This is a genomic window from Helicovermis profundi, assembly GCF_033097505.1.
Taxonomy (GTDB): domain Bacteria; phylum Bacillota; class Clostridia; order Peptostreptococcales; family Acidaminobacteraceae; genus Helicovermis; species Helicovermis profundi.
Window position 1 is genome coordinate 576,715 of sequence record NZ_AP028654.1, and the last position, 115,343, is coordinate 692,057.

Annotated in this window: 91 protein-coding genes, 1 pseudogene and 1 riboswitch (2 of these 93 only partly in view); of the genes and pseudogenes, 72 read left to right on the top strand and 20 right to left on the bottom strand. The window is 27.7% G+C overall.

Annotated features, from left to right (window positions below; genetic code table 11):
• From AACH12_RS02515 to AACH12_RS02535, 5 genes are all read left to right on the top strand, one after another.
• A protein-coding gene (locus tag AACH12_RS02515; protein WP_338536503.1) for an ornithine carbamoyltransferase crosses the window boundary here: on the top strand, positions 1-323 show its 3' end. Its footprint begins 532 nt before the window's first position; the window shows 323 of its 855 coding nt (coding positions 533-855); its start codon lies off the left edge, out of view; the stop codon is at positions 321-323.
• Between the two features lie 178 nt (positions 324-501).
• The gene (locus tag AACH12_RS02520) at positions 502-1,632 is read left to right on the top strand and encodes a nucleotidyltransferase family protein (protein WP_338536504.1); all 1,131 of its coding nucleotides are present in this window, start codon (positions 502-504) and stop codon (positions 1,630-1,632) included.
• Positions 1,633-1,676: 44 nt separating this feature from the next.
• Complete coding sequence (locus tag AACH12_RS02525) at positions 1,677-1,940, top strand: methyltransferase domain-containing protein (RefSeq protein ID WP_338536505.1); 264 nt, start codon at positions 1,677-1,679, stop codon at positions 1,938-1,940.
• 11 nt (positions 1,941-1,951) lie between these two features.
• Positions 1,952-2,812, top strand: coding sequence for a damage-control phosphatase ARMT1 family protein (locus tag AACH12_RS02530; RefSeq protein ID WP_338536506.1), 861 nt, complete (start codon positions 1,952-1,954; stop codon positions 2,810-2,812).
• Positions 2,813-2,821: 9 nt separating this feature from the next.
• Positions 2,822-2,959 carry a hypothetical protein gene (locus AACH12_RS02535; RefSeq protein WP_338536507.1) on the top strand — a complete coding sequence of 46 codons (138 nt, stop codon included), beginning with the start codon at positions 2,822-2,824 and terminating at the stop codon, positions 2,957-2,959.
• 105 nt (positions 2,960-3,064) lie between these two features.
• Here the strand turns inward: AACH12_RS02535 and AACH12_RS02540 are convergent, their stop codons facing one another.
• Positions 3,065-3,580: a hypothetical protein gene (locus AACH12_RS02540; RefSeq protein WP_338536508.1), complete on the bottom strand. Its 516-nt coding sequence runs from the start codon at positions 3,578-3,580 to the stop codon at positions 3,065-3,067.
• 308 nt (positions 3,581-3,888) lie between these two features.
• On the opposite strand from AACH12_RS02540, the gene bioB reads away from it, so the two are divergent.
• From bioB to AACH12_RS02570, 6 genes are all read left to right on the top strand, one after another.
• Entirely contained in the window at positions 3,889-4,869 is a 981-nt protein-coding gene (bioB, locus tag AACH12_RS02545) for a biotin synthase BioB (RefSeq protein ID WP_338536509.1), read from the top strand.
• An 83-nt stretch (positions 4,870-4,952) separates the two neighbouring features.
• Positions 4,953-5,375, top strand: coding sequence for a flavodoxin family protein (locus AACH12_RS02550; RefSeq protein ID WP_338536510.1), 423 nt, complete (start codon positions 4,953-4,955; stop codon positions 5,373-5,375).
• Positions 5,376-5,725: 350 nt separating this feature from the next.
• Entirely contained in the window at positions 5,726-7,111 is a 1,386-nt protein-coding gene (locus AACH12_RS02555; RefSeq protein ID WP_338536511.1) for an MATE family efflux transporter, read from the top strand.
• A 175-nt stretch (positions 7,112-7,286) separates the two neighbouring features.
• Positions 7,287-8,186 (top strand): phosphogluconate dehydrogenase (NAD(+)-dependent, decarboxylating), encoded by a 900-nt coding sequence (gene gnd, locus AACH12_RS02560; RefSeq protein ID WP_338536512.1) that lies wholly within the window; start codon positions 7,287-7,289, stop codon positions 8,184-8,186.
• Positions 8,187-8,197: 11 nt separating this feature from the next.
• Positions 8,198-9,676, top strand: a complete 1,479-nt coding sequence (gene zwf / locus AACH12_RS02565; RefSeq protein WP_338536513.1) for a glucose-6-phosphate dehydrogenase — start codon at positions 8,198-8,200, stop codon at positions 9,674-9,676.
• 36 nt (positions 9,677-9,712) lie between these two features.
• Positions 9,713-10,312, top strand: a complete 600-nt coding sequence (locus tag AACH12_RS02570; RefSeq protein WP_338536514.1) for a cyclase family protein — start codon at positions 9,713-9,715, stop codon at positions 10,310-10,312.
• Positions 10,313-10,316: 4 nt separating this feature from the next.
• Here the strand turns inward: AACH12_RS02570 and AACH12_RS02575 are convergent, their stop codons facing one another.
• The gene (locus tag AACH12_RS02575) at positions 10,317-11,153 is read right to left on the bottom strand and encodes a DMT family transporter (RefSeq protein ID WP_338536515.1); all 837 of its coding nucleotides are present in this window, start codon (positions 11,151-11,153) and stop codon (positions 10,317-10,319) included.
• Positions 11,154-11,267: 114 nt separating this feature from the next.
• Here AACH12_RS02575 and AACH12_RS02580 point away from each other — a divergent pair, with 114 nt between their 5' ends.
• The 4 genes from AACH12_RS02580 (at position 11,268) to AACH12_RS02595 (ending at position 15,491) form a co-directional block, all read left to right on the top strand.
• Positions 11,268-12,047, top strand: coding sequence for an enoyl-CoA hydratase-related protein (locus AACH12_RS02580; RefSeq protein ID WP_338536516.1), 780 nt, complete (start codon positions 11,268-11,270; stop codon positions 12,045-12,047).
• A gap of 48 nt (positions 12,048-12,095) precedes the next feature.
• Positions 12,096-12,941: a 3-hydroxybutyryl-CoA dehydrogenase gene (locus tag AACH12_RS02585; RefSeq protein ID WP_338536517.1), complete on the top strand. Its 846-nt coding sequence runs from the start codon at positions 12,096-12,098 to the stop codon at positions 12,939-12,941.
• Between the two features lie 121 nt (positions 12,942-13,062).
• Positions 13,063-14,010 (top strand): LCP family protein, encoded by a 948-nt coding sequence (locus AACH12_RS02590; protein WP_338536518.1) that lies wholly within the window; start codon positions 13,063-13,065, stop codon positions 14,008-14,010.
• 221 nt (positions 14,011-14,231) lie between these two features.
• On the top strand, positions 14,232-15,491 hold the full coding sequence (locus AACH12_RS02595; RefSeq protein WP_338536519.1) for a chloride channel protein: 1,260 nt from the start codon (positions 14,232-14,234) through the stop codon (positions 15,489-15,491).
• Between the two features lie 632 nt (positions 15,492-16,123).
• Here the strand turns inward: AACH12_RS02595 and murC are convergent.
• Positions 16,124-17,494, bottom strand: coding sequence for a UDP-N-acetylmuramate--L-alanine ligase (gene murC, locus AACH12_RS02600; RefSeq protein WP_338536520.1), 1,371 nt, complete (start codon positions 17,492-17,494; stop codon positions 16,124-16,126).
• Between the two features lie 217 nt (positions 17,495-17,711).
• Between murC and purR the strand changes: the two genes are divergently transcribed.
• The 10 genes from purR (at position 17,712) to AACH12_RS02650 (ending at position 28,108) form a co-directional block, all read left to right on the top strand.
• Positions 17,712-18,527 (top strand): pur operon repressor, encoded by an 816-nt coding sequence (gene purR, locus AACH12_RS02605; protein ID WP_338536521.1) that lies wholly within the window; start codon positions 17,712-17,714, stop codon positions 18,525-18,527.
• Positions 18,528-18,902: 375 nt separating this feature from the next.
• Positions 18,903-19,985 (top strand): butyrate kinase, encoded by a 1,083-nt coding sequence (gene buk, locus AACH12_RS02610; protein ID WP_338536522.1) that lies wholly within the window; start codon positions 18,903-18,905, stop codon positions 19,983-19,985.
• A complete protein-coding gene (ptb, locus tag AACH12_RS02615; RefSeq protein WP_338536523.1) occupies positions 19,985-20,893 on the top strand; it encodes a phosphate butyryltransferase in 909 nt (302 codons plus the stop codon). The genes buk (AACH12_RS02610) and ptb overlap by 1 nt, the downstream gene beginning before the upstream one ends.
• Before the next feature lie 93 nt (positions 20,894-20,986).
• Positions 20,987-22,060: a butyrate kinase gene (buk, locus tag AACH12_RS02620; RefSeq protein ID WP_338536524.1), complete on the top strand. Its 1,074-nt coding sequence runs from the start codon at positions 20,987-20,989 to the stop codon at positions 22,058-22,060.
• Between the two features lie 21 nt (positions 22,061-22,081).
• Positions 22,082-22,750, top strand: coding sequence for a nucleotide-binding protein (locus AACH12_RS02625; protein ID WP_338536525.1), 669 nt, complete (start codon positions 22,082-22,084; stop codon positions 22,748-22,750).
• Between the two features lie 221 nt (positions 22,751-22,971).
• Positions 22,972-23,199: a 4Fe-4S dicluster domain-containing protein gene (locus AACH12_RS02630; RefSeq protein WP_338536526.1), complete on the top strand. Its 228-nt coding sequence runs from the start codon at positions 22,972-22,974 to the stop codon at positions 23,197-23,199.
• Between the two features lie 37 nt (positions 23,200-23,236).
• Positions 23,237-24,301 carry a 3-methyl-2-oxobutanoate dehydrogenase subunit VorB gene (locus AACH12_RS02635; RefSeq protein ID WP_338536527.1) on the top strand — a complete coding sequence of 355 codons (1,065 nt, stop codon included), beginning with the start codon at positions 23,237-23,239 and terminating at the stop codon, positions 24,299-24,301.
• Complete coding sequence (locus AACH12_RS02640; RefSeq protein ID WP_338536528.1) at positions 24,301-25,047, top strand: thiamine pyrophosphate-dependent enzyme; 747 nt, start codon at positions 24,301-24,303, stop codon at positions 25,045-25,047. The genes AACH12_RS02635 and AACH12_RS02640 overlap by 1 nt, the downstream gene beginning before the upstream one ends.
• The gene (locus AACH12_RS02645) at positions 25,048-25,590 is read left to right on the top strand and encodes a 2-oxoacid:acceptor oxidoreductase family protein (protein WP_338536529.1); all 543 of its coding nucleotides are present in this window, start codon (positions 25,048-25,050) and stop codon (positions 25,588-25,590) included.
• Between the two features lie 556 nt (positions 25,591-26,146).
• Positions 26,147-28,108 (top strand): bifunctional diguanylate cyclase/phosphodiesterase, encoded by a 1,962-nt coding sequence (locus tag AACH12_RS02650; protein ID WP_338536530.1) that lies wholly within the window; start codon positions 26,147-26,149, stop codon positions 28,106-28,108.
• Positions 28,109-28,249: 141 nt separating this feature from the next.
• Here the strand turns inward: AACH12_RS02650 and AACH12_RS02655 are convergent, their stop codons facing one another.
• On the bottom strand, positions 28,250-29,959 hold the full coding sequence (locus tag AACH12_RS02655) for an IS1634 family transposase (RefSeq protein WP_338537331.1): 1,710 nt from the start codon (positions 29,957-29,959) through the stop codon (positions 28,250-28,252).
• Between the two features lie 298 nt (positions 29,960-30,257).
• Here AACH12_RS02655 and glmM point away from each other — a divergent pair, with 298 nt between their 5' ends.
• From glmM to AACH12_RS02685, 6 genes are all read left to right on the top strand, one after another.
• Positions 30,258-31,604: a phosphoglucosamine mutase gene (gene glmM / locus AACH12_RS02660; RefSeq protein ID WP_338536531.1), complete on the top strand. Its 1,347-nt coding sequence runs from the start codon at positions 30,258-30,260 to the stop codon at positions 31,602-31,604.
• Between the two features lie 693 nt (positions 31,605-32,297).
• Positions 32,298-34,127, top strand: a complete 1,830-nt coding sequence (glmS, locus tag AACH12_RS02665; RefSeq protein WP_338536532.1) for a glutamine--fructose-6-phosphate transaminase (isomerizing) — start codon at positions 32,298-32,300, stop codon at positions 34,125-34,127.
• 231 nt (positions 34,128-34,358) lie between these two features.
• Positions 34,359-35,528, top strand: coding sequence for a class I SAM-dependent methyltransferase (locus tag AACH12_RS02670; protein ID WP_338536533.1), 1,170 nt, complete (start codon positions 34,359-34,361; stop codon positions 35,526-35,528).
• Positions 35,529-35,702: 174 nt separating this feature from the next.
• Complete coding sequence (locus AACH12_RS02675; RefSeq protein ID WP_338536534.1) at positions 35,703-36,152, top strand: pyridoxamine 5'-phosphate oxidase family protein; 450 nt, start codon at positions 35,703-35,705, stop codon at positions 36,150-36,152.
• A 21-nt stretch (positions 36,153-36,173) separates the two neighbouring features.
• Positions 36,174-36,716: a TetR/AcrR family transcriptional regulator gene (locus AACH12_RS02680; protein WP_338536535.1), complete on the top strand. Its 543-nt coding sequence runs from the start codon at positions 36,174-36,176 to the stop codon at positions 36,714-36,716.
• A gap of 333 nt (positions 36,717-37,049) precedes the next feature.
• Positions 37,050-37,820 carry a hypothetical protein gene (locus AACH12_RS02685; protein ID WP_338536536.1) on the top strand — a complete coding sequence of 257 codons (771 nt, stop codon included), beginning with the start codon at positions 37,050-37,052 and terminating at the stop codon, positions 37,818-37,820.
• A gap of 67 nt (positions 37,821-37,887) precedes the next feature.
• On the opposite strand, the gene AACH12_RS02690 is transcribed toward AACH12_RS02685, so the two are convergent.
• Positions 37,888-38,037, bottom strand: coding sequence for a rubredoxin-like domain-containing protein (locus AACH12_RS02690; protein WP_338536537.1), 150 nt, complete (start codon positions 38,035-38,037; stop codon positions 37,888-37,890).
• A gap of 678 nt (positions 38,038-38,715) precedes the next feature.
• Here AACH12_RS02690 and ltrA point away from each other — a divergent pair.
• Together ltrA and AACH12_RS02700 are read left to right on the top strand one after the other, a co-directional pair.
• Positions 38,716-39,999: a group II intron reverse transcriptase/maturase gene (gene ltrA, locus AACH12_RS02695; protein ID WP_338534949.1), complete on the top strand. Its 1,284-nt coding sequence runs from the start codon at positions 38,716-38,718 to the stop codon at positions 39,997-39,999.
• A 121-nt stretch (positions 40,000-40,120) separates the two neighbouring features.
• Positions 40,121-40,834, top strand: a complete 714-nt coding sequence (locus AACH12_RS02700) for a nuclease-related domain-containing protein (protein WP_338536538.1) — start codon at positions 40,121-40,123, stop codon at positions 40,832-40,834.
• A 130-nt stretch (positions 40,835-40,964) separates the two neighbouring features.
• On the opposite strand, the gene AACH12_RS02705 is transcribed toward AACH12_RS02700, so the two are convergent.
• The 3 genes from AACH12_RS02705 to AACH12_RS02715 all read right to left on the bottom strand — a co-directional run bounded on the left by AACH12_RS02705 (position 40,965) and on the right by AACH12_RS02715 (position 44,225).
• Positions 40,965-42,671, bottom strand: a complete 1,707-nt coding sequence (locus AACH12_RS02705; protein WP_338536539.1) for a methyl-accepting chemotaxis protein — start codon at positions 42,669-42,671, stop codon at positions 40,965-40,967.
• A 151-nt stretch (positions 42,672-42,822) separates the two neighbouring features.
• Positions 42,823-43,413 (bottom strand): LysE family transporter, encoded by a 591-nt coding sequence (locus AACH12_RS02710; RefSeq protein ID WP_338536540.1) that lies wholly within the window; start codon positions 43,411-43,413, stop codon positions 42,823-42,825.
• A 317-nt stretch (positions 43,414-43,730) separates the two neighbouring features.
• Positions 43,731-44,225, bottom strand: coding sequence for an SEC-C metal-binding domain-containing protein (locus AACH12_RS02715; protein WP_338536541.1), 495 nt, complete (start codon positions 44,223-44,225; stop codon positions 43,731-43,733).
• Positions 44,226-44,379: 154 nt separating this feature from the next.
• Between AACH12_RS02715 and AACH12_RS02720 the strand changes: the two genes are divergently transcribed.
• From AACH12_RS02720 to AACH12_RS02745, 6 genes are all read left to right on the top strand, one after another.
• A complete protein-coding gene (locus tag AACH12_RS02720) occupies positions 44,380-45,393 on the top strand; it encodes an alpha-hydroxy-acid oxidizing protein (RefSeq protein WP_338536542.1) in 1,014 nt (337 codons plus the stop codon).
• Positions 45,394-46,541: 1,148 nt separating this feature from the next.
• The gene (locus AACH12_RS02725; RefSeq protein WP_338536543.1) at positions 46,542-47,759 is read left to right on the top strand and encodes a 6-phosphofructokinase; all 1,218 of its coding nucleotides are present in this window, start codon (positions 46,542-46,544) and stop codon (positions 47,757-47,759) included.
• A 318-nt stretch (positions 47,760-48,077) separates the two neighbouring features.
• A complete protein-coding gene (locus tag AACH12_RS02730; protein WP_338536544.1) occupies positions 48,078-48,839 on the top strand; it encodes an ATP-binding protein in 762 nt (253 codons plus the stop codon).
• Between the two features lie 98 nt (positions 48,840-48,937).
• A complete protein-coding gene (locus AACH12_RS02735; RefSeq protein ID WP_338536545.1) occupies positions 48,938-49,081 on the top strand; it encodes a hypothetical protein in 144 nt (47 codons plus the stop codon).
• 119 nt (positions 49,082-49,200) lie between these two features.
• Positions 49,201-50,259, top strand: coding sequence for a GGDEF domain-containing protein (locus AACH12_RS02740; protein ID WP_338536546.1), 1,059 nt, complete (start codon positions 49,201-49,203; stop codon positions 50,257-50,259).
• A 17-nt stretch (positions 50,260-50,276) separates the two neighbouring features.
• Positions 50,277-51,161, top strand: a complete 885-nt coding sequence (locus tag AACH12_RS02745) for an alpha/beta fold hydrolase (RefSeq protein ID WP_338536547.1) — start codon at positions 50,277-50,279, stop codon at positions 51,159-51,161.
• A gap of 58 nt (positions 51,162-51,219) precedes the next feature.
• On the opposite strand, the gene AACH12_RS02750 is transcribed toward AACH12_RS02745, so the two are convergent.
• A complete protein-coding gene (locus AACH12_RS02750; RefSeq protein WP_338536548.1) occupies positions 51,220-52,200 on the bottom strand; it encodes a helix-turn-helix domain-containing protein in 981 nt (326 codons plus the stop codon).
• Positions 52,201-52,580: 380 nt separating this feature from the next.
• Between AACH12_RS02750 and AACH12_RS02755 the strand changes: the two genes are divergently transcribed.
• The 13 genes from AACH12_RS02755 to AACH12_RS02815 all read left to right on the top strand — a co-directional run bounded on the left by AACH12_RS02755 (position 52,581) and on the right by AACH12_RS02815 (position 75,514).
• Complete coding sequence (locus tag AACH12_RS02755; protein ID WP_338536549.1) at positions 52,581-53,594, top strand: hypothetical protein; 1,014 nt, start codon at positions 52,581-52,583, stop codon at positions 53,592-53,594.
• A 10-nt stretch (positions 53,595-53,604) separates the two neighbouring features.
• On the top strand, positions 53,605-54,558 hold the full coding sequence (locus AACH12_RS02760) for an OmpA family protein (protein ID WP_338536550.1): 954 nt from the start codon (positions 53,605-53,607) through the stop codon (positions 54,556-54,558).
• A gap of 162 nt (positions 54,559-54,720) precedes the next feature.
• Complete coding sequence (locus AACH12_RS02765; protein ID WP_338536551.1) at positions 54,721-56,436, top strand: diguanylate cyclase; 1,716 nt, start codon at positions 54,721-54,723, stop codon at positions 56,434-56,436.
• The gene (locus AACH12_RS02770; protein ID WP_338536552.1) at positions 56,429-57,115 is read left to right on the top strand and encodes a TIGR01906 family membrane protein; all 687 of its coding nucleotides are present in this window, start codon (positions 56,429-56,431) and stop codon (positions 57,113-57,115) included. Before AACH12_RS02765 ends, AACH12_RS02770 begins: the two co-directional genes overlap by 8 nt.
• Before the next feature lie 304 nt (positions 57,116-57,419).
• On the top strand, positions 57,420-60,788 hold the full coding sequence (gene addB / locus AACH12_RS02775) for a helicase-exonuclease AddAB subunit AddB (protein ID WP_338536553.1): 3,369 nt from the start codon (positions 57,420-57,422) through the stop codon (positions 60,786-60,788).
• Between the two features lie 2 nt (positions 60,789-60,790).
• Positions 60,791-64,357, top strand: coding sequence for a helicase-exonuclease AddAB subunit AddA (gene addA, locus AACH12_RS02780; protein WP_338536554.1), 3,567 nt, complete (start codon positions 60,791-60,793; stop codon positions 64,355-64,357).
• A complete protein-coding gene (locus tag AACH12_RS02785; protein ID WP_338536555.1) occupies positions 64,358-65,575 on the top strand; it encodes a metallophosphoesterase family protein in 1,218 nt (405 codons plus the stop codon).
• Positions 65,556-69,119, top strand: a complete 3,564-nt coding sequence (locus AACH12_RS02790; protein ID WP_338536556.1) for an AAA family ATPase — start codon at positions 65,556-65,558, stop codon at positions 69,117-69,119. The genes AACH12_RS02785 and AACH12_RS02790 overlap by 20 nt, the downstream gene beginning before the upstream one ends.
• A 37-nt stretch (positions 69,120-69,156) precedes the next feature.
• Positions 69,157-69,939, top strand: a complete 783-nt coding sequence (locus AACH12_RS02795) for a 3'(2'),5'-bisphosphate nucleotidase CysQ family protein (RefSeq protein ID WP_338536557.1) — start codon at positions 69,157-69,159, stop codon at positions 69,937-69,939.
• A gap of 101 nt (positions 69,940-70,040) precedes the next feature.
• Positions 70,041-71,108, top strand: a complete 1,068-nt coding sequence (locus AACH12_RS02800) for a lysylphosphatidylglycerol synthase transmembrane domain-containing protein (protein WP_338536558.1) — start codon at positions 70,041-70,043, stop codon at positions 71,106-71,108.
• 78 nt (positions 71,109-71,186) lie between these two features.
• Positions 71,187-73,448, top strand: coding sequence for a glycosyltransferase (locus tag AACH12_RS02805; protein WP_338536559.1), 2,262 nt, complete (start codon positions 71,187-71,189; stop codon positions 73,446-73,448).
• Between the two features lie 93 nt (positions 73,449-73,541).
• Positions 73,542-74,180, top strand: coding sequence for a hypothetical protein (locus tag AACH12_RS02810; RefSeq protein ID WP_338536560.1), 639 nt, complete (start codon positions 73,542-73,544; stop codon positions 74,178-74,180).
• A gap of 641 nt (positions 74,181-74,821) precedes the next feature.
• Entirely contained in the window at positions 74,822-75,514 is a 693-nt protein-coding gene (locus tag AACH12_RS02815) for a Crp/Fnr family transcriptional regulator (protein ID WP_338536561.1), read from the top strand.
• On the opposite strand, the gene AACH12_RS02820 is transcribed toward AACH12_RS02815, so the two are convergent.
• The 4 genes and pseudogenes from AACH12_RS02820 to AACH12_RS02835 all read right to left on the bottom strand — a co-directional run.
• Positions 75,497-75,907 (bottom strand): DUF4386 domain-containing protein, encoded by a 411-nt coding sequence (locus AACH12_RS02820; protein ID WP_338537334.1) that lies wholly within the window; start codon positions 75,905-75,907, stop codon positions 75,497-75,499. The two genes, AACH12_RS02815 and AACH12_RS02820, sit on opposite strands and share 18 nt — an antisense overlap.
• Before the next feature lie 253 nt (positions 75,908-76,160).
• The gene (locus AACH12_RS02825) at positions 76,161-77,204 is read right to left on the bottom strand and encodes a serine hydrolase domain-containing protein (protein WP_463670997.1); all 1,044 of its coding nucleotides are present in this window, start codon (positions 77,202-77,204) and stop codon (positions 76,161-76,163) included.
• Positions 77,205-77,452: 248 nt separating this feature from the next.
• Positions 77,453-77,611 (bottom strand): hypothetical protein, encoded by a 159-nt coding sequence (locus AACH12_RS02830; protein WP_338536562.1) that lies wholly within the window; start codon positions 77,609-77,611, stop codon positions 77,453-77,455.
• A 194-nt stretch (positions 77,612-77,805) separates the two neighbouring features.
• Positions 77,806-78,577 (bottom strand): annotated as a pseudogene (locus AACH12_RS02835) (transposase); the annotation flags it as partial.
• On the opposite strand from AACH12_RS02835, the gene AACH12_RS02840 reads away from it, so the two are divergent.
• Positions 78,528-78,689 carry a hypothetical protein gene (locus tag AACH12_RS02840; protein WP_338536563.1) on the top strand — a complete coding sequence of 54 codons (162 nt, stop codon included), beginning with the start codon at positions 78,528-78,530 and terminating at the stop codon, positions 78,687-78,689. The pseudogene AACH12_RS02835 and the gene AACH12_RS02840 sit on opposite strands and share 50 nt — an antisense overlap.
• A gap of 123 nt (positions 78,690-78,812) precedes the next feature.
• On the opposite strand, the gene AACH12_RS02845 is transcribed toward AACH12_RS02840, so the two are convergent.
• The gene (locus tag AACH12_RS02845; protein ID WP_338536564.1) at positions 78,813-79,505 is read right to left on the bottom strand and encodes a DUF4386 domain-containing protein; all 693 of its coding nucleotides are present in this window, start codon (positions 79,503-79,505) and stop codon (positions 78,813-78,815) included.
• Positions 79,506-80,939: 1,434 nt separating this feature from the next.
• On the opposite strand from AACH12_RS02845, the gene msrB reads away from it, so the two are divergent.
• Positions 80,940-82,103 carry a peptide-methionine (R)-S-oxide reductase MsrB gene (gene msrB / locus AACH12_RS02850; RefSeq protein ID WP_338536565.1) on the top strand — a complete coding sequence of 388 codons (1,164 nt, stop codon included), beginning with the start codon at positions 80,940-80,942 and terminating at the stop codon, positions 82,101-82,103.
• A 95-nt stretch (positions 82,104-82,198) separates the two neighbouring features.
• Here msrB and AACH12_RS02855 read toward each other — a convergent pair whose 3' ends face one another.
• Positions 82,199-82,510 (bottom strand): hypothetical protein, encoded by a 312-nt coding sequence (locus AACH12_RS02855; RefSeq protein WP_338536566.1) that lies wholly within the window; start codon positions 82,508-82,510, stop codon positions 82,199-82,201.
• 339 nt (positions 82,511-82,849) lie between these two features.
• On the opposite strand from AACH12_RS02855, the gene AACH12_RS02860 reads away from it, so the two are divergent.
• The 10 genes from AACH12_RS02860 (at position 82,850) to AACH12_RS02905 (ending at position 101,055) form a co-directional block, all read left to right on the top strand.
• The gene (locus AACH12_RS02860) at positions 82,850-84,250 is read left to right on the top strand and encodes an ATP-binding protein (protein WP_338536567.1); all 1,401 of its coding nucleotides are present in this window, start codon (positions 82,850-82,852) and stop codon (positions 84,248-84,250) included.
• Positions 84,251-84,423: 173 nt separating this feature from the next.
• Positions 84,424-85,503 (top strand): PfkB family carbohydrate kinase, encoded by a 1,080-nt coding sequence (locus tag AACH12_RS02865; RefSeq protein WP_338536568.1) that lies wholly within the window; start codon positions 84,424-84,426, stop codon positions 85,501-85,503.
• A 40-nt stretch (positions 85,504-85,543) separates the two neighbouring features.
• A complete protein-coding gene (locus tag AACH12_RS02870) occupies positions 85,544-86,473 on the top strand; it encodes a pseudouridine-5'-phosphate glycosidase (protein ID WP_338536569.1) in 930 nt (309 codons plus the stop codon).
• 315 nt (positions 86,474-86,788) lie between these two features.
• Positions 86,789-88,777, top strand: a complete 1,989-nt coding sequence (gene tkt / locus AACH12_RS02875; protein ID WP_338536570.1) for a transketolase — start codon at positions 86,789-86,791, stop codon at positions 88,775-88,777.
• 232 nt (positions 88,778-89,009) lie between these two features.
• Positions 89,010-89,957 carry an Rpn family recombination-promoting nuclease/putative transposase gene (locus tag AACH12_RS02880; protein WP_338536571.1) on the top strand — a complete coding sequence of 316 codons (948 nt, stop codon included), beginning with the start codon at positions 89,010-89,012 and terminating at the stop codon, positions 89,955-89,957.
• A 568-nt stretch (positions 89,958-90,525) separates the two neighbouring features.
• A riboswitch (Lysine riboswitch) is annotated at positions 90,526-90,707 on the bottom strand.
• 562 nt (positions 90,708-91,269) lie between these two features.
• On the top strand, positions 91,270-91,806 hold the full coding sequence (gene nuoE / locus AACH12_RS02885; RefSeq protein ID WP_338536572.1) for an NADH-quinone oxidoreductase subunit NuoE: 537 nt from the start codon (positions 91,270-91,272) through the stop codon (positions 91,804-91,806).
• Positions 91,796-93,550, top strand: coding sequence for an NADH-quinone oxidoreductase subunit NuoF (locus tag AACH12_RS02890; protein ID WP_338536573.1), 1,755 nt, complete (start codon positions 91,796-91,798; stop codon positions 93,548-93,550). The genes nuoE and AACH12_RS02890 overlap by 11 nt, the downstream gene beginning before the upstream one ends.
• A gap of 11 nt (positions 93,551-93,561) precedes the next feature.
• Positions 93,562-96,846 (top strand): FAD-dependent oxidoreductase, encoded by a 3,285-nt coding sequence (locus AACH12_RS02895; RefSeq protein WP_338536574.1) that lies wholly within the window; start codon positions 93,562-93,564, stop codon positions 96,844-96,846.
• 271 nt (positions 96,847-97,117) lie between these two features.
• Positions 97,118-98,884 carry an aminopeptidase P family protein gene (locus AACH12_RS02900; RefSeq protein WP_338536575.1) on the top strand — a complete coding sequence of 589 codons (1,767 nt, stop codon included), beginning with the start codon at positions 97,118-97,120 and terminating at the stop codon, positions 98,882-98,884.
• A 404-nt stretch (positions 98,885-99,288) separates the two neighbouring features.
• Positions 99,289-101,055 (top strand): aminopeptidase P family protein, encoded by a 1,767-nt coding sequence (locus AACH12_RS02905; RefSeq protein ID WP_338536576.1) that lies wholly within the window; start codon positions 99,289-99,291, stop codon positions 101,053-101,055.
• A gap of 248 nt (positions 101,056-101,303) precedes the next feature.
• Here AACH12_RS02905 and hflC read toward each other — a convergent pair whose 3' ends face one another.
• Positions 101,304-102,179: a protease modulator HflC gene (gene hflC, locus AACH12_RS02910; RefSeq protein WP_338536577.1), complete on the bottom strand. Its 876-nt coding sequence runs from the start codon at positions 102,177-102,179 to the stop codon at positions 101,304-101,306.
• Positions 102,180-103,262 carry an FtsH protease activity modulator HflK gene (gene hflK / locus AACH12_RS02915; protein ID WP_338536578.1) on the bottom strand — a complete coding sequence of 361 codons (1,083 nt, stop codon included), beginning with the start codon at positions 103,260-103,262 and terminating at the stop codon, positions 102,180-102,182.
• Positions 103,263-103,566: 304 nt separating this feature from the next.
• On the opposite strand from hflK, the gene AACH12_RS02920 reads away from it, so the two are divergent.
• Positions 103,567-105,594 (top strand): Cache 3/Cache 2 fusion domain-containing protein, encoded by a 2,028-nt coding sequence (locus AACH12_RS02920; RefSeq protein WP_338536579.1) that lies wholly within the window; start codon positions 103,567-103,569, stop codon positions 105,592-105,594.
• A 283-nt stretch (positions 105,595-105,877) separates the two neighbouring features.
• Here AACH12_RS02920 and AACH12_RS02925 read toward each other — a convergent pair whose 3' ends face one another.
• The 3 genes from AACH12_RS02925 to AACH12_RS02935 all read right to left on the bottom strand — a co-directional run bounded on the left by AACH12_RS02925 (position 105,878) and on the right by AACH12_RS02935 (position 109,601).
• Positions 105,878-107,233: a nicotinate phosphoribosyltransferase gene (locus AACH12_RS02925; RefSeq protein ID WP_338536580.1), complete on the bottom strand. Its 1,356-nt coding sequence runs from the start codon at positions 107,231-107,233 to the stop codon at positions 105,878-105,880.
• Positions 107,220-107,921 carry a cysteine hydrolase family protein gene (locus AACH12_RS02930; RefSeq protein WP_338536581.1) on the bottom strand — a complete coding sequence of 234 codons (702 nt, stop codon included), beginning with the start codon at positions 107,919-107,921 and terminating at the stop codon, positions 107,220-107,222. The genes AACH12_RS02925 and AACH12_RS02930 overlap by 14 nt, the downstream gene beginning before the upstream one ends.
• A 138-nt stretch (positions 107,922-108,059) precedes the next feature.
• On the bottom strand, positions 108,060-109,601 hold the full coding sequence (locus AACH12_RS02935) for a hypothetical protein (protein WP_338536582.1): 1,542 nt from the start codon (positions 109,599-109,601) through the stop codon (positions 108,060-108,062).
• 262 nt (positions 109,602-109,863) lie between these two features.
• Here AACH12_RS02935 and acpS point away from each other — a divergent pair, with 262 nt between their 5' ends.
• From acpS to AACH12_RS02970, 7 genes are all read left to right on the top strand, one after another.
• Positions 109,864-110,259: a holo-ACP synthase gene (gene acpS, locus AACH12_RS02940; protein WP_338536583.1), complete on the top strand. Its 396-nt coding sequence runs from the start codon at positions 109,864-109,866 to the stop codon at positions 110,257-110,259.
• Entirely contained in the window at positions 110,240-111,796 is a 1,557-nt protein-coding gene (locus tag AACH12_RS02945) for an NAD(P)H-hydrate dehydratase (RefSeq protein WP_338536584.1), read from the top strand. Before acpS ends, AACH12_RS02945 begins: the two co-directional genes overlap by 20 nt.
• A 104-nt stretch (positions 111,797-111,900) precedes the next feature.
• A complete protein-coding gene (gene alr / locus AACH12_RS02950; RefSeq protein WP_338536585.1) occupies positions 111,901-113,079 on the top strand; it encodes an alanine racemase in 1,179 nt (392 codons plus the stop codon).
• A 99-nt stretch (positions 113,080-113,178) separates the two neighbouring features.
• Complete coding sequence (locus tag AACH12_RS02955) at positions 113,179-113,430, top strand: hypothetical protein (protein WP_338536586.1); 252 nt, start codon at positions 113,179-113,181, stop codon at positions 113,428-113,430.
• The gene (locus tag AACH12_RS02960; protein WP_338536587.1) at positions 113,414-113,779 is read left to right on the top strand and encodes a type II toxin-antitoxin system PemK/MazF family toxin; all 366 of its coding nucleotides are present in this window, start codon (positions 113,414-113,416) and stop codon (positions 113,777-113,779) included. The genes AACH12_RS02955 and AACH12_RS02960 overlap by 17 nt, the downstream gene beginning before the upstream one ends.
• Before the next feature lie 82 nt (positions 113,780-113,861).
• Complete coding sequence (locus tag AACH12_RS02965; RefSeq protein ID WP_338536588.1) at positions 113,862-114,998, top strand: sensor histidine kinase; 1,137 nt, start codon at positions 113,862-113,864, stop codon at positions 114,996-114,998.
• A 13-nt stretch (positions 114,999-115,011) separates the two neighbouring features.
• Positions 115,012-115,343, top strand: partial view of a response regulator transcription factor gene (locus AACH12_RS02970; RefSeq protein WP_338536589.1) — the start only. 343 nt of this gene lie beyond the right edge of the window; only the first 332 of its 675 coding nucleotides appear in the window; its start codon is at positions 115,012-115,014; its stop codon lies beyond the right edge, outside the window.

A 115,343-nucleotide genomic window follows, 5' to 3' on the forward strand; every position in this document is an offset into this window, starting at 1 on the left:
AAATTAAAGAAAATGACAAAAATTATTCGTTTTATACAGATTTAAATCAAGTGTTAGCTCTAAGTGATATAATTTTAACAGATCCACTTTCAAATGAATTAAAAATAGATGAATATAAAGAAAAATACCAAATTACATTAGAAAGAATGAAGCAAACAAAGACTAATTCAATGTTAAATCCATGTCCTCCTTTTTTTAGAGGCGAGGAAGTTAGTGAAGAAGTAATAAATTCAGATTATTTTGTTGGACATAAATTCAAAGAAAATCTTTTATTTGTGCAACAAGCAATTATTTTGTATTGTTTGGAAATTACTATAAATTGAATTATAAAAACTTAAAAGAAAGGATGTAGTAAAAATGACAAATGATATGATTAAGAAACATGTAGGAAAAAAATGCAAAATAATTGCAAGTGGGTCTCTTGGTGCAACTTTGATTGGGGAAATAATTTAAATAAAAAACTACTATTAAGTGTAGAGAAAAAAGATTAGGAAGTGAAAAATGATAAATTTAGAAACAGAAAGAGTAATATTATATCCTCTTGATTCAATAAACTTATTGCTATCATTAGAAAGTTTTCAAGAACTCGAGAAAAGATTAGGAGTAACTATTACAGATAGAAAATTGGATGAAGAAATGCAATATGCTACGAAGGTAAGATTAAAAAAAGTTCTTGAAGATGAACGAAACTATTTGTGGCTAACAAATTGGGCAATTATTTCTAAAGACAAAAATTGTATAGTCGGTTTTGTTACGATAAAAGGTTGTCCAAACGACATGGGTGAAGTAACTATTGAATACGGTATTGAAAAAGAGTATCGAGGCAATGGGTATGCTACTGAGGCTGTTAAAAAGTTAATAAAATGGATTTTCATAAGTCCAAGAGCAAAATATGTAATTGTAGATATTGACAAAGTAAACACCTCTTCGCATAGGGTGTTAGAAAAAGTAGGAGCTATTAAATACAAAGAAACTGATGAGTTATTATGGTGGAAAGTTAAAAATACGAAATTAAATGAAGTTGAAAAATTAATTGAGATAATTGAGTTGAATAAAGACCTAATTCGTGTATTTGATGCTTTAGATAAAATTGGACTTGTTGAATATTATGTAGGAGCGGGAGCTTTAGCTCAAAATGTATGGAATATAGAGACTGGAAGATCACAGAATTATGGTATTTCAGATGTAGATATTATATATTTCAATCCTAATATGCTAGAAGAAGATGAAACTAAAATTAGGAAAAAACTTGAAAAAGAATTAGGAAATTTTCCAGTATGGCTTGATGTGAAAAATCAGGCAAGAGTGCATTTGTGGTATAAAGAGAAATTTGGATATGAAATTGAAACATATAAATCATTAGAAGATGCAATAAAAACTTGGCCAACTACTTCAACATCATTTGGAGTTCAAAGAGAAAGAAAAAACAAGTGGAATGTGTATGCTCCGTACGGTTTGCGCGATATATTTGAGATGAGAGTTAAAGCAAATCCAATACAAATAACAGAAGCAATATATATGAATAAGGTGCAAAAGTGGACTGATAGGTGGCCAGAATTAGAAGTCGTTGAATGGAGTGACAAAAATATAGAAATTGTTAATACAGAAGTAATATCAATTGTTAGAAAATGATTATCAAAATTATATATGAAAGGAAAAATTAAGAAAGGTGATACATGAAAATCAAGAATCAAAGAGTGTTTTTTAATGAACAATATGAAAATTGGGTGAATAGTGTTGATAAGAACAAGCTGAGAATAATGGAGCAGTCTATTGAGTTGCTTCGTATAGGAAAACAGGATAGTGTTCTTGATGTAGCTTGTGGAATAGGCGTATTATATCCACTATTAAGAAATATTCCAATAAGACGTTATATAGCAATTGATATATCAGAAAAGATGCTAGAAGAATTTGCTAGACAATATAAAATCGCTATTTGAGGAGAAATAAAATGAAAATATCATATGAATGTATCCATTGTTTAGCTAGACAAGCAGTTGAAATTGCTAAAGAAGCTACTACTTTCGGAAATCAGCAAGAAGAAATTATAAAGAGATCATTAAAATCACTTAGTGAGATAGACTTCAACATGACTGCTCCAGAAATGGCTTACGAGATGCATCAACATGCGAAGCAAATTACTGGCAATTTAGATCCCTATAAAAATTTGAAGCAGCAGTATAATCAGATTGCAAAGGAAGTATCATTTAGAATAAAAGACGAAAAATGGATAGAGAACTCAAATGACTCATTTGATATAGCATGTAGATTAGCGATAGCTGGAAATATTATAGATTTTTCTGTAGGTTTAGACTTAGAGTATTCAGATATTGTTAAATCAGTTGAGGATAGTATAAAAATGGATTTATATGGGAGTGGATCAAAGGCCCTTAAAATTGCCATTGGAAAATCAAAAAAAATTATGTTTATTTCAGATAATGCTGGCGAAATTATATTTGATAAATTTCTTCTTGAGCAACTACCACTGGAAAAAGTTACATATGTTGTAAAAGGTGGACCTATAGTTAATGATGCTACAATGGAAGATGCAATTAGTTCAGGTGTTGTAGATTTAGTAAGAGTAATTGACAATGGGTATTCTGCTCAAGGTACAATACTGAGTAAATGTTCGAAGACATTTATACATGAGTTTGAAGACTCCGATCTTGTTATTAGTAAGGGCCAAGCAAATTTTGAAACATTAAGTAACTTTGAAAATAAAGCAATTTTTTTCTTGCTACGGGCTAAATGTAAGTCGGTCGCTGAAGAAATTGGTTGTGAGCCTATGGATTACGTTTTAACGAGTATTTAAGAAGTGAATGTGCCTCATTATTACTGTGAACTAGATGATGTAAAAAATCTTTTAGCTGATTATGAAATTTTAAAAGTAAGACATATTGAAGATATATTTGATACAGCAAGTAGTTGGCATTATTTTGTACATGGAAAGAAAAAGTAAGAATATATTTTGTACATGGAAATAGTACACTTTTAATATGATTTGAAAATAGTAAAGGATTGTTTCAAAATAGAAACAATCCTTTTGCAGTGTATATTAATTTATTTATTTATCTAAAAAAATAACTTTTGTAACAAAAAAAGTATTATCAGTTTCGTCGTTTGCAAGGGTTAATTTTAAATCATATGAAGTACCTTTAGTATCATCTAAATTCTTATAACCAAAATTTACATTTACTTCGATATTGTTGTCATTATCTTTTGATATTGAATTAACTACATATGAAAAGAAATCATGTTTATTTTCTATAAGTAATAATAATTTTGTGTTAATGTCGTTAAGTTCAGATTCACTGTAATCAGAATCCGTTAATGTAAATTCCTTTGAAAAATCCACAACGTTATTTGTGTGTACAGAAGCATCTATTCTCTTTAACAGCGCATCTATTTGCTTATTTTCTTCTTCTGTTGGAGTGTAGATGTTTTGCTCAATTACTTTGTTATTTGAAATGGTTTCTTCGCTTATATCGGTCTGTTTACATCCGCTAAAAAGTGAAAGTATTAGTAATAAGAGTAATGTAATCAGTGCTACTTTAGTATGTAATTGTTTTTTCTTTGTCATTTTATACTCCTTTATTAGTACGTTATTAGTGTGTCCGATGATTTAATCGTTAACAATATAAATTGTAACATATTTATGGTTACTGAGATAGTAAAGTTTAAATAATTACATTTTATTAAGATAATGAATTATAAAACATCAATTACTTGAAAAATGTTACAAATAGTAATATTTTAGTGGTTAGTATAATACATTTAGTATATAGCAGTATCGTCACATTATTATTGTTAACCAATTCACTGTAAAGGTTGACAATATTGAATTGATTGTATAAAATGAGTTCAAAATAATTAATAAAAGAGGTTAATTTGAAAAATTATATTGAAAATCTTAAAGAAAATATTTTAAATGGTCAAAATATTACATTTGATCAAGCTATAAGATTGATAAATATTGATATATCCGATGACGAATCACTAAATACACTATTTTCATGTGCAAATCAGATAAGAGAAAATTTTGTTGGTAATAAAGTTGATTTATGTACTATTGAAAATGTAAAATCAGGAAAATGTTCTGAGGATTGTAAATACTGTGCACAGTCAGTTTATTATAGTACTGGAGTAAATGAGTATGATTTAATGGAATATGATGAAATATTAAAAAATGTACTAAAAATTCAAAATAAAGGTGTTAATAGATACTCACTTGTTACTAGTGGTAGAGGAATCATAGATAATATAGAGTTTGATAAATTATTGAATATATATAGTAATTTAAAAAAAGACACTAATATTAACATTTGTGCATCTCATGGGCTAGCAACAAAGAAGCAAATTTTAAATTTGAAAAAAGCAGGAGTTAGTAGATATCACCATAACATTGAAACTTGTAAAAGTAATTATGCAAATATTTGTTCTACTCATACATATGAAGATAGAATTATTACTATAAAAAATGCTTTATCAGTTAACATGGATGTATGTTGTGGTGGAATTTTAGGTATGGGGGAAACAAGGCAAAACAGAGTTGAAATGGCTTTTGAAATAAAGAATTTAGGGATTAAGTCCATCCCTTTAAATGTTCTAATGCCTATAGAAGGAACACCATTTGAAAATATTAGAATTTTGCCTCCGCTTGAAATACTTAAAACAATGTCGGTTTATAGATTTATAAATACAGATGCTTTTATTAGATACGCAGGTGGTAGAATTGCTTTAAGAGATAAACAAACTTTAGGATTGAAATCAGGAGTTAATGGCATACTAACTGGGAATTTTTTAACTACAAGTGGCAGTAATATTAAAGAAGATATTAATATGGTTTTAAGAGAAGGTTTTGTGATTTGAAAAGGATACATTTTCAGTTTAAAATGATTTTACGGTGGTATAATATTCTTATAAGCTGATGACTATATATTTAGGAGGTATCAATGAATTATAAAGTTGTGTATTTTACAAGAACAGGATCGTGTAAAAGAGTTGCTGACAAAATTTCTAAAGAACTTAACTGTGATAAAGTAGAGTTATGTGATGATAAAAACTGGAAAGGCTTTATAGGTTTTTTTAAAGCGGGTTACTATACAAGCAAAAATAAAAATGTAAAAATTGAATTAAAAGGAAATATTGAAGATAAAGATAATATTATTGTAGTATCACCTCTTTGGGCCGGATCTCTTCCACCAGCTACAAGACTTTTTTTAGAAGATAGGAAACTTGAAGAAATTGATTTAGTTTTAGTTTCGGGAGGAAGTTTTATTAAAAATAAACCGAACTGTAAATCGATAAGTGAAATTACAAATAAATTAAAGAATGAAGATAAAGTTGTTAGTGAACTTGTGAGTAAACTTATTTAATATTTTAATTTTTCTATCCGATGCCTTAGAGTTCTAATACCCCCACTTCTTAAAAAAGTGGGGGATAAAGAACTCTAAAAAGGCCCTGGATTATGTTTTCTAAGATTCAGTGGGAGTGAAAAACTCCCTCTGAATCCAAGAAATTCATTTATGTTAATAACTAAAGCTAAAAGAAATGCCAGAAGTGGCAATCTTTTGGCTTTTTTATATTATTAATAATAGTTTGAAGTATAACAATCATATTACAAAATGTGGCTTTTACTTACAATAAAGGTTAATATATTTATATGAATTAATTTATATGGTCATATTTGTAGAATACAATAAACTATTTGATTTAGGAAGGTATTATGAAAAAAAGAGATTTAACAAAAGGAAGTATTACTAAAAATTTACTATTTATGTCTGTTCCAACCATGATGGGTTTTTTTGCGCAAACTTTATATGATGTTGTTGATATGATGTGGATAGGAAGAATTTCATTTGAAGCAGTTGCAGGAGTAACAATCTTTGTAACTATATTTTGGGTAGTAGAAGTATTAAATGAAATTATCGGGAGTAGCTCTATATCTTTAATATCACAAAGTTATGGTGAAGGGGATAAAGAAAAAACAAAAAAGATTATTGAACAAACTATAACATTTAAAGCATTAGTGGCTATTATTGCATCAATATTTTTGTATTTATTTATTAAGCCACTTGCCTTATTTTTTGATAGTAATCCTCTTGTTGTTAAAAGTGTGATAAGTTACGGATATATAAGAATATATTTTGTACCAATTATGTTTTCGTCTTTTACGGTAAATACAGCTCTTAGGTGTATTGGAGACGCAAAAAAACCTCTTTATTTAATGCTTGTAAGTTCCATTATGAATGTAATATTAGATCCAATTTTTATTTTTAAAAGTCTACATATTAAATTTCTTTTTATAGATTTTACTTTAAAAGGTTTTGGCATGGGTGTGTTTGGAGCAGCTCTTGCAACAGTTATTAGCATTACATTTGCGTTTTTAATTGGTATGTATATTCTTCTTGGTGGTAAAACTCATATTAAAATAGAATTTAAAAAACTGTTTAGACTAGATAAAGAAATTGATTTCAAATTAATTACAATTGGACTTCCAAATGGTGCAGATTCATTGACTAGAAATTTAAGTAGCTTTGTAGTACTAAAATTAATTGCCATATATGGATCAGTTGCAATTGCAGCTGCTGGAATTGGTATGAGGATATTAGGTCTTCTATTTATGCCTCTTATTGGACTTATGATGGGTGGAGGAACAATTGTAGGACAAAATATAGGAAACAATCAAATTGATAGAGCTGAAAAAACAGCATTTGCCGCAGCAAAACTTGGTCTTTTATTTTCATTATTTGCTTCAAGTATTGCGTTTTTATTCAGTAAACAAATTATGATGATCTTTACTAATGATATGAGCATTATATTAATAGGAATTCCAATGTTAAAGATTCTTGTAATTAGCACGATATTTATTGCTGTTTTATTTGGAATTGCGACCTTATTTTCTGGTTCAGGTTACAATTTTCCATTTTTAGTGTCGAGTGTTGTTGGTAGATGGATTGTTGCAATTCCATTTGCGCTTATTACAGTTTACTTTCTGCATTTAAGTATTAATTGGTTATGGTTTTCTTTTGTTCTTGGAGATATTGCAGAATCTGTAACAATATATATTTTCTATAAAAAAGGAAAATGGAAAGAAAAAAGAGTTGTTTAAAAATTTTTAATATTAGCGAAATTTGTTATAAAAACTTTGAATGTAGAAATTTCACAAACACATTATTAAAAGATGGTTAGATATTAATATATCTAACCATCTTTATTTTTTTAGTTATTAAAATTATAAAAGGGTATATCTATAATATTATAAACTAAGTGAAGTGGAGGTTTTTATGAAAATTGGTTTAGTAGGACTAGGTAAGATGGGAAGAAATTTAGCACTTAATATGCATGATAATAAATTTGATGTTGTTGTTTATAATAGAAACAGTGAAAAAACAAAGGAGTTTATTGAAAAAGGTATTGAAGGTGCTTTTACTTATAAAGAATTAATTGATAAATTGGATGATAAAAGAAAAATAGTTTGGATAATGGTGCCTTCTGGCCATGCAGTTGACACGGTAATTAGCCAAATAAAACCATTTTTAAGAAAAGGTGATCTTGTGATAGACGGTGGTAATTCAAAATACACTGATACAATAAAAAGAGGAAAAATGCTTAAAACGGACGGTATTCATTATATGGATGTTGGAACTAGTGGTGGAACTAATGGTGCTAGAAATGGTGCTTGTATGATGATTGGCGGAGAAAAGTCAGACTACGAAGAACTAAAAACTATGTTTGAAGCCGTTTGCGTTACAGATGGTCAAATGTATCTTGGTAAAAATGGAAGCGGACACTTTGTTAAGATGATTCATAACGGAGTAGAATATGGAATGATGCAAGCTATTGCTGAAGGCTTCGAAATCTTAGAGGCGAGTGATTTTGAGCTTGATAATTATGATGTGTCAAAAGTGTGGTCGAATGGTTCTATAATAGAAAGTTATCTAATGAGCACTGCAAATAAAGCATTTTCAAAAAATAAAAAACTTGAAGGTATTGTTGATGAAATTGATTCATCTGGTGAAGGACTTTGGACTGTTGAAGAAGCGCTTAAATTAAAACTTCCGTCATATGTAATTACGGCTTCACTAATGAAAAGATTTGAATCAAAGCAAAATGAAAGATTTTCAAATAAAGTTGTAGCTGCACTACGAAATGAATTTGGTGGTCATAAAATATACAAAAAATAGGATGTGGATTTATGAAAGACTGTGTAATTGTTTTATTTGGAGGAACAGGAAATCTAGCATATAAGAAGCTTTATCCAGCTCTTTATAAATTATACGAAAGAAATCTTATGCCAAATAAATTTGTAATTCTAAGTTTAGGAAGAAGAAATATAGAACTCGTAGAATTTAAGAATATAGTTAAATTAAAAATAAAGCAATTTTCTAATGGATATAATGAAAAAGTTTTAAATGGATTTGTTGATTTTATTAAATATCAAATTCTTAATTTCGATAAAATTAATGATTATGTGATTTTAAAAGGTAGAATTGATGATTGCGTATGTAGTGAAAAAATGCCTCAAAATAGAATTTTTTATTTGGCAACTGCACCAGGATATTTTGAAATTATTACAAATAATTTAGAACTTTCAGGGATTCTTGATATAAAAAAAGATGCCTATAAAAGAATTGTAATTGAAAAACCATTTGGTAAAGATTTAGCTGAAGCAAAATCAATAAATAAAACTTTAAGAAAAGTATTTTCTGAAAATGAAATTTATAGAACTGATCATTATCTAGGAAAAGCTATGATTCAAAATATTATGGTACTAAGGTTTTCGAATGCTTTGTTTGAGCCTCTTTGGAATAGTGAATGTATTGATAATGTTCAAATCACTGTATCAGAAACAATAGGAGTTGAAGAAAGAGGTGGTTATTATGAAACTTCAGGTGCATTTAGAGATATGATTCAGAGCCATTTAATTCAAATATTAGCCCTTTTTGCTATGGATGTTCCAAATTCTCTTGAAACCGAAGATATAAGAAATGAAAAAGTGAAAGTTATAAAAGCTATGAAGTTTTTTACAAATAAGGATATTGTAGATAATTTAGTTCTTGGTCAATACGAAGGAAATTCTGATGTAAAAAGCTATGTAGATGAAAGTAAAGTTAATCCAAATTCGCTTACAGAAACTTTCGTAGCTATTGGAATCGATATTAATAATAAAAGGTGGAAAGGTACAAAATTTTATTTAAGAACTGGAAAAAGGCTTAAGAAAAAAATAGCTGAGATTGTTGTAGAATTTAAAAACACAACTGTAAATAAATTTTATTATGATTTACTTAAAAACAAAGATAATGCCGTAAACAGTGCAAATCTACTTAGAATTAAGATTCAACCTGAAGAAGGAATAAGTCTAAGTTTTAATGTAAAAAAACCATCTACAGATAATATTATAGTTCAAAAAGAAATGGATTACTGTCAAAGTTGCGATATTGATATGAAGTCACCTGAGGCATATGAAAAACTCATAATTGATGCTATTAGTGGAGATCAGTCACTTTATGCAAGATGGGATGAAGTAGAGGCTGCATGGTCTTTTGTTGATAAAATATCAAAAACTTGCTTAGATAGAAGTAGATTATTAAAAAAATACAAATCAAGTACATGGGGGCCAAAAGAAGCTGAACTTATGATGAAAAAAAATGATTTAAAATGGTGGAGTAAATAAAAAAAAGAGGGTGTTAATTTGATTTATGATATTTCTATGAGTATAGATAAAAACATGAAAGTTTATAAGAATAAAGCAGAAAAAATCCCTAAATTAGAATTTACAAAATCTCATGAAAAAGATAATATGTGTGAGAGTAGGATTATTCTTGAAATGCATACAGGAACACATTTAGATGCTCCGTATCATATGTTAAATGAGGGAAAAACTATTGATGAAATTAATTTAGATACATTAGTTACAGATTGTAGAGTGATTGATTTATCACATATAAAAGAAAAAATTACAAAAATAGATTTAGAGGATTTTCATATTAAAAAAAATGAATTTATTCTTTTTAAAACTAGTAATTCTAGTAATTTATTATTTAATCCTAATTTTGTTTACCTAGATAAATCAGGAGCAGAGTATCTTCTTAAATGCGGAGTTATTGGAATTGGAACGGATGGCCTCGGTATTGAAAGGAGTCAAAAAAATCATGAAACTCATAAAATACTTCTTGGAAATGATATTAATATTATAGAGGGACTTGATTTAAAAGATATTGAAGAAGGCATTTATAAATTGATTGCACTTCCCCTAAAAATAAAAGGCGCAGAAGCTTCACCAGTTCGCGCCATTTTGATAAAAGAATAGATTGTCATTTGTTTTTAGTATTAACATATACCGCAAAAACAATAATAAAAACTCCAATAATGGAGTATATATCTGGAATTTCGCTCCAAAAGATTAATCCTATTAATGTTGAAAATACTATATTAGCGTTTGAATAAATTGCAAGTTCAGACGCTGGAGCATATTTGTAGGCATTTGTCATAAAGAGCTGAGCAATGAGCGCGCTTACTCCGATTGATATTAGGGATATAAATTCAAATAATGTTGGAATTTTAAAATTGCCCATTAGCATTAAGGGAAACATAACTACAGAAGAAAAAAGACAAAAATAGAATACTATTAATTTTGCTTTATCATATTTTGTTAATTTCCTTATAGTAGTGTAAGCACTACCTGCAAAAAAAGCTCCAAATAAACCGCTAAGTGCAGGTAAAAATGTATAATCAAAGCTAGGTTTTAAAACAAGTATAGCGCCAGTAACTGCCAGAACAAGACTAATTAATTTATATTTAGTAATTTTTTCTTTAAGAAATATTACAGAAAGTATAAGGACAAAAAATGGTGATAATTTATTTATTATAACTGCATCAGAAAGCTTTAAATGAGCTAAAGAATTGTAATATAACGCGACGCCAAATAAACCAAAAATAGACCTAAGTGACATTAATTTTATATTGTTTGGTTTTAAAGGTGTTTTATTTTTATATAATGAAAAAGATATTACTATTAATCCTATAAAATTTCTAAAGAAGATTTTTTCAACTTGAGGAATATTAGGTGCTGATTTTACTGATGTTGCCATTAATGCAAAGAATAAAGATGATGCAAGTATAAAAAGTATACCTTTATTTTTTTTTATCATATTTTTCTCCTAAAATAAGTTGATAATTGCTGTCAATTAATATTATAATGAAAAGTGTGCAAAAGCAAATATATAGAGAGAGATTTACACATTATTGAGGTAAAAGGAGGAAAAATGAATTTTAAGTTTTTAGAATTAAAAAAGGAAGAAAGTATTGCAATTGTTTCTTTTAATAGGGAAAAAGCTCTAAATGCGTTAAATTCAGCTATGCTTGATGAAATTAGTGATATGACAAAATTACTTAAAAATGATGAAGAAGTAAACGTTGTTATTTTCACTGGAAAAGGTAAAGCTTTTATTGCTGGAGCTGATATCTCTGAGATGGAAAAATTGAATTCATTTGAGGGAATGGCTTTTGGAAAAAAAGGTAGCGAAGTTTTTACTATGATAGAAAATTTAGAAAAACCTACAATTGCAGCTATTAATGGTTATGCACTTGGAGGTGGGTGTGAATTTGCTATGGCTTGTGATATTCGCCTTGCATCATCAAAAGCAAAATTTGGTCAACCGGAAGTAGGACTTGGTATTATACCAGGCTTCTCGGGTACTCAAAGATTGCCTAAATTAGTTGGCTTAGCTAAAGCAAAGGAATTAATATTTACAGGAGATATCATTTCTAGTGAAGAGGCAAAATCTATTGGGCTTATTACTTATATTTATGAAGCTGACGAATTAATGGAAAATGCTAAAACTTTAGCTAAAAAAATAAGTAAAAATGCGCAGCTAGCTGTTAGAAATGCAAAACGATCAATTAATGAAGGTTTTAATAAAGATATGGTTTCAGCGTCTTCAATTGAAGCCACGTACTTTGGAATGTGTTTTTCTAGTGAAGATCAAAAAAATGGTATGAAAGCTTTTTTAAATAAAGAAAAAGTAAAATTTATTACTAAATAAAGATATGCAAAACAGTCTATGAAAAAGTAAAATCAGGGGGATTATTTTATGAAGAAAATTGGTGTAATCGGTGCTGGAACAATGGGCAACGGTATAGTACAAGCATTTGCTGAAGCAAATTATGAAGTCTATATGATGGATGTTAATCCTGAAGCAATTGATAAAGGATTAAAAAATATTACAAGATTATTAGATAGAAAAGTAAGTAAAGAAAAGATCGATAATGATAGAAAAGAAGAAATTTTAGCAAATATTTCTGGAGTTTCGGAAATGAATTTTTTATCAGATTGCGATTTATTAATAGAAGCAGCAACTGAAAATGTAGTAATTAAGAAAAAAATATTTGAAAATATGGACTCGGTTGCGAAAGAAGGAGCAATTCTTGCAAGTAACACTTCTTCTCTTTCAATTACAGAAATTGCAGCAGTAACAAATAGACCACAAAATGTTATTGGTATGCATTTTTTTAATCCGGTTCCAGTTATGAAATTAGTTGAAGTTATTGACGGAATTGCAACTAGTGAAGAAACTTTTGATAAAGTTTTTAATCTTGCAAAAGCAATAGGAAAAGAGCCAATTAAAGTTGAAGAGGCACCGGGCTTTGTGGTAAACAGAATTCTTATACCTATGATTAATGAGGCTATAGGAATTTACGCTGAAGGTGTTGCTTCTGCAAAAGATATAGATAATGCTATGATGCTTGGAGCAAACCATCCTATTGGACCTTTAGCACTTGCAGATTTAATAGGTAATGATGTAAATCTAGCTATTATGGAAGTTCTATATACTGAATTTGCTGATAGTAAATATAGACCGCATCCATTGCTTAAAAAGATGGTTAGAGGTGGTTTATTAGGAAGAAAGTCTGGCAAAGGATTCTATGAATATAAATAATTAACGATTAAAATTAAAATGTAATAATAATGTTATTAAAAAAACACTAAAATATGATAAAATGTATTTTGTTAATAATTATATAAATTTTGTTACATTGTAATTTTGAGAGGAGATACAAATGAAGTTTCATTTTAAAGTTTTTATTATTTCGTTTATATGTTTTTCACTTATTTTAGGTTCTGGACTATACTTATTTGATCAACATTACATTTCTGTAAGCAAGGCAAGTGAGAAAAAGATAGCAGAAAAACCAGTTGTTATTTTGCCCAAAGAAGAAAAACCAGTAGATAATAGAACTAAACTTCAAAAGTTAATAGATGATAGTAAAAGGGTAAATATACTGTTTTATGGTATTGACGGTGGAAGAGCAGATACTATAGTAGTTATGAGTTATGATCCAAAGAAAAAATACGTTGATTTAATATCAGTACCTCGTGATACTTATAATTATGTTGATGGACATGATGCTTTAGATCAGAAAAAAATTAACTCAGTATATGGTTACAAAGAAAAAGGTGGTTCAAAAGGTTTAAAAAATGAAGTTAGTAAACTGCTTGGAATTCCAATTGAAAGTTACGTTAAAATTAAATACTCTGGTGTGAAAGATATTATTGATGTACTTGGTGGAATTGAAGTGAATGTTCCTTTTGATATGGATTATGATGATCCATATGCAGAACCAGAACTTCATATTCATTTGAAAAAAGGTAAACAGCTACTAGATGGACAAAAATCAATTGAATATCTAAGGTGGAGAAAAAATAACGGAGAATATGGCGATGGCGATCTTGGAAGGATAAATAGACAACAAAACTTTATGAAATCTGTTGTAAAAAAATCATTTGGCTTTAAACTTCCTTCTGTTATAAAAACTGCATTTAATTATGTTCAAACTGATGCGGGACTTGATGAGATGATTTATTATGGTTCATCTGCTATAGGAATGGATTTTGGTAATCTAAAAACATATAGACTTCCTGGTGAAGCTAGTGAAAATGGATCTTTTTATATCCATGATCCATCAAAGACTGAAGAATTATTAGAACAAATATATGAAAGAAAATAGTATAAATACTTTAAGCAGATAATTTTAATTAATTATCTGCTTTTTTAATCTGTATTTTTTAGTAAATATAGAAATTTTACCTCAAAATACTGAAATGATAAAAAATTATTACTAAAAATGATAAATAGGTTTTTTATTTATATAAAATTTTATATAATACTATTATGATGTTTTTATATGAATAATAAAGATACTTTTATATACAAGTTTGAGGAGTTAATATGTTAATAAAAAATAAAACGAAAATAACACGTGGAAAGCTTGTTCGTCTACTACTTGTAGCAGCGGTTATTGGCATAGTTACAGGAATACTTGGAATGGCATTTAATTACATCATTACTAATGCGTCACATAGCATTGCTGAAAGTAATTTAATGAACAATAAATTAAAGTTTATTATTGTTCCAATTATAGGTGGTATATTATTATCTTTAATATATAAATTTGCCTTAAATGAAAATGAAACAGGCTTTGGAGTTCACGAAGTTTATGAAGAAATAAACCATATACATACATTTTTAATGAAACCTAAAAGTGTTGCCATAAAATTAATTGGAACGTTAGTAACTCTTATAAGTGGGTTATCTGCGGGTAAACAAGGTCCGATTGTTCATTTAGGTGGTGCTGTAGGTTCAAATATAGGATATTTATTTAAATTAGATGATGAAGAAATTAAAATACTTGTACTTTGTGGTGTTTCTGGTGCACTTGCGGGTGTTTTTGATGAGCCAATATTTGCAAGTATCTTTGTTATAGAAGTATTGCTTATTAGGGATTACGTTGCATATTCAACTCCAATAATGATGTCAGCTGCTATGTCGGTATTTATTAGAAGAGCGTTTCTTGGAATCGTACCGTTTGTAAATTTATCCGGTACATTTGCAGTTGGTTCATATAAAGAGTATATACTTTTTTTAATACTTGGATTACTTATGGGAATTGTTTCTGGAATCTACATTTACCTAATAAAAAAAGTTACTTTTTTTAAAATCAAATCAAAACTTCCATATTATTTAGCACCATTAATTGGCTCTATTTTAATAGCTTTAATAGGATATTTTTATCCAGAGATATTTGATTTACACTTTAATTCAACAAAACATATATTTTTAAATAACTATAGTCTGAAATTTCTTATAATTATTGTTTTTATAAAAATAATAGCCACAGCAATAACACTTGGAACAGGTGGATTTGGTGGAGGATTTATGCCGGGAGTATTTATAGGAGCAGCCTCTGGAGGTGCTTTTAGTTTAATACTAATGAATAATTTTGGAATTAATTTAGATTATTCCCTCTACGCTTTAGTAGGGATGGCAGCAATGTTTTCAGGATTTTCAGGAGCGCCACTCGCAGCCACATTACTTGCAGTAGAACTCTCAGGTAACAAAGAAATAATGCTTCCGATATTTATTACCTGCATAATAAGCACAGTAATAACCCATTGCTTTATAAAAAGAAGTTTGTACTTTGACTTATAAAGCGGTGCAAAAAAATAAGAATAATCTAAGAATTAAAAACTAGTTTTTAATTCTTAGATTATTCTTATTTTTTTATAGGGAGTTTACTCCCTATCACGAAGCGAATGGAAGCATGACGAAGTCGTGTGAATTCGCTTGTGAAAGCACCGCTGTATCTATGGAAATAGATTAAAGCTTGCTTTAAAATCTATTTTAATTATTTTTTTATAGGGAGTTTACTCCCTATCACGAAGCGAATGGAAGCTTCCGAAGTCGTGTGAGTTCGCTTGTGAAAGCACCGCGTTATCTATGGAAATAGATTGAAGCTTGCTTTAAAATCTATTTTAATTATTTTTTTTTATATGGAGTTTACTCTAGTGCGCGAAAGCGAATGGAAGCATGACGAAGTCGTGTGAGTTCGTTTGTGATTGCACCGCAGTATCTATGGCAAGAATATTAAAACGTGCTTTAAAATCTATTTTAATTGCTTTTTTTATAGGGAGTTTACTCCAGTGCGCGAAGCGAATGGAAGCATGACGAAGTCGTGTGAGTTCGCTTGTGAGAGCACTTTTTTATTAATTTCAATAAAAAGCCCAATCAATATTTTAAAATACTGATTGGGCTTACTCATGAATTACATAATATATAAATATTTATTTATTAACTAGTTTATTTCCTAAATTAACAATGTTTCCTGCACCCATAGTAAAAAGAATATCATTTTTTTCAATAATATTATCGAGATATTCTTCAATTTCGTCAAAAGTTTTAATATATTTAGCATTTTGACCTTCTTCAATAATAAGATCAACTAAAATTTGAGAATGAATTTTTCCAGTATCTTTTTCTCTAGAAGCATATATATCTGTAATGATTAATTCATCGCTATCTTTAAATGCAATTGAGAATTCTGATAAAAGTTCGCTTGTTCTAGAATAAGTGTGAGGCTGAAAAACACAAATAATTTTATTATGAGGTATTTTTTTAGCTGCACTAAGCGTAGCTTTGATTTCTGTAGGATGATGAGCATAATCATCAATTATTTTTGCGTTTTTATATTCGCCTAATATATCAAAACGTCTCTTTGCTCCGCCGAATCTATTAAGACTAGATGAAATGTTTTCTCCTGAAATTCCATTAAAATGTGCAATGGCAACTGAAGCTAGAGCGTTATATATATTATGTGTTCCAGGGATATTAAGATTAATATCGCAAAACTTTTCATCATTAATGTATACTTCGAATGATGGTAGTCCATCGTCGTTAAAAGTAATGTTTTTAGCCATAATATCAGAATCTATATTTATACCAAAAGTAATAACATTACAATTTACATGTGGAATGATTTTCTTTGCATTGTAATCGTCGTTATTAATTATAAGATGACCTTTTTTAGGAATTGACTGTGCAAATTTTATAAATGAAGATATTATATGTTCTAAATTTTTATAATAATCTAAATGGTCTTCATCGATATTAAGAATTACTCCGAGCGTTGGGATAAAATTCAGAAAACTATCTTTATATTCACACGCCTCTGTTACAATAATATCACCGTGACCGAATCTCGCATTTCCGCCAAGTTCTTTAACTTCACCTCCAACTAAAAGTGTTGGGTCAAGATTGCTATCAGAAAGAATTACAGATGTCATTGAAGTGGTAGTAGTTTTACCATGTGCTCCTGAAATAGCAACACTCTTTTTATAAGTTGTAAGAATTTCACCAAGCATTTTTGCTCTGCCTACAGTTGGTAACTTTAGTTCTTTTGCTTTAATTAGTTCAACATTCTCGTCTGATACAGCTGCTGAATATACAATTAAATCAGCGCCTTCTATATTTGTGCTTTCATGTTTGTAAAATATTTTAATTCCTTTATTTTCTAAATTTTTAGTAATTTGAGAACTATTTAAATCAGAACCCGTTACTATATAATTTTGCATATGAAGTATTTCTGCGATAGCACTTACTCCAATCCCGCCTATTCCGATTAAATGAATATGTTTCAGGTTTTTATTCTCTAACATTATTATTCTCCTTAAAAATATGATTACTTTGAAATTATATCACTATTTACGTGTTCAGTAAATTTATTTGAAAATGAATTTATTAAAAATTGCGTTCAAAGCTTATTTTATTAGAGAATTGATAAAAAGTAAAGTATAGTGAAAAAATATATTGAATTATTTGAAAAAAACGAATAAAATCAAATATATAACTAATTAATATTCGGATGGTGATTTGATGAAAAAAATGAAAAGAAATGAAAGAATTGGTGCGATTGTAAAAGTATTAAGTGATAAACCAAATGCAATTTTTACATTAAGCTATTTTACAGAGTTATTTAATTCTGCGAAATCTACAATAAGTGAAGATATAGCTATAGTTAAAAGCATTATGGAAGAGTTAAATCTTGGAAAAGTTGAAACTATATCTGGTGCTGCTGGTGGAGTTAAATTTATTCCAGTATTAAATAAAGAAAAAAAAGAAAAGTTGCTAAATAATTTAGTTAGCGAATTAAGTGATTTAAATAGAATTGTTCCTGGTGGTTTTTTATATATTGCTGACATATTATGTAATCCAAGATATATAAAAGAGGTTGGAGAAGTTTTTGCCGAAAAATATTCGCACTCTGGTGTAGATTATGTTATGACCGTAGAAACAAAAGGAATACCGCTTGCTACTTTAACAGCTGAGAGATTAAATGTACCACTTGTAATAGCGAGAAATGAAAATAAGATATCAGAAGGATCAAAATTAAGTATAAATTATGTTTCTGGTTCAACTGGAAAAGTTCAAACAATGTATGTCGCTAAAAAAGCAATACCAAATGGATCTAATGTTTTAATAGTTGACGATTTTATGCGTGCAGGTGGAACGATAAAAGGCATGGAAGAAATTGTTAAAGAACTTAATTCAAAAGTTGTTGGTGCGTGTGTGTTAATGGAAACAAAAACTCCAGAGATTAAAATGTACAAAAATTATATGTCAATATTATTTCTAGAAGGCATTATAAATGGGAAAATTATAATACATCCTAATGAAGATATATTAAAGTAATAAATATTTTTTGATAAAATTTAAAATTCATTAAATATGGGATAAAAAGAGTAATAGTATATTTATATATGCTATTATTTTTTTTTTTTTTTGAATTAGCAAATTCCATGCAAAAATGTGCAGTGATAAATAATAATGCAAAAATATGCGTGCAAAATAATGTGTATTGTCTTGGATTTGTATTTAGAATTAAGCTTAATTGAAAAATAATTAACAAAAATGAGTAATTATTATGTTTTTAATTTTAGCATTTTTAACATGTACATTAGGATTGTTTTGAATGTTTTTATAAACTCATGAAATAATATAATGTTAAAAATGAAATGGCACGTAAATTGCGTTATATTAATATGGAAATATTAACGGAGGTGCTTTATGTCAAAAGGATATGTGTTAGTTATTAATCCGGGTTCAACTTCAACAAAGGTTGCACTTTTTAAAAACAATGAAAATATTATTCAGGAAAATCTATCGCATTCTAGCGAAGAATTAGCAAAATACGATAGAATTGCAGACCAATTTACTTACAGGAAAGATATTATTGTAAAATGGCTAAATGATAATGGATACAAAGTTGAAGAGTTGATTGCGGTTGTAGGAAGAGGTGGTTTACTTAGTCCGATTCCAAGTGGCGTATATACAGTTACAGATAAAATGATTGAAGATTTGCAAGTAGGAGTTCAAGGAGAACATGCATCTAACCTTGGAGGTTTAATTGCTAGAAGTATTGCTGATACTGTTAATATTTCATCATATATAGTTGATCCAGTGAGCGTTGACGAATTTGATGATATTGCAAGAGTTTCAGGAATGCCAGAAATTAAAAGAAAATCACTTCTTCATGCACTTAATGTTAAAGCTATCGCTTATAGTGTTGCTAATGACATGAAAAAAGATGTAGAAGATCTAAATTTAGTAATCGCTCATTTAGGCGGTGGTATTTCAGTAGTTCCTCTTAGAAAAGGAAAAATGGTTGATGCAAATAATGCTAATGAAATGGGACCTTTTTCTCCAGAAAGAGTAGGTGGATTACCGGTTGGTGACATAGCAAAAATGTGCTTCTCAGGAAAATACACTTTTAAGGAGCTTAAACAAAAGCTTAGAGGCAAAGGTGGCTTAGTTGCATATTTAGGAACTAATGACGCAAGAGAAGTTCTTAAGATGATAGAAAACGGAGATAAAAATGCAAAGCTTATTTTTGAAGCTATGGCTTATCAAATTGCTAAAGAAATAGGTTCAATGGCAACTGTTATTAATGGAAAAGTGGATGCAGTTGTATTAACGGGTGGAGTTGCATATTCTAAGTATTTAACTGATTATATTACTGATATGGTTGGTTTTATAGCACCTGTTATTGTTAAACCAGGTGAAGATGAAATGAAAGCACTCAATGAAGGTGTGCTAAGAATAATTAATAATGTTGATATAGTTAAAATTTATGAAAACGAGGTGAAATAATGATTAAGTCTTTTGATGAAGTATTAAAAATAGCAAAAGAGAGAGGTCCTAAAATACTTTCTGTTGCATGTGCACAGGACGAAGATGTACTTTTAGCAGTAGAAAATGCTAGAAAAAAAGGCATAGCAAATGCAATATTAGTTGGCGATAAATCAAAGATCGAATTTATTTCAAAAACTATTAATTTAGATTTAAGTAATTATGAAGTAATTGATATTGTTGATTTAAAAGAAGCTTCTTTAAAAGCTGTTGAATTAGTTTCAAGCGGAAAAGCTCATATGGTTATGAAAGGGTTAGTTGATACTTCTATCATATTAAAAGCTGTTCTTGATAAAAATATTGGACTTAGAACAGGTAATGTACTTAGTCATGTAGCAGTTTTTGATGTAAATGATTATCCAAGATTATTACTTGTTACAGATGCAGCTATGAATATTGCACCTGATTTAAAGGGTAAAAAGCAAATACTTGAAAATTCATTAATAGTAGCAAATGCACTTGATATAGAAGTTCCTAAAGTTGGAGTTATTTGTGCAAAAGAGAAAGTTAATCCTAAAATGCCTGCAACTGTTGATGCAGGAGAATTAGTTAAAATGAACGAAAATGGCGAAATTAAAAATTGTATAGTTGGTGGACCATTTGCACTTGATAATGCGGTCTCAGTTGAAGCTGCGAAGATAAAAGGAATTGACCATCCTGTTGCTGGAAAAGCAGATATTCTTCTTTGTCCTACAATTGAAGCTGGAAATGTTCTTTATAAAGCACTTAATTTCTTAGCAAAATCAAAAAGTGCAGGAATTATTGTAGGAGCAAAAGCACCAATCGTATTAACTTCGAGAGCAGATAGTGAGGAAGCGAAACTATATTCAATTGCACTTGGAGTATTAATGGCAGCTTTAAATAATTAATTCATGTAAAAAAATAAAAGGGTGTACGTTTATAATATAAAAATAGAGAGAAAATGAATTATATTTTATAAAACAAATAATAGGGGTGTGAATATGAATAATTACAGAGTATTAGCAATAAATCCGGGGTCGACATCTACAAAAATTGCTATTTTTGATAATGACATTTCAGTTTTTGAAACAACTTTAAGACATTCATCTGATGAAATAAATAAATATGATAAAATTTATGATCAATACGATTTTAGAAAAGACGTAATACTTTCAAGTTTAACAGAAAAAGAAATTAATTTGACAAAACTTGATGCAGTAGTTGGTAGAGGTGGACTTCTTAAGCCAATTGAGGGCGGAACATATAGAGTAGACGAAAATATGTTAGAAGATTTAAAAGTAGGAGTTCTAGGTGAACATGCTTCAAATCTTGGTGGAATTTTAGCTTATGAAATAGCAAGTAAATTAAATATTCCATCATTTATAGTAGATCCAGTAGTAGTTGACGAGATGATTGATGTTGCAAGAGTTTCTGGTATGCCTGAATTAGATAGAAAATCTATTTTTCACGCATTAAATCAAAAAGCTGTTGCAAGGCGAGCTGCAAAAGAACTTGGAAAAGACTACACTAAAAGTAATTATATTGTTGCGCATTTAGGTGGAGGTATTTCTGTTGGAGCGCATAGAGATGGAGCGGTTATTGATGTAAATAATGCTCTTGACGGTGAAGGTCCATTTTCACCTGAAAGATCTGGTGGATTACCTATTGGTGACCTTGCTAAACTTTGTTATTCAGGAAAATATTCTCATGCAGAAATTAAAAAAATGATTAAAGGTAGTGGCGGACTTGTAGCATATCTTGATACTAATGATGGAAGAATTGTAGAAGAAAAAATTGAAAATGGAGATAAAGAGGCAGAACTTGTTTATAAAGCTATGGCTTATCAAGTTTCTAAAGAAATTGGTGCATGTGCAGCAGTTCTTAAAGGAAAAGTTGATGCAATAATTTTGACTGGTGGACTTACTTACGATAAAGGTCTTGTTGGATGGATTAAGGATAGTGTTGAATTTATTTCAGACGTTATTGTTTATCCTGGCGAAGATGAAATGTCTGCTCTTGCAGAAGGTGGAATTAGAGTATTATCTGGAGAAGAAAAAGCCAAAATTTATAAATAACAAATTTAATTTGGAGAAAATATGGACAATCGAATAAGAATAATTATAGGACATTATGGAAGTGGCAAAACAGAGTTTTCGGTTAATTATGCTATGAGATTAGCTAAAATGGGAAAAAAAGTAGCTTTGTCAGATATGGATATAGTTAACCCATATTTTAGATCTAGAGAAAAAGCACAAATGATGGAAGAAGCAGGTATTAGAGTTATTAGCGGATCTCGTGGACATAATTCGAATATTGATATTCCTATGCTAAATGGTGAAGTATTAGCCCCACTTCAAGATGAAACTTACGATTTAGTTATTGATGTTGGTGGGGATTCTATGGGATCGCGCGCGATTGCTAGATACAAAAATTATTTTACTAGTGGTAATTACGATATGTTTTTTGTTGTAAATCGTAATAGACCAGATACCGTTGATGCTGATGGAGTTCTTAAACATATAAAAGATATTGAAGAAACAATAGGCGCAAAAGTTACAGGGCTAATTAATAATACGCATATGCTTCGTGAAACTACGAAGGAAGATGTTATGTATGGTCAAGAAATCGTTGAAAAAGTATCGAAAATACTTGATATTCCAATAAAGTATATAAGTACCCTGGAAAAGGTTGCCCAACAACTACCAGATGACATAAATGGTGAAGTATTTCCCATTAAAATGTTTATGCGTGAGGAATGGATGTAGACTAGATACTATTTGAGTGCATATTTTATCCGATGCCTTAGAGTTCTAATACCCCCACTTCTAAAAAAGTGGAGGATAAAGAACTCTAAAAAGGCTCTGGATTATGTTTTTTAAGATTCAGTGGGAGTAAAAACTCCCTCTGAATCCAAGAAATTCATTTATGTGCACTCTTATATATCAAAAATTAATAAACTTATTAGTTACTATAAGGAGGTATTAAAGTGGCAAAGGCTAAGGGTAAAGTGGAATTTAAAGAAGATATTTGTAAAGGCTGTGGACTTTGTGTGAATGCTTGTCCAGTTAACATTATTTCTTTAGATAATGACAGAATTAACGTTAAGGGTTATCATCCAGCGTTTGTAGCAGAAATGGATAAATGTATAGGATGTGCAAATTGCGCTACAATGTGTCCGGATTCAGTAATTACTGTTGAAAGAGAAATGGTTTAATAATAAAGTAAAACTAATTTAAGGAGGAAAACACTTAATGGCTAAAATATTAATGAAAGGTAATGAAGCAATAGGAGCAGCAGCTATAAAAGCAGGTTGTAAATATTTCTTTGGTTATCCTATAACACCTCAGAACGAGATACCTGAATATATGTCAAAAGAACTACCTAAGGTTGGCGGAGTATTTTTACAAGCAGAAAGTGAAGTTTCAGCAATAAATATGGTATATGGTGCCGCGGGAGCAGGCGGAAGAGTTATGACGTCATCATCATCTCCTGGAATCGCATTAAAACAAGAAGGAATTACTTATATAGCAGGAGCTGAGCTTCCTTGCGTTATAGTTAACATAGTAAGAGGTGGTCCGGGACTTGGTGGAATTCAGCCAGCACAATCGGATTATAATCAAGCAACAAGAGGCGGGGGAAATGGAGACTATAAATTATTAGTATACGCTCCAGCTAACGTTCAAGAAATGGTAGATTTAGTTCAAGAAGCATTTGATGCAGCGGATTACTATAGAAACCCAGTTATGGTAATGGGTGATGGTATGATTGGCCAAATGATGGAACCAATTGAATTTAAAGAAGTTAAAACTAGAAGAGAACTTCCAAGTAAACCGTGGATAACAGATGGAACAAAAGGAAATAGAAAACCAAATATTATTAATTCTTTATTTCTTGATGCAGGAGAACTAGAAGATCATAATATTAGACTTCAAGCTAAATACGCAGAAATGAAAGAAAAAGAAGCAAGATACGAAAACTATAATATGGAAAATCCAGAATTAGTTTTAGTCGCATATGGAACTACTTCAAGAATTGTTAAAAATGCAATAGATGAATTAAAAGAAGAAGGAATAAACATTGGACTTATTAGACCAATTACATTATTCCCATTCCCAGAAAAAGCATTTGAAGATATTCCGGAGTCATGTAAAGGATTTATGTCAGTTGAAATGTCTATGGGTCAAATGATTGATGATGTTAAAATTGCAGTAAATGGAAGATGGCCGGTAGGATTTTTCGGAAGAAGTGGCGGAGTAATTCCAACTCCAACAGGTGTTAAAAATGCTGTGAAAGAAATGTTAGGAGGTGCTAAATAATGGCAGTAGTATTCCAAAAAACAAAAGGACTTACTGATAAAGAAATGCATTATTGTCCAGGATGTACTCATGGTATTATTCATAGATTAGTTGCAGAAGTACTAGAGGAATTAGATGTATTAGGCGATGCAATAGGTGTAGCACCAGTTGGATGCTCTGTACTTGCTTATGATTATTTAAATTGTGATATGCATGAAGCATCACATGGACGTGCACCAGCAGTTGCAACTGGTATTAAAAGAGTTAGACCAGAAAACGTTGTATTTACTTATCAAGGTGATGGAGATTTAGCTTCTATAGGTACAGCAGAGATTGTTCATGTTGCTCATAGAGGTGAAAAAATCACAACTATTTTTGTGAATAATGCAATATACGGAATGACAGGTGGACAAATGGCTCCAACTACTTTGATTGGACAAAAGGCAACAACGGCACCACTTGGAAGAACAGTTGAACACTCTGGAATGCCACTTAAAGTATCAGAAATGCTTGCTACGATAGATGGAGCAGCTTTTGTTGAAAGAGTTACAGTTGATAGTCCAGCAAACGTTAGAAAAGCAAAAAAAGCTATTAAAGCGGCATTTGAGTGCCAGTTAGCAGGAAAAGGATTTTCAATAGTCGAAGTACTTTCTACTTGTCCAACAAACTGGGGAATGTCACCAGTTGAATCATTAGGTTGGTTAAAAGATAATATGATACCTTATTATCCATTAGGCAACTTAAGAAGACCAGAGGAGGATAAATAAATGATAAATGAAAAAATTATTTGTGCGGGATTTGGTGGACAAGGAGTAATGTCACTTGGTAAATTATTAGCATATGCAGGAATGCTTGAAGAAAAAGAAGTATCATGGTTACCATCATATGGACCAGAGATGCGTGGTGGAACTGCAAACTGTAGTGTTATGATTTCAGAAAAAATGATAGGATCTCCAGTTATTGATAAAGATGCAACAGCAGCAATAATTATGAATTTACCATCATTAGATAAATTTGAGATTGATGTAAAAAAAGATGGTATAATACTAATAAATAGTTCTCTAATTGAAAAGAAAGCTCAAAGAGATGACATAAAAGCTTATTATGTACCAGCAAATGAAATAGCAAATGAATTAGGAAATACTAAAATAGCAAACATGGTAATGTTAGGAGCATATATACAGCTACTACACCCAGTTACAATGGATACTATTAAAGAAACACTTCAAAAAGTATTTGGACCAACAAAGGCTAAATTTATACCACTAAATGAAGCAGCTCTACTTAGAGGAGCAGAATCAGTAAAATAGATTTACTTTAAAGTTTATAAATAGGATAATATCCTTTTTATATAAAATTGCTTTAAAGACGTCTAGTAATAGACTTCTTTAATCTCTCTACATTTTTTTAGAAGCAGTATAAATTACTGCTTCCTTTTTTTTGCGTGAAAAAAGAAAGCAGTGCAGTAAAAAATTATAAAAAATGAAAAAATAAAACGCGAACCTTGTTTTAATTTTTCATTTTTTATAATTTTTTACTATAGGGCTAAAAGCCCGCGACTAGACGAACCGAAGGTTCGGCAGGGCGCGCACGGCTTATATATGAAAAATAAGAAAATACTTTAAAAAAAAGCCCGCGACTAGACGAACCGAAGGTTCGGCAGGGCGTGTACAGCTTGAAATTTGTGAATAAAGTACAACTTCTTACATTTTATAGCAATAACCTCAGCATTTGTAATATAAACCTAATATTAAATAGCTTAATTGTAATTATTTGAAGAGAAATGATGTGATATAATAATAAAGTGAAATAAAAATATTGGTAGTGTAAAGTAATCTATAAAAAAATACTTGAAAAGGGATAAATATGAAAAGAAAAAATAAAATAGATTTAGATTTATTAAAATATAGCTTTCAAAAAACCTTAAAATTTATTTTAGTATATATCGTAGTGATATTAGTATATACATTAACAATCGAAAAAATATTTGTTAATATTTTTGGTGAAATTCCAATTGTTCATAGAATTTCATATATTACTTTGAATGTATTGATTATGGTAACAATAATGATGAAAGGTATATATAATAAAAATAAAAATATAAATATAATAAAAGATAATAATAGAAGATTAAATAGAAAAATACATGATTTTAAAGTACTTAAAAATAAACTTCAAATAATTCTTAATTTATCAAGCGATGGAATTTTTGACTGGGATGTAGTAAAAGACGATTTATATATATCTAATAAAGCGAAGAATATTTTTGGAATAAAATTAGATTTAAATTGTGGTAGCTCTAAATGTTTTTCACATTTATTTAATGAAGAAGAAATTGAAAAATTCAAAATTATGATTAACTATTTTATAAACAGTGATACTAGTGAAAATACGTATACTATGAATATAAAGGCAAAAAATAGTAATCAAAGAGTAGTAAAAATTTATTCTAAAACTATTATTAATAAAAAGGATGGAAGAATTTTAAGAATATACGGATCTATATCTGATGTAACCTTAGAGAAATCAAATGAAAAGAGGATATATAATTTAGCATATTTTGATAAATTGACATCTCTTCCCAATAGATACAGATTTAAAGAAAAAGTGCAAAGTTTAATAAATGAAGGAAAAACATTTGCTCTTTTTCTAATAGATATTGATAATTTTAGTCACATAAATGAATCATATGGATATGAAGTTGGGGACAAAATTTTAATTGAAACTGCAAAGAGAATTAAATCTATAAATATGGATTTTGAAATTATTTCTAGACTTGGAAGCGATGAATTTATTGTTGTTTATTCTGGTGATATTACTGAAACTATGCTTGAAAATATTTCTAAAAAAATTATTAATATATTTCAATTACCAGTAAATATTGATGATAACCTTCATCATATTGAAATTAGTATAGGTATTTCAGAATTTCCTAAACTATCAAGTGATTATTCTAATTTACTTAAAAAAGCTGATATAGCGTTAAAAGAAATTAAAAATAATACAAAAGGTAGTTTCAGAATTTTTGATGAAGTGCTAGAGTACACAAAAATGAGAGAATTATTTATTTATAATAATTTAAAAGGAGCAATACCAAATAATGAATTTTATCTGGTATTCCAACCTAAAATAGATTTAAGAACGAATCAAATAGTAGGAGCAGAGTCTTTAATAAGATGGCAAAAAGATGATAGATTAATTTCTCCTTCCGAATTTATTGAAATTTCAGAGAAAACTGGATATATTGAAAAAATATCTTTATGGGTACTTGTTGAAACTTGTAAAAAAATTAAACTAATAGAAAAGTTTATAGGAAATGATTTTAGAATATCTATAAATATTTCATATGTTGAGTTTAGTAAAACAAATTTTGTGGATAATTTTCTTAATATTTTAAAACTTGAAAATGTTGACACAAGCAAAATAGAAATCGAAATTACAGAGAGAACTGTTGTAGGAAATTTAGATGAAAGCGCAAAAAAACTATCAATTCTTAGAGAAAAAAATATTTGTATTTCTCTTGATGATTTTGGAACAGGATATTCATCGCTTAGCTATTTGCAAAAATTACCTATTGATTTTATAAAATTAGATAAATCATTTTTAGACACTATTGAATCAAGTAAGAACGAAGAGGTATTAAAGTCAGTTATTGAGCTTGCACATAATATAAAAATTAAAACAATTGCAGAAGGAATTGAAACTGAAGAAGATGTAAGAGTTTTAAAAGAAGCAAATTGTGACTTTGTTCAAGGGTATTACTATTATAGACCATTAGAATTTGATGATTTTTTTACTCAAATTAAATGTGAAGTAAAAAAACTTTAATACAGCTTTTGTTATTCACAAAAAAGTCAAACTAATATATAATCTCGTCTTTGACAGTTGTAGAGCGTAAAAACCGTGATATCTATTGCAAATAGCAGTTTATCACGGTTTCTTAATGTAGTAAAAAGTGCGTACCTTTTTTTACTTTTTCGTTTGTTTTAATATTTTTTTCATTTTAGCATTACTAATTATTTGGGTATCCGTTCTAAATCCAAATTTATCATGTAATTCATCTGTTATATCAGTTCGTGTGTATGTCGGAATATATCCTTCGCCTTTTAACTCCATAAAGTTATGATTTTTTAACGTTTCTATTAATTCTTTTGTAGTGTATTTTTCATCAAGCTTCTTTTCTAAAAGCCTATATATCAGTAAAGAAAGAAAACATGTTGTAAAATGAGCTTTTATTCTATCATCTCTACTTAAATATACTGGTCTTGCTTTAAACTCAGTTTTTAGAATTCTAAATGATTCTTCTATTTCCCATCTTCTTTTATTTACTTTAATAATTGTTTCAGCATTATCATCAAGATTTGTACATACTCCGTAGAATCCATCATATTTTTCTTCATCAGAAATAGTGTCTCTATTTATTGTAAGTACCTGTTTTTCAGCGATTTCACCTTCATTAGTGCAGTGAATAGAATCTATAAATCTCTTTGGATCATTCTGTTTCTTTTTATTGATACTAGAAGGTTTTTTAACAAGTTTTTCTGCACGTTGTATTTGAGTGCTTCGAATGTACTCTTGATAAGCTCTATATTTTGGTGAATATGTTACTATTAATTTTTGTGGTAATTCATTTTCATTTATCCAACGTTCTTTGTAATAAATAGCTTTATTGTTTGAAGAATGATCTATATTTTCTAAATTAATATTTTTTGTCTCATTTGATAAATGCCATCCATTTGGGGCAAGAGCCCAATCTTTAAGATGTTTTTTAAGCTTTTTTAATGATTGTGTAACAATAAAAGCTCTATCGTTTTTATTATTAAATATTCTATTGGTATTAGATGCTAATCCTGCATCTGTACATACAACAAATTTAGATAAATCAAAATCAGATAATATGCGCTTTTCTAGTGGTTTTAAACTTGGCTGTTCATTTTTATTTCCATCAAATATAGAAAATGCAAGTGGTATGCCATCCCCATCCATAAATAATCCCATTTGTACAATTGGATTAGGGCGATGTTCTTTGGAAAGTCCATATTGTTTTAACCCATCGGCTTTTTCAGTTTCAAAGAAATAATTTGTACAATCGTAATAAAGCACTTTTGTATTTCTTTTAGATAATTTTAAACTATTTTTATAAACAGTTGATTCAATAAAATCAGATTCTTTAGAAATTATTTCTAAAGCTCTATAAATATGCTGTAATTCAAAATTAGGCTGTTCAATAAAGTCATTAGAGGCTTTAAAAGAAGAAAGCTTAGAAGACGGATTAAGCATTCTAGTATAAATGAGTCTAGAAAGAATACTGTTTAAATCAAAAGAAAATTTATATTTATCAGAAATTTGCTTTGAAATTTTATGAAGGCCTAAATCATAATAAATATCTTGTAAAAAAAGATATCCACCATTGAAATGAACCTTAGAATCCATTGGTATTTGTTTAGTTTCAGAAAATTTAGCAATAATCTCAACTTTATTTTCTTTTTCTTTTTTATTAAGTTCACTTATATATTTTTTTGCCCATTCATAAGGATCTTGTCCATTTAATTTTTCACGTAATTGTGCTTCAGTACCAAGTTTTTCTACAATTTTAGTTGTTCGTTTATTTTTAATAGTAATATCTTTAATAACGTAAAGTGAAGTAGCATTTTTTGATTTAGAAGTTGAAAGTCTCATAAGCATAATACCTCCTGTTCCTTACATTATACCACAATACGACAAACTACGCAATAGTAAAACGGAAAATTTGACAAAAAAATAAGCCTATAATTGGCTTTGAGGTAGAATTTTGTTTATGCAACTGTCAAACTTCCGACTTTGTTCAAGGGTATTACTATTATAGACCATTAGAATTTGATGATTTTTTTACTCAAATTAAATGTGAAGTAAAAAAACTTTAATACAGCTTTTGTTATTCACAAAAAAGTCAAACTAATATATAATAATAAAGTGCTATAAAATAAAGGAGATTTTTATGGGTAAATTATTTGGAACAGATGGTGTAAGAGGAATTGCAAATGAAGAACTTACTAATGAATTAGCCTATAAATTAGGTAGATTTGGAGCTCATGTATTAAGTAAGGGTGATAAAAAAGCTAAAATTTTAGTAGGAAAAGATACAAGAGTTTCAGGTGATATGTTGGAATCAGCACTTATTTCTGGAGTTCTTTCAGCTGGATGTGATGTTATAAAAGTAGGCGTACTACCTACACCGGCTATTGCTTATTTAGTAAGACATTTTGATTTAAATGCTGGTGTTATGATTTCAGCTTCTCATAATCCACTTGAATATAATGGAATTAAATTTTTTAATAAAAAAGGCTTTAAACTAAGAGATGAAATAGAAGAAGAAATAGAAGATTATATATTGAATGAAAAAGATATTGATCATATTCCGACTGGTGAAGAATTAGGAAGGAAAACTCAAATTTATCATGGTATGGATATATACTCGAAATTTGTAAAATCAACAACAAATATGGATTTTAAGGGTCTTAGGGTAGCGGTAGATTGTGCTAATGGTGCAGCTTCTGAAGTTGCTTATAAAACTTTAAGGGAAATGGGTGCAACTCTTAATATCATAAATAATGCGCCAGATGGATTTAATATTAATAAAAATTGTGGTTCAACTCATATGGCAGTTATTAGTAATTACACAAGAGAAGTTGGAGCAGATATTGGTATTTCATTTGATGGAGATGCGGATAGATTACTTGCTGTTGATGAAAATGGAGTACTTATTGATGGTGATAAAATAATGGCAATTTGTGGATTATATTTAAAAAATAAAGGCAAACTTAGAAATAATACAATCGTTACAACAGTTATGAGTAATATTGGATTTGATATTGCTTGTAAAGAGAATGGAATGAAAAATGTAAAAACACAAGTTGGAGATAGATATGTTTTAAAAGAAATGGTTGATAAAGGATACGATTTAGGTGGTGAACAATCAGGACATATTATATTTTTAGAGCATAATACGACTGGTGATGGTCTTCTTACAGCTATACAACTTTTATCTGTTCTTAAAAAACGTGGTAAAAAGATGAGTGAACTTTCGAAAATGATGAAAATTTATCCGCAAGTTCTAAAAAACGCAAAGGTATCAAATAAAACTAAGTTTGATTATGATAAAGATGAGATTATTCTTAAGAGTATAAAAAAAGTTGAAGATAAATTTAGTGGTGAAGGAAGAGTATTGATTAGACCTTCTGGAACTGAGCCTCTTGTAAGAGTTATGATTGAAGGAGAAAATTACTTAGAGCTTGAAACTTATGCAGATGAATTAGTCGAAATAATTGAGGAACGTTTAAAGTAATTTTTTATTATATACTTATTGCTTCACGCCAAAATCAGGCGTAAGTCGCACTAAATATATAATAAAAAACTTGCGATATAGGAGCACTGTGTTTATTGCTTCACGCCAAAATCAGGCGTAAGTCGCACTAAATATATAATAAAAAACTTGCGATATAGGAGCACTGTGTTTATTGCTTCACGCCAAAATCAGGCGTAAGTCGCACTAAACATATAATAAAAAACTTGCCGATTAAGTGCAATGTGGTTCGTTGCTTCACTGCCGAAATCTGGCGTAAGGGTACCTCACCTATAACAAAAAAATACAAAATGGTTTCTTTTCATTTAAATTTGAGAAGAAATCTTTTTTATTTGGTAGAATATATGTGTAGTATTTAGTCATATATTTACTTAATAGTATGGTATAATTTTGTAGTGACTAAAAGTAAAGGGGGGTTAATGAAGTAAAAAATATTTAAGTTAGGGGGGATATAAAAAATATGTATATTGATAAGCGCCAGAACTAATAATATATTAGTTGACGAGGTTCAGAGTTATCGAAAATTCGGCGGATGCTCTGCGGCGATCCATCGCCGTTAACGGTTTTTAAAAACTTAAAAGTGATTTTAAGGACAAAGAAAACTTGATGGTTTATTATAGTTAAGAATTAATAATAATGAATATAGATTATAAATTATATAGTGAGGAGAATTATATGTGTGGTATTGTAGGATATATAGGTGATAAACAGGCAATTCCTGTTTTAATAAATGGTCTTAGTAAATTAGAATATAGAGGATATGACTCTGCAGGAGTTGCATATTTTTCTGAAAATAAAATTGTGGTAAATAAAGAAAAAGGAAGGCTTTCAGTTTTATCTAACAAATTAAATGGAATGGATATAAAAACAAATATTGGAATTGGTCATACAAGATGGGCTACTCATGGTGAGCCAAACGTATTAAATGCTCATCCGCATATAAATGGTGATTCAAGTATTGCAGTAATTCATAATGGTATAATTGAAAATTATCTAAAACTTAAAGAATGGATGATAGAGGAGTATGGTACAGATTTTAAATCAGAAACAGATACTGAGGTTATTGCACATCTTATAGGATACTTCTATGATGGAGATATTCTTGAAGCGGTTAATAAAGCCATAGATAAAATGGAGGGTGCATATGCAATAGGTGTAATTTGCTCAAAAGAACCTGATCGTATAATTGCAGTTAGAAAAGATAGCCCACTTATTGTTGGAGTTGGAGAAGGCGAAAACTTTATTGCATCAGATATTCCAGCAATTCTAAATTATACTAGAAATGTTTACTTAATTGAAAATGATGAAGTTGTTGAATTAACAAAAAATGAAGTGAAAATATATGATAAATTTGGACAAATTGTTAATAGAGAAATTTATAAAGTAACTTGGGATGCTTCTTCTGCTGAAAAAGAAGGATTTGAGCATTTTACTTTAAAAGAAATTTATGAACAACCTAAATGTGTTGAAGAGACAGTATCTAGAAGGCTTGATAATGATGATTATATTAATTTAGACGGTATTAAGATATCAAAAAAAGATATAGAAAATATTAATAAGATATATATTATTGCATGTGGCACAGCATATCACGCAGGACTTGTTGGTAAATATGCTATAGAAAAAATCTTGAAAATTCCAGTAGTTACAGAAGTTGCTTCGGAATTTAGGTATAGCGATCCTATAGTAGATGAAAATACTTTGTTTATTGCAGTTTCTCAGTCAGGTGAAACGCTTGATACATTAGCAGCGCTTAGAGAAGCTAAAAGGAAAGGTGCAAGAATACTAAGTGTTGTAAATGTTGTTGGTAGTTCAGTTGCAAGAGAAAGCGATGATGTTTTTTATACTTGGGCAGGTCCAGAAATTGGTGTTGCATCTACAAAGGCTTATACTACGCAGTTAGCAGCATTTTATTTGCTTTCTCTTTATATGGGAAAAGTTAGTGAGAAAATTTCTGATGATGAATATTTTAAAATTTTAAATGAACTTAAAACAATGCCTAATAAGGTAAAAGAAACATTAGATAGTTCTGAAGTATCTAAGCAACTAGCAGCAGAGCAATTTAATAATGAAAGTGTATTTTTTATGGGAAGGGGTCTTGATGTTTATACTGCTTATGAGGGATCTTTAAAATTTAAAGAAATATCTTATGTTAACTCATTTGCAATACCTGCTGGTGAATTAAAACATGGAACAATTGCATTAATTGAAAAAAACACTTTAGTTATAGCTATTGCAAACCAAGAAAATTTATTTCAAAAAATATTGTCAAATATAAAAGAAGTAAAAGCTAGGGGAGCATACGTAGTAGCAATAGCACAAGAAGGCCATAAGGAAATTGAAAAAGTAGCAGATAAGGTTATTTGGATTCCTAAAACTTTAGATTTACTTACTCCAATTCTAGGGATAATACCACTTCAACTATTTGCATATTATGTATCACTTGCAAAAGGAAATGACGTAGATAAGCCAAGAAATTTGGCTAAATCTGTTACAGTGGAATAGAAAAGAGAAATCGTTTGCGGTATTGTACATTACCATTTTAAGTATTTTTTGTAAGCACAATATCTTAATTTACAAATATAAAAAAACTCATCCCAAAATCTATTAACGCAAGAAATTTTGGAGGTGAGTTTTTTTATGTTTTAGATAATTGTAATTGGAAACTAAAACAAGATAGGTTATACTTAATTGATGATAAATAAATTTTTTGAATCTAGAAAATGGGAGAGTTAAATGGAAAAGGTATACAGTATTATAAAAGAAATAATAGATAATGATAAAATTATTTATGCAGTATTTACAAACGTTAAAAAAGGTGTTGAAAAAGAATTTTCTACAGTTAAAATTAAACCAATGCTTATTAAAAACAATAAAGTTATTCAAGTAGAATATCATTACACTGACAAAGTAAAACATGATAATTTAGAAAAAGAGCATGCAATTGAAGAGTTAGATAGATTATTAAAAACATATTTCAAGCAAGCTATCATTTATACCATAAGCGCAGATTACCAAATATTGATAAGTAAAAAAGGAGTAGCTAAAATAATTAAAAAAGCCCCTTCAAGAAATTCTTTTGATCTATCTCATAATAGGAAGAAAAACTATATTATAGAAGAAAATATACCTTGTCCATTTTTATTTACACTTGGCGTAATGGACGAAACTGGTAAAGTTTTCAAGAAAAGTTATGATAAATTTAGACAAATAAATAGATATTTAGAATTTATTTCAGATTCTTTGCCATACTTAAAGCAAAACAAAACTTTACAAATAGTTGATTTTGGTTCAGGTAAGGCTTATCTTACATTTGCAATGTATTATTATTTTGTTGTGATTAAAAAATTAAATGTAAATATCATTGGCCTTGATTTGAAAACAGACGTTATTGAACTATGTAAAAATCTTGCGGTAAAGCTGAAATATGACGGTCTTAATTTTGTTCAAGGTGACATAAAGAATTATGAGGGTCTTGAAAAAGTAGATATGGTAGTATCGCTTCATGCATGCGACACTGCAACAGATGCAGCATTAGCAAAGTCTATCGAATGGGATGCCGACGTAATATTTGCAGTGCCATGTTGTCAGCATGAATTATTTAAGAAGATTCATAACGATGTAATGGCACCTCTTGAAAATCATGGATTAATTAAGGAAAGAATTTCTTCGCTAATAACAGATAGTGTAAGGGTGAATGCTCTTGAAGTAATGGGTTATAATACCCAAGTTTTAGAATTTATTGATATGGAACACACTCCAAAAAATATACTCATTAGAGCGTACAAAACTGGAAATAATAATAAAAAAGCAATAAAAGAATATAAGGAATTTACAGAATTTTGGGGAATAAGACCGTATTTAGAAGAGGCAATTGGAGAGAAATTTACTAATAAACTAAAATAGAATAAAATTAATAATTGAAGATACATCTCTTGGAATATGGATTAGTTTGCTTTATTTACTTTCGTTTTATAGTGTTTTAATTTGATAAAAACAATAAAAATTTGACAAATTCTATTTATAGTATATACCAGTATACGACCGGTCTAATAATAAATTGAAAAGGAGAAATAGAATATGATAACTGAAAAATTAAAAAAAGTTTTAACAACTAGTGGACTTGTGAGTATAGCAACAGTTACAAAAGAAGGAATGCCTAAAGTAAGATCAGTTGATTTCGCAGTAGATAAAGAAGATTTAAGAAAATTTTACTTTATGACATTCAAAAACACAGAAAAAGTAGAAGAACTAAATAATAATAATAATGTCTATATAACAATGGATAAAGAAGCAAATTCTATGGAGGAATTATCTAAAATATGTTATATTAAGGGAAGTGGAAAAGCAAACCTTTTGCTTGAAGAAGAGAAAATAAAAAAAGCAATGGGGTTGCTATTGCAAAAATATCCTTATCTTGAAAATTTAACAGGTGATCCTAGCCTTATAAATGTATATGAAGTAAAGTTAGAAGAAATTTTACTTACAGATAATTCAATAAGTTTTGGACATACTGACGTTATCGTATAGGAAAAAAGAGTAGGTGAAAATATGACAGAAAAAAAACAAGTGATTATTGAAACTGCATCAAGGTTATTTCATGAACACGGGTTTAATAATGTGGGTATAAAAAAAATATTAGATGAATTAGGTATTCCAAAAGGGTCATTTTATCATTTTTTTAAAAGTAAAGATGATTTAATTTATCATATAATGGATTTATACATTTCTGATACTCAACATTTAATTGTAAATTCACCTAATACTGTTGAAGGTATAAAAAAATTTTTTCATACGTATTTCGAACGTTTAATTTCAATGGGACTACGTGGTGGATGCCCAGTTGGGAATTTGATTTTAGAATTATCGGATGAAAAAGAAATATATAGATTGAAGCTACTTGAATGGAATAATTTAATAGAAAATTGGATTATTGAAGTACTAAAAAATGAAAACATTGATGATTACTTAAGTAAAGCAAAAATAATTTTGTCATTATTTGAAGGTGTTACAATGTTTTCAAAGCTTACTAAAGATGAAGAATACTTTAAAGTATTTGAAAATTATATTTTTTGTAATTTGCTTAAAAATTAATCTACGGGAAACCAAATTTCAATTCAATTTTATCTTGTTTGTTGTATTTTACAAATTGTAATGGCTCTTAGATTTAAAGGCTTAAAAAGAATTGTGAAGTTGTTCCAATGTATAATATTCATTCCAATTGGTGCTCTAGCATTTATGTCTACAATGCAAATATGAATTTTTTATCAAACGTCTATTAAGTGTTTACTTTGATGGACGTTTTTGAGTATAGATTTGTAATTATAGCAATTCTTTTTTATTCATATTTGCTATTTAATAAAATTGAAAATAGTATATAATGAATAGGTTACTTAAATTTAATACATAGAAAAATATGGAGGCAGAATGAAAAAAGAACATATTAAACTAGGAGCATTACTAATAACATTTTCTATTATAATGTATATTACACATTTTTTGATATTTAGAAACCTGGAGCATTTATTTATATTTTTAATATCAGATATTGCATTTGTGCCTCTTGAAGTTTTCTTAGTTTCATTAGTTATTGAGCAATTAATTGAAAAGCAAGAGGAACAGAAAATAATCAAAAAAATGAATATGTTAGTTGGGATGTTTTATCAAGAAATTGGTAATGAGCTACTAACATTTTTTGTGAATGCGGATATAGAACTTGAAAAAAATAAAGATTGCCTAATGATAAATTTTGATTGGAAAAAAGAAAACTACAAGAATTTAAAAAATATAGTCAAAAAACATTCTCATGATATTGATTTTAATAAAATTAAGCTTGATAAACTTCATTTATTACTCAAGAAAAATAGAGATTTAATTGTAAATTTAATTACTAATCCAGTGTTATTAGAAAAAGAATACTTTTCAGATGTTTTAATGAGTATTTTTCATTTGCTAGATGAACTTGAAAGTAGAGATTATAAAAAATTATCAAAAGAAGATAATGACCATATGAAAGTGGATGCAAAAAGGGTATATGAATTTTTATCAATTGAGTGGGTAGTCTATATGGAACAACTACAAATGGCTTATCCATATTTGTTTTTTACCGCATTAAAAAATAATCCATATGACAGTAGGGAAGGTAGTGAAATTGAAAAAGAAATTATGCTTAAAATTAACAATAAAATTGAATATTAATAGATGAATTTCTATAAGTTATCAAACAAAAAGAGGAATACCGACTTTAATCGATATTCCTCTTTTATTACAAAATATCAGAAAAATGCGCATATAAATGTTCATTTTCTTTACACATTTCAACAAATTCATGTGGTCCAGCAAAACAGATAGGACAAACTTCAGGTTTTTCTCTAAGTTCAATATGTCCACAAACAAGACAAATATATTTTTTCATTTACGATTCTCCTTTGCTATAGGTATACTAAAATATAATATTGATTTAATTATATACTATTTACTTTGCTATTAATAATGTTAATACTAACTTATTACAAATATATAGCAAATATGACTATTGATTGCTAAGTGTGTTAGGAATATTTATAATAAATTTAGAGGTGGTGCGACAGTTCGGTGTCGTGTGTATAGTTGGTGGAAATCCAACCTAGTAAGATTTAGCAAATCGCTAGTATCTAGTCTTGGAGCCGAAGTCGCGAGATAAGGTTTAAGCGTAGACAAGAAACTATTCGAGCCGTAATGCGAAAGCGTGAAGTGATTGAGCCTCGTTAGATTATAGAAAGTGGAAGCTGATATTGTCACCTCGATAGTAAGCAAAATAAGTTGTTCGTAAAATGCGAGAATAACTTAAGTCCACCGGGGTCCTAGAGCATGGCGAGTCTAAGAGTGTTACACACTGCATACCTGTGAGATCTTATATGTTCTCTAATGTTTTTTTTTTCAAAGGAGTATCTAGTACACAAGGATCATTTAATCTAAGGTATTGGAAAAGATATATAAGAAGTCGGATTAGTTCATAGTACTAATGAAACCCGTAACGAAGGTGGAGGGAAGGGACTAACATATAAATCGTTTTGTTAGATGAAACATCAATTACACTAGAGGTAAAGAAAAGATGGAAAATGAGTTTAGTGGAATAGCAAAATTAACAAGAAAGCATAAAAAGGTTCAAACTTTAATGCACTACGTTAATGAAAAGACTATTAAGGAAGAACATAATAGGCAAATCAAAGGGAAGACAGCAGGTATTGATGGCATAACAAAAGAAAGTTATGATGCAAATTTAGATGATAATGTGAGTAATCTAATTAGTAGAATGAAAAGATTTAGTTATAAGCCAAAAGCAGTTAGAAGAACCTATATTCCAAAAGATGCAAGTGATAAAATGCGTCCATTGGGTATACCTTCGTATGAGGATAAACTTGTCCAAGGTTCAATGAGAAATATATTAGATGAAATATATGAAAATAAGTTTTACAATTTCTCATATGGTTTCAGAAAAGGCCGAAATGCTCATCAAGCAATAAAGAAAGTTAATGAAATAATAATGAGAAAGAAAATTAATTTCATTGTAGATGCGGATATTAAGGGCTTCTTTGATAATGTAGACCATAAGTGGTTAATAAAGTTTCTCGAACATGATATTGAAGATAAAAATTTTATTAGATATATCAAAAGATTCCTAAAAGCAGGAATAATTGAGGAAATGAATTACTATGAAAGTGATAAAGGTACACCTCAAGGAGGAATAATATCGCCAGTACTTGCAAATGTTTACTTGCATTATGTACTTGATATTTGGTTTGAAAAAGTTGTAAAATCAAAACTTAAAGGTGACGCTTATATCGTAAGATATGCAGACGACTTTGTGTGTTTCTTTCAGTATGAAAATGAAGCAAATAAATTCTATCAATCGTTAATAAAGCGATTAAATAAATTTGGATTGGAATTATCAGAAGATAAAAGTAAGATAATAAAATTTGGTAGATTCGCTAGAGATAATAGTTTGGATGGTAAAACTGAAAGCTTCGATTTTCTTGGTTTCACACATATTAATGGTAAAACGCTTACCGGTAGATATAGAGTGATGCATAAAACAAGTATGAAGAAATTAAAAGTTAAGAAGGCAAATGTTAAAAATTGGTTGAAAGTAAATATGCATATAGGAATACCTGAACTTATTAAGAAAATAAATAAGAAATTAATTGGTCACTATGCATATTATGGTATATCTGGAAACTATAGAAGCCTTGTTAACTTTCGAAGGTTCATACTAGAAGCGTTTTATAAAGTTTTAACAAGACGTAGTCAAAGAAGTTATTTGAATGTTAAACGTTATAGATTATTATTGGAGCATTTTCCAATAAAAGAACCTAAGATTTATGTGGATATATGGTAATTTTGTAAGAATTATATGAAGAGCCTAATGCCTTAATAGGGCACGTTGGGTTCTGTGAGGGGCAAATAGACTACCCTTGCTAAATAAGGAGGTGGAGTCGAGAGTTGTCTACTCGACGAAAATGGCAAAGGTAATCAATAAAAGTAAAGATTTAATTAAAGAATATAATAAAGCTAGATTTATGTCATTTTTATTTTTAGCTATAATAATATTGAGTTTAATATTGGCATTAAAAATTTGGGAAATTTCATTAATTGTAGTTATTGTGTTTAGAATAAAGTATAAGAAAAATAAAATAAAAGTAAAAATTTTAAAGTCAGGTGTTAATGGAGAGAAAAATTTAGTTTTAAAATTAAAAGAATTATCTAATGATTACACGATTATTAGTGGTCTTAAATTAGTCAATTCAAAGGGTAGAATTACTGAAATAGATGCGGTCGTTATTGGAAATGGAAATTTATTTATTATTGAAGCAAAAAATCATAGAGGTTATATTTATGGTGATGCTAAGGAAAATGAATTAATTCATGAAAAAGCTATTACGGATGGTAATTTGAAAAAGAAAAATATTAAAAATCCTATTAAACAAAGTGAAAGGCAATTAGATATCCTTAAGAGTATTTTAAGTGAAAGGAGTTTAACTCCATATATTAATCAAATAATTGTTTTTACAAATAAAGATTTAAGATTTAATATTAAAAATTCTAATATACCAATATTAAAAAATGAGCAGTTAATTGAATATATTAGTAAATATAATAAAACAAAAAAGAGTTTAACGAACAAAGATGAAAAAGGCATAATCAATGTGCTTTTGAATTTAGATTATTGCTAATGGATTATTAGGTTATATTGTTTTACATAAATATATATTTTTCTATAAAAAAGCATATTACTAGTAAAAATACTAATAATATGCTTTTTATTTGTTTATCACGTAATTAAATTTATATCAAGTTATAAGGTTAAATTGTAAATTTAGAAATATCATCTACAAGGTTTTGTATTTCAAGTTTTGTTTCATCAATTAATGAATTAATATGTGTAGTTATTTCTAATGAATCTTGAGACCCAGAATTTACTTCAGTTGAAGTTGCTGATAATTCTTCTATAGAAGAAGAAATAAATTCTATTTTTTTAATTATTTCTGAAATGCTCTCATTTAAAGAATTACTTAAATTGTTAACATTATCAATGTGCTTGTTTAATTTAAGTAAAGATTCTGAGGTGTTATTGAAAATGTTTTCAGTTGAATTAACAGAGTTATTTTGTTCTTCATTTGTAAGTTTAATAGAATTAGTCATTTCAACTGCATCATTTGAAACAGAAATAATATTATTTATTAAATTGTTAATTTTTTCTGTAGAGTCTTGAGTTTGTTCAGCTAAGACTTTAATTTCATTAGCAACAACAGCAAAACCTTTACCAGCATCTCCAGCTCTAGCAGCTTCAATGCTAGCATTTAATGCAAGTAAATTTGTTTGTTCAGATATGCCAGATATAATACTTGTTATTTCATTTGCACTATTTGCATAATTATCGATTTTTGATATTGTTGATATAATATTATTTGTATTTTCAATACTTTCAGAATTTTTTTCTTTTAATTCTGTAACTACGATAAGTCCTTTTTCACTAAGTAATTTAGATTCTTTAGAAATTAAGTGAATACTATCGATTAAGGAAGTAGTTTTTGAAGAAATATTTCCAATTTCCTCCATTTCATACATGGTGTTTTCTATATACTTACTTTGATCACCAATTACTGAATTTAATTGATCTACATTTGCAGTTATCTCTCTGTTGATTTCTGAAGATTTTGTAGAAGAATCCTCTAAATCATCGTATTTACTTACCATAGATTTTGATGTGTTTTTAATGTCCTTAACAATAATTTGAGTATTTTCAATAAAAATATTAATTTGATTAGATAAATTTCCAATTTCATCTTTTGGAAGTGGATTAATTCTCATAGTCAAATCTCCATTTCCGTTATTTATTTCATTTAGCAAATTGCTAGTATTATTAATAGATTTCAGAATTGATTTGAAAACTAAAAAAAGAGCCAAAATAGTAAAAATTATAGTAATTAGTGTGAAAATGATTGCTTTAGTTTTCATGCCTTTAATAAATTCAGAAATATACATACTGTTTTCAGAAACTTCTTTATTTACATCATCTTCTAAAACTTTTAAAGAATCATTTAAAGTTTCAACATATGGATCAAATTTGCCCATGTATTTATTTCCTTCTTCAGTTCCTTTATTAATATATGTGTTAGCCATTTGTATACCTAGTGTATAAAACTCATCTAATTTACTATTAAAATCTTTGATTAATGATAGTTTGTTTTTATAGTTATCATTATTTTCAAGTTTTTTTATTAAAGATTTTGCATCATCGTAATAATTTTTAGCTTCATCTAGACCATCGTCATAACCGGGTTTTCCTCTAGTTGCTGAAATATCAGAAAGCCATTGTTGAATTTGAATAACATCTTTCCTTAAATTATTGATATCTTCTAAATCAGATAAAGTGTATTTTGAAAATTTAGTGTAGTTGTTTTCAATAATACTAAGCATATTGATTGAAGTTACTACTAATATTAAAATTAGTAAAATAACTACAAATGTTATAAAAATAGATTTTGATTTAATAGATTTTAGGTTCATATATTTTCCCCCTAGAAATAAAATAATAATATTATTTTTCTACCCATTCTAGAAATTGAATAAACATTATAAACTTATAATGTTTATTTTTTTGTAATTGTTCAAGTATATGTCTTTATAATTTTACATTTAGTTATCATATTTAATATATTTAAAGAAATAAATCTGATATTGATATCGCGGTATAAATTAAAAGCGCTGCAAGAAATATATTAAATGGCTTGTAGTATTTATTTAAGAACTTATTGAAAAATGAACCTAGTAATCCCCATGAGATTAGAGAAAGAAATGCAATAAAAGTTAAAAGGATTGTAAATAAAACTAGTTGATAATTTTCATTGTAAAAAGGCACTATGAATGTTGAAGTCACAGTTACGGCGTACATAATAAATTTAGCATTTATAAATTGAAGTACGATACCTGATTTGTAACTTAATTCAGTCGAAGAATTTTCACTTGAAGATGGCTTTGATTTTATAATTTTATAAGCTAAGTAAAGCATGTAGATTGAAGCAATAATACTCATATATTTTTTTACTTTTGGTATGTAATCAAAAAGTAGTAGATTAAAATAGCTACTGAACAAAATTATAGCAAAAAATCCTGTTATAACTCCAAATATAAATCTTAATGTTTTTTTCAATCCATATTTACTTGAATGAGCCATAGTCATTATATTATTTGGACCAGGTGTAAAAGTAACAATAAATACGTAGGTTATAAAAGCATATAAATTTAACATAATTATTCCTTTTTAATAAGATAGTTTATAAATCGCATTTTATCCGATGCCTTAGAGTTCTAATACCCCCTCTACTTAAAAAAGTGGGGGATAAAGAACTCTAAAAAGGCCCTGGATTATGTTTTCTAAGATTCAGTGGGAGTAAAAACTCCCTCTGAATCCAAGAAATTCATTTATATTTGTTCTTGTTATATGTTATTATATAAAAAAATCTATAAAAAAATCTATAAAAAAACATAGGTTAATGTTTTAATTATAGATTTTTTCAATTTGAAAATTATTGATTTTATTTACTTAATACTTAGAAGTTATGAAATCTATTTATTTAAGCAACATTTTTTATATTTTTTTCCACTTCCACATGGACATGGATCATTTCTACCAATTTTTTCGCCTTTAACAACTGTTTTAGTTGCATTATAAGCTTTTTTAATTTCTTTTCTTTTTTCTTTTGTAAATATATCATCCCATGCTGGTAAATTATATAACCAATCTGCTTTAGCTTCATGCATATTGTAATATAATTTATCATAATCAATTTCTGCATCAATAGATGTATTTTCATCTTCTAATTCATCTAAATTGATTTCTTCTTTAAGACTTGTATTGATTCCATCTAAAAAGCCTGCAAACATTACAGGTTTCAATTTATATTTTTCAGCCAAATCTTTGATACTGCCTTTTAGAGAAGTTTCTTTCTCAATTAAAATAGCATCATATACTGTTTGTTCAAGAGCTAAATAATTTTTCCAAAATTCTTGTGAATCTGCAGCGTTTTCAGCTATCTCTTCCCATTCTTTAAATAAACTCATTTTTCCACCTTTCATTCCTTTATTAGTCTTTCTTATATTATCATACTAACTTACTTAACATCAAGAATAATTAATATTTTTATTAGGTGAAAAATGCATATTTACATTTAAATTTGATATAATTATTTTAGAAAATATAAAAGGTGGTTATAAGATGAACTATTTGGAAATGCTTGAAAATTCTAAAAAAAATATAGGTGAATTTTGTAAAGTTTGTAAGGAATGTAATGGTATATCATGTAAAGGTAAAATTCCAGGACCTGGTGGAAAGGGACTTGGGCTTGGTTTTATTAGAAATTACGAAGATTTAAGAAAAATCAGATTAAATATGGACACTGTTTATTTAAATAAAGGCACTAATACTGAAATAGAACTTTTTGGAAAGAAATTTAAGTATCCTGTGTTTGCGGCACCAGTAGGAGGAGTTCAAATTCATTATAGCGATTTATATAATGATCTTACTTACTCAAAAGCTGTGATAAATGGATGTCACAAAGCAGGTACAATTGCTTTTACGGGAGATGGAGTTAAAGACGAAGTTTTTACAGGAACTCTTAAGGCTATAAAAGCTAATGATGGATGGGGTGTTCCAACTATTAAGCCTTGGAGTAAAGAAGAAGTTATAAAGAAAATAAAACTTAGTGAAAATGCAGGTGCATTTGCAGTAGCAATGGATATTGATGCAGCAGGATTAAGCATATTAGCAGCTCAAGGAAAACCAGTATCGCCACTTTCGAAAGAAGATTTAAAAGAAATAGTAAATTCTACAAAGCTTCCTTTTATTTTAAAAGGTGTTATGAGCGCAAACGTTGCTAGAAAAGCAATAGAGGCTGGTGTATATGGGGTAATTGTATCTAATCACGGAGGAAGAGTTTTAGATGAAACACCTTCAACAATAGAAGTTTTGCCTGAAATAGTAGAAGAAGTACAAGGTAAAATTAAAGTGTTTATTGATGGTGGCTTCAGAAGTGGAATTGATGTTTTTAAGGCAATAGCACTCGGAGCAGATGCAGCGCTCATTGCTAGACCATATGCAATTTCTGTGTATGGAGCAGGTGAAGAAGGTGTTGAATTATATACTGAAAAAATTGGAAGAGAATTAGCTGAAGCTATGATTATGACGGGAGCAAGTAATTTAAGTGAAATTGATGAAGACAAGATAAGGTAAAATAGTAACATTTTTTAGGTATCGAGTGCATTTCTTAGCTTCAGAAGGCGTTTTATTCCTTCAGAAGTTTAGAAAAAACAATCCAGGACTTTATAGAGTTCTTTATTCTCAGCTTATGAAGTAAGTTGAGGGTATTAAGAACACTAAGGTATCGGATCAGTGCATTTCTTAGCTTCAGAAGGCGTTTTATTCCTTCTGAAGTTTAGAAAAAACAATCCAGGACCTTATAGAGTTCTTTATTCTCAGCTTATGAAGTAAGCTGTGGATATTAGAACACTAAGGTATCGGATCAGTGCATTTCTTAGCTTGAGAAGGTGTTTTATTCCTTCTGAAGTTTAGAAAAAACAATCCAGGACCTTATAGAGTTCTTTATTCTCAGCTTATGAAGTAAGCTGAGGGTATTAAGAACACTAAGGTATCGGATCAGTGCATTTCTTAGCTTGAGAAGGTGTTTTATTCCTTCTGAAGTTTAGAAAAAACAATCCAGGACCTTATAGAGTTCTTTATTCTCAGCTTATGAAGTAAGCTGTGGATATTAGAACACTAAGGTATCGGATAAAAAACAAAATTAATTCTTCTCTTTGAAGGCAAGCCTTCTTTTCGAGACTATGTGTCAAAGGTTTATGGTTTAAAAGGCAGTGCGACCCATCAAATCACTTCGTAATTTGCTTGGTCACGGGCTTTTAGCCCTATAAAAAACAAAATTAATTCTTCTCTTTGAAGGCAAGCCTTCTTTTCGAGACTATGTGTCAAAGGTTTATGGTTTAAAAGGCAGTGCGACCCATCAAATCACTTCGTAATTTGCTTGGTCACGGGCTTTTAGCCCTATAAAAAACAAAATTAATTCTTCTCTTTGAAGGCAAGCCTTCTTTTCGAGACTATGTGTCAAAGGTTTATGGTTTAAAAGGCAGTGCGACCCATCAAATCACTTCGTAATTTGCTTGGTCACGGGCTTTTAGCCCTATAAAAAACAAAATTAATTCTTCTCTTTGAAGGCAAGCCTTCTTTTCGAGAATTATTTTTGTTTTTTGCACTGCTTTTTTGAAATGAATATTGTAAATATTCTGAAAAATTGTATAATAGGTATAGCGGGACGTTTTGTATTAGGCGGGACGTTTGTGTACATACTATAAAAACGGGGTGTTTATATGATTTTAACTGGAAAAGTTCTTATTGCTCAGGGCGGTGGACCTACTGCTGTTATTAATCAATCTATGGTTGGTGCTGCTCTTGAAGCTAGAAAATTTGCTCAAGTTACTAAAGTTTATGGTGCGATTAGAGGTGTTGAAGGAATTCTTAACGAGGATTTTATCGATTTATCTCAGGAGACTACTAACAATATGGAATTAGTTGCTCAAACTCCATCTTCTGCTCTTTTATCTACAAGGGTTAAACCTGATGAAGAATCTTGTAGACGGATGTTTAAGGTTATGAAAGCACATGATATTAGATATTTCTTTTATATTGGTGGTAATGATTCTTCTGAAACACTAAGATTAATTGCTGAAAATGCAGTCAAAGAAAAGTATGATTTTAGAGCAATTCATATTCCTAAAACTATCGATAATGACTTAGTTTTAAATGATCATACTCCAGGATATGGTTCTGCTGCGAGATTTATTGCATCAGCTTTTACTGGTGTAAATCTTGATAATAGAGCAATGGGTGGTATTTATATTGGTGTAGTAATGGGAAGACATGCTGGATTTTTAACTGCAGCATCTGCCATTGCTAAAAAATATCCAGATGATGGTCCTCATCTTGTATATGTTCCTGAAAGAGCATTTTCAATTGATAAATTTGTTAAGGATGTAAAAAACGTTTATGACAAATATGGAAGATGTGTTATTGCTGTATCTGAGGGAATAACAGATGAAGAAGGTAGACCGATTGTTACAACTTTAAGAGATGATATTGAGTATGATGAACATGGAAATGTTCAACTTTCTGGAAATGGTACTTTAGGAGAATCTTTGTCAGATTTACTTAAAGAAAAATTAGGAGTTTCAAGAGTTAGAAGTGATACATTTGGATATTTACAACGTTCTTTTATGGAATGTGTTTCAGATATTGATCAAAGAGAAGCCAGAGAAGTAGGTGAAAAAGCAGCTCAATATGCTATGTGGAATAATTCTGATGGATCTATTGTAATTAATAGAACGGGTTTTTATTCAGTGGATTATGATTTTGTTCCTCTTGATAAAATTGCAGGAAAAACAAGATATATGCCTGATGAATTTATTAATGAAGAAGGCAATCACGTCACTGACGCATTCAAATATTATTTAAGACCACTTGTAGGTTCTGGTTATAAAGTTGCTCATAGATTACGTGCGAGTCATGCTCCGAAATTGTTTTTGAAATAAGAGAAAAAATATATATTAAAAGCTCCGCCACACCGCACATCCATGCGTGAGGCACTGCGTTTTAATATATATTTTTTTAATTCTAAAAAGGTAAGGATAAAACTTACATATTATTGAGAATATAATAAATACAAACAGTGTAATGATTACAAAATTATTATAATAGAATTATATGCATTTAATAAGAATTAGTTCTATTATAGTAGAACTAATGGATTGACGGTAATATTACAAATTGATATAATTCTATTATAATAGAATTATATCAACAAATATAGATTTAATTTCGATACAACAGAACTAATATAGAGGTGTGACATGAAAAGTCGAGAATTATATATAAATCAGTTAATTGATTATATTGATACACCTGTAATAAAGATAATAAAAGGCATTAGACGTTGCGGAAAGTCTTATTTATTAAAATTATTGTCGAATCATCTTATGAATAAGGGCGTGTTTGAAAAGCAAATAATAAAAATTGATTTTGAATCTATTCAATATGAATCATATAAAGATTACAAAGCTCTCTATAATTATGTTACTGATAAAGTAACTGATAATAAATTAAAAACTTATATACTTATTGATGAAATACAAGAAGTGCGTGAATGTGAAAAGGCAGTTAGATCATTTATGGTCGACTTAGATTGTGATATTTATTTGACTGGATCCAATGCTCATTTATTATCTGGTGAGCTGGATACATATCTTACAGGTCGATACGTAGAGCTTGAACTATATCCCTTGTCATTTAATGAGTATATTGATTTTTATGAAGTTGTTGAAAATAATCCAAATGATGTGGAAAAAGCATTTAATGATTATTTAAAGTATGGTGGATTTCCTGGATTATATCATATGCCTAAAGAGGATGATTTGAAAGTTCAGTATATAAAGGGTATATATAATTCTGTTGTACTCAAAGATGTTATACAAAGAAACAAAATTAGAGATACAGAGTTGCTAGAGAGAATTTTCATCTATATCATGGATAATATTGGACAGATTTTTAGCGCTAAGAAAATCGCGGATTATCTTAGAAGTCAAGGAAGAAAAGTCGGTATAGAATCTGTTTAAAGTTATATTTAGGCATTAGAGAGTGCTATGATTTTATAGCGATATGCCAAGGTGGGAAAATCTATGTTCAAGTAATATATTTATTATCATTTAATCAGGTGATTGCAAGAGAATTCACACCACTCGCGAATGTAAATGATAATTATAAGAAAATTGTTATCTCAATGGACCGCATGCAAATTGTAAATAAAGATGGAATAGAGTGGATGAGTATAATTGATTTTATTAGGTCTATCAAATAAATTATATTAAAATGCATTTCAAAAAAGTTTGCTAAAATTAATATAAGGTATAATTAAATGTAGAAAAATTAATGTTATTATTAATATTAATTTTATTGAATACGTGGGTGAGTGAAAACATGCTTGAAAAAAAGATTTATAAAATAATTTTAGTATTTGCTATTGCAATATCCTTCATTAGTATTTTAACTAATATTGTTGCAAAATTTCCATTTGAAGTTCAAATTAAGTGGATATTACTTATTAGTATTAGTTTTTTCTCATATTTTGTAGTAAAACGTGAAAATTATAAAAAATATAGTGATAATATTAAATTTGTTTATTTTTTATTTATAATCTACTTATTTATTCCTTTTGCTTGGATTGATTCTGGTGGTAGTAGTAATAACACAATTGGATATATATTTATTTTAATTATAACAACAACTTATCTTTTTAAAAAATATAAACGAAGTTTTTTAATTGCATCCATTATATTAATGTTTGATTTTTTAATTTATATTGAACATTTTTATCCTAAACTTATTAAGACGTATTCGGAAAGTTCACAATTTACAGATAGGATGATTCAAATTCCTATTATAATTTTGGGTGCATATTTTTTAATTAAAAGATTTGATACTGCATATAATGTAGAGAAGAATGCTCTTATTAGTAGTCAAATAGAACTTGAAAAGGCAAATGAAGAATTAAATTTTTATGCAAATTATGATAAGCTAACATTAGCTGCAAATAGAAGAATGTTTGATAAAAATTTAGAAAAGGTGATAAAAGATAAAAAAAATATGGATGTTTATGTATTATTAATTGATTTTGATAATTTTAAGTATATTAATGATAATTATGGTCATGTTAAAGGTGATGAAATTTTATATAAATTTGTTGAAATATCAAATAAATATTTTACTTCTCCTAGTATAATTTCTAGGTGGGGTGGTGATGAATTCGCTATAATTTTTTATGGAACATTGGACGATTTAATTAAAAAGTTAAAATTACTTAAATATGAGTTTGAAAATTTAAAAGATGAAATAAATATAAAAAAAACCATTAGTGTAGGTATTGCTGATATACAAAAAGAATCTGAAATGGTTGAACTTTTAAGGAGGGCGGATAATGCTCTTTACAAGAGTAAAACTGAAGGTAAAAATGCTATTAATATTAATTTATATAAATAAACATATAGGAGAGTTTTATGACTAAAATAGATGAATATATTTTTAAAGTTATTCATGATGAAAATCTTGCAAAAGAAGCAGAATTTTATAATAAGGAAGAAGAGAGGACACTTGACTTTGAGGGCACTAGTATTAGTTATTTAGTTATAGGTGATTCTAAAAAAACACTTCTTATGCTTCCAGGTACTACAGGTAATTCAGTTACATTTTTAAGATACATTAGTGAGCTTTCTAAGGATTATAAACTTATATTAGTTAATTATCCTCAAGTAAATTCAATTGAAGAATTAAAAAATGGTATTTTGAAGGTTATTGAAAAAGAAATTACAAGTGAATTTTATATTTTTTCTCACTCTCTAGGTGGAATTTTATCACAGTTTATACTTAAAGAAATTGGTGAAAAGGTAAAAGGTCTTATTATTGCGCATTCAAGTACCATTAATAATACTATTAGTAAAAAAATAAGAAAAGAAAATCTTGCAAGTATTCAGCGTTTTACTAATTCTATTAAAGGTATGTTTTATAAATTGTTTATTAGAAATTTCATTAAGAGAATTAGAAAAGGTGTAGTAGCTTCTAATGTTGATAATTTTGAGTTTTGGGAAGAAATTTATGCTAAGATACTTAGTGAATCATCTAAAAAAGGTCTTTTATCAATTTATAATTGTCTTGAAGAATTTTGGAAATCGTATTCATTTGAAAAAAAAGACTTTGTTAATTTTATCGGAAAAGCTATAATAATTGAATCTGAAACTGATGTTATACATGATATGCCTGAAAAAGAAGCTTTAAAAACACTTTTTATAAATTCATCCTATATTGAATTTAAAGGCTCTAGCAATATGTCGATTATAAGAAATCAAGATAAATTTTTAGATGTTATTAAAGAAAATTTTAAGTAAAATTATATAAACAAGATGTATTTAAATATAAAAAGGAGCACCAAAAGTGCTCCTAGTATTAAAAGTCTATATTTTTTTTATCAAATAAACCAACAAGTCCAATAAGTGCAGCGAATCCAACCGCAGCAACTGGCCAGACAATCCATGTAATTCCCCAATCCATTGTCCATAAACTCCAAGCTAAATAGACTGCAACTACAAGTGGCCAATAAAATGATGCTAATTGTTCAGTTTTTTTAACTTCTTTTCTCTTATGCGGTGCATAATCACCTTCTCCTAAAATAAAATTGAGTGCCTTGTAGTAATCTGAAACGGGAATAATATTATAAACACCAATTGCTATCATCAAAATTAAAACAATAACCATGTATAGAGCTAAATTGCCTGAATTGGTTAAAATAGAAATTGTTATTAGTGGTAAAAAACTTGTTAAAAATAATATAATACTAATTGAAAGTCTTCTTGTGTAAATTGGTTTAAACTCTTTCATCTTTTCTCTAATAATGCCGGATACGCCATAATCTAATTCAAATCGATTTAGTTTGAACTTGTTAAAATCATCATTATAATTGTTAACTTTAATGAGTTGAATAATACCATATATTAGTATTGACATTAATAATATAAGTCCAAAAGCAGCTGCTGTACTTGAGGAGAAATTATATTGATCCGAAAGTGCCAATAAAAATAATAAGGGTGTTACTGATGATATTATAATAAATGCACCTTTAGAAACATACTTAGAGTATTCTACTTTCCTTTCTAAAAAATCCGTAATTTCTTCTAAAGATAGTCTTTTTAAAACTAAATCATTGTCTTCCACCACTTCAGTAATATCTTCTATTTCGTCTTTAACTAGGTAGTCTGTTGTTACACCAAATATATTGCTTAGCAAAAGTATCTTGTTTAAATCGGGTATACTTCTTGCACTTTCCCATTTAGAGATAGACTGTCTAGAAACATTCATTTTAAATGCAAGCTCTTCTTGAGACCATCCTGATTTCTTTCTTAAATTTACAATTTTATCGGCTAATATCATTTTCTTCCTCCTTGTCATCTTTCGATAACTAAATTCTAACAAAATATTCAGCTATAAACCATAAAGTTAAGTTTGAAATTTGTCAACCACCAGTTGCATTTGCAATTTAATGCGGCTTACATGCATGTAAATAATCAAATATATATATTTATATTTATTCTGCTTGTCATTTTAAACTATATTTCTTTTAATTATATATTTAAATTATAATTCATTTAAAATATATAAATCAATATTTTTACTCAAAGGTTACATAAAAGTTAAAGAAGAGTTACTATTATCTTACAATATGTCATATTTTATTGAAGAAATTATTATTGATGTTAAGATAATATTAGGGAAAGACAAGAAAAAATAAAAAGCTTTCAAAGGAGGCAAAAATGTTAAATCTATTAAGTAGACTCAATCCCATTGCATATGCAATAATTATAGCCATATTAACAATTCTTTTTATAACAATTATTTTGTCATTATCAATTAGAAGTAAATATAAAAAAATTCTTAAAGACATAACAAATACAAATTTTAGAAAAGAAAAGAAATTTGATTCACCAATGCTTAATGAAATTATAGAAGATTTTAAAGATAGCATTAAGGAAAATATTAGTGAAGTTAATACTGAGGCTATGATTGAAAAAAATATTCATAAATATTTAAAAAATGAACTTATTGGAGAGAGATTTGTTAACAAATCAACTTCACTTATGATTATATTGGGGCTTCTTGGAACGTTTTATGGGCTTACACTTTCTATAGGAAATATAGTTAATTTACTTTCAACTACTGAAAATGCAGCCACTGGAAACGTTGCAAATATTACAGGTGGATTAATTAATTCTGTTACAGGTATGAGCGTTGCTTTTGTAACCTCACTTTTTGGTATAGCATCTTCAATAATTGTAAATCTTATTAGTATATTATTTCATTTAGGAGAAATGCGAGAATCAATTATTATTCATATAGAAGAATACTTAGATAATAATCTTGGTAAAAAATCTTTAGATTTAGAAACTGTTGATGAAGAAGGAAAAAGTGTATTAGAGGTATCATTTGAAAATTTAGGTACAAATCTTGAAGTAAGCTTAAATGAATTGACTTCAACTTTAGCCTATAGACTTACTGAAGCAACAAAAGAAATGAAAAATACAGCTGAAACAATTGGAAGTTCAATTGATAAATTTGATAAAAGTTTAGATGTATTTGGCGAAAATGTTAGAGATTTTTCGGAGTTTAATTATCATTTGAAAAATAATATAGAAAGAATGAGCTTAGTTTTTGATGATAATGCTTTAGAGATTAAAAATCACACATCAGTTTTAAAAAATGGATTCCCGATTGTAAAAGAATTTAATGAAAAAGTTGGCGAAATAACTTCTAATAATAAAGAAAGTTAGGGGTGATTTTATGAAAAAGAGATACAGAAAGTATAGACATAAGGAAGAAAGTGAAAACTTTTGGCCTGCTTTTACAGATATGATTTCAACTATAGCTTTAATACTATTTTTCTTAATGCTTATTGCTTACGTAAATAATATTGTTACTGGAAAAAATTTAGAATATGCAGTTAAACAATTAGAAGATACTCAGTCGAAACTTGAAATAAGTAAAGCAGAAATATCAAATGCTGAAGATCAGCTTAGACTTTTAAAAAATGATCTTGAAAAAACTGCTGCTGAAGTAAAAAAAGGTGAAATAGAACTAAAACTTTCTGAAGAGGAAATTGATAAGCAAAAGGAAATAATAGCATCGAGTAATCAAGAACTTGGGCAGTTAAGAACTAAACTTAAAGGTATAGCATTACTTAGATTAGATGTATTAAATAAAGTAAAAGTTTCAATTGAAGAAAATTTAGGTAATAAAAATGCAAAAGGTGAAGAACTTGTTCTTATTGGTGATAATGGTAATATTATTATCAATGAAGGATTAGTATTCGATTACGGAAAATCTATTATAAAAGATGAAGGAAAACCATTACTTGCAAAACTTGCAAAATCTTTTGAAAAAGTATTAGATGATCCTAATGTTAGTAAAAATATAGATGCAATTAATATACAGGGTCATGCTGACATTAGAGGAACAGCTGATGCTAATAGAAAATTGTCAACAGATAGAGCAACGTCAGTTGTTAATTATTTTATGCAGTCTGATCCAACTTTAGAAAAAAGATATGGTAAATTTTTTATGGCAAGTGGATTTTCTTATTTTAGGCCACTTATTGATGAAAAAAATGAAGACGCCTATTCTAAAAATAGAAGAATCGAAATATCAGTAATACTAAAGGACTCAAATGTACAAAATGTAATAGATGATTATTTAAAAGAATCAGTAGATATTCTTAATAATACATCAGATAATTAAATAATATATAATAAATCATACCTTAAAGTTGAATATAGCTTTAAGGTATGATTATTTTTTTGATTAAATGGATATAAGTTTTGGTATAATACTAGTATATGAATTAAATCTGATTGCAAGTTACTTAGTCTTAGAGACTAAATACATAAAGTGGTGAAAAATATGAAAAAAATTCAAATAAAATTTAGATATAAATTTATTGGTGCTATAGTATTGATATCAATAATTCCATTAATTTTCTTCTCATATAAAAGTTATAATAGTTCAAAAAAGTTATTAACTGATGTTGAAATTGAAAAAATAGACACTTTTTACTCTAGAATAATAAATAATTCAAATAATTATTTTTATTCCTCGGAAAAAGATTTGCTCTATTTAGAAAAAATAACTAAGACACATTCAAGCATAGATAGTGATGAAACGTCGTTAAAAAATATTGAAAAAATGTATGATGACTTTATAAGTATTAATACTAGGTATGATCAAATTAGATTGTTAGATTTAAGTGGAATGGAAAAAATTCGAATTAATAATTCTAATGGTGTTACTATAGTTCCCAAAAATGAACTTCAGGATAAATCAAATAGATATTACTTTAAAGATACAATTAAACTAAGAGAAAATGATATTTTTACTTCACCCATTGATTTAAATGTGGAACATGGAGAAATTGAAAAACCAAATAAAAGTGTTATAAGGTTTGCTAAAGTAGTTTATATAGAAAATAAACCTAAATATGTTTTAATTTTAAATGTAAATACGAATCATATATTTAATGAATTACGAAATTTAATTAAAAATAACGAATTTAATGATACTTATTTAATTGATGAAAAAGGCTTTTACATTGTAAATAGTAATAAGTTAAAAGAATGGGGAGGTCCTAATAACCTTAAAACAGGTGAAAGTTTTATGAAGGATTATCCTGTAATTTCTAAAAAAATTTTAAAAGACGTTAATAATGGACATATTATTACTGATTCAAAAAGTTATTTTTGGAAAAAATACTATATAACGTCCTCAAATGAATCATATGTTACGATTATAAGTGCTATTGATAATAATGATTTTCTGAACAATGTAAATGAATTTTTTAAGAAACTTGTTTATCAAATGATTATTATATTGATTTTAATATTTATTATTAGTTATTTTTTATCAAAAATAATAACTAATCCTATATATAAAATTGTTGATGCTGTAATTGAAATAGGTAAAGGAAATTTTGATGTTCATTTTGATGTAGATAAAGATAGTGGTAGTGAAATCAATATATTGGCTTATGAAATAAAAAAAATGGCATTAGAACTTAGTTCCATTTATCATCAAATTGAGAAAAGAGTAAGAGATAGGACTAAGGAACTTGAAAAAATGAATGAAAAAATAAAAAAAATGGCACAAATAGACCCTCTTACAGGAATATACAATCGTCATTATTTTAATCAATATGTAAATGATGTTTTAAACGATTCTAGTGAAAATATTACTTTGATTATGATTGACGTAAATGATTTTAAGTATATTAATGATAATTATGGACATAACATTGGCGATGAAATATTAAAAACTGTTGCAGATTTACTTACTAAGGCTGTAAGAGAATCCGATTTTGTTGTAAGGTATGGAGGCGATGAATTTTTAGTTATACTTTATAATGCAGATGCAATTGTTGCACAGTCTTATGTAAATAGACTTAGGCTTTTAATTTTTGAATTTAATTATGATAATGATTTAATTAATCATAGACTAGAACTTAGCTTAGGTTATGACGTATATACAGGTGAAAAGCATATTCTTGAAGTTATTAATTCTGCTGATGAAAAAATGTATAAGAATAAAATTCAACTAAAAGAAAAAAGAGGTGGTAAAATTGAGTAAAACCATAAAAACTATAGGCATGATTATTATTGGAATTTTGCTTTCAATATCTATTTTGGTATTTTCTGTTGATCATTATACATTTAGTTCAAATTATTATGTTAATAAGTTTGTTGAATTTTCGGTTAAAGACCTTTCTGGACTTACTGATGATGGAATAGTTAAAGCTGCTGATAAACTTACAAAATATTTAAAATATAAAAATGAGTCTCTAGATCTAAAACTTAATATTAGTGGAAAGATAAGAGAAGTTTTTAATGAAAAAGAAAAATCACATATGGTTGATGTGAAAAATATATTTAGAAATTTAAATAAATTTAAGGATGTTTCTATTGGGATTATTTTTCTATATTTAGTCCTAGGACTTAAGTATGATTTTTTAAGAAAAAAAGATATAAAAAATATTTTTATAGTTAGTTTTATTTTTATGCTTACTATATTTATAGGTTTATTTATATTAGTTAATATTGATTTTACAAAGTATTTTATTAAGTTTCATCAAATGTTTTTCTCAAATAAACTTTGGATTTTAGATCCATCTAAAGATGTACTGATTCAGTTATTACCTGAACAATTTTTTATTGATATAACAGTAAAAATATTAGAACTTTATGGTATTATTACAACTACTCTAACCGCTTTGGTTTATTTAATATATAGACATAAATTTACAAGCTGATTAATGCTAATTTTAAACGAAAAGTATAAATTAATTAAATACTTGCTTTAGATACTAAGGATTTTTATTAATATATTTAAATATTGATAAGGATCCTTTTTGTATACAAAGCTATATTATACTATAATTAAATAGGTAGATATAGATAAATGAATTTCTAAGATTCAGATGGAGTTTTTACTCCCATTGAATCTTAGAAAACATAATCCAGGGCCTTTTTAGAGTTCTTTATCCCCCACTTTTTTAAGAAGTGGGTGGAGAAAGAACTCTAAGGCATCGGATAAATTAAATGGATGTGATATAAATGTTAAGATATTTTATCGGGCGTTCTTCTAGCGGTAAAACAGACCAAATATATAAAGAAGTAAATAAATTTATAAATGAAAAAGTGAATGGTAAAATCGTTCTAATTGTTCCAGAACAATTTACATTAGAGTCCGAAATGGATTTAATTAATAATTTAGATAAAGAAGGCCTTCTAAATGTTGAAGTAATTAGTTTTACACGTCTTATGGAGAGGGTCTTTGATGAACTAGGAAAGCTAGACAGAACAGATATTAATGAAATTGGAAAAATAATGATTTTAAAAAAATTATTTAATAAATCTAGTTCTAAGTTAAATGTATTTGGAAGTATATATAAAAAGAGAGGGTTTTTAGATTTATTTAGTAGTCTTATTAAAGAGTTTAAAAGAGCAGGAATTTCAAGTAATTCTTTAATGGAATATACAGAGAGTAGTAACAATATACTTTTGACTTCAAAACTTAAGGATATTGCTCTTGTTTTTAAAGAGTTTGAAACAAATATGGAAGATAAATATATTGATGAAGAAGATAAATTTAATTATTTTATTGAGATTATTAAAGAGTCAGAGTTAATTAAGAATTCTTATTTTTATATTGATAGTTTTATGGGATATACATACCAGGAGATTAAAATAATAGAGCAATTAATGAAGTATTCTAAAAACCTTACAATAACTTTTTTACTTGATGAAAAAATTGCTGAAGGAAGTAGTAATGATTTAGAAGTTTTTTCTCCATCATTAAAGTACTTTAATATGCTAAGTAAAATTGCCAAAAAGAATAAGGTAAAAGAGAGTAAGAAAGTATTTTCTTATCCTATTAAAGACTTAGAAATTGGTCATATTGAAAAAAATATGTTCAAATATCCTTTTAAAGTTTTTAGTGGTGAAAATAATTCAGTTAAAATCGATGTAGATTTAAATTATGAAGAAGAAATTGAAAGGCTTGCTATAGAAGTTTCTAATTTGGTTAGAAATAATGGCTATAGGTGGAGAGATTTTGCAGTCGTTTCAGGACATATTGAGGATTATGATATTATTCTTAAACGTGTATTTGATGAATATAATATTCCATATTTTATTGATGACAAAAGAAGTATAACTAATAGCCCTATTATAAAGGTCATACTATTTGCATTAAAATCAATACAAAAATATTATAGATATGAAGATATGTTTAAATTAATCAAAACAAACTATGTTGGTCTTACAAGGGAAGAAGGAGAACTTCTTGAAAATTATGCTCTTTCATATGGTATTAAAGGTAAGAGATGGCTCGTTGATATTGAAAGTGAAAATAATGATAATGAAATATACGAGTCATATAAAAAAATTATTGTAATTCCTTTGATGGAACTTGAAAAAAATTTAGCAAACAAAAATACTGTTAAAAATATGACTGAAGCTATATATAAATATATGAGTCAAATAAATATTTTTGAAAAACTAAGTGGAACAATTGATAAATTAATTAATGATGGTAAAAATGATATTGCAAATGAATATTCACAAATATGGAATATTTTAATTGATATTTTTGATCAAATTGTAGAAATAAACGGCGATGAAAAGATGGAATTAAAAGATTTTATAGATATGCTTGAATCTGGATTCGAAGAATATAAAGTTGGTATAATTCCACCAACGATTGATAAAGTAACAATAGCTAAAATTGAAAGAATTAAATCAAATAATATTAAAAATTTATTTGTGATAGGTTTAAATGATGGTAGAATTCCAGTAAGTAGAAACGATTATGGCATATTAATAGATGATGAAAAAAATGAATTAATTAATACTGGACTTCAGTTAAAATCTGATTTATCAAGTGTTGAAAATGACGAAGAATTAGCATTTTATTCACTTCTTTCTAAAACAAAAGAAAGGATATTCTTTTCTTATTCACTTTCATCAAATTCAGGCAAAGCGCTTAGACCGTCAATTTATTTAGATAAACTTCTTAAAATTTTTCCGAGTATTAAAGTTGATGATACTATAAAAAGAAAAAATAATAAAGGTAAAAATTATATTATTGAAAGCGAGGCTTCATTTAGATATTTAACGGAAAATTTAAGAATGTGGATAGATGGTAAAGATATTGATGAGCTTTGGTTTTCGGTGTATAGATGGTTTTATAATAAAGCTGAATATAGAGAAAAACTACTAAACATTATTGATGGATTATTTCACAAAAATCAAGTTAAGAGTATTGGTAAAATTGGAGCAAATGATTTATATAAATTACCTCTTAAAGCAAATGTATCAAGAATTGAAAATTTCAATAGGTGCCCATTTTCTCATTTTATTGACTATGGGCTTAAACCAAAAAAACGTGAAGAATATACTGTTGAACTTCCAGATATCGGTATAATATTTCATGAATCTATTGAAAAATTTGGTAGACAAGTATTTTCAAATCAGGATGTTTTTATTGATTTAAAAGAAAATGAAGCCTATAGCATGATTGAAAAGATAATTGATGACATGGCAAGAGATTATGGTAAAAAAGTATTTGATTCTAGTTACAAATACAAATATTTAATTAATAAAATCAAAAGAGTTGGAAGAAGAGCTGCTTGGACAATAATTAAACATGTTAAAGAAGGTGATTTTTTTCCAAAGTCATATGAACTTAAATTTGGAGAAGGTTTTAATGCTATACCATCTATTATAATTGAGCTTAAAACAGGTGAAAAGTTATTTTTAGAAGGTAGAATAGATAGAGTAGATTTATTAGATAATGATGGTCAGATGTATGTAAAAATTATTGATTATAAATCTGGAAGTAAAAAATTTGATCTTTCTGATGTTATAAATGGTATACAAATTCAGCTTCTTATATATATGGATGCAGTGCTTGAAAATCCAGATTATTTTAGGTGCGAAAAATTAAATCCAGCGGGCGTATTTTATTTTAAAATAGACGATCCGCTCTTAAATGGTGAAGATATTGATATTTCAAAAATTGAAAGTGAAATATATAGTTCGCTTAAACTTGATGGACTTGCTATAAGCAAAGTTAATATAGTTAATTCAATAGATCGAAATTTATTAAATGAAAATAAATCGAAGGTAGTCCCTGTAGAACTAAAAAAAGATGGAACGTTTTCAGCTAGGTCTGCAGTTTTAGATGAAGAAGATTTTAATAAACTTATAGACTATGTTAAAGATAAGGTTATTGAAAGTGCTAGCGAAATTACGGATGGAAACATTAGAATAGAGCCCATACTTACAAACAATTTTAAAGCATGTGAGTATTGTTCGTATAGTGCAATCTGTCAATTTGATACTAGATTTGAAGATAATTTTTATAGAAGAATTAAAAAATACAAAAAAGATGAAGTAATAGAAATAATTAATAGGGGCTAATTATGGTTAAATGGACTGAAGATCAAAAAAAAGCTATAGAGGTTAGAGATAGAAATATACTAGTTTCAGCTGCTGCTGGTTCTGGTAAAACAGCTGTATTAGTTGAAAGAATTATTAATATTATTATAAAAGATAAAGTTAGTTTAGAAAATATGTTAATTGTAACATTTACCAATGCGGCTGCAAGTGAGATGAGAGAGAGAATATTAAATTCTTTAGTTAAAAAAATAGAAATTGAAAAAGAAGATAGTTCTTTTATAAGAGAGCAGATTGGATTAGTAAATAAAGCACTTATTACTACAATGCATTCATTTTGTCTTGATATTGTGAAAAAAAATTATTATAAAATAGATATTGATCCTAATTTTAAAATAGGTGATACTACTGAACTTCAAATAATGCTTTCAGAATCAATTGACCAAGTATTTGAAAATGAATATATGAATGAAAAGAGCGATTTTATTTCTTTAGTTGAAGCTTATGGAACAAATAGAGATGATAAAGCACTAAAAGAAATAATAATCAAATTGTACTATTTTATTCAAAGTAAGCCAAATCCACTTGGCTGGCTTAAAGACGCAATTGAACTCTATAGTATTGAAAAAGAAGAATTTGATTCCCATATATGGGTTAAATCAGTAAAAGAAAACATAAAATATTCACTTGAATCCCTAAAAAGTATACTTCACGAAGCAATTGAAACTGCAAGTGAGGAAGATGGACCAAGTGAGTATCTAGATGCTCTTTTAAGTGATTATGAATCTTTAGAAGATTTAGAAGAAAGTTTAGAAGAAAATTATGATGATTTTACAAATATAATTAAAAAAATTGAATTTTTAAGGATGAAATCAGTTTCTAAAAAAAGAAAAGAAGAAGTAGATTTATTAAAAATCGAAAAAACTAAAAAACTTAGAGATGATTATAAAAAAATTATAAGAAAGCTTTCAAAATCACTTGGAGAAAAAAATACAAAAGAAATTATAAAAGTAATGAATGAAATGTATCCATATGTGAAATATATTTATAAATTAGTTTCTTTAGTATATGAAAAATATCTTGAATTAAAAAAAGAAAAATCATTTCTTGATTTTAATGACTTAGAGCAGTTTTCTATTGAACTATTAAAATATGAAGATATTAGAAAATATTATCAAGAAAAGTTTGATTATATTGTACTCGATGAATATCAAGATTCCAATATTGTACAGGAAACTATTATAAATTCAATAAAAAGAGACAATAATTTATTTTTAGTTGGTGATGTTAAGCAAAGTATATATAGATTTAGACTAGCAGATCCTGACCTTTTTATTGAAAAATATAAAAATTATAATTTAGACGAAGGTAAAAATGATGTAAAAATTGATTTATCTATGAATTTTAGAAGTAGAAAAGAAATATTAAATGCTATAAATTTTATCTTTGATAATATTATGTTAGAGGAAATAGGTAATATTGATTATGATGAAAATGCATTTTTATATAATGGAATGGACTTTAAAGAAAACTATAATTCATCTGTTGATGTAGATATTATAGAGGGCAATACAGATGATATAGTTGAAGGTGAAAATAATAATGAAGTAAATTCTTTACTTTTAGATATGCAAAAAACTGAAATTGAAGCACTTCATATAGCAAAAAAAATAAAAAGCATATTAGGTGAGAAAATATATATTGCTAAAAAAAATGAATACAAAGCCATTGAGTATAGAGATATAGTAATACTTCTTCGTGCAACTAAAAGCCGTGCAAGTGTTTTTGCAGAAATATTTGCAAATGAAGGTATACCTCTATTTAGTGATGTAGGAAATAAATATTTTGAAGTATTAGAGATTAAAATTTTTATAAATTTACTTAGATTAATAGATAATAGATTTCAAGATATTCCATTAATTACAGTTTTAAGATCATCTATAGGAAATTTTTCTATTGAAGAATTAATAAGCATAAGAGAATTCAATTTAGATGAAAGATTTTTTAATAATTTTTATAACTATAATAAAGATGATTTATTAAGAAAAAAAATTATAGAATTTACTAAAAAAATTGATAATTGGTCCTTTGAAGCGTCATATATGAAACTAGATGAATTTCTTTGGAAAGTCTTAAAAGATTCAGGCTTTTACAATTTCGTTGGTGCGAGTATTGATGGTGAAAATAGACAAGGAAATTTAAAGTTATTAATAGAAAAAGCGGATTATTTTGAAAAATCGACTTCAAGTGGAATTTTTAGCTTTATAAAGTATATTGAAAAATTAGAAAAATCATCTGGTGATATGGGAAGTGCCGTGTCTATTAGTGAAAACGATAATGTTGCACGGCTTATGAGTATTCATAAATCTAAAGGCTTAGAATTTCCTGTAGTAATACTTTCTGGAAGCGGAAATAAATTTAATTTAATGGATTTAAGTGGAAATATTTTAATAGATAAAGATTTAGGCTTTGGTCTTAAATATATTAATTATAAAGAAAGATATTACAAGGAAAGCTTGCCTCAAAATGCAATAAAACATAGACTTAAAAAAGCAACTATTGCTGAGGAACTAAGGATTTTATATGTTGCTCTAACAAGAGCAGTTGATAAACTAATAATCGTTGGTTATGTAAAAAAATTAGATTCATCAGTTCAAAAGTGGAAGAAGACAATTTCTCCTTTTCTAATTTTAGAATCAAATTCATACCTTGATTTAATTATGACAGTACTTATAAAACATAAAGATGCCTATATATTAAGAGAAGGACTAGAAGATTATGAACTTATTGAAAATGAGTCGAAATGGAATATTAATATATATCCAAAATATGATATTGTAAAAAATATTGTAAAAAAAGAAGAAATTGATTCATCTTTAAAATCAAAACTTATTAATTGTGATTTTACTTTAGATGAAAATAATCTTAAATTTGTGGACGAAAAATTTAATTTTAAATACAAATATGAGCAAAATGTTATGCTTCCATCTAAACTTGTTGCTACTGATATGAAAAAAATAGAAAATATGGATTATAAAGATTTAAATTATAAAATACCAAGCCTTATATCTTCTCCAAAATTTATGACTACAGAGAAAATAGATGGTGCATTAATTGGAACTACTTATCATAAGATTTTTCAAAATATTGATTTTAAAAATGGGTTAAAATCTAAGGATTATATAATTAATTTAATAGATAAATTAGTAAGCAAAAATCTAATAGATAAAGAACTTGTTTCTTATATAAAAATTAATAAAATATTAAAATTTCTAGAATCAGACTTGTATAATAGGATTGCAGAATCTGAAAAGTATTTTAAAGAAGAACCATTTGTATTTAGTAAAAATATTAATGGTGAAAAAGTTTTAGTTCAAGGTATTATAGATCTTTTTTATATTGAAAATAATGAAATTGTTTTAGTGGATTATAAGAGCGATAAAATTACTTCTAATATTTCAACATTTGTTAATAAATATAAAGGTCAATTATCTATTTATAAAGAAGCTCTTTTAAAATCAACAGATATGATTGTAAAAGATACGTATATTTACTTTATAGATAAAAGTGAACTTGTAAAAGTGGAGGTATAAATGAAATTACTTCATACATCAGATTGGCATCTTGGAAAGCATTTGGAAGGTAAAAGTAGACTTGATGAACAAGAAAAATTTTTAGAAGATTTAATAAATATTACAAATAAAAATAGTGTTGATGTAGTTTTGATTTCTGGGGATATTTTCGATACGGTAAATCCATCTTCAAAAGCAGAAACACTGTATTATGATACAGTTAAAAAATTGTCAAATGGCGGAGAAAGATTAATTGTTATTATTGCAGGTAATCATGATAATCCATCAAGACTAGATGCTGTATATCCACTTGCAAAAGAACTTGGAATTATTATAGTAGGAAAGCCAGGTAAGATTTTAGAAACTGGTAAAGTAGGTAATTTTGATGTTTTAAAGAGTGATAAAGGTTTAGTAGAAATAGATATAAAGGGAGAAAAAACTATATTTGCCCTTCTTCCATATCCAAGTGAATCTAGGCTTGAAGAGGTATTTGATTACTATTTTAAAGAGGAAGATGCACAGAGAGAATATTCAAAGAGAATTGGACTTATTATGGATTACTTTGATTCTTATTTTAGAGAAGACACTATAAATATAGTCGCATCACATTTATTTGTAATGGGCGGACTTTCTACCGATAGTGAAAGACCAATTCAAATTGGAGGAGGTCTTTTAGTTCACGCTAGTGATTTATCTAAAAAAGCTGACTATATAGCACTCGGACATTTGCATAGACCTCAAAGAATTAAATCGGAGTTTTCAAATATTATATATTCGGGTTCACCTATTCAGTATTCAAAAAGCGAAATTGGGTATTCAAAGTCAGTCTTTATAGTAGATTTTAAAGCTGGAAAGGCTCCAGTTATTGATGAAATATGGTTAAATACTTATAAACCAATTGAAGTATGGAAATGTAATTCAATTACCGAGGCTATTGAAAAAGCAAGAGAAAATAGCCAAAAAGAAAGCTATGTTTATTTAGAAATAAAAACTGACAAAGTAATTGAGCTTTCCGAGATAAAAGAAATTAAAAATCTTAAAAATGATATTTTATCAATTGTACCAATCTTTTCAGAAAGTGAAAGAGAGAGTGAAGAGTTTAATACAGATGATAAAGATATTTATGAATTATTTGATGAATACTATTTTAGTGAAAATATGGCTAAAGCAAGTCAAGAATTAACAAAGATGTTTTATGAGATTGTAAGAGGTGATGAAGATGAAACCGATATTTCTTAAATTAGCAGGACTCAATAGTTATATAGAAGAAGAAAGTGTTGATTTTGAAAAGCTTTCATCTAGGGGATTATTTGGTATATTTGGAACTACTGGTTCAGGTAAATCAACTATTCTTGATGCAATTACAATTTCTTTATTTGGAACAAATGCGATTGCTAGAAGTACAAAAGAATTTATTAATACTGATGTTAGTCATATGAAGTTATACTTTAAATTTGAACTTAACACATCTAGCGGAAGATGTATTTTCGAAATAAACAGAAGTTTTAAAAGATCAAAATCGGGTGTTATTAACGATATGGCGAGATTTACAAAAAAAAGTATAAACGGTGAACTAATTGAGATTAGAGAGGGTGCAAGTGATGTAAACGAAATAGTTGTTTCAGAGATTGGTTTGAAACCTGATGATTTTATGAAAAGCGTTGTACTTCCACAGGGTAAATTTAGTGATTTCTTAAATATGAGCGGAAAAGACAAAAGAAATATGCTTGAAAGACTTCTTAATTTAGGTGAATTTGGAAGCGAATTAAGCAATAAAGTTAGACTTAAAAAAAATAAATTAACAAAAGAGTTAGACGTATTAAAGGGACAGTTAAGTGTTTTTAATATTGAAGAATTTGAAAAACTTGATCAATATACTTTGAAAAACGCACAGCTTAAAAAAGAAGAAGAATCTTTACAAACTTTGATTGAAAAATTAGAAAAAGAAAAATTAGAAAAAAAAGAATTATTTAAAAAAAGAGAAGAATTTAATAAGGTTTCTGAAACATTAAGTAAATTGTCTTTAGAGAAAAAAGACATGGAAGTGAAAAAAGACTTGGTTTTAAAATATGAAGAGGCAATAAAGATTTACCCATATAAAAAAGATCTAGATAAACTTAATGAAGATATTATTAGTGTTAAAAAAAGTTTAGAAAATAAATCAAAAGAAAAAGAAAAAATCTTAAAAAGCTACAATGAAAATAAAATTAAATTTGAAAATATTGAAAATGAAAAAAATACCGAACTTCCAAAACTAGATATAGAAATAGAGAAATTAAAAGAAAATATTATTTTAGAAAAAAGGACAAATGAATTAGAAATTGAAATAAAAAATTTGAGAGAAAATTATTCTAAAATAAATAAAAAAAGAGAAGAGTTAAGTATTGAATATGAAAAACTTAATAAGGAGCTTTTTGAGAATAAAAGTAAAAAAGAATCAATTAATATTTCTAAAGAAGAAAATTATGTTTCATCTGAATTTAGAGTTTTTATTAATAAACTTTATGAATTGAAAACGGAGAAATTAAAACTAGAAAATTTAAATAAAAATATTATAGAAAAAGAGGAATACTCATCAAAAGCTTTACAAGAACTTGAAAAAAACTTAAGTGAAAGTGGAAAAAATCTTGATAAAATGGCTTTAGAACTAGAAAATAATATAAAAGAAGAGATAGAAATTAAAGATAATATAGAGAATATTAAAATAGAAATTTCTAAGATTAATGAAGATATAGTTAAGATTAATTCTAAAATTCCCTATATTAAAGAACGCTTAGAAAATAAAGACTTATTAGTTAAAGAAATAAAAGACTTTAAAAATAAAAAAGTACTGGGAAACGAAAGACTTCTTTCATATGAAAAAGAAAAGGAAATATTATTAGATAAGATAAAAATGTATGAAGAAGATGTTAATAGAGTAAGAGTTAATAATGTTTTAGAGGTCTTATCTCATAAATTAACTGAAAACAATGAATGTCCTTTGTGTGGTAATATACATCATCCAAAAGTTTTTAAAAAGAAAGAAGATAATGGTATTGATTATAAAGACAAACTTGATTCTTTAAATAAAGAATTAATCAAATTAACAACTAAAATTACACGTTTAGAACTTGAAAATGAAAGCTTTGAGAAGAGTGTTGCTAAAGCAAATCACAATTTAAAAGCTTTTGAAGATATAGATTCTAAGGTTTACACTAAAATTACTCAAGATAAAGAATTAAAGGAAAAAGTTCTAAATAGTAAAAATGAAATTCTTAAAAATTCATTGAAGGAACAAGCGATAGTAGAAAAAAAAATAGAAAATAATAGATTAGATAAAGAAAAGTATATAATTGAAAACAATTCATTTATTGAAAATAGAAAACAATTAATTGAAGTTTTAAAAGAAACAGTGAAGGATAAAGAAAATAATATCAAATTGACTAGTGATATTGACAAAAATATAGACTTAATATTTGATAAAAATATTTTAGAATATGATCAAAAAAGATGTGTAAATATATTTAATGAGATTATTAATGAAAAAAATACTATTGAAAAGAAAGACAAATTCTATCAAAAAAATGATAAAGAACTAATTAATATTGATAAACTAATTGCTCTTAATATATCTAAAATAGAAACTCTTAAAGAAGAAATAAATCAAAAGACAAATGAAATTGATGTTGCAATTGAAAAAGGAAAGGGTATATCTGAAATAATAAAGATAAATAAGGAAAAGTTAAATAAATATTCTTATAATGATTCTTTAGAAAAAGTTTTAAAAAATGCTATAAATAAAAAGACTAGAATAAGTGAAGAGTATAATGAATTAAAACAAAAAACTGAAAATGAAAAAGAACTAATTTTAAAAACGCAGAATGTTATTTCATCTTTAGAAGGGAATTTAGATATTTATAATGAAAAATCAGTAGAAGTTAAGAGTAGATTGCTAGATTTAGTAAATAAAAGTATTTTTGAAAGTGACAATGAAATAGAAAAATACCTTGTAAGCGAAAAAAGAGTAGAGAACCTTAAAATTGAAATAGAAAATTTTGAAAATGAATTTAGAACTATTAATCAAAATTTTTTAGAACTTAGTAAAATTATTAGTGGAAAAGCTGAGAAAGATTTTGATTATATTTCTACTCAAAATTTACTTGAAAGTAGTAAAAAGGAGAAAGAAGAAAAAATAGGTGAAATGGGTAAAATTTCGAGTATTATTGATAGCATAAACAAAGATAAAGAAAGTTATATTGTAATAAGCAATTTAGAAAAAGAAAAGAATAGAAAATACGATTTAGTAATGGAAATACAAAAATTACTTCATGGTAATAAGTTCGTTGAATACATCGCTACAAAGCATATGAAATATATTGTAAAAGACGCATCAATTAGGTTACTGAATATTACAAATGATAGATATTCACTTGAAATTGATTCAAAGGGTAATTTTATTATTTGTGATAATTATAATGGCGGAGTAAAAAGAAGCACAAGTACGCTTTCGGGCGGGGAAACTTTTATGACTTCTCTCTCTCTTGCTCTAGCACTTTCAAGTCAAATACAACTAAAAGGTAATGTGAATTTAGAATTCTTTATTTTGGATGAAGGATTTGGCTCACTTGATAAAGATTTACTTGATACGGTTATGAGTTCTTTAGAGAAACTTCATTCAGACAATCTATCAATTGGTATTATATCACACGTTGAAGAATTAAAGACTAGAGTTCCAATTGCACTACTAGTAAATGAAGCCGCTGCAGGTATTAAGGGCTCATCGCTTCAAATAAAAATAAATTAGAAATATATATAATGGGATAAATGAAGGAAGTGTTTTTATGAATTTAGAAAGAGAATTAAAAGTTGCTAAAGAAATTTCGCTTCTCGCTGGTAAAAAAATAGCTGAAATATATAGTGAGTCTTTTGATGTGTATTACAAAGATGATAAAACACCATTAACAAAGGCAGATCTGGAAGCTAACACTATAATAGTGACTCAGTTAAAAAAAGAATTTCCACTATATGATATTATCAGTGAAGAAGACGATGAAAGAAGAGTATTAAGTAGTGAGTTTTGTTTTATTATTGATCCACTTGATGGAACAAAAGAATTTGTTAAAAGAAATGATGAATTTACAGTAAATATAGCACTTTCTTATAAGGGTGAAGTTATTCTTGGAGTGGTATATGCTCCAATGCTGAATGAACTTTATTTTGCAACTAAAGGAAATGGAGCTTTTATTGAAAAAAATGAAATTGTTAAAAAAATACATGTATCCAAAAGAACAAGTAATTTAAAAGTACTATCTAGCCGTAGTCATCATAGTAAAAGGTTTGAAGAATTTAAGAATCTAAATGATGAAAAAATACTACAAGCAACTAAAATGGGAAGCTCTTTAAAGGGATGTTCAATTGCAAAAGGTGAGTATGATGTTTACTATAACTTTGGAAACAAAACAAATATATGGGACACTGCTGCGATGGAAATAGTAGTTAAAGAAGCAGGGGGTGTTTTTACTGACCTTAATGGCAAAGCCATATGTTACGATGGAAAAACTTTAAAAAATGAAAATGGGTTTATGATATTAAATAGCATGCGAAACGAACTTAAGAGAGAATAAGATTCAAACAAAAGGAGAGAAAATACTGGGTATTTCTCTCCTTTTGCGAAGATATTAATTTGAAATTATTACTAGCTGTATTTAGTAAAAAAGGTGATTTTATGAAAAAAACAACTGATTTTGACATATTGCTTTCTTCTAATAAATGGAAATATACTGCGTTTAGTGTACTATTTATTTTTCTTTCACTTCTATCATTTATATTTATTTCTCATTTAGTAAATACGAGTATTACTAGTATTAATTTTAAAATATTTACATATGATTTATTTATTAAATTAACCGTTTTAATGTTAATTTATTTTGCTATGGATGCTTTAAGATTATATTATATTTTAAAATCTATTCATCAAAATATTGAAGTGAAATATTTGATGAAATTAGTTTTTGTAAATATGTTTATTTCAGGTATAACTCCTCTTGCGACAGGTGGAGGATTTGTACAAGTTTATTATCTTATTAAAAAGGGTATATCTTTAGGAGATGCTGTTGTTTCAACAACAATTAGAACTGCAATTCCAATTGTATTTTTTATTATTATGACTCCTATAGTACTGATTGTTGATAAGGACTATATAAATTTGTTTTCAAATGGATTTTCACTTCCAATAATCACCATAGGGGTTTTAATTTATGTTGCAATTGCTCTAGTATTTTATAAGCTTTTAAATAATATAAAATCAATTAAGTGGTTTTTTTATAAACTACTAAAATTTGCTATAAAGAAAAGAATAATTTCTAAAAAAACATTTAAAAAGGTGATTAGAATAGTTTTTAAAGAGCTTGATAATTTTATAAAAAGTATAAAAAAATTCTTCCATTCTGATTCCAAAAATATATTTTTATCAGTATTATTTTCATTATTGTTTTTATTTTCATTGTTTTTATTTCCAGTACTAATAGTTAATGATCTTGGTTACAATGTTTCTTTAGCTTCTATTATTGGAATTCAAATCATAGTAACATTTATTATGTATTTTGCACCGACACCAGGTGCAACAGGAATTGCAGAAGGTAGTTTTGCGATTATTTTTGCGCAATTTGTAGATAAATCCAATATTTTATCTGTAATATTTATTTGGAGATTTTTTACTATGTATATTGGGGTATTTATTGGAATGTTGATATTTTTTACAGGAATAGTTAAAAGTAAATTTAGTAATAAATAATGAGTAAGTAATAAACAAAATTAAAGCGATATTATTTTAGAAATTTAAAAAACAAGAAGATGATAATGGGGAATTTAAATGAATAAAAAAAAGATTTTAAAAATACTAATTCATATAAATATTGTACTTATACTAATTGTAGCGCTTTATAAAGGCTACTTAAGTGTTTATGAAAGCAATTTTGAGTCAATAAATATTAATAGTATAAATAGAATTGAAAATAAAAACAAAGATAGCAACAATATATCTTTTGCCGTAGCAGGAAATATTAACAATTCTATTGATATTTTTGATAAGCAAATAGTAAAAAATATAAATGATGATAAAAGTATTGATTTTGTAATATCTACAGGGAATGCAGTGCTTGATGGTGCAGAAGATAAATATAGAATAATCAATAAGAGTCTAAAAAAACTTAATGTTCCTTTTGTTGATTGTTTTGGAGAAAACGAATTATCTGATGGCGGTGATGTAAGATTTTATAAACATTTTGGACCATATTATTTTTCGTATAGCTTAAATGATTCAGTTTTTATTTTCTTAGATACTACGGTTAAAACTTCTAAAGAGTGGCAAAAAAAATGGCTTGTAAATGAGCTTGATAATGCAAAAGAATATAAATATAAATTTGTAGTAATGAACAAGCCGCCTTTTAAGATTGAAGAAAATTCGATGATAATAGGTAATAGTGATAGCTATATTAAAGACAAAGACTACAGTGAGTTTTTGATTAATACTTTTTCAAAGTATCAGGTAACAGCAGTCTTTGCATCTTCAGTAAATACATATGAGAATAAAATAATAAAAAATGTAAATTATTTTATAACTGGAGGAGCGGGTGGATTTATTTTAAATAGTCCTGAAAATTTTTATCATTATATTAAAGTAACTTTTTCGTCAAGTGGAGTAAAATATTTAGTTGTTAAACAGGAACTTAGTAGAAATTCTTTTTATAGAATAACTGAAAATATTTGGATTTTTATTCATTCTATTTTCTATACAAATTGGATAAGTTTATTATTTATATTATCAATTATACTAGCTATTGGAATATTTATCTATTCCCTAGCATTTGTCGAAAAAAATTTTTATAGAGATTTTAATGCTGAAAATACAGAAAATTATAATGAAAAAAAATTGTGTATTGCTATTTTTACTAACAATTATTTTCCTTTTGTTGGTGGTGTACCAATTTCTATAAAAAGAACCGTTAATAGTTTAAGAGATAATGGTCATGATGTATATATTTTTGCACCAGATTATGGAATGAATAGAGCTAAAATTATTATAGAAGAAAAGAATATTTATAGATTTAAAGCAATTTTTCATTATAAAAATAATAATTTGAATTTTCCAATTGTAAATGCATTTTTACCTGAAATCGAAAAACAATTTATAAAGCATAAATTTGATATTATACATGTACAACACCCATTTTGGATGGGAAAAAAAGGATTGAAATTAGGACTGAAATATAATATACCAGTAGTATTAACATATCATACTAAGTTTGAAGATTATGCACATTTATTACCGTTTTTCAGAAATTTATTTAAAAATACTATTTCACATAAATTAATAAAAAGATTTGCTCAAAACTGTACTAGTATTATAGCGCCAACAAATACTGTAAGTGAGTATTTAAGAAACATTGGAGTAAGTAGGTATATAGATGTAATTCAAACAGGTGTCGATTTAGATGTTTATCAAAATGTTAAGGAAGATGAACTTAATGAATTAATAAATATGAACAAAGCAAACAATGAAATTGTGCTGTGTTCTGTCTTAAGGCTTTCTAAGGAAAAAAATATTGATTTTTTAATTGATGGCATTAAATATATTAAAGAACACACGAGAGTGCCTTTTAAATGTCTAATTGTTGGAGATGGTCCTGAAAAGAGTAGAATTTATGAAAAAATAAAACAATATAAATTGACTACAGAAGTAGAACTCGTTGGACTTGTTAAGCCGAAAGAAGTTAGTAAATACTATATAGCATCTGATATTTTTGTATTCAGTTCTAAATCAGAAACACAGGGCATGGTAATACTTGAAGCAATGGCTGGTGGGTGTCCTACAGTAGCAATTCGTTCAAGTGGAATTGATGATTTAATTGAAAATAATTTTAATGGTTATAAAACAAAAGATGATATAAAAGATTGGTCAGAAAAGTTAATCTATTTAATGAAAAATAAATTAGTATTAGATAAGTTAGGTGAAAATGCATATAAATTTTCAAAAAATTATTCAAAAGAAGAAATTGTAAAAAGAATTATTAGTATTTATAAAAAATCTATAGAAAACTATAATGATTTTGAATTTCTAAATGGCAAAAATTAGCATGAATAATTATGAATAAAAAACAAATGAATATATAGTATAAAATTAGATTGTTTTAATAATACTGTTATATTTGAAAGGTGAGATAAATTAGTGGGGAGATTTGATGTATATTATAAAAAGATAATAAGTAAAATTTTTATTAAATATATAGATTTTGTGTTTAAGACAAGTAAAATAATAAAAAATGAAAATTTTAATTTGCTTAAAAATGAGAATAAAGAAAAGTATATTGTGCTTTTTTGGCATGGTGATAGTTATTCTCTTAATCCTTTTTTAAAAGGTGAGAGCTTGTATGTAATTACTACTGCCGATTCTAGAGGAGATTATATAACTGATCTATGTAATTTCTATGGTTATAAAACGTTTAGAGTACCAGATGAAACAAATGGGGAGGGAAATTTTCTTCGTAAAATTAGAAAAGAAATTGATTTTGGAGATAAAAGTAATCTTGCAGTCGCAATGGATGGTCCACTTGGACCATTCCATGAGCCAAAATCAATTTCGTTTGTTTTAGCGTTACTAACAAAAAGAAAAGTAATTAAGGTATCAATCCACACTAAATGTAAAATCAGTCTATATAAAAGATGGGATAATTACTCTATACCACTACCTTTTAACACTATCACAATAGGTGTAAGTGAGCCTATAGAAGTAGACCGAGACGACAGGAAAAATGATTTTTTAAAGATTAAAGAACTTCTTAAAAACGAGATAAATGTAGAAAAATAATTGTAAATGAACTAGCTTTGAAGAATATTTTTGACTTTAATTTTTTTTAGCCATATATTTATAATATAAATATATGGCTAATTTTTTTATTTTCTTTATAGTCATATCGGAAATTATCAGAATGTTCACATTTTGTAAATATTTTGTAAACAAAAGAGTTGTACAATTATACTAAGTTTATTGTTTATAAAAAAAGGATACTGTAAAGTATCCTTTGAAATAGAAACTTTGCTTCTACGATTAATAGGTTTAATAGTCTTATTGTATTCAATCAAAAATAGATAATCTTGTTTATAGAATTTTAAAATAGTAGGAAGTACATCAGTTTTAAACTTTTGATATTTAGGGCTGAAAAATTCTTCATGCTTCCATTGTTTAAATGGAGTTAACCTAATGATGAATAAATTTAATTTGTAGATTTGCTTATGTAAGTCTTGAATATATAGTAATAAAAATTGTATAATTGAAACCATAGCGATGTCTCCTTTCTTTTAGGAAAATTAGGTTTTTGGTGAATCAATTATACTAAAAAAAGAGGGGGGCGCTATATTTTTTTGAAACGTTTATATTTCAATGATTATAGATGAATTAGAAAGAAAAAAGTGTACACTACTAAATCAGTTAAAGGGGAATATCTATGGATGTTGGAACAAATTTTGTTTTTTAAAATTCATCTAAAGAAATTACTTAATAAAATGCACCTAACACCAAAATATTTGTATAATAAAGTAGGAGTGAATAATATGTATGAAGAATTGATTAGCTATGTAAAGCAGTTTTCGGATCTTGATGATGATTATATATTGAGAATGGTTAAAGGCGTTCCAATTATGACGTTTAAAAAGGGGCATATACTACAAAGTCAAGGAAATTCTATAGAAAAATGTTTTTTTGTTTTGAAAGGGATTGTCAAACAATTTACTTTAAAGGAAGATGGAAAAGAAGTCATATCTAATTTTTATACTGAGGGAGATTTTATTGGTATATTTAGTCAGCAAAATAATATTATTTCTGAATATTCCTTGCAGTGTATGGAAGATACAAGAGTACTTATAGCTGATAATAATTCAGATGTGAAGGCTTACGATGATTTTCCAGAATTGATAGAAATTATACCTAAAATGTTGGAGATGAGAATCGCTGAAATGCAGGAAAGATTATCAATGTTTATTGGTAGTAGCCCAGAAAAACGATTTAAAATCATAATGGAAACTCGTCCAAATCTAATTGAACGAGTTCCGCAGAATCAGCTTTCAAATTACTTAGGTATTACGCCTGAATCATTTAGTCGAATTAAGAAACGAATTTATAATAATCTAAGAAGTTCCAAATAGAGACTTTAATTTGTTTGATTTAACAAATAGCCACACTCCAAATCCAAGTTCGCCAAATGTCATTGGAATCATAAATAACGTATTTATAAGCCTTACTATATTCGAATATGATAGTATAATGATATGAAGTGTTTCAACAATTATATATCCGACGCCTCCAATAACTAGTAGTATAGATATTAATCTGGGTAGTTTTGTAGCTTTAAAGGTTAGTCCGAGAGCAATTAGATGACAACCAAATATTATAAGATCAAATGACCAGATTGAATTGAATTTTTCTATTAAAGTGATTGCACTATAAGCAGTTCTTATATCAATGGTTTGAGATAGATATATAAGTTTACTAATAGCAAAAGTAAGAAATATTGAGTAAAGTAATCGAGTTATACCGATTACTTTTCCTTTTTTAGATTAATTAAGCTCCACTTCCTGCTCCTGTAATAAGTACTTTATTCATATTTTAACCTCCTGTGTTAATTCGAATGATTTTATTATTTGAATAGGATATACTTAATTAGACAACAAAACATTATATTATAATTACAAATAAAAAACTCTAAGTAGTAACTTTTTAAAAGTTTATTACTTAGAGTTAATTTCAAGCTATATCATTATGTGCCTGATACCACTCATTATCATCAAACCCTTAACGTTTAATGATCTTAAGGATATTATTATATAATATTTCAGCTTTATTCCACATTTTACCGCCACTTGTGTTGTTGAACTGGATAACAACGGTATCAATATCTTTATGATACTTAGCGATACTTTGGTACCCTGGTAGCAAACCTGTGTGATCATAAGTGTAAAGAGAAGTGTAGAGTGCTTGTTCATCGTCTGTAAACAAAGAACCATCATTTAAAGCTCTAATAAAGATACCAACATCTTCTATTGTAGCAACCATGGATCCAGCAGAATTAGCAAAATCATTGTATTTAACATCCCATTCGTATCCAACAGAATAACCACTCATGACATTCTCTATAGGTACATCAGTCAGCAAATTATAAGTATTCTTAAGCCCTAAAGGCTTCAATATCTCATTGTTAATAAATTCATGATGACTGTACCCCAGGGTCTTGTCAAGAATGTCACCAATCAATAAATAATTCGTATTGGAATAACTATATTTGTTGTCTGGTTCAAAGTCAGCTGCTTCATCCAACACTAGTTCTAGAGCTGTTTCATTGGTCGTCGGTATATAATCCCATGAGAAATCAGGATCGTCTACAAAATTAGGAATACCACTTCTATGTTGTAGCATCATCTTTAAAGTAATTTTATCAGCATATTCAATTCGACCAACAAGTTCAGGTAACAGACTAGAAAGTGTATCATCTACTGATAACATATCAGCATCAATCAATTTAGTCGTAGCTGCTGCAATATAAAGTTTACTGATACTTGCAATCTTAAATAGTGTCTCAGGATTTGCTGGTATTTCATTTTCTCTGTTTTGCCAACCTGAAGCATAAGTCTCAACCTCACCTGCCCGATCAACATACACAATAACGCCATCAAATCCATTATCTGCTGCGTACTCTATTTCATTTTGAATGTCATCTTGTAATGGTGCCATCCAGTATGACAAGATACTCCATGGAATGAAAAACATTGAAATACCAGTGCTAATAACTAGTATTAGAATGATTATTAGTTTTTTTATTTTCATATTTATTCCTTTCAAATCAACCACTTTATTTATGTGATGTATCAACACCTTAAACTTAACCTTATAAGTCTAGTATATACAATAGTAATAACTTATGATAGTGTCGATCATTAACTTTCTCATTTAATATTACCTTGTTTCTAGTTAGATCAAAATGATACTTTTAACGATGAATTTATATTTTGGTCCAAGTGCAATTACTAAAGCCTCCAGAGTACATAGAAAGGCAAACCAGCATAGTGCTCTAATTCTTACTTTTACCTTTAATTATTTTCATTTAATTCATAATTCTTAATAAACTCGTATAACTCTATATGGTTATAGCCATCTATAATTTCATAAACCAAATCTCCTACCAGTACATATTTTTCGTTAACGAAATGAAGAAATGATCCATCACCATCATTACCAATATATAACACAATTTCTAATCGTGGCGTTAGCTTTAATCTCGAACGATTTATACTTTTTTTAAATTTTACCTCATCTAATAACTCATATACAATTTATCTATTTTTTCTGTAACGATATATTTTCTTGAAAACCACCGCCATAGTAAATAGACCTCATAACGTTTTACGAAGCCAATATTAGCAGTACAATTGTGAACTATCATTTATGAACGGTTATACCAAACAGTTTCATACACTTTCCGATAAGGGTAGTTTTCACAAATTTTCATGATTACTGACCTTGCAGTTTTTATGATTTTTCCTGCAAGAAACACATACTTTAAGCGAAACGTCTTAATTTGTTGCCTGTATTCAGTGATCGTTAAAAAATCAAACTTAAACAACAAAAATAAGTTGTATGAAAGCATCATCATTTGAAATACTGCTTCATTAGCCCAAAACGATTTTAAGATAAGATGCCCTACGTACATATCATATTTTGCTTCTTTAATATAGTTTTCTGCATTACCTCTTTTTTCATAGGTAATGATTACTTTTTCTGATGGTAAATCTGTATTGGTAATAAAAAAAATATTGGTACTCTGCACCTGGTAAAAGTGATAATTGAACTCTATTTTTTTTAGGTTTAAGCACACGAGAAACCACAAATCTTCTTTCTTTATTTCAATTATTTAATTTGGTTTCGAGCTCAATTGTCTCTTTGCCTTCTTCACCTTCAACAAAATGTTTCTTGGAATCTGTCACTTTTGTAGTGAGTGTAGGGTAGGCTTTAGCTTTAATCAAATACTTGCAATTAAAAGACTCTATTGTTTGAATAATCTTTTCATCAAAATAGCCACTATCCATTCGGAATAAGATTTCTAAATCATCTGTTTTTATGTTAGTTACAATTTCTTTTATCATTTCTGAATATTCCTTGCAGTGTATGGAAGATACAAGAGTACTTATAGCTGATAGTAATTCAGATGTGAAGGCTTACGATGATTTTCCAGAATTGATAGAAATCATACCTAAAATGTTGGAGATGAGAATCGCTGAAATGCAGGAAAGTTTATCAATGTTTATTGGTAGTAGCCCAGAAAAATGATTTAAAATCATAATGGGAACTCGTTCAAATCTAATTGAACGAGTTCCGCAGAATCAGCTTTCAAATTACGTAGGTATTACGCCTGAATCATTTAGTCGAATTAAGAAACGAATTTATAATAATCTAAGAAGCTCCAAATAGAGACTTTAATTTGTTTGATTTAACAAATAGCCACACTCCAAATCCAAGTTCACCAAATGTCATTGGAATCATAAATAACATATTTATAAGCCCTACTATATTTGAATACGATGGTATAATGATATGAAGCGTTTCAACAATTATATATCCGACGCCTCCAATAACTAGTAGTATAGATATTATTCTGGGTAGTTTTGTAGCTTTAAAGGTTAGTCCGAGAGCAATTAGATGACAACCAAATATTATAAGACCAAATGACCAGATTGAATTGAATTTTTCTATTAAAGTGATTGCACTATAAGCAGTTCTTATATCAATGGTTTGAGATAGATATATAAGTTTACTAATAGCAAAAGTAAGAAATATTGAGTAAAGTAATCGAGTTATACCGACTATTTTTCCTTTTTTTGGATTAATTAAGCTTGATATTTTGCATAAGCAGTAAGATAGTAAAAAATCTAAAATTGCTATGATAATCCACCCTATGATTTCATATATAAATAGGTTTTTCATAGATATTAAATTTTCATATGTTTTCAGTGGATTGCTAACATTTATTATAGTTCTATGTGCATATCCATATGAAAACATTGCTACAAGTGTCATAATTAAGAGGGATAGTCCTATAATTATCCCTAAGAATTTGTATTTTGAATTTGATAAATTGTTTTTCATTGTAACCTCCCAAAATGATATTGATTTATATGTTTATCATATTATTATTTTTGAATGGCTTCATTGACTTAAGTTAAGATTTAATGATATTTTATAAAAATATTAATAAATGCACCTAAACGCTAAAATATTGATGTTTAATAACTTAATAAAATAAAGGTACAAAAATAATGAATAAAATGTCGAAAAAGTGGTATAAATAAAAATGACTAGCTAAGTAAATAAGTAAATAAATTTCTAGCTTTCAGAAAATCTGATACGTCGGAATAAAAGATACTGTAAAGTAGCCTATGAAAAAGCAAAAGGAATAAAAATTATAGAAAGACAATAAAAGAAGGTATAACAAGTAATGCTCTGAGTAAATAACAGCATAAAAAGAGCAAATAAAAATTTAAGTTTAAGACGAATTTTTTTCTTGCATGATAATAATAGTTTGTTGACCAAGAAAAATTAGTAGCTGCCATTTGCCTGGCATATTATTAGCCGAAGAAAGTTCTTCAACGTGATTAAGATATTTTTTACTAATATAACTATGAGGCCTTAAAAAGTTATAATAAGCAACCCAAAGAATGAGCGCCTTTTAAAGAATCATAGCCACAAGTAAGCGTGTAAGAAGTTTTGAAAGTACGATTTAAACGTTCAATCATTTGTTTGTAAGGTCTAAAAATTTTGGAAATTGGATCAACGTTAGAAAGATCGATAACAGGAATGATATCAAAAGATTTATTTTCAATTAAATCAAACTGTTGAGCGGCTAAAGGATAAGCACTGTAAGCATCAGCAATGAATTTAAGATATTTAAGCCCAATCAGGAAGTTTAGAAAGATAGATGTTAAAAAAAAATATTAAACTCACGGTAAATATAGTGAACTTTATATTTAGATTTATCATAGTGAGAAATATTTTTGGAAAGTTTATTAAAATTTTTAAGATAGTAAGAACAATTATTATTTTTTCATTTATGAACGAAAAAAGATTTACGACTTTTAACTTTTTCTAAAGTGTGATTACAATGAGGATAAAGAAGAGTAAGTGAGTTAGTAACATAGTTACCATTATTGGTATAAAGATAATCATGAGTAGCGCCGCATCGAGGGCACAAAATGTCCTTTGGAATAAAAACTTTGATTCTATGATTGATAGGTTTAATAGTCTTATTGTATTTAAATTTGTAGTATTCAATCAAAAATAGATAATCTTGTTTATAGAATTTTAAAATAGTAGGAAGTACATCAGTTTTAAACTTTTGATATTTAGGGCTGAAAAATTCTTCATGTTTCCATTGTTTAAATGGAGTTAACCTAATGATGACTCAATTATACTAAAAAAAGAGGAGTGTCGCTATATTTTTTTGAAACGTTTATATTTCAATGATTATAGATGAATTTGAAAGAAAAAAGTGTACACTACCAAAAAAATTGAGGAGGAGTAATTATGAAAAAATATATTGTATTATTAGCAATTATAGTTGTTACTTCTTTATTGGCCATTGGAATTAATATAAATGGTATTTATAATGGTTCAAATGAAAAATTGGAGGAAAAAACTATGAAAGATAAAAATGTAATAATAAAAGAAGATACTAAAATAAAAGTAAGTTCAAAGTTAAAAACGTCAAGTCTACCAATGAATCCCAACAATGACCTAGTATTTAATATAGATGATTTAAAAGATATATATCTTGCTGGTGGATGTTTTTGGGGTGTAGAAGCATATATGTCAAGAGTATATGGAGTTTATGATGTAAGTTCAGGATATGCAAATGGATTAACAGAAAATCCATCATATGAGGATTTAATTTATAAGAACTCAGGACACGCAGAAACTGTTCATATAAAATATGATCCTTCCTTAGTTACACTTGAAACTCTATTAAATTACTATTTTAAAATTATCGATCCGACTACTTTAAACCAGCAAGGCAACGACCGTGGACTTCAGTATAGAACTGGTATTTACTATACAGATAGTAAAGAATTAAAAACAATAAATGACAGAGTGAAAAAAGAGCAAACGCTTTATAGTGATCCTTTAGTCGTAGAAGTTTTACCTTTAAAGCAGTATTTTTTAGCAGAAGATTACCATCAAGATTATCTTGATAAAAATCCAAGTGGATATTGTCATATTAATTTGAATACTGTAACAGAAGACCTTTCTAAACTTGAAATTCCCACTGACAAAGTCCTTAAAAAAAATCTAACAAAATTACAATATGATGTTACTCAAAATGGAGCTACTGAAAGAGCATTTGACAATGAATATTGGAATTTGAAAGAAAAGGGTATATACGTTGATATAGTAACTGGTGAACCTCTTTTTATATCAACAGATAAATATGATTCTGGAAGTGGATGGCCAAGTTTTACTAAAGCTATTTCTTTAGATATGGTGAAGCTCGTAGAAGACAATTCACTTTTTTCAAAACGAACTGAAATAAAAAGTAAAAAAGGAGATACTCATTTAGGTCATGTTTTTAACGATGGTCCAATTGATAAAGGTGGATTAAGATATTGTGTTAACAGCGCGTCGCTTAAATTTATTCCAGTAGATAAGATGAAAGAAATGGGATTTGAAGAATATATAGATTTGATTAAGTAAATAATTTGCTCTTTAAGAGCAGTTTCAACTTAGAAAAATATTTAAAAGGTATATCACATAATTTAATTGTGATATACCTTTTTTAGAAAATAGAATTATAATATGAAAATTACTTCATAAGCAATAGAGGATAAATAAGCTAGTAATAAAAATATATTGATAATTTTCTTATAAATCGATTTTTTAAGTTTCATTGTTCCAAGATATATTAATACATATATATTCATTGATACTAGAGGCAATTCTCCACTTAATATTGACTCATATCCAGTAATTAATAGAAATATAGCTACTAAATAAGATAAAGATAGATATATAAATCTATAATTTCTATTTTGCTCTTTTTTTCTAAAGTGTAATAAAATAGAGTATATTAAATCAATTAATATAATTGTAATTATAATCATATTAAGCTTAAAATTTAGTAGCAATATATTGGGAAAATACAATAAAAAATGCATATTACACTTATTATTATAAATATTTATATGCAATGTTGTCAATATATTGTAATTAAATCGAAATAATTAGAATCAATATCAAATTGGATTGAAATAAATAGTTGAATTGAGAAAAGTTGAATAATTTGTTTCGTTTGACATAAAGTATTATTCAATATAAAATTAACTTAATATAGATTTAGTTAATTTGTATTAAGTTAATATACATTAAGATGTGTTCAAATTGCACTAATCAAGTATTTCTAAGATAAAAATATTTAATGATAAAGAAAGCCGGAGGTTAATATGTTTATAGGAAGAGATTATGAAATTAATAAATTATATAAATTATATAATGAAAACAAATTTGAATGTATTGTTATGTATGGTAGAAGAAGAGTTGGTAAAACACGTTTAATTACAGAATTTTGTAGAGGGAAAAATACTATTTTTTATGTTGGTGAAGAGCATAATGATAAATTATCACTTAAAAAGTTTTCAATCCAAATAATGGAACATTATAATCTTAATGAATTTACACCTGAATTTGAATCATTTGATACTGCATTTAGATTTATTGGTGAAAAAGCTAAAACTAAAAGAACAATCTTAGTTCTTGATGAATTTCCTTATATGGTGTCTTCAAATAAAAGTATTCTATCAATACTACAGAATAATATAGATCATCATTTAATAAATACAAAATTATTTTTAATTATATGTGGTTCGTCAATAAGTTTTATGGAAAATGAAGTTCTTTCACATAAAAGTCCTTTATTTGGTCGTAGAACAGCTCAATTTATGATATCTCCTTTAGATTTTTTTGATTCAATAAAATTTTTTAAAAATTATTCAAATGAAGATAAAATGAAGTCCTATAGCGTTTTGGGTGGAGTACCACAATATCTATTACAATTTGATAGTAATAAGTCATTTGATTACAATATGATAAATAAATTATACGATAAATCTTCTTATTTATATATGGAAGTAGAATTATTATTAAAACAAGAATTAGTTAATCCTATTGTATATAAAAGTATAATCGAAGCAATAGCAGATGGTTCAAGTAAATTAAATGAAATATCAACCAAAATTGGAGAAACAACATCAAAAACTTCTATATATATTAAATCACTTTTAGAGTTAAAAATAATTCAGAAGTTAGTTCCTATTACAGAAAAATCAAATTCAAGAAAAACCTTATATAATATCTGTGATAATTTTTATAGTTTTTATTATAAATATGTCGCGAAGTATATATCAGCTATTGAACAAGAAATGGGCGAGTATATATATATAGAAAAAGTAAATCATAAATTCTATGAACACCAAGGCTATGTATTTGAAGAAATTTGTAAGGATTATTTATCTAGAAAAAATAAGAAATCTGAATTACCTTTTATAATATTTAAATTGGGTAAATGGTGGGGGAATAACCCTATTAAAAAGAAACAAGAAGAAATTGATATTGTTGGATTTGGTGAAGATAAAACTTTATTTGCAGAATGTAAATATACAAATGAAAAAGTTGGAATTAGTATTTATGAAAAATTAGTTGAACGGTCAAATTTAATAAATAGTAAAGATTCGTATTATTATATATTTTCAAAAAACGGCTTTAATGAATCTTTATTGAAACTAGAAAAAAATATTAATAATTTGACACTAGTAACCCTAGACATAATGATAAAGGAATTTGAATAGTGAAAGTCATATAATTAATAATATTAATTTTAAGTAAAATACTTAAAATATATTGTTAATTATTTTTTTATATTCTATTTGACAAATATATTAATCTAATATATTATTAAGTAAACATAAGTTTAAAATTAATCTTTTGTTTACTTAATAATATATGTAAAGGTGGTGGAAAATTGACTAATAGAGAAAAAGAAATCTATAATCTTATTTTAAAAAATCCTATGATTTCTCAAAAGGAAATTGCTGAAAAGCTTGGTATTCAAAGGTCTTCAGTTGGAGTTCAAATTTCAAACCTTATAAAAAAGGGAAAACTTAAAGGAAAAGGATATATTGTTAATGAAGAAGATTATATTGTCGTTATTGGAGGATCTAATATTGATCTTCAAGGAACGTCATTAGAAAAATTGGTTTATGAAGATTCTAATCCAGGCTATGTTACTATGTCACTCGGCGGAGTTGCACGAAATATTGCAGAAAATATGGCTAGACTTGGCTTAAATATTAAGCTAATTTCTGTTGTTGGCGATGATTTATATGGCAAAAAGATTATTGAAGAATCTAAACTAACTGGCATAAATATGGATGAAGTGATTATCTCTAAAAATAGTCCTACTTCAACTTACCTATCAATTCTTGATAATTCTGGTGATATGAAGCTCGCTATTAATGCTAGTGATATTATTTCAAATGTAGATATTGATTATATTAAAAGTAATAATACATTAATTAAAAATGCTAGATGTATTGTGCTTGATACTAATTTAGATGAAAATGTTTTAGATTTTATTTTTGATGAATTTTCAAATAAAGATATTTTTGTTGACACTGTTTCTTCTATTAAAGCTTTAAAGTTAATTAAAAATTTAAAATATATTAATACTCTAAAGCCTAATAAAATTGAAGCTGAAATATTAACAGGCATAAAAATTACTGATGAAGTTTCTTTAAATAAAGCAGTAGATTCTTTGCATGAAAAAGGCGTAAAAAATGTTTATCTTAGTATGGGAAAAGATGGGGTAATATTTTCAAATTCAGTAGAAAGAAAAAAATATAGTAATTATGAAAGTAAATTAGTTAGTGCAACTGGTGCGGGTGACGCTTTTATGGCTGGTATCGTTTATAGTTATATTAAACATAGTTTTAATAGTAGTACTTTATACGGACTTGCAATGGCATCTATGGCAATTAATACTAAAGAAACAATTAATAGAGATATTACTTCTGAAAAAATAGAAAAAATTGTTTTAAAATAATATATATATACGCGTAAAACGCGAATGGGAGATGAATATAATGAATAAAGAATTATTAAAAGAATACTTAGATATTAATCCAGAGGTTGAAAAAGCTTTAAAAGAAGGTAGACCAGTAGTAGCACTTGAATCAACTATTATTGCTCACGGTATGCCGTACCCTAAAAATGTTGAAACTGCAAGAAAAGTTGAAGATATAATAAGAGCAAAAGGTGCAGTTCCTGCAACTATTGGGATTATTAAGGGTAGGCTTAAAGCTGGTCTTACTGATGAAGAAATTGAATATATGGGAAAAGAAAAAGATATTAAAAAAGTTTCAAGACGTGATATTCCATTTATAGTTTCAAATAAATTAGATGGTGCTACTACTGTGGCGTCTACAATGATTATTTCAGAACTCGCTGGCATTAAAGTATTTGTAACTGGTGGAATTGGTGGTGTTCATAGAGGCGGAGAAAATACTTTTGATATTTCTGCAGATTTACAAGAACTTTCAAATACAAATGTTGCAGTAGTTTGTGCAGGAGCAAAATCAATTTTAGATATTAATTTAACTCTTGAATATTTAGAGACTTATGGAGTTACTGTTGTTGGATATAAAACTGATGAATTCCCAGCTTTCTATACAAGAAAAAGTGGATTTGGAGTAGACTATAAAGTTGATAGCGCTTTGGAAATTGCAAAAGCATTAAAAGCAAAATGGGATTTAGGTCTTGAAGGTGGAATGGTTATTGGAAATCCAATCCCTAAAGAATTTGAAATGGATTACGATACTATTAGTGGTGCAATTGAAAAAGCGCTAATTGAATTAAAAGAAAATAATATAAAAGGTAAAGAAACTACTCCATTTTTACTTGCAAAAGTAAAAGAACTTACTTCTGGAGACAGTTTAGATTCGAATATTGAACTTGTTTATAACAATGCTAGAGTAGGCACAGACATTGCAATTGAATACGCTTCATTGAAATAGATGTGTACAATGTGTGTAGAAATAATTAAGAAATGATGAATAAAAAATAAAATTATTAAATTTTCAAAATAAGTATTGACATATTAAAACAAAGGTGTTAGGATTGTCAATGTTGAGTGTTGATAAACAATTACTTAACAAAGACAACTCGATTCGCGAGAAATAACACTACATTTATTCCCCCTTAATAATAAATGTAATGTAAAAATTAATTAATCCTATATATTAAATTTTTATTTAATATATAGGATTTTTTTTTATATTTTTAGGGTATAGACTAAAAGAAGATAAGATTTTAATAAATGGAGGTGCAAAATGAAGCATAAAAATAGTAGAGTTATAGAAACGATAAGATTACTTTCAGTTGATGCAATAGAAAAGGCAAATTCAGGTCACCCAGGATTACCTCTTGGAGCTGCACCTATGGCATTTGCATTATGGAATGAATTTTTAAATGTGAGTGCTACTGAAACAAAATGGATGAATAGAGATAGATTTGTTCTATCGGCTGGTCATGGTTCTATGTTATATTACAGCTTACTTCATTTATTTGGTTATGAAATTTCACTAGACGATTTAAAGAATTTTAGACAACTTGGAAGTATTACTCCAGGGCATCCTGAATATAATGTTACTCCTGGAATTGAAACAACGACTGGTCCGCTTGGGCAGGGACTAGGAAATGCAGTTGGTATGGCAATTGCTGAAAAGAAACTTTCAGCTGAATTCAATACTTCTGATTTTAATATTATTGATCATTATACTTATGTTATCGCAGGTGATGGAGATATGATGGAAGGTATTACTTCAGAGGCGGCTTCACTTGCTGGGCATTTAAAGCTTGGTAAATTAATAGTTCTTTATGATGATAATGGTATAACTATAGATGGTTCTACTGATATTTCTTTTACAGAAGACGTTGGAGCGAGGTATAGAGCTTATGGTTGGGAAGTTATTGAAGTGAAAGATGGAAATAATTATGGAGAAATAGTTGATGCAATAAATCTTGCTAGACTAAATTCTGTTAAGCCAACTCTTATTAAAGTTAAAACAATTATAGGTTATGGAAGTCCAACAAAAGCTGGAAAATCATCAGTTCATGGTTCTCCTCTTGGAAAAGATGAAATTATTCAAATGAAAAAAAATATGGGATGGGATCCTGATAAGAGTTTTTATGTTCCTGATGATGTAAAAGAGTATATGAAAAATATTACAGATAAAAAAGAGATAAATAGATTTTTATGGGAAGAGAAATTTGAGGAGTATTTTAAAAAATATCCTGAGAAGGAAAGTAAGTGGAAGCATTGGTTTGAATATGAAATATCTGATGAGACATTTCAAGATTCGAAAATATGGTCTAGTATTTCTATTGATAATTCAACTAGAAATTCAGGTGGTATATTTATGAATATCGTGAAGGAAGATATTCCAAATTTATTTGGCGGAAGTGCAGATTTGAATGGTTCAACAAAAACATATTTAAAAAATCTTGGAGATTTTAGTTTTGAAAATCCATCAGGTAGTAATGTGTTTTTTGGTATAAGAGAACATGCAATGGGAGCAATTATTAATGGTATAGCACTCCATGGTGGACTTAGACCATTTGGTGCAACATTTTTAGTTTTTTCAGATTATATGAAACCATCAATTAGACTTTCGGCTCTTATGGGTTTACCAGTAATTTATGTATTTACTCATGATAGTATTGGTGTTGGAGAAGATGGTCCAACCCACCAACCAATTGAGCAAATTAGTATGTTAAGATCAATCCCTAATTTATCTGTTTTTAGACCAGCAGATGGAAAGGAAACTGCGATGGCATGGATTAATGCTTTAAAAAGAACAAGAGGTCCTTCTGCAATTATACTTACAAGGCAAAATTTACCTTCGCTTGTTGGTGTAAATAAAGGTGCTAACTATGGAGCATATATTTTATCAAAAGAAATAAAAGAAAAACCTGATGCGATAATAATTGCTTCAGGATCTGAAGTTCATGTTGCACTTGAAGCTTCTAAAAAGCTGCTTGAAGATGGTATAGATTCACGTGTAGTAAGTATGCTTAGTATGGAATTTTTTGATAAGCAAAATGATAGTTATAAAGAAATGGTTCTTCCAAGTGATGTTAAAAGTAGAGTTTCTATTGAAGCTGGAATTGAACTTGGATGGCGAAAGTATGTAGGTGATAAAGGTAAAATTATTTCAATAAATCACTACGGTGAATCAGCTCCTGCAAATTTATTGTTTGGAAAATTTGGTTTTACTAGTGAGAACATTGTAAAGCTAGTAAAGGAAGTTATTGATTAGAAATTTATTTTTTTAAAATAAATTTCTTGGCATAATATAAAAGTTAAAAGGCCTAGTTTTGATTATGTTGCTTAAAACTAGGCCTTTTATTATTTTTAAAGATAAAACCGAATTGTAAAAAAATGTAATACAACAGTAATATATATTACAGAATATTACTATATAATTAAAATATACCTAATTTAATTTTGAGTGCAAAGGGTGTATAATAAAATTATAGAGGAATGATTTTGTGGAAAGATTAAGACCGTTGAATGATTTTGTATTTAAAAAATTATTTGGAGAAGATGATGTATTAGATAATTTAGTTGCTTTTCTAAATGCTGTATTAGATAGAAAAGGAACGAATAAGTTAGTCGGAGTTAAAATTATTGACAATAAGGAGTTAACTAGAGAGTTAATAGATGACAAGCTATCAATTCTTGATGTTAGAGCAAAAGCAAAAAATGGAATTGAAATTAATATTGAAGTCCAGCTATTAAATCAGAATAATATGGAAAAAAGAACTTTATATTATTGGGGAAAATTATTTAATAAAACGATTGGAAAAGGGGAAAAATATAATGACTTATCAAAAGTTATTACAATTAATATATTAAATTTTGAATATATTAATTTAAAAGAATTTTATACTTCATTTCATATATGGGAAGATACACATAAAGAGTATAAGTTAAATGATCTTTTAGAGATACATTTTATTGAAATACCAAAGTTTAATAATTTAAAGAAGAAAAATTTAAGTGGAGATAGCCTTCAAAGATGGCTTACATTTTTAAATAAAGATATTCCAGAAGAATTACTTGAGGAGTTGATGGAAATGGATGAAAATATTAAGGCAGCTGAAAAGAAGTTAGAATATTTATCTTCTGATAAACACACTAGAGACTTATATGAAGCTAGAGAGCGAAGTAGGTTAGAAAGAGCGAATTTAATAGAAACTGGTATTGAACGTGGAAAGAATGAAGGATGGAAAGAAGGACTAAAAGAAGGTATAAAAGAAGGTATAAAAGAAGGTATAAAAGAAGGTATAAAAGAGGGTATAAAAGAAGGGATAAAAAGCAAAGCAATTGAGATAGCTAAAGAATTATTAAAAGATGGTGCAGAAATAGAATTTGTATCAAAAGTAACAAAGTTATCATATGAAGAAGTAAATGAATTGAAAATTAATTTAGAATAACATTCGTTAAACTGCGTTTAACTCATAGCCCTATAAAAAAGCTAAAACAAATAGAATTTTAAGCAAGCTTAATTCTATTTGTTTTAATCATTTATGGTTTTAGGTTTTGTGAAATTAAAAGTATATAAAAAAAAGCAGTGCGCGCCCTGTCATAGCTGTGCTATGCCTAGTCGCTCTCTTTCAGCCCTATAAAAAAGCTAAAACAAATAGAATTTTAAGCAAGCTTAATTCTATTTGTTTTAGCTTTTTTGCACTGCTTTTTTTCTTCGCGCAAAAAAAGACCACTAATAGTGGTCAAAATTGAGGTAATAGGTGAAATTTCACCTATGATTAATTTGTAATATATGAGCTAATCAGGGTAAGATCATATATTATTAATCAAATAAGTTTATTAAAAATTATATTTTAAATATAATATTCAATCATATTAATGCATTGTATTTAAGAATGTATTTGATAAGTATAAAAATATATTCTATTAATATGCGCTAACAAAAACAATACAATTGCATAAAAAAACTCGATATAAATCGAGAATGGTTTTAATGTCTAACCTCCCTCTTGCCCAGTATGTGATAGCTCTCCATAAATACTTAGGCGAAGTATTTATGACAGTCCTGCACTTATTAAGTACAGACCCAGCTTTTGAGTTTTGGTTCTCAAAGCTTCGGCAATAATTCCTTTCATTTTTCATCTTAAGCTTCCGACTTTAAAAAAATTACTGATAATTATTGCGCCTCTACCGCATCTATAAGATGAGGTAATATTTACTTATCTATATCAGATTACAATAAAACTTTAATTGTGTCAATAGATAATAGAAGATACTGAAACATAGAAATTTATGTTTTTTAGTATTAATAGTTAATAATCTTATTAAAATATTTATATTCAAATAAATCGATGATAATTTATTAACATTATAAAAATTTTATAATATATATATAAAATAATTATGTGCCTAATTATAAATTTATAGGTATTAATTAATTTATAGTTAAATTAATATGAAAAAATTTAGTAGTTGTAAAATTATATTATTTCAACTAAAGCGCTAAATCTGTGTACTTTACTAGTAGAAATTGCAAATTAGTGTTATGTGTTTTATGTATTAGGAATTTGTAGTAGTATGTATAGTAAGTTTAATAATTAAAATTGTTTTTATCTATTTAGAGAAAGTATATAAAATTAATCTAGGTTCACTCTTATTTTTTTATATTATGAAATTGATAATTTGATATAATGTTCTCATAATTTTAAATAAATAATATTCATAACTTAATAGTATTACTGATTGAAAGGAGAAGGCGATATGTGTGAAAATTGCAAACAAGATGAAATGGAAAAGAATTTTATTGATGAAAAAGTTGACCTAAAATTAATACACCCTATTGTTGAAAAATATGGGCAGGTTAAAGGTAGTTTGATTAATATGCTTCAGGAGATTCAAGAGGTATATGGTTATTTGCCACTTAGTGCAATGGAATACATTGCAGATAATACTAACAATAAAAAAGCAACTATTTATGGAGTTGCAACTTTTTACACTCAATTTAGATTACATCCAATTGGAAAAAATTTAATTTTACAATGTCAAGGTACAGCGTGTCATGTAAATGGCTCTAGGGAAATTTCAAAAGCACTATGTAATGAACTTGAAATTAATCCAGGTGAAACTACAAAGGATGGTCTATTTACTATTGAAGATGTTGCATGCCTTGGATGTTGTAGTTTAGCACCTGTAATAATGATTAATGGAGAAGCATATGGAAATTTAACTCCAAAAGAAGCTGTTAAAATCATCAGAAAAATAAAAAAAGATGAGGAGGAAGTCATTAATGAAAATTAGAGTTGGTTTAGGTAGTTGTGGTATTGCATCTGGTGGAAGAAAAGTTATGGGTGTACTTAAATCTAGAGCTAAAGAACTGGGAATAAATATTGAAATTGAAAATACTGGTTGTATTGGAATGTGCTTTTATGAACCTTTAGTTGATATTGTTACTGATGAAAAAACATATACATATGGATTTGTTGATGATGAACTCGCTAAGCGTATTATAGATGAGCATATTAAAGGTGGTAATATAATAGAAGATAAAATTATTTATTCTACTGATAATGAAGCTGATTATGAAAAAAAGCAGTATAAAATAGTTTTAGAAAATTGTGGAATCATAAATCCTGAAAAAATAGAAGATTATATAGAAAAAAATGGGTATAGTGCTGTGGAAAAAGTACTAAAAGAAATGACACCAGAAAAAGTTGTTGAAGTAATAAAGGAAGCTGGACTTAGAGGTCGTGGTGGAGCTGGTTTTCCAACTTGGTTTAAGTGGAATGCAGCTAGAAAATCAAAAGGTGATAAAAAATATATGGTTTGTAATGCTGATGAGGGTGATCCAGGTGCATTTATGGATAGAAGTGTTTTGGAAGGAGATCCTCATAGATTAATTGAGGGAATGATTATAGGTGCATATGCTATTGGAGCAAATGAAGGTATTATTTATTGCAGAGCAGAGTATCCCTTAGCGATTGAAAGATTAGAACTTGCAATGGAACAAGCTAGAGAAAAAAATTATTTAGGAAATTCTATTTTAGGTACAAATTTTAATTTTGATCTTATTATAAAAAAAGGTGCAGGAGCTTTTGTTTGTGGAGAGGAAACGGCATTAATTGAATCTTTAGAAGGAAAAAGGGGAATGCCACGTTTAAAGCCACCTTTTCCAGCTCAAGCGGGATATTTTCAGTACCCTACAAATATAAATAACGTTGAGACATTAGCAAATGTTCCTTGGATTTTTAGTAATGGAGCAAAAGCATATTCTGATATTGGTTCAGGTAAAAGCGTTGGAACGAAAGTCTTTGCACTTTCTGGAAAGATAAAAAATGGTGGTTTAGTGGAAATACCTATGGGAATGACATTAAGAGAAGTTATTTTTGATATTGGTGGTGGAATAAAAAACGGCAAGAAATTTAAAGCTGTTCAAATGGGAGGACCGTCTGGTGGATGTATTCCAGCGAGTTTACTTGATACTCCAGTAACTTATGAAGCAATTAATGCAACAGGCGCTATTATGGGTTCAGGAGGAATGGTAGTTTTAGATGAAACGACTTGTATGGTTGATATTGCTAAATTTTTCTTAGATTTCACATGTAAAGAATCGTGTGGAAAATGTATTTATTGCAGAATTGGAACAAAAAGGATGCATGAAATTCTTGTGAAAATTACAGAAGGAAAGGGAAAAATGGAAGACCTTGATGAACTTGAATCACTTGCTTATAGTATAAAAGATGCATCACTTTGTGGTTTGGGTCAAACTGCTCCAAATCCAGTGCTCACAGGTCTTAAATATTTTAGAGAAGAATATGAAGCTCATATTATAGATAAAAGGTGTCCAGCTAAGCAGTGTAAAGATTTACTTACTTATTCAATTAATCCTGATAAGTGCATTGGCTGTACATTGTGTGCTAAAAATTGTCCAACTAATACGATTGATGGAAGTGTAAAAAAAGTTCATAGCATTAATCAAGAAGGTTGTATTAAATGCGGAAATTGTTTGTCAGTATGTAAGTTTGATGCTGTTAATGTTATGTAGGAGGTAATTCAGTGGCGATTGTAAGATTAAATATAAATGGACTAGAAATTAAAACAACAGAAGATAAAACGATATTAAATGCAGCACTCGATAATGGTATTGAAATTCCACATTTATGTTACGATGAAAGAATGGAAGCTTACGGTGGATGTGGAATGTGTGTAGTTGAAATTGAAGGTATGCCAAAACTTGTACGTTCTTGCTCACAAAAAGTACAAAACGGAATGATTATAAAAACTAACACAGATAGAACAATAGCAACAAGAAAAACAGCTTTAAATCTATTATCATCAGATCATAGAGGAGATTGTAAGGCACCTTGTATTATGGCATGTCCTGCTCATACGGACATACAAGGATATGTGGGATTAACTGCGAATGGACAATATAGACAAGCACTTGAATTAATTAAAGAAGAACTCCCACTTCCAGCAAGTATAGGAAGAGTTTGTCCTCATCCTTGTGAAACTGAGTGTAGAAGAAGTATTTTAGAAGAAGCAATATCAGTTGCAGCGATTAAAACATTTGTAGCAGATAAAGATCTATTTGAATCAGAAAATGGACCATTTATGCCAAAAATACTTAAAGATACTGGTAAAAAAGTTGCAATTGTAGGTGCAGGACCAGCTGGACTTGCTGCAGCATATTATCTAAAAATAAAAGGTCACGCGGTTGAAGTGTTTGATATGATGGGTAAACCGGGAGGAATGTTAAGATATGGTATTCCAGAATATAGACTTCCAAAACACGTTGTTGACTCTGAAGTAGAAATTATTGAAAAAATGGGAGTTAAATTTAATTACAATATTAAACTTGGTGATGATATAACATTAGATTATTTGTCTAATAACTATGATGCTGTATTCTTAGGTATAGGAGCATGGGAAAGTTCAAATATGAGATGTATAGGTGAAGACGCTAATGGAGTGTTTGGTGGAATTGATTTCTTAAGAAAAATCACATTAAATGAAGATGTAAAAGTCGGAGAAAAAGTTCTAGTAGTAGGCGGCGGAAATACGGCAATGGACGTTGCAAGAACCTGCATTAGACTTGGTTCAAAAGAAGTTAGACTTCTTTACAGAAGAACTGAAGAAGAAATGCCTGCTGAAAAAGTAGAAATTCATGAAGCAAAAGAAGAAGGCTTAATATTTGAATTTTTACTTTCGCCAACAGAAATTTTCAGCACTGATGGTGCAGCATCAAGCATGAAATGTCAAAAAATGAAACTCGGAGAACCTGATGCTTCTGGCAGAAGAAGACCTGAGCCAATTGAAGGTGAATTTGTAGAATTTGAAACTGATACTATTATTTCAGCAATAGGTCAAAAAGTTACTATTGGTAATATTAAAGGGATAAATACTTCAAAACGAGGTACTATTGAAGTTGATGAATCAACTTATCAGACAAATATAGAAAATGTATTTTCAGGTGGTGATGCATCGGATGGTCCTGGAATTGCAATTGGTGCTATAGCAGGTGGTAAAAATGCTGCAAGAGTTATGCATACTTATCTTGAAGGTGAAATTGTAGGCCACAGTGAGCCAAGAATAGTTTCAAGAAAAGATATGACCATTAAGGATTATCCTGGAATCCAAATTGAACCAAGAGTTCAAAATAATATTCTATCTTCAGATATAAGAAAAAATAATTTTCAAATGGTACTTGAAACACTTTCTGAAGAAGAAGCTATAAAAGAGGCAGCGAGATGTTTAGAGTGTGGATGTAAAGATCAATTTGAGTGTCAACTTTTGACAAATATAAAAGAGTATGAAACTGATACTGAAAAAGATTATGGAGTTAAGCATAGAAGATACACTCCGAGTACTCATAAATATATTGAAAGAGACTCTGACAAGTGTATTCAGTGTGGATTATGTATTAGAACATGTGATGAAGTCATGGGCATTTCAGCACTGGGTATAGTTGATAGAGGATTTGAAGCATTAGTTGCGCCGGAATTTGGTAATAATCTTGAAGATACTGATTGTATTTCATGTGGACAATGTGTTGATGTTTGTCCAACAGGCGCTTTAATGGAGAAACAATTAGAAGCAAAAGAAATACCTCTAAAACTAAAAACTGTGGAATCTGTATGTAGTTATTGTAGCCTTGGATGTAATATTGTATATCATTATTTAGGTGATAAAATATATAGAGTTACTCCTAATCGATTAAAAGACGATGGTATACTATGTGAATTTGGCAAATTTGGTTATGACTATATTAATAGCAATGAAAGATTAATTAAGCCATATGAAAGAGTAAATGAATCTAAAAACCAATTATCATGGATGAATGCAGAAAATGATTTGATTTCAAAATTAAAATCTATTAAATACACTAATGGTAGTGATAGCATTGCATTTGTTGTCTCTCAAAGTCTTACAAATGAAGAACTTTCAAAGGTAAAAGAAATTAGTAGAGTGCTAGATACAAAATATATATCAGCAATTGATATTAGTAAGTTTAATTCATCTAACTCGTTTGAAGAAATATATAGTGCAGATATGCTGATTGCAGTTGGTTCAGTATACGAAAACTTTGTACCAATGGGTATAAAAATGAAAATGAATTCTGAGAAACTTATTACTATATCTGATGAAGGAACAAAATTAGATGAATTTAGTAAAGAAAAATATATAACAGAATTAAATTTAGAATTCTTTGAAGAAGTATTAAAATCAATTATTCTTCAAAATGAAATAAAAGAAGATGTACTTAAAGAAAAACAAGTAGATATAAATGAAATAAAAGAAATATTAAAAGATGTAGTTCCTAGTGAAAATGCAGTTAAATTTGCTAGTAAATATTGTGCTTCTAAAAAGCCGATATTTGTAGTTGATGAAATGTCATTATCTGAAGAAGAAATAGGGCTTATTTATTTAATTGCAATGTCTGTTGATAAAATAGATAAAGTCCATAGAGGAATTATAACTTTAAAAGATTCAATAAATACGCAGGGAACAATGGATAGAGGATTTACAAAATCGATTGATGAAGTTATAAGCGGAGTAGAAAACAATGAGGTTAAAGCAGTAGTTGTAATTGGAGAAGAAATTGAAGAGTTTAATACTGAATTTAAACCAGACTATCTTGCTGTAATAGATATGTTTGAAACTGAAACTACTGAAATTGCAGATTTAGTAATTCCAATGGTTACTTTGGCTGAAGTTAACGGCAGCGTTACAAGATGCGACGGAAAAGTATTAAATGTAAATAAAGTAATAGAACCTAAAACAGGAAAAAATAATATAGATGTATTTTCTAATTTACTAGAACTATTGAATAGAAAATAATATAGACAACATACAATATAAAAATGGTATTGAAATTAATTTGTTTTCAATACCATTTTTAATAAAATATAGAATAATTTGAAATATTTTTCTATACTGACCCTAGACGTATAAATTTATTTTTATCCAATGCCTTAGAGTTCTAATACCCCCACTTCTTAAAAAAGTGGGGGATAAAGAACTCTAAAAAGGCCCTGGATTATGTTTTCTAAGATTCAGTGGGAGTAAAAACTCCCTCTGAATCCAAGAAATTCATTTATGGAGGCTGATTATGGTTAATGAAAGAGTAAAAAAGCTAAGAGATATAATGCTAAAAAATAATTTAGATGCGTATATCGTATATTCATTTGATCCTCATAGTAGTGAATATGTATCTGAAAGATGGAAAGGTAGAGCGTGGATTTCGGGATTTACGGGTTCTGCTGGAACTATTGTTGTTTTGAAAGATAAAGCAGGTCTTTGGACTGATGGTAGATATTTTATTCAGGCAGAAAAACAGCTTAAAAACTCAGGAATTGATTTATATAAGATGGCAATACCAGGTTTTCCAACTTATGAAGAGTGGATTTATGATAATTTAGATAAAGATGCAAAAATTGGTGTAGATGGTGAAGTTCTTAATGTTAAAACTAATAAAGAATTATGTGAAACTTTCTCTAAAAAAAATATAGAAATAAAATATATGGATTTACTTAACGATATTTGGCAAGATAGACCAAGTATTCCTATGAATGAAGTTTATAAACATGAAATAAAGTATGCAGGAAAATCACGTCAAAAGAAAATAGAAATTCTAAGAGAATATATTAGTAAAAAAGAGAGCGATTATTATATTATTTCAACTTTAGACGATATTGCTTGGACATTAAATTTAAGAGGATCAGATATTTCATATTCTCCTGTTGCAATATCTTATTTACTTATTTCAAAAAGTAAAACTGTACTTTATATTCATAACAATAAGTTAAATAATGAATTAGTTAGTAGTTTAAAAAAAGATAAAATTCTTATAAAAAACTATGATACTATATTTGAAGATTTGGGAGAAATTAGTAAAACGGATAGTATTTTAATAAATGAGGAAAGTATAAATGTAAAAATCAAAAACTCTATAAATGCTAAAACAAAAAATACTAAAAATTATATTGCTTTTCTTAAATCAGTAAAAGATGACATTGAATTAGAAAATCAAAAAAAATGTCTTATTCGCGATGGAGCGAGTTTAGTTAGATTTCTTCACTGGGTTGATACAAATGTTAAATCTGAAACTCTTACGGAAATAAATGTTAATGAAAAACTTTATTCAATTAGAAAAGATGACTCAAAATTTGTTGATGAAAGTTTTGCTTCTATTATTGGTTATAAAGAACATGGGGCTTTAATGCATTATAGTGCAAATGAAGAAACCTGTTACAAATTAAAGCCAGAGGGAATGCTTTTAGTTGATTCTGGTGGATTATATTTAGATGGAACAAGTGATATAACTAGGACATTTTCTTTAGGAGAGGTTAGCGATAAAGAAAGAACTGATTTTACATTAGTTTTAAAGGGTGTAATTAATCTTACAAAAGCAGTTTTTCTTGAAGGAACTATTGGAGCAAATCTTGATATACTTGCAAGAAAACCTATGTGGGACAATGGTATAGACTATAAATGCGGAACAGGTCACGGCATCGGATATTTTTTAAATGTTCACGAAGGCCCTCAGAGAATTTCTCGCGATCTAATAAATGTAAAGCTTGAAGAGGGTATGGTGCTTAGTAATGAACCTGGAATATATAGAGAAGGACAATATGGAATTAGAATAGAAAATACAATTGTAGTTGTTCCATATAAAGAAAGTGAATTTGGAAAATTTTATAAATTCGAGACTATTTCTTACGCTCCAATAGATATTAGACTTATAAAAAGTGAGTTATTAACTGAGGGTGAAAGAGAGTGGATTAATTCTTATCATAATGATGTTTATAAAAAACTATCTCCTTTATTAAATAAAAAAGAAAATAAATGGTTAAAAAATATGACCAAAGAAATTTAAAAATTTATTAAAAAAACTTATCAAATAATGAACTATTTTTACTATATAAGTATTTATTATTTTGATATACTGATTTTAACGATATAAAAAAAATTATACGCGTTAATGAGCAATATTAAATATTTATCCGATGCCTTAGAATTCTAATACCCCCACTTCTTAAAAAAGTGGGGAATAAAGAACTCTAAAAGGCCCTGGATTATGTTTTCTAAGATTCAGTGGGAGTAAAAACTCCCTCTGAATCCAAGAAATTCATTTATCCGATGCCTTAGAATTCTAATACCCCCACTTCTTAAAAAAGTGGGGGAGAAAGAACTCTAAAAGGCTCTGGATTATGTTTTCTAAGATTCAGTGGGAGTAAAAACTCCCTCTGAATCCAAGAAATTCATTTATGGAGGTCATATATGATTAAAGAAAGAGTGAAAAAATTAAGAAAACTAATGGAAAAAAATAATTTGGATGCATATATTGTATACTCGTTTGATCCTCATAATAGCGAATATGTATCTGAAAAATGGAAAAGCAGGGCTTGGATTTCTGGTTTTACTGGATCAGCTGGATTAGTAGTAATTTTAAAAGACAAAGCTGGTCTTTGGACGGATGGTAGATACTTTATTCAGGCTGAAGAACAATTAAAAGGCTCGGGTATAGATTTATTTAAAATGGCTACACCAGGTTTCGATACTTACACACAGTGGTTATATAACAACTTAGATAAAAATGCAACTATTGGTACGGATGGCGAAGTTGTAACAGTAGCAATGAATGATGAATTAATTTCTATTTTTGACAAAAAGAATATTAATATCGAATATATGGATTTAATTGATGAAATTTGGGAAGATAGACCAAGTATTCCTATGAATGAAGTATATGAACATAAAATAAAATATGCAGGAAAAGAAAGACTTACTAAGATTAGTATTATTAGAGATATTATTAAAAAAAACGAAGGAAATCACTATGTGCTTTCGACTTTAGATGATATAGCTTGGCTCTTTAATTTTAGAGGCTCAGATGTTAAAAATTCACCAGTAGCTGTTTCATATGTTTTAATATCTGAAAACAAAGCCACTTTATATATTCATAATAATAAAATTAACACTCATCTTTTAAAAAGTTTAGAAGAGGATAATATTGCTATTAAAAATTATACTGATATATTCAACGATTTAAGTGAATTAGGCACGGATGAAACTGTTCTAATAAATGAAAAGACTCTTAATATTAAAGTTAAAAATAGTATACAAGCTAATACAAAAAATATTAAAAATATAGTTGCCTACGAAAAAGCTAAAAAGGATTCTATAGAAATATCAAATGAAAAAAACTGTCTTATTCGCGACGGAGCGAGTATGGTTAAATTCTTGCACTGGTTAGATACAAATGTTGATTCAGGAAAGCTTACTGAACTAAGTATTGACAAAAAACTTAATTATTTTAGAGCGCAGGATTCAAAATTTGTTGATGAAAGTTTTGATACTATAGCAGGTTATAAGGAGCACGGCGCTATTATTCATTATAGTGCAAATGAAGAAACGAATTCTACTCTTAAAAATGAAAGTATTTTATTACTTGATTCTGGAGGATTATATTTAGATGGAACAACTGATATAACTAGAACAATTGCGCTTGGAGAAACTAGTGAAGAAGAAAAAACTGATTTTACATTAGTTCTTAAAGGTATGATTAATTTATCTCAAGCTATATTTCTTGAGGGAACCATAGGAGCAAATCTTGATATTTTAGCAAGACAAGCTATGTGGAATAGAGCTATAGACTATAAACATGGAACAAGTCATGGTATTGGATATTTTCTAAATGTTCATGAAGGACCACAGAGTATTTCCTTAAAATTAATAGACGTAAAACTTGAAGAGGGTATGTTACTTAGTAATGAACCAGGTCTTTATAGAAAAGGAAAACATGGAATTCGTATAGAAAATACTATTACTGTTGTGCCGCATTTAGAAACTGAGTTCGGCAAATTCTTTAAATTTGAAACTGTTTCATTTTGTCCAATAGACAGAAGACTTATAAAATCTGATATGTTAAATGAGTCTGAGAGAAAATGGATAAATACCTATCATAGTGAAGTTTTCGAAAAACTTTCACCTCTACTTAATAGTGAACAAACAAATTGGTTAAAAGAGATGACCAAAGAAGTCTAAAATATAATAACAAAAGCTGCTAATTCCTATTTATCCGATGCCTTAGAGTTCTAATAGCCCAACTTCTTAAAAAAGTGAGGGATAAAGAACTCTAAAAAGGCCCTGAATTATGTTTTCTAAGATTCAGTGGGAGTAAAAACTCCCTCTGAATCTTAGAAATTCATTTAAGATAGGAATTGGCAGCTTTTTTATTAGCTTTGTAAAAAACGAATTTTTCCAAAAAACTTTACTGTATAGGCTAGAAGTTTCTATTCTTTTCCATTCAAAACTTTGACAATATAGCTATCAGAAGGTAAAAATAATGTTTTATCGCCTTTCATAACTATTTTAAGTGTGTCTAAACTTCTTACAAATTTATAATATTCAGATCGGTCTTTTGTCGAATATGCATTTGAAATTATTTTCATATATTCACTTTCTCCTTGACCTTTTAATTCTTCAGCATCAGCTATAGCCTTAGATAGTAAAATTCCAACTTCTTTATCAGTTTCGTTTACTACTTTACTAGCTTCAAGTTTTCCAGCTGCCCTAAAACTTTCCGCCATTTGGTTTCTTTCAGATATCATTCTGTTATAAACTGCATTTTCATTGTCAGAGGGTAAATCTAAGCGTTTTATTTCCACTGCGATAGTAGATACTCCGTAGCTTTTTAATTGTTTGTTTACTTGCTCTGTTATTGCAGTATTTACTTCATCAATTGAACTATTATTTGCATTTATGATTGAAGTTTGCTTCATAGTTCCAAGTTTGTTTTTTACCGCATTGTAAACAACAGCATCTAAACGATTTTCCATTTCTGATATTCTACTTACAGTTTTCATAAAAAGATATGGATCGTTAATTTGCCATACGGCAAAGTTGTCAACGACTAAGGTCTTTTTATCACCTGTTATAACATCGGAAGGAGTTATATCATAAATCATGCGATTTTTAGGTATTTTTCTAACTTTATCTAGGATTGGCAATTTAAATTTTAGTCCTGCTGTTTTTTTTATGCCAATATATTTCGAAAAACGTGTTACATAAGCGAATTCATTTTCCTTAACTTGATAAAAGCTTCCTGTTATAGCGAAAAACATAATAATTCCTATTACTATTAAACTTACTTTTTTAAATTTTTTCATTTAATTGCCTCCTTTATCTTCAACCGTTTTTGTATTTTCATCTAGATTATTTGAAATAAAAGATTGTAAAGGCAACATTTTTTGTACATCCCCTGATGAAGATTCGATATAGATAGTCATATCAGGAAACACCTTTTCTATGGTTTCTAGATACATCCTTGTTTTAGTTAGTGTTTTATTTTTTGCATACTCAGTATACATAGCATTAAATTTTGCTACATCACCGTTTGCTTCATTTATACGAGAAGCTTTATATGCTTCGGCATCTCTAACTAATTTATCAGCTTTACTCTCAGCCGCAGGTATAGTTTTGTTTTTATATTCAAGTGCTTCGTTGATTCTTGTTTCTTTTTCTTGCTTTGCAGTTTCAACATTCTTAAAAGCAGCTTTTACTTTTTCAGTAGGAGGTTCACTATCTTGAATTTTAATATCAAGAACAGCAATTCCAAGATCGTAACTTTCTAATTTTTTAAGCATTTTGTCTTTAATTTCATTTTGAATTATTGGCTTATCAACTGTTAAAACACCATCAACACCTTTAGAACCAACTATACTTCTAGCAGATGATTGTGCAATCATTCTTAGAGTATCAATGGGTTTATTGGAATTATATAAGTATTTAACAGGATCAGATATTTTCCATTCAATGAAGAAATCAATTTTAACAATATTAAAATCTCCTGTAATCATCTTAGATTCTGCTACAACGTCATTTACTTGAGAAGATTTTTCAGAATTATTTGTACTTGCATAACCAATTTGCATTTTTTGAGTTTTATTAACTGCAACCTTTTTTACACTTTGAATTGGGTATGGAAGTTTAAAGTGAAGTCCTGCTGATTTTACATCTGTTACTTTACCAAGAGTTGTTACGACAGCTTGTTGAGTCTCATCAACTGTGTATGCTAATGATGTAACAAAAATAATAGAAATAATAATAAGCGGAAGTATTAATAAAGTTTTGATTGTTTTTAGTTTTGAAGAACGCTTATTTGTGTTATTTTCGCTTTCTTCACTAATACTTTCTGGGTCTAAATTAGTGTGAGTAGTAAAATTTTTTAGTTTGTTTTTTAGTAGTGACATTTTCCCTCCTGTTTGTTAATATATTTTCAATCGATTTTCATTATAATATAAAAAATTGCACTTGTAAATATGTATAAAAGTGTAATTAATAAAAAATTTTATAATTTTAACTAAGATATTCATAAAAATATGGTGTTGTATAATTTTGTGGAGATATATTTTTTTCTAGTTTTCTTATATTATAAATGTTATACATATTGTTATAATATATTTTAACAAAATTAGTTAATATTTCGTAATAAATAAATATGTTATTTATCTATATGAATTTGGGTATTAATCCTCTATAGGAGGGTGATTGCTAATGAATATTAAAAAGATAAGAACAAAGATTGTTTTAGTTGTATTATTTTGCTCTATATCATTGTCAGTGATTCTTCTTATTTTAACGAGCAATTATAGTTCGCTGCTTATGAAATCAGAGTCAGAAGAAAAACTAATGAATTTAACAGTAGGGTATGCTAAAAAACTTGACTCAGAATTTCTTAAGAAAAAAACTGTTGCTGAAAATATTGAAATGTATGTTAGAAATACATTTGATTTAGATGAGTTTTATAAAAACGATGATTACTACGATAAATATAGAGATTCTATAGAGCCTTTTATTCGTATGACAGCAGATAGATACGGAGATGCATGGATATATTTTAGTCCTTATTTAAAAAAAGACGAAGTACATGATATTTGGTATTTTGATCTTAATAGGGATGGAAAAACAGAAAAAATGAAAGAATCTAATAAGGATTTTTATAAAACAGAGATAAATAAAGATTGGTTTTTCAAGCCAATGCATGAAAAAAAAGCATATTGGACCGATCCATATCCGACTTCGCAATTATTTGGAACTGGTATATGGTGGATAAGCTATTCTCTTCCAATTTTTATTGATGATACATTTATAGGTGCAGTTGGAACTGATTTTATTTATCAAGAATTTGAGAATGAAATAAGAAATCTTAATATATATAAAACAGGATATGCAATTCTTACCAATAGTAAATATGATTTTTTAATACATCCTGTTTATGATAAACATGATAATTTAAAGACTATTGATAATGGTAATTATAAATGGATGTCAGATTATATTGATAAAAGAGAAAAGGGTATTATTGAATACACATGGATTGATGGAGACGAGAAGATAATGGCATTTTCAAAGCTTTATAATGGATGGGTTATTGCAATAACCGCAAGTAAAAAAGAAATATATAATGTTATAAAAAAACAATTACTATATATGATTACTCTTGTTATTATTGGAAGCACAATTACTGCATTTATTGTATACTATTTAAGTTTTAAACTTACCAACTCTTTAGAAAAAGTTACCTCTAGAATTAAACTTATAGGAAAAGGAAATTATGAGATTGAAATTCCAAAGTATTTATTAAAAGATATAAGTGAAGTTGGGACACTTGCTAAATCTGTTGAAGAAATGCGTATAAGGCAAAAAAAATCATTTGAAGAAATTACAGACTATAACAGTAATTTGGAAGAATTAGTTGAGATGAGAACGAATGAGCTTAAAGAAATGAATAATGAACTAGAAATTTCTTTTAAAAATTTAAAAGCAACTCAGGAGTTGCTTGTTGAAACTCAAAAATTTGAGGCGATTAGCCATTTGCTTATTGAAATATCGCATAGGATGAATACTCCACTTGGAAATGCGAAAATGTCTACTTCATTTGTTGAATCATTAATTAAAAAAATTAAAGATAATTTTAAAGAAAATAAACTATCTAAGCAAAAATTTATAGATAATTTTAATGAGATGGAGAAATCAATAAAAATTGCATCATCTAGTATAGATATTTCATCTGAACTTATTAGAGATCTTCAAAATATTTTAGTTAATACGCAGACATTTGATAGAAATTTAGTGAATATGAAAATATTTTTAGATTCAACTTTTAATTATATAAAGAAAAGATGTAGTGATAAGTTGACTTTATATTGGAGCGTAGATTGCGATGAAAATATAGAATTTTCTATTTATACAAAAACATTAGTAGAAGTATTTGAAAACTTAGTGAAATATTCATTATTAAATGCTATAAATATTGAAGTAAATATGATAAGAGTGGTTGCTAAATTAGAAACTAATAATCTTATTATTGATTATTACGATCAAAGCAAACCTATATTGGCAGAAGATAGAGAACATATTTTTGAACCCTTTACTTTTAATTCATTTGAAACAGGGAGTAGTGGTTTAGAACTTCACCTCGCATATACTTATATTAAACGTGGTCTAGGTGGAAAGATACTGTACTTAAAAAATAGTGATGATAGATATTATTTTAGGATTATTTTGCCATCGGAAAAATGATAGTAATAGTACAAGATCAGCTAGTAATAGTCAAGTAATTTAATTAATAAAATTAAATGGATTCTCTGTGTATACACTTTTAGAAGAAATGTTTACATAGAAAATCCATTTTTATCCGATGCCTTAGAGCTCTAATACCCCCACTTCTTAAAAAAGTGGGGGATAAAGGACTCTAAAAAGGCCCTGGATTATGTTTTCTAAGATTCAGTGGGAGTAAAAATTCCCTCTGAATCTTAGAAATTCATTTATCTGATTCATGAAAAACTCAATATATAAAATAATTCTATTTTTCTATTTTTATAAGTTCATCATTATCTGATGAATTTCTTCCAACTTTCGAAAGGTTATGCCATGTATTATGAATTTTAACTTTAACAACATCTGCTGTATAATCATTATTTGAATCTTTATCATTTGTGAGTAAACTTGACCCAACACCGTAAATATCAACTGGAACACCAAGTTTTTCGAATTTATTTATTTTTTTAACATTAAATCCACCAGTTACTATTATTTTAATATTTTCACACCAAGTTTTTGCAGTAATAGTATCATTATTATTAGTTGAATTATTGATAGTGTCCCAATCTAAATAGGCATTGTTTATTGCTTTTCTAAGTCGCCAAACAAGTTTTGCATTTACACCATAATCGTCATCATTTGCTGGTTCTTCGATACATTTATCAATCATATTGCTACTATTGTCAGGTCTAACTCCATATAATTCATATTTTTTTGCTTCTTTATATTTTTTTTTGCTATAAAGCTCAAAATATTTATAAAACATTTTTTTCATAACTGAAAGAGCTTCACCAATACAGTCGTTATGAAAATCAATAAGTGCAATTCTATTAGTAGTAACAGGCATTACTTTAGCAAATTGCATCATTGTTTCGGAAGTGTTTCCTAAAAAAGCTGCAATCGTTGCATGTGCCACAGTTCCACCGCCTTTTCCTCCCCACCATGAACCTTGTTCTTGTGTTGAAACAAATGCAGATAGATTAGCTTTGTAATTTTTATTGTAAGCTTCAATGGCAACTTTGTGCGCATAGCCATGAATTCCTTGCATTTTATAATGTGCAAATCTTGCAGGAAAAAATAAAACTTCTTTACCATTTGCTGCAACCAAAGTATTATAAACATTAGTTGCAATTCTTGTTGGTTCTGATAGAACTCCTAGTAAGACAGTTTCAAGATACGCAAAGTCCCTGTATCGACCACGAATTTTTAGAATTGGTTTAACTTTTGTTACGTCTCCATTATAAGTGACAATACTTCCATCTTCAACTGCTTCAATTTCTAGATTTTTAAATGTATTAATGAAATTATTTTCTTTATCAAAGTAACCAGTGCTAGTTTTTAGTATTGCAAGTGATTCATCAATTCCAACTACTAAACTTAGTGGTTTTCTTCTAGTAAAAAATTGCATTTCTACTTCTATATTTCCATTTTCAACATTAGTTACATCAATATGGTTAAGGTCACTTGAATTATTTCCAAATTTATAATTTTCCTTTGAAATTTCATAAAGTATTCTTGAAGTATTATTAAGATATTCATCAGAAAACCAACCTTGTTTAACTCTTGGATCTATTTGAAAAGTTTCTGCTTTTATTCTTCTATTATTATATTTTGTCATTATTATCGCCACCTGTTATTTTTTTTACAACTTCTAGTCCGTTGTCTATGAATTGATATAAGCTAAATATATTTATTAAATTTGCATTATGAACTTCAAAGTCATATGTATCAATCATATTTATTGGTATAATAATTCTATTATCTATATTATTTTCATTAAAAAAAGCTTTTTGAGTTAGAGCATATTGTGATATACATATATCTGTGCAATCGCCAACGACAATAAAATTTCTATAGATAGCTCCTTCTTCTTTAAGCCATTTTTGGTATTTGTCATTAACAAAACCATTTGTAGAATTCTTTGGAAAAATCTTAGTAATTCCTAAATTATTAAGTTCATCAACTAACTCGCTTTCAAATGTATCTTTAAGACAATGTGAAGGTCTAAATTTAAGTTCGATAGAATCCTTTGTATGTTGATCTAAAAATGCTATAGTAGTGAATCCTTTTGAAGTAGCATATTTTACAAAATTCTCAATAGGAGCAATTAAGCTATTAATTTTTGGACTGCTTAATATACCATTAATTGCAAATCCTTTAACCATATCTACAATACATATTACAGTTTCTTTAGAATCTAATAGATCTAAGTTTAAAGATGGTACATTATGAATTATATCAATAATTTGCTCTATAATAGGAAAATCAGTGTTTATAATATCTTTTTTATTAAAAAATGTATTCAAAATATCGCTCTCCTTTGGTTTGTCTATTGAAATAATTATATATATTGTTCCTATTCAATAATAACATAGTAATAGTAAATTCTACTAAGAAGAGTGATAAAGTTAGCATTTATATGTAGCATCATTTTTACTATTTATCTAAATACCATTAGGATCAATTTCAGTTCGTCCTATTTTAGGATAGTATACCTTTCTTTCATCCATCATAAGCCAAATATCACCACTAATCTTATTAACATAGTTCGATTCATTTAGACTAATTATAACTCCATTTTCTTTAAGAATATAAGTATCATTATTTGTAAAAATTATTTTAGAAGTTTCATTATGATATTTTAGATAATAAAATAGTAATAAGGCTCTATCTTTTGATGAACCTATCTTAGTGCATGCAACAACTGAAGGGTCCATTATTCTTTTATATTTTCCAGAGTATATTGATGAATTTTTTATATTTTTTAGATAATTTAGAAAATCTTTTTCACTATTAAAAGTATCAAAAAAGTTAATTAGATAGTCCTTTTTTGAGTCTTTATTTTCAATAGTTTGTAGCTTAGTTTTTAAATAATATTCAGGATGATTTACTATAAGAGTTCTAAAAGCATATTTTTCAAGTTCTAGATTCTTATCTGTTTTACTTAATTCATAGACTGATTTAACAATATATTCATTGTAGTCCTTTGCACTATCAAAGTCCCTTATTGATTTTTCTAAAAATGGATAATCAACTGAATTTTGTTTACCACTTGAATGAATAGTCGTATTAAAAACGTTGTTAATTAAGCTTTCAAATTCATTTGAAGAAAAAAGGTCTGCTTTTAATTTGTTTTTATCTTTATAAAATTTTAAATCATATTTAACGTTATAAAGTTCGTAAAAGTTAGTCTTGTGAGTATCTTTAAAATTTTCAACCAATGGTTTATCTAATAGTGAAAGTAGTTCTTTATTTCTTGTTAGTGGAAAATTTAATGGATGAACATAATGATAATTAGATCCAAACATTTTTGAAATAGTAGACTTATTTTCTAAATTAATTTTAAATAGTATAGAATCCAGTAAATAATAGTTGTAATTGTATTTAAATACGACATATGCGTGTTTATCAACAAAGACAGTTGTAATATCATCAATTTTAATTCCACTAGCTAAAAGTGAAGAAAAATAAATTGAAGCAATATCTTCGCAAAAGCCTAAGTAATATGAATTGTTAGGAGAAAGTGCTTTCATAGTTTCGCTATCGACAGATTTAATTGGATTAAAATGATCAGTTGAATCGTAATTGAAAAAATTATCCAAATTATTTTTAAACTTTTTATAATTTTGAACATGAAATACATGAAAAGTAGAAAAATCCATTATATTTAAAATATAATGTCCTTTATTATTTTTTACTAGTTTATTTGCAATATTTGAAATGTTTTCAGACATAAGTAGAGGTATAAGCATAAAATTGTTAGAAGTTTGTTTTCTACTAATAACATTTTTTAAATCATTTAAATGATAATTTTTTGGAGTATTACGTTCTAGAGTGTATAAATTAGAAATGAAATCAGTGTCAGAAATAATTTTTCTTTCGCTTGAGTTGCTATGATTAGTTATAGTGTTTATCCTACAAGATGTAAGTAATATAACAATTATTAGTATAAAAGAAAGAAATTTATATTTGGATTTATTATTCATTAGAAACTCCTATTTTAACATATATATGTTTAGTATAAAAACAATTACAAACAAATATTACCACAAATTATATATTTGTGCAATTGTTTTACATAATTTTGTTTTGTACTTAAAGTATTAATTTTGTCCGATATATTCGATTATTTTTTAACGTGGTTTAAAAAATAAAATTAAAATTTCTCTAATATTACGATATTTTATTGTATTAATGCATTTATTAAGATAAAATTATTACATTATATATTGTATTTAAGGAGTAATTATGGTTAATGGATTAGGCGTTGATATAATTGAAATTGATAGGATAAAAAAATCTATTAAAAATTATAGATTTATTTCAAGAAATTTTACAGCTAAAGAAATTGATTATTTTATATCAAAAAATAATAATCCTGAAACTATAGCAGGAAATTTTGCTGCTAAAGAAGCAGTTAGTAAAGTTCTTGGAACGGGTTTTAGGGGATTTAATTTTATAGATATAGAAGTTCTAAGAAATGATTTTGGAAAGCCATATGTACTTTTACATAATGGTGCAAAAGTTAGTGCAAATGAAAAAAATATAAATGAAATTTTAGTTAGTATTTCTCATTCGAAGCTTTATGCTATTGCAAATTGTATTGGACTTGGAGGCAAAAATAATGAAACTAACGCTAAGTAGTGATATAAAAAAAATAGAAGAATTATCTTATGAAAAATATGGAATTCAAAGCATCACAATTATGGAAAATGCAGGAAGTAGTGTTGCTTATGAAATTAAAGAAGCAAATTTAGATACAGATGAATTTGTTGTAGTTTCAGGTACAGGAAATAATGGTGGAGATGGATTTGTAGTAGCAAGACATCTTCAAAACTTTGGATACAAGGTTACAGTATTTATTGTTGGAAATCCTAAAAATATAAGTGGCGACGCAAAAATTAATTTTGATATACTTAAAAAAATTGATATGCAAATTGAAAATATAAGTGAGCAAAATGGACTTATTAAATTTGAAAAAATGATTAAAAAATGTCCTTATATAGTGGACGCAATTTTTGGAATAGGAATAGATAGAGAAATATCTGATATATATATAGGTACAATTGAAAGAATAAATTTATATAAAAAATTTGTTATTAGTGTAGATATTCCTTCAGGTGTAGACTCAAATGATGGTCATATTTATGGAACTTGTGTTAGAGCAGATAAGACAGTTTCTTTTATTCTTCCTAAAATAGGAAATATAATGTACCCAGGTTCAAGTTATTCAGATGAACTTATCATTAAAACTGTTGGCATACCTGTTAAAGCAATTAACGAAAAGAAACTAAAGTATCAAATAGTTACAGAAAAATTTGCTAAAAATTTTTTAATGCTTAGAAAGCGAGATTCACATAAGGGCAATTATGGGAAAGCTAATATAATAGCTGGTTCTTCAGGACTTACAGGTGCTGCAATACTTACTTGTAAAGCGGCTCTTAGAAGTGGACTTGGCCTTCTTAAATTATACATTCCAGAGAGTTTAAATACATTGATAACGTTAAGTGTTCCAGAAACGGTTACAGTTCCACTTCATGAGATGAGAAAGGGTGTAATTGGAATAAATCATATAAATAGAATTGTTGAAGATTCTAATAGTGTAAATGTACTTGCAATTGGACCAGGTTGTGGAAATACATCAGAAATTTCTGAAACTGTTAGAAGAAGTATTTTAGATGTAAAAGCACCGCTTGTAATAGATGCTGACGGACTTAATGCACTTTCTAAAAATATTAAATGGCTACTTGAAAGAGAAGGTGAAATTGTATTAACTCCTCATCCAGGCGAAATGTCAAGACTTTCAGGATATTCAATAGATGAAATAAACAAAAATCCGATTCATATAGCTAATGAGTTTGCTGAAAAATGGAAAGTTGTATTAGTGCTTAAGGGTTCTAGAACAGTTATAGCTACTCCGGACGGATCAGTATATGTAAATATTAATGGAAATCCTGGAATGGCTACTGCAGGTAGTGGAGATGTACTTACAGGAATAATTACAGGCTTTATTGCACAAGGAATAGAAGTGTATAAATCAGCAATATTAGGAGTTTTTCTTCATGGAATGGCTGGAGATTTAATGGCTGAAAAAAGAGGAGAATATGGTCTTCTTGCTGGAGATATTGTTGATGGTCTTGCCTATGCTTTAAAAAACCTTACAAATTTAAACGAAAAATAGATAGTAATACTTATATAAAAATGAATTTATAAAAAAATATTAAATTCTAATATAAAAAATACATGCAATACAAATAAATAATTGAATTAAAGAGGAGCGAAATAATGAAAATTAATAATTTAACTCGTCCTGTATGGGCAGAAATTAATCTTGATAATTTAGCAAATAACATTAGAGAAGTTAAAAGAAGTGTAAAAGAAGGTACTATTGTTACGGCTGTTATAAAAGCGGATGGTTATGGCCATGGAGCGATTGAAATTGCGGATACTCTATTAGAAAATGGAGCTGATAGATTCGCTGTTGCAACTCTTTCTGAGGCGATTCAACTTAGAAGTAAGTTTAAAGATATTGAAATACTACTACTTGGTTACACTCCGACTTATTCTGCAAAAGATGTTATAATTAACAATATTACTCAAACAGTGTACTCTCTTTCTCAAGCAATTGATTTTTCAGTCTCAGCAAAAGAACTTAATAAAAAAGTTAAACTTCATATAAAGCTTGATACGGGTATGAATAGGCTCGGTATGGAAATTAGTGAAAAAACAGTAGAAGAAATAGAAAAAATAAGTAAGCTTACAAATGTGGAAATAGAGGGTATTTTTACACATTTCGCAGTTGCAGATGAAGAAAATAAAGAATATACTTATAGACAAGTAGAAAAATATAATTTTATTATAGAAGAATTAGAAAAAAGAGAAATATTTATACCAATTAAACACGTTTCAAATAGTGCTGCTATTATTGATATGAAAGATCTTAATTTTAATATGGTACGTGCTGGAATCATGCTATATGGACTTTATCCTTCAAATGATGTGATTAAGAAAAATGTGAATCTTAAAGAAGTTATGTCTTTAAAAGCGCAATTATCACATGTTAAAGAAGTTGAAGAGAATACTGGTATTAGTTACGGTCTTATTTATAAAACAGATTCAAAAAAGAAAATTGGAACACTTCCACTTGGCTATGCTGATGGGTTTACAAGAATGTATACTGGAAAAGCAAAAGGTATTGTTGATGGTAAAATTATGCCAATAGTAGGTAGAATTTGTATGGATCAATGTATGATTGATTTAACAGGAACATCAGCTAAAGTTGGAGATGAAGTAATTTTATTTGGAAAAAAAGAAGGAAATGAAGTTACTATTGACGAAGTATCTAAGTATATAGGAACAATTAATTACGAAGTAGTTTGTATGATTAATAAGAGAGTTCCTAGGGTATACATAGAACATGGTAAAGTTAAAAAAATTAGAGATTATATTTTAGATTTAATATAAATATTAATATCTATTTTTTAAATTATAAATCAGCTTATATATACTTAAACATTACATAGAGCTTTTTAGCTCATTTAAAAGATGTGTGGGGGTGTATTGATGGGGTATTTTAAGGAAACTAAAATAAATTTACCTAAAGAATTATTAGAGTTTAATAAAAATTCTAAAAAATCGAGGAGGAACTTATTGATGCAACATAATTTTAAAAATAAAAAAGATGAATCAGTTAAAAAAGCTTATGAAAATATGGCTGAAATCAATTTATCTTTTGCTGAAATGGGAATGAGTTCTGATTTATATTCTTTAGAGGATTATGAAGGAGAACTTGAACAAAATGGCTCAAAAGAATAAAATAATAAAACGAGGGGATGTATTTTTTGCTGATTTAAGTCCTGTCGTAGGTTCAGAACAAGGTGGACAAAGACCTGTTATTATTATTCAAAACAATATTGGAAATAGATATAGTCCGACGGTTATAATCTCCGCTATTACTGCAAAAATTACTAAGGCAAAACTTCCAACTCATGTGGAAGTAAAAAAAGATGCTGTAGGTTTAGTAAAGGATTCAGTAATTTTGCTTGAACAAATAAGAACAATTGATAAAAAAAGACTTTTACAAAAACTTGGTACGCTTGATAAAAAAACTATGAGTAAAGTAGATGATGCTCTTCTTATAAGTTTGGGATTATATGAAGAATAGTAAAGAATAGTTGAAATTAATTACTGGAGGATTCAGTAATATTTCAGCTTTTTTTTTAAAGCAATTTAAGGATGTGCATATAATGATTGTAGGAAAGAAAAAAATTACTATTATTAAGTTACTTGTATTTATTTTTCTAATTGGAATTGGTATTATTTATGAGAATATGAGTAAAGAAAGATTAACTCTATATATTATATTTATAAGTGCTTTTTTACTACTTAATATAAGTAAAAAAATTTTTAGAAAAAAAGAATTATTTTACATAATATCTTTTGTTATAGAAATATTGATTATTTTTCTAATTGAATATTATTCTAGATATTATATTAATTATATTTTTCATAGTTTGTATCTAATTACAATTATTGACTGTACGCTAAACCTAAAAATCAAATCTGCACTTTTTATATCAATTCTTGCGGTATTAACATCACTTATTAAATATGTAAATTTATTAACTATCGCCCTAAACTTTAACACTATAGCAGAAATGGTATTTTTCTTGATTTTAAGTGTATTAGTTGTATCAAGTATTCTTTTTCTTAAATACTATAAAATAGAAAAGGAAAATAAAGAGAAGCTTTTAAAAGAGCTTGAAAACTCACATAAAAAATTAATTGAGAGTTCAAAGTTAGATGCATTGTTAAAACTTCAAAAACAAAGAACAAATATTGCAAGAGAAATTCATGATACACTTGGCCACAATATGATGGCTACAATAATGCAACTTGAAATGCTTTCTTTAAAAATTGATGCCAAAGATACTGAAGCTATTAATCTTACTGTTAATATTAAAAAAGAAGTGAGAGAATCTCTTAATCAAGTTAGAAACGCTGTAAATACACTTAAATATTTTGATATAAATGGTATAGAAAAATTGATTGGAGATTTTATAAGTAAATCAAATGTTAAAATAGATAAAAAAATCGAATTATATACAAGAAATGATTTAATTATTAGTTGTATATATAGAATTATTCAAGAATCTTTAACAAACAGTATACGACATGGAAATGCAAGTCAAATTAGTATTAATATAATAGAAGAAAACAAAGGAGTAAATATACTTATAGAGGACAATGGAAAAGTATTAGAAAATTGGGAAATTGGATTTGGTCTTAAATCTATGAGAGAAAGGGTTTTAGAACTATCTGGATATATTGAATTTGAAAGTGAAAACGGCTTTAAAATAAGTGGATTTATTCCAACTTTCTAAAAATGGAGGAAAGATGATTAGAGTACTGATTGTAGATGACCAAGAAATAATTTCTAGAGGACTTAGCATGATACTTTCTCTTGAAAATGATATTGAAGTAGTAGGACTAGCAAAAAATGGATCAGAATCAATAAAGTTAGTAAAAAAACATCTGCCTGATATTGTATTAATGGATATTAGAATGCCACTTCTAAGTGGAATAGAGGCAATAAAAATAATTAAAAGAGACTTTAAATCTGTAAAAATAATAATTTTAACAACATTTAGTGATGATGAATACATATATGATGGAATAAAAAATGGAGCTAGTGGTTATTTACTTAAAGATACTGAGCCAAGTGAAAT

Excerpts from the sequence above, each read along its gene's own strand:
- AACH12_RS02840 (WP_338536563.1), top strand. The coding sequence starts at position 78,528 with ATGGAAGATACAAGAGTACTTATAGCTGATAGTAATTCAGATGTGAAG.
- AACH12_RS02655 (WP_338537331.1), bottom strand. The coding sequence starts at position 29,959 with ATGAGACTTTCAACTTCTAAATCAAAAAATGCTACTTCACTTTACGTT.
- AACH12_RS02705 (WP_338536539.1), bottom strand. The coding sequence starts at position 42,671 with ATGAACCTAAAATCTATTAAATCAAAATCTATTTTTATAACATTTGTA.
- AACH12_RS02725 (WP_338536543.1), top strand. The coding sequence starts at position 46,542 with ATGATTTTAACTGGAAAAGTTCTTATTGCTCAGGGCGGTGGACCTACT.
- AACH12_RS02700 (WP_338536538.1), top strand. The coding sequence starts at position 40,121 with ATGGCAAAGGTAATCAATAAAAGTAAAGATTTAATTAAAGAATATAAT.
- AACH12_RS02905 (WP_338536576.1), top strand. The coding sequence starts at position 99,289 with ATGATTAAAGAAAGAGTGAAAAAATTAAGAAAACTAATGGAAAAAAAT.
- murC (WP_338536520.1), bottom strand. The coding sequence starts at position 17,494 with ATGTTAGAGAATAAAAACCTGAAACATATTCATTTAATCGGAATAGGC.
- AACH12_RS02765 (WP_338536551.1), top strand. The coding sequence starts at position 54,721 with ATGAAAAAAATTCAAATAAAATTTAGATATAAATTTATTGGTGCTATA.
- AACH12_RS02960 (WP_338536587.1), top strand. The coding sequence starts at position 113,414 with ATGGCTCAAAAGAATAAAATAATAAAACGAGGGGATGTATTTTTTGCT.
- AACH12_RS02815 (WP_338536561.1), top strand. The coding sequence starts at position 74,822 with ATGTTGGAACAAATTTTGTTTTTTAAAATTCATCTAAAGAAATTACTT.
- AACH12_RS02570 (WP_338536514.1), top strand. The coding sequence starts at position 9,713 with ATGAGTATAGATAAAAACATGAAAGTTTATAAGAATAAAGCAGAAAAA.
- AACH12_RS02550 (WP_338536510.1), top strand. The coding sequence starts at position 4,953 with ATGAATTATAAAGTTGTGTATTTTACAAGAACAGGATCGTGTAAAAGA.
- AACH12_RS02645 (WP_338536529.1), top strand. The coding sequence starts at position 25,048 with ATGATAAATGAAAAAATTATTTGTGCGGGATTTGGTGGACAAGGAGTA.
- glmS (WP_338536532.1), top strand. The coding sequence starts at position 32,298 with ATGTGTGGTATTGTAGGATATATAGGTGATAAACAGGCAATTCCTGTT.
- AACH12_RS02890 (WP_338536573.1), top strand. The coding sequence starts at position 91,796 with ATGAAAATTAGAGTTGGTTTAGGTAGTTGTGGTATTGCATCTGGTGGA.
- AACH12_RS02785 (WP_338536555.1), top strand. The coding sequence starts at position 64,358 with ATGAAATTACTTCATACATCAGATTGGCATCTTGGAAAGCATTTGGAA.
- AACH12_RS02720 (WP_338536542.1), top strand. The coding sequence starts at position 44,380 with ATGAACTATTTGGAAATGCTTGAAAATTCTAAAAAAAATATAGGTGAA.
- acpS (WP_338536583.1), top strand. The coding sequence starts at position 109,864 with ATGGTTAATGGATTAGGCGTTGATATAATTGAAATTGATAGGATAAAA.
- AACH12_RS02870 (WP_338536569.1), top strand. The coding sequence starts at position 85,544 with ATGAATAAAGAATTATTAAAAGAATACTTAGATATTAATCCAGAGGTT.
- buk (WP_338536522.1), top strand. The coding sequence starts at position 18,903 with ATGTCAAAAGGATATGTGTTAGTTATTAATCCGGGTTCAACTTCAACA.
- AACH12_RS02595 (WP_338536519.1), top strand. The coding sequence starts at position 14,232 with ATGTTAATAAAAAATAAAACGAAAATAACACGTGGAAAGCTTGTTCGT.
- AACH12_RS02585 (WP_338536517.1), top strand. The coding sequence starts at position 12,096 with ATGAAGAAAATTGGTGTAATCGGTGCTGGAACAATGGGCAACGGTATA.
- AACH12_RS02730 (WP_338536544.1), top strand. The coding sequence starts at position 48,078 with ATGAAAAGTCGAGAATTATATATAAATCAGTTAATTGATTATATTGAT.
- AACH12_RS02710 (WP_338536540.1), bottom strand. The coding sequence starts at position 43,413 with ATGTTAAATTTATATGCTTTTATAACCTACGTATTTATTGTTACTTTT.
- AACH12_RS02745 (WP_338536547.1), top strand. The coding sequence starts at position 50,277 with ATGACTAAAATAGATGAATATATTTTTAAAGTTATTCATGATGAAAAT.
- AACH12_RS02855 (WP_338536566.1), bottom strand. The coding sequence starts at position 82,510 with ATGATTATAATTACAATTATATTAATTGATTTAATATACTCTATTTTA.
- AACH12_RS02680 (WP_338536535.1), top strand. The coding sequence starts at position 36,174 with ATGACAGAAAAAAAACAAGTGATTATTGAAACTGCATCAAGGTTATTT.
- AACH12_RS02790 (WP_338536556.1), top strand. The coding sequence starts at position 65,556 with ATGAAACCGATATTTCTTAAATTAGCAGGACTCAATAGTTATATAGAA.
- AACH12_RS02685 (WP_338536536.1), top strand. The coding sequence starts at position 37,050 with ATGAAAAAAGAACATATTAAACTAGGAGCATTACTAATAACATTTTCT.
- AACH12_RS02965 (WP_338536588.1), top strand. The coding sequence starts at position 113,862 with ATGATTGTAGGAAAGAAAAAAATTACTATTATTAAGTTACTTGTATTT.
- AACH12_RS02750 (WP_338536548.1), bottom strand. The coding sequence starts at position 52,200 with ATGATATTAGCCGATAAAATTGTAAATTTAAGAAAGAAATCAGGATGG.
- AACH12_RS02590 (WP_338536518.1), top strand. The coding sequence starts at position 13,063 with ATGAAGTTTCATTTTAAAGTTTTTATTATTTCGTTTATATGTTTTTCA.
- AACH12_RS02575 (WP_338536515.1), bottom strand. The coding sequence starts at position 11,153 with ATGATAAAAAAAAATAAAGGTATACTTTTTATACTTGCATCATCTTTA.
- AACH12_RS02795 (WP_338536557.1), top strand. The coding sequence starts at position 69,157 with ATGAATTTAGAAAGAGAATTAAAAGTTGCTAAAGAAATTTCGCTTCTC.
- AACH12_RS02555 (WP_338536511.1), top strand. The coding sequence starts at position 5,726 with ATGAAAAAAAGAGATTTAACAAAAGGAAGTATTACTAAAAATTTACTA.
- AACH12_RS02530 (WP_338536506.1), top strand. The coding sequence starts at position 1,952 with ATGAAAATATCATATGAATGTATCCATTGTTTAGCTAGACAAGCAGTT.
- tkt (WP_338536570.1), top strand. The coding sequence starts at position 86,789 with ATGAAGCATAAAAATAGTAGAGTTATAGAAACGATAAGATTACTTTCA.
- AACH12_RS02675 (WP_338536534.1), top strand. The coding sequence starts at position 35,703 with ATGATAACTGAAAAATTAAAAAAAGTTTTAACAACTAGTGGACTTGTG.
- addB (WP_338536553.1), top strand. The coding sequence starts at position 57,420 with ATGTTAAGATATTTTATCGGGCGTTCTTCTAGCGGTAAAACAGACCAA.
- hflC (WP_338536577.1), bottom strand. The coding sequence starts at position 102,179 with ATGAAAAAATTTAAAAAAGTAAGTTTAATAGTAATAGGAATTATTATG.
- msrB (WP_338536565.1), top strand. The coding sequence starts at position 80,940 with ATGAAAAAATATATTGTATTATTAGCAATTATAGTTGTTACTTCTTTA.
- AACH12_RS02640 (WP_338536528.1), top strand. The coding sequence starts at position 24,301 with ATGGCAGTAGTATTCCAAAAAACAAAAGGACTTACTGATAAAGAAATG.
- AACH12_RS02800 (WP_338536558.1), top strand. The coding sequence starts at position 70,041 with ATGAAAAAAACAACTGATTTTGACATATTGCTTTCTTCTAATAAATGG.
- AACH12_RS02755 (WP_338536549.1), top strand. The coding sequence starts at position 52,581 with ATGTTAAATCTATTAAGTAGACTCAATCCCATTGCATATGCAATAATT.
- alr (WP_338536585.1), top strand. The coding sequence starts at position 111,901 with ATGAAAATTAATAATTTAACTCGTCCTGTATGGGCAGAAATTAATCTT.
- addA (WP_338536554.1), top strand. The coding sequence starts at position 60,791 with ATGGTTAAATGGACTGAAGATCAAAAAAAAGCTATAGAGGTTAGAGAT.
- AACH12_RS02715 (WP_338536541.1), bottom strand. The coding sequence starts at position 44,225 with ATGAGTTTATTTAAAGAATGGGAAGAGATAGCTGAAAACGCTGCAGAT.
- AACH12_RS02650 (WP_338536530.1), top strand. The coding sequence starts at position 26,147 with ATGAAAAGAAAAAATAAAATAGATTTAGATTTATTAAAATATAGCTTT.
- AACH12_RS02580 (WP_338536516.1), top strand. The coding sequence starts at position 11,268 with ATGAATTTTAAGTTTTTAGAATTAAAAAAGGAAGAAAGTATTGCAATT.
- hflK (WP_338536578.1), bottom strand. The coding sequence starts at position 103,262 with ATGTCACTACTAAAAAACAAACTAAAAAATTTTACTACTCACACTAAT.
- AACH12_RS02740 (WP_338536546.1), top strand. The coding sequence starts at position 49,201 with ATGCTTGAAAAAAAGATTTATAAAATAATTTTAGTATTTGCTATTGCA.
- gnd (WP_338536512.1), top strand. The coding sequence starts at position 7,287 with ATGAAAATTGGTTTAGTAGGACTAGGTAAGATGGGAAGAAATTTAGCA.
- ltrA (WP_338534949.1), top strand. The coding sequence starts at position 38,716 with ATGGAAAATGAGTTTAGTGGAATAGCAAAATTAACAAGAAAGCATAAA.
- AACH12_RS02760 (WP_338536550.1), top strand. The coding sequence starts at position 53,605 with ATGAAAAAGAGATACAGAAAGTATAGACATAAGGAAGAAAGTGAAAAC.
- AACH12_RS02935 (WP_338536582.1), bottom strand. The coding sequence starts at position 109,601 with ATGAATAATAAATCCAAATATAAATTTCTTTCTTTTATACTAATAATT.
- AACH12_RS02540 (WP_338536508.1), bottom strand. The coding sequence starts at position 3,580 with ATGACAAAGAAAAAACAATTACATACTAAAGTAGCACTGATTACATTA.
- AACH12_RS02690 (WP_338536537.1), bottom strand. The coding sequence starts at position 38,037 with ATGAAAAAATATATTTGTCTTGTTTGTGGACATATTGAACTTAGAGAA.
- purR (WP_338536521.1), top strand. The coding sequence starts at position 17,712 with ATGAAAAAAATGAAAAGAAATGAAAGAATTGGTGCGATTGTAAAAGTA.
- AACH12_RS02900 (WP_338536575.1), top strand. The coding sequence starts at position 97,118 with ATGGTTAATGAAAGAGTAAAAAAGCTAAGAGATATAATGCTAAAAAAT.
- AACH12_RS02625 (WP_338536525.1), top strand. The coding sequence starts at position 22,082 with ATGGACAATCGAATAAGAATAATTATAGGACATTATGGAAGTGGCAAA.
- zwf (WP_338536513.1), top strand. The coding sequence starts at position 8,198 with ATGAAAGACTGTGTAATTGTTTTATTTGGAGGAACAGGAAATCTAGCA.
- AACH12_RS02955 (WP_338536586.1), top strand. The coding sequence starts at position 113,179 with ATGGGGTATTTTAAGGAAACTAAAATAAATTTACCTAAAGAATTATTA.
- AACH12_RS02860 (WP_338536567.1), top strand. The coding sequence starts at position 82,850 with ATGTTTATAGGAAGAGATTATGAAATTAATAAATTATATAAATTATAT.
- AACH12_RS02635 (WP_338536527.1), top strand. The coding sequence starts at position 23,237 with ATGGCTAAAATATTAATGAAAGGTAATGAAGCAATAGGAGCAGCAGCT.
- AACH12_RS02670 (WP_338536533.1), top strand. The coding sequence starts at position 34,359 with ATGGAAAAGGTATACAGTATTATAAAAGAAATAATAGATAATGATAAA.
- AACH12_RS02525 (WP_338536505.1), top strand. The coding sequence starts at position 1,677 with ATGAAAATCAAGAATCAAAGAGTGTTTTTTAATGAACAATATGAAAAT.
- AACH12_RS02845 (WP_338536564.1), bottom strand. The coding sequence starts at position 79,505 with ATGAAAAACAATTTATCAAATTCAAAATACAAATTCTTAGGGATAATT.
- AACH12_RS02925 (WP_338536580.1), bottom strand. The coding sequence starts at position 107,233 with ATGACAAAATATAATAATAGAAGAATAAAAGCAGAAACTTTTCAAATA.
- AACH12_RS02920 (WP_338536579.1), top strand. The coding sequence starts at position 103,567 with ATGAATATTAAAAAGATAAGAACAAAGATTGTTTTAGTTGTATTATTT.
- buk (WP_338536524.1), top strand. The coding sequence starts at position 20,987 with ATGAATAATTACAGAGTATTAGCAATAAATCCGGGGTCGACATCTACA.
- AACH12_RS02805 (WP_338536559.1), top strand. The coding sequence starts at position 71,187 with ATGAATAAAAAAAAGATTTTAAAAATACTAATTCATATAAATATTGTA.
- ptb (WP_338536523.1), top strand. The coding sequence starts at position 19,985 with ATGATTAAGTCTTTTGATGAAGTATTAAAAATAGCAAAAGAGAGAGGT.
- AACH12_RS02945 (WP_338536584.1), top strand. The coding sequence starts at position 110,240 with ATGAAACTAACGCTAAGTAGTGATATAAAAAAAATAGAAGAATTATCT.
- AACH12_RS02520 (WP_338536504.1), top strand. The coding sequence starts at position 502 with ATGATAAATTTAGAAACAGAAAGAGTAATATTATATCCTCTTGATTCA.
- glmM (WP_338536531.1), top strand. The coding sequence starts at position 30,258 with ATGGGTAAATTATTTGGAACAGATGGTGTAAGAGGAATTGCAAATGAA.
- nuoE (WP_338536572.1), top strand. The coding sequence starts at position 91,270 with ATGTGTGAAAATTGCAAACAAGATGAAATGGAAAAGAATTTTATTGAT.